Consider the following 111907-nt stretch of genomic DNA (forward strand, 5'->3'; position numbering starts at 1 on the left):
CGGGCCACCACCCGGATGCTTGATCCAGGCCACCCAACGAACTCCACGCGAGCCGGCGGGCTTCGGCATCGAAGTCCGGTTCCGCGGGGTGACCCGCGGGGCCAGGAGGCACGCTGCCTCCGCGCCTGACGGCGCTTCACCCCTCGCGCTTCCTCTCGGGGAGGGCGGGGACCGACGGAGAAAAACCCGGCCGGTGAGGCGCGGGCCCGAAACGCCATGTCCGGAGGAGCCCATGACCCCCGACGAGCAGCGCGCCATCCGCCGCCATCTCCACAGCGCCGAGGGCGCGCATCTCCTCTGCCGCCGCAAGGCCTGCCGCCGCGCCCGCGCCTGCCGGCTCGGCGACAGCTGCGCCAGCCGCCTCTATGCCAACGGCCTCTTCCCCGACAATCAGGAGCTCATGGCCCTGCACTTTGCCTATCTGCTGGAGCTCGCGGGCCATTGGAAGACGCTGCCGCGCCCCCCAAACGCAAAACGGGGCCCGAAGGCCCCGTGACAGCACGTCCTGCGCTTCGCCCCTACTGGACCCGCGTCCGGCGCGTCACCGCGAAGTCGAGATTGCTCAGCGACAGCTGCATGGCCTCGCCGGCCGCATTGGTGGTGCGGCAGGTCCAGCGGCCATCGGCGAGCGACAGCGCCGAGCAGGGCGCGAAGCCCTCCGCCTTCAGCACCAGGGCGATCATCCGCACCTCCTCGGAGGTGGCGGCGCGGGCCGGCAGCTCGTCGGCCAGCGCCGGGGCGGCGAGGGCGGCGAGCAGGGCGAGAGAGGCGAGGGGCGCGCGCATGGCTCAGGCTCCGCGGCCGGGGACGGGTTCCAGCTCGCTCTCGCCGGCAATGCGCTCGAAGCTCTCGTCGGGGCTGCGGATGCGATATTGCATCCCGCCGTTCTCTGAGGGGCGCAGCGCCACCACCACGAAGGGGGCGGCCGGCGGCCGGCGCGAGCCATAGGGGATGAGCAGCTTCACCCGCGACCCCACGGGGTAGCGCGGGCCGCCGACGACGCTCACCGCGTCGGTGGTGGTCCAGTGGTGGTCGCAGGCGGCGCAGTGCCAGTCGTGCTCGATGGCGCGGGCGGTGCGGTGGCGCGAGCGCACCGGGGCGATGGGCAGCGGGCTGCCGCAGGCCGGGCAGCCGCCGGTGCGGTCGCCGGCACCGGTCGGGACGACGCGCACCTTGCCGGCCACGGGGGCCTGGGCAACGGGGTGGAACAGCGCCTCGGCGGCGCGCCATTGCTGGCGCTGGACGGCGGCGGGGCGGCGGTGGGTGGTGATGGCCATGACAAACCTTTCGCGCCGGGGCGCGGGACGAGGGCGCTCCGCACCGGGGGATCCGGCGGCGGGCGGGGAGGCGAGGCGGGCTGTCGGGCGTCGGGCCAGGCGCGGATGGCGCTGGGCGTCGGGCGGCGAGAAACCGGTCGGGCGGTCCTGCGGTCCGCGAAAGACGCGGCAAGGGGGCGGCAGGGGGACGGCGGGCGGAGGCCGAGGCTGGCCCGCGCGTCGAAGGCGGCATCATGCGCCCTCGCGCCGCTTTCTCCTAGCGATTGTTTCCAGGCGGCCTGTGGCGGGGCGCCGCGCCCCCGACGCAAAACGGGGCCCGAAGGCCCCGTTCCGTCATGCTGGCAATGGCGAAAAGGCTCAGGCCTTCTCGGAGCGGTCCTGGCGCTCGGCGATGCGGGCCGACTTGCCGCGGCGATCGCGCAGGTAATAGAGCTTCGCGCGACGGACCTTGCCGCGGCGCACCAGCTTGATGGAGTCGATCGACGGGGAGTGCACCGGGAAGACGCGCTCGACGCCCTCGCCATAGGAGATCTTGCGGACGGTGAAGCTCTCCATCAGGCCGCCGCCGGAGCGGGCGATGCAGACGCCCTCATAGGCCTGGACGCGGGTGCGGTCGCCTTCGCGGACCTTCACATTGACGATGACGGTGTCGCCGGGGGCGAATTCCGGGATCTGCTTGTCGCCGAGGACGCGGGCGGCCTCTTCGGCCTCGATGGTCTGGATGAGGTTCATCGGTTCAATCCTTGTGGCCGGGCTTGGCCGGCATCTTGTTGGTCTTGGTTCCGAGGATGGGCCTTCAAAAGGCAGGCCCGCCGGAAGGCGGCTCGATAGTCGAAAAGGGAGGGATTGTCACGCGGATTCTGCCGCGGGGGAGGCAAAGGGATGGTTTGGCGTCGGAGATGCGTTGCACGGCCCAACTGCGTCCTTCGAGGCTCGCTGCGCTCGCACCTCAGGATGAGGGAGGTGGTGGGTTGCAGGTGCGTCTGCAGCCAGACCCGTTTAATGCCAGGAACCCACATTCCTCATCCTGAGGTGCGAGCTCCGGAGGAGCGAGCCTCGAAGGACGCGCTTGGGTTCTGCCATCCGCTATTGGCCGCGCTTTGCCCAGAGGTCCGGCCGCCGCTCCCGCGTGATCCGCTCGGCCTCGGCGCGCCGCCACCTGGCGACCTTCGCATGGTCGCCGGAGACCAGCACCTCGGGGATCGGCCGGCCCTCGAAGACCTGCGGGCGGGTGTAGTGCGGATATTCGAGCAGGCCGGTCTCGAAGCTCTCCTCCGAGCCGCTCTCGGCATGGCCCATGACGCCGGGGAGGAGCCGCACGACGGCGTCGAGCAGCACCAGCGCGCCGAGCTCGCCGCCGGAGAGCACATAGTCGCCGATGGAGACCTCGGTGAGCCCGCGGGCCTCGATGACGCGCTCGTCGACGCCCTCGAACCTTCCGCAGAGGATCACCGCGCCGGGGCCGGCGGCGAGGGTGCGGACATAGTCCTGGGTGAGGGGCCGGCCACGCGGCGACATGAAGAGCCGGGGGCGCGGGTCACCCTCGGGAGAGGCATGGTCGATGGCGCGGGCCACCACATCGGCCTTCATCACCATGCCGGGGCCGCCGCCCGCCGGCGTGTCGTCCACGGTGCGGTGCTTTCCGCTCGCGAAGTCGCGGAGGAGGTGGGTCTCGAGGGCCCAGGCCTCGCCCAGCGCCCGTCCGGCCAGCGACAGGCCGAGGGGGCCGGGGAACATCTCGGGGAAGAGGGTGATGACCGAGGCGCGGAACATGGCCCGCCCTCAGTCGCGGTCTTCAGGGTCGCGCGGCGTGTCCTCGAGCAGGCCCGGCGGCGGGTCGATGACGAGCTTGCCCGCCGCGATGTCCACCACGGGCACCACGGCCTTGGTGAAGGGGATCATCACCGCCTTCTGGCCCTTGCGGGCGACATCGATGACGTCCCCCGCGCCGAAGTCGAAGATCGCCGTCACCGTGCCGACGGCCTCGCCGGTGACGGTCTCGACCTTCAGGCCGATGAGGTCGGCATGGAGGAACTCGTCCTCACCGTCGGCGGGGGGAATGCGGTCGCGCGGCACGAAGAGCTGGAGGTTGGTCACCGCCTCGGCCGCGTCGCGATCCTTCAGTTCGGCGACGCGGGCGATCAACACCTCGCCGGCGGGCCGCAGCGACTGGACGGTGAAGAGCCGCCCGTCGCGGGATTGGAGGGGCGAGTAGTCGCCGATGGCGGCGGGGTCCTGGGTGTAGGACTTGACGCGCACCTCACCGCGCACCCCGTGCGGGGCGCCGAACTTGGCGACGAGGACGAGGTCGGTGGACATGGGGCCTCGATACGGCGGGATGCGTCCTTCGGCGCCCGTCGCATACGGCGGGCCTCGAAGGACGCGGGCGGCCTCCGCATCAGGCGAAGGGCGGGAGCCGGCGGAGGCGAACCCCCGCCGGCGGGATCATCAGGCCTCGGCGGACTCGCCGGCCTTCTGGGCCTTCGCGGCGGCACGCTCCTCGGCGCGCTTGCCGGGCTTGGCCTTCTCCGGGTTGTTGCGCGGGGCGCGCTTCAGCAGGCCCTCGGCGTCGAAGAAGCGGGCGACGCGGTCGGTCGCCTGGGCGCCCTTGGCGAGCCAGGCCTTGGCGGCCTCGACGTCGAGCTCGTAGCGCTTCTGGTCCTTGCCGAGCATCGGGTTGTAGGTGCCGATCTTCTCGATGAAGCGGCCGTCGCGCGGGGCGCGGGCGTCGGCAACGACGATCTGGTAGAACGGGCGCTTCTTGGTGCCGCGGCGGGCGAGGCGGATCTTGAGCGACATGGGATACTCCGGTGGGTCGTTCGTGATGGAAGGGTGAGGGGCCGGCTATTTCTTCTTGCCGAAGGGGAAGCCGGGAAGGCCGGGAAGCTTGGGGCCGCCGCCGAGGCCGGGGAAACCCTGGGGCAGGCCGCCCGGCATTCCGGGCGGCAGCGACGGCATCTTGTCGGGCAGCCCGCCGGGCATCTTCTTTTGAAGCTCGGCGAGCATTTCCGGCGTCGGCTGCGGCATGCCGCCGCCGAGCCCGAACATGTTGGCGAGGCCCGCCATGGGGCCGCGCTTTCCCTGGGCGCCGCCCATGGCCTTCATCATGTCGGCCATGCCACGGTGCATCTTCAGGAGCTTGTTGACGTCTTCCGGCTGGGTGCCGGAGCCGCGGGCGATGCGGCGGCGACGCTTGCCGTCGATCTCCTTGGGGTTGCGGCGTTCCCATGGGGTCATGGCGTGGATGATGGCGCGCTGGCGCTTGATCACCTTGTCGTCCATGGCGCCGGAGATCTGCTTCTGCATGTTCTTGACGCCGGGCAGCATGCCCATCAGGCCCTGCATGCCGCCAATCTTCAGCATCTGGTCGAGCTGGTCGCCGAGGTCGTCCAGGTTGAACTGGCCCGACTGCATGCGCTTGGCGATCGCCATGCCCTTTTCGGCATCGATCGATTCCGCGGCCTTCTCGACGAGCGAGACGATGTCGCCCATGCCGAGGATGCGGCCGGCGATGCGCTGGGGATGGAAGTCCTCCAGGCCGTCCATCTTTTCCGACGTGCCTAGCAGCTTGATCGGCTTGCCGGTGACGGCGCGCATGGAGAGCGCCGCGCCGCCGCGGCCGTCGCCATCGACGCGGGTGAGCACCACGCCCGTGACATTGACGCGGCCGGTGAAGGAGCGGGCGACGTTGACGGCGTCCTGGCCGGTGAGGCTGTCGACGACCAGCAGCGTCTCGTGCGGGCGGGCGACCTTCTCGACCTCGGCCACCTCGATCATGAGGGCCTCGTCGACATGGGTGCGGCCGGCCGTGTCGAGCATGACGACGTCGTAGCCGCCGAGCCGGCCCGCCTCGATGGCGCGGCGCGCGATCTGCACCGGCGTCTGGCCGGCGACGATGGGCAGCGTGTCGACGCCGATCTGCTGGCCGAGGACGGCGAGCTGTTCCATCGCCGCGGGGCGACGGGTGTCCAGCGAAGCCATCAGCACCTTCTTCTTCTGGCGGTCGAAGAGGCGCTTTGCGATCTTGGCGGTGGTGGTGGTCTTGCCCGAGCCCTGAAGGCCGACCATCAGGATCGGCACCGGCGGCACGGCCTGGAGGTCGATGGCGACGCCCTCGGAGCCGAGCGTATCGACGAGCGTGTCGTGGACGATCTTCACGACCATCTGGCCGGGGGTCACCGACTTGATGACCTCGGCGCCGATGGCGCGGTCACGCACCTTGTCGGTGAAGGAGCGCACGACCTCGAGCGCGACATCCGCCTCAAGCAGGGCGCGGCGCACCTCGCGCATCGCCTCCTGGACATCGGCTTCGCTCAGCGCGCCGCGGCCCTTGAGGCGGTCGAGGATGCCGGACAGTCGTGTCGACAGGCCTTCGAACATGATCGCTCCAACCAGCATTTCCGGGGGACCCCGAAAATGGTCCCGGGCACCGCGGACCGCAACGCAATTCGCGCCCGAGGGCGCATCCTGCGCTGTCGGGCGGGAGCCTCCGGGGTCTGGCCCCGGTCGGCGGGTTGGGTCTCGGATGAACGAGAGTGCGGTGGCGATAGAGCGGGAGGCGCGGAAAGTCAAGGAATTGCGGGCCGCTGCACGGCATGCCCGTGGCAGAATGAGCCACGAATCTGCTCTACCCCAAAAGGCGTCGCACGGATCCGCCCCTTGGAAACCTCACTTTACCTCCCCGTCAAAACCTATCTCGAAGGCCTCGGCTTCACCGTGAAGGGCGAGGTGATGGGCTGCGACCTCGTCGCCCTGTCCGAGGGCGAGCCGGTCGCCGTGGTCATCGGCGAGCTCAAGCAGAGCTTCACCCTCGATCTCGTGCTGCAGGCGGTGGACCGCGCCAGCGCGGCGGATGAGGTCTGGCTCGCGGTGAAGGCTTCGACCCGCGGCAAGGGACGCGAGCGCGACCGGCGGGTGCTGAAGCTGTGCCGGCTCTGCGGCTTCGGACTTCTGACCGTTCTGCCCATGGGCGGCGTCGAGGTGCTGGTGGAGCCCGTGCCCTGGACGCCGCGGCGTGACGCCAAGCGCCGCTCCCGCCTCGTCGCCGAGCATCGTCGCCGCCGTGGCGATCCGGCGACCGGCGGCTCAACCCGCAAGCCCATCATGACCGCCTATCGCCAGCGGACGCTGGCCATGGCGCAGGCGCTGTCCGGCGGGCCGCAGCGGCCGCGCGACCTCAAGACCCTCGCGCCCGACGCTCCGGCCATCCTCGCCCGCAACGTCTATGGCTGGTTCGAGCGGGTTGACCGCGGTCTCTACGGCCTGTCGGCTGCCGGCCACGCGGCGCTCGCCACCTGGCGCGCCCATCCCTCCGCCGCGGGCCTTTTCGAGGCGGCGCCAGCGGGCTGACAGGCCTCAGCCGCGCCGGCACACCTGGGAGAGGTCGGCGAAGCTCCTGGCGATGGCCTCCTCGGAGCGGGCGATCATCCGCCGACCGCCGGCACTGTGGCAGTCCCAGCGGAAGCCGGCGCGCCGGGCGAGTGAGCGGCGGAACTCGGCCGCGAGGATGCTCATGCTCTGCGGCGTGACGCAGCCTGCCGCCGTCCGCCGGAACCGCGCCTCGAGGCGCGGCGGCCGCCCGCAGGCCTTCAGGAAGGTCTCCAGCAGCGCATAGGAATCGACGCGCCGCATCACCTCGCCGCGCTGATGGTCGGTCAGCATGTCGAAGCTATATCCGGACGACTGGGCCGCGGCGGGCTTCGTCGTGACGAGCGCGAGCGCAATAAGGCCGGCGAGAGAGGCGATGGGGAGGAGGGAGAATCGGCGCATGACGGGGGACGTGTGAAGCGGCGGTACTCTAGCGCCGTCGTGTCCCTCGGCAAGCTGCCGACTTGACGCGAGGCCGCCCCTCCGCCACGGCTCGGCGGGTCAGCATCAATCCCCGGCCCGCCCATGTCCTCATCCCTCCTCGACCAGCGCCTCGCCGCCGCCGCGCGCCTCGTCGAGGCCGAGCTCGAACGCTTGCTGGCCGACTCCGTCCTGCCAGGCGAGTTCGACCGGCCGCAGCGGTTGCTCGCGGCCATGCGCCACGCGGTGCTCGCCGGCGGCAAGCGGCTGCGGCCTTTCCTCGTCATCGAGAGCGCCGCGCTATTCGGCATCGCGCCGGAGCGGGCCGTGGCCGCCGCAGCCGCGCTGGAGCTCGTCCACTGCTATTCGCTCGTCCATGACGACCTGCCGGCCATGGACGACGACGATCTGCGCCGCGGTCGTCCGACCGTCCACCGTGCCTATGACGAGGCCACAGCCATCCTCGTCGGCGATGCGCTGCAGACGCTGGCCTTCGAGGTCATGGGCGGGGCGTCCCATGCCGACCCGGCGGTGCGGGCCGAACTCACCGTGCTGCTCGCCCGCGCCTCGGGGCTCGGCGGCATGGCCGGCGGCCAGATGCTCGACCTCGCGGCGGAAGGCCGCTTCGATGGCGGCACGCCGCTCGCCCTCGCCGAGGCCGAGATCCGCCGCCTTCAGGCGATGAAGACCGGCGCGCTGATCCGCTTCGCCTGCCTCGCGGGTGCCGTGCTCGGCCGGGCCGATGCGGCAAGGCGCGAGGCCCTCGTCGCCTATGGCGAGACCATCGGCCTCGCCTTCCAGATCGCCGACGATCTCATCGACCTGGAGGGCGACGCGGCCCTCGCTGGCAAGGCTACCGGCAAGGACGCGGCGCGGGGCAAGGGCACCCTCGTCTCGCTGCGCGGCGCCGACTGGGCCCGCGACGAACTGACGCGCCTCGTGGCCGCCGCCGCGGCCCATCTTGAGCCCTTCGGCGCCGCCGCCGCAGCGCTCGACGCCACCGCCCGCTTCATCGCCGAGCGCGAGGTCTGAGGCGGGCGGCAGCCTCCCGCTCCCTCGCCTTGACTCGCTCGCGGCCCGCCACCAGCATCCCGGCTTCGTTTTACGGGGTAGGGGTTTGGCGATGACGTTTTTCTCCACGCGATGGCTTTTTGCAGCCGTCCTCGGTCTGGCCATGGCGGCAGGTCTCGCCGCCCCCGCCGAGGCGCAGAAGCGGCAGAACACCATCCGCTTCGCCTATGATCAGGTGCCGGAGAACGTCGACCCCTTTTTCAACAATGTCCGCATCGGCGTCATCATCGCCCATCAGGTCTGGGACACGCTGATCTATCGCGACCCCAAGACCAACGAATACAGGGGCCAGCTCGCCACCGCCTGGCGCTGGATCGACGAGAAGACGCTCGAGCTGGACCTGCGCCGCGGCGTGAAGTTCCATAACGGTGCCGAGTTTACCGCCGACGACGTGGTCTTCACGTTGAATTTCGTCGCGAACCCCGCCAACCGCTCCACCACCCAGTCCAACGTCAACTGGATCGACCGCGCCGAGAAGATCGATGCCCACAAGGTCCGCATCATCACCAAGCGGCCCTTCCCGGCGGCGATCGAATATCTCGCCGGTCCCATCGTCATCCACCCGGCGGCCTACTACCAGCAGGTCGGGCCGAAGGGCATGAACGAGAAGCCGGTCGGCTCCGGGCCGTATCGCGTCGTCGACCACCAGATCGGCCGCTCCATCACCCTGCAGCGCAATCCCGACTATTTCCGCGACGGGCCGAAGCCGCAGCCGCAGATCGAGCGCATCGTCATCCGCTTCATCCCCGATCGTCAGACCCAGGTCGCCGAGATGCTGTCGGGCGGCCTCGACTTCATCATGAACATTGCGCCCGATCAGGCGCAGCAGATGCGGGCCGTGCCAACGTTGCAGATCGTCTCCGGCGGCACGATGCGCATCGTCTTCCTCAACTTCGCGACCACCGAGAATTCGCCCGCCCCGCAATTGCGTGACGTCCGTGTACGCCGGGCCATCGCCCATGCCATCGACCGCCAGACCATGGCGCGTCAGCTGGTCGGCGAGGGCTCGCAGGTGATCAACGCCATCTGCTTCCCCTCGCAATTCGGCTGCGATGCCTCGCAGGCACCTGTCTACGACTTCGATCTGGGCAAGGCCCGCGCACTGATGGCGGAGGCGGGCTTCCCCAACGGCTTCGACATCGAACTGCACGCCTACCGCGAGCGCAACCAGTCCGAGGCGATGATCAACTACCTGCGCGCCATCGGCATCCGCGCGACGCTGCGCTTCGGCCAATATGCTGCGATGCGCGACCAGGTGCGCGCCAACCGTGCCGCCATGGCGCACCAGACCTGGGGCTCGTTCTCGATCAACGACACCTCGGCCTCGACACCGGTCTATTACAAGGGCCTCGACGACGACATCTCGCGCGATCCGAAGGTCATCGAGCTCCTCGAGCGCGGCGACACCGTCACCGATCCGCAGCAGCGCATCGCCGCCTATCGCGAGGCCCACAGGATCATCGGCGAGCAGGTCTATTCGGTGCCGCTCTACAACCTCGTGACCTTCTATGCGGCGTCGCGCGACCTCGAATTCGCCGCCTATCCGGACGAGCTGCCGCGCTTCTGGGAGATGCGCTGGAAGTGAGGCCTTGATCCGGCCGTGGCGGCATCGCCCCGGCCGGATCGGCAATCCCGGGGCCCGCTTCCATGTTCTCCTATACGCTCAAGCGCCTCGCCCTCGCCGCCCTCGTGGCGCTGGCGGTCTCGGCGCTCGCCTTCGTGCTCCTGCGCCTGTCCGGCGACGTCGCCATCGCCATTGCCGGCGAGGGCGCGCGGGCCGAGGACATCGCCGCCGTGCGCCAGCAATACGGCCTCGATCGGCCGCTCGTCGTTCAGTATTTCGACTGGCTCGGCCGCACTCTCACCGGCGATTTCGGCCAGTCGCTCTATTTCCGTACGCCGGTCTTCGGGCTCATCGCCGACAAGATCCAGACGACGCTGATCCTGGCCCTCGCCGCCATCCTCTTCGCCCTCGCACTGTCCATCCCGCTCGGGGTCATGGCTGCGGTCTGGCAGAATTCCTGGATCGACCGGCTCTGCCTGTGGATCGCGGTGGCCGGCCAGGCGCTGCCCAACTTCTTCTTCGCGCTCTGCCTCATCATGGTCTTCTCCATCGGCCTCGGCTGGCTGCCGGTGTCGGGCACCGATGGCTGGGAGAATTTCATCATGCCGACGGTGGCGCTCGGCTACTATGTCACCCCGCCCTTCATGCGCCTCGTCCGTGCCGGCATGGTCGAGGTGCTGAATGCCGACTACATCCGCACGGCCCGCGCCAAGGGGCTGCCCTCCTCCACCGTCATCATCCGGCATGGCCTCCGCAACGCGCTGGTGCCGGTGGTGGCCCTGACTGCGGTGCAGCTCGGCTTCCTGCTCGGCGGCTCCATTGTCATCGAGACGGTCTTCGCCCTCGACGGCCTCGGTTACCTCGCCTACCAGGCCATCGCCCAAAAGGACTTCCCTGTGATCCAGGCGGTGCTGATGCTGCTGTCGATCGGCTATGTTCTGCTGACCCTGGCCGCTGATCTCGTCAATGCCTGGATCGATCCCAGGATCCGGGTGGGCTGACATGAGCGACATCGTCCAGGTCCCGCCCGTCGTCGCTGCCGTCGCCCCGTCGCGCTTCCGTCGGCGCGTGCTGAAGCACAAGGGCCTGCTGATCGGCTCGGCCATCTTCGCCGCCATCGTGCTCATGGCCCTGCTGGCGCCCTTCGTGTCGCCGCACGACCCCTATGCCCAGGACCTCACCAACCGCCTCGTGCCGCCGGTCTGGTACGAGCGCGGCAGCTGGCTCCATCCGCTCGGCACCGACAATCTCGGCCGCGACTATCTCTCGCGCACGCTCTATGGCGCGCAGATATCGCTGCTCATCGGCCTGTCGGTGATGCTGATATCGGGTTTCATCGGCACCGGCCTCGGCCTCGCGGCCGGCTATTTCGGCGGCCGCGTCGACCTCGTCGTCACCTTCATCATAACCACCCGCCTCGCGCTGCCCGTGGTGCTGGTGGCGCTTGCCGTGGTGGCCATGGTCGGCGGCACGCTCGGCATCGTCATTGCCGTGCTGGGACTGCTCAAATGGGATCGCTTCGCCGTCGTCATGCGCTCGGCGACGCAGCAGGTGCGCTCGCTCGACTATGTCGAGGCGGCCCGTGCGGCGGGGGCGAGCCAGCTGCGCATCATCCTGCGTGAGGTCCTGCCCAACGTGATGCCGCACCTCATCGTCGTCGGCACGGTGGAGGCCGCGAGCGCCATCCTGCTGGAGGCGGCGCTGTCCTTCCTCGGCCTCGGCGTCCAGCCGCCGCTGCCCTCCTGGGGCCTGATGATCTCGGAGGCGAAGAACTTCATGTTCTTCTCCTTCTGGCTCATTGCCATCCCCGGCTCGGCCCTGGCCCTCCTCGTCCTCGCCATCAACATGATCGGTGACGGCCTACGCGATGTGACGGCTCCCGACAGCCGGTCGTGAGCGCGACCGGCCTGCGCATGACACACATACCGCGCCGCCGTGGCGAAACCTCGCCGCGGCGGTAATCTGCCGCTGCCATTCCCTGCGAAGAGCCTTGCCATGACCCGCGCTGCCGCCATTGCCGCCGCCCATCAGATGTTCGACGACGGCAGTCTCAAGGCCATCTTCGCCCGCCGCATCGCCATCCCCACCGAAAGCCAGAACCCGGCCCGCGCGCCGGACCTTGCCCGCTACCTCACCGCGGAAATGCAGCCCTCCCTGGAAGCCATGGGCTTCTCCTGCCGCATCCTCACCCATCCGCGCGCCAAGGGACCCTTCCTCCTCGCCGAGCGCATCGAGGACCCGGCCCTCGTCACCGTTCTGGGCTATGGCCACGGCGACGTCATTGCCGGCCTCGAGGGCCAGTGGAAGGACGGTCGCGACCCCTGGACGCTCGATGACACCGGCGAGCGCTGGTACGGCCGCGGCGTCGTCGACAACAAGGGCCAGCACGCCATCAATATCGAGGCGCTGCGCTGTGTCCTGAATACCCGCGGCAAGCTCGGCTTCAATGTCCGCTACCTCATCGAGATGGGCGAGGAGGTCGGCTCCGCCGGCCTGCATGACCTTGCCCGCGACAACCGCGAACTCTTCCTTGCCGACCTGCTGATTGGCTCCGACGGCCCGCGCATGACGGCGGAGCGCCCGACGCTCTGCCTCGGCTCGCGCGGCGGTTACCGCATCGACCTCGAGATCAAGGCCCGCGAGGGCGGCCACCATTCCGGCAACTGGGGCGGCCTCCTGTCCAATCCCGGCGTGCGTCTTGCCCACGCCATCTCGACCATCATCGGACCGACCGGCCAGGTCCGCGTCCATGAACTCCTGCCGAAGGACATGCCGGACTCGGTCAAGCGTGCGCTCGCCGATATCGAGCCGGCCAGCATTCCCGGCGGTCCGCAGATCGAGCCCTGGTGGGGCGAGCCGGGCTTCACCCCGGCCGAGAAGGTCTATGGCTGGAACACCTTCGAGGTGCTGGCCTTCGGCTGCGGCGACATCGGCAATCCCCAGAACGCCGTGCCGCCCTCGGCCAAGGCGGTCTGCCAGATCCGCACCGTGGTCGGGTCCGAGCCCGAGGGCTTCATCCCCGCCATCCAGCGCCACCTCATCCGCCACGGCTTCCCCGATGTCGAGGTCTCCTCCGGCCGAGACGCCGCCTTCAAGGCGACGCGCACCGACCCCGATCATCCCTGGGTGCGCTGGGCGGCAGCCTCCATCGCCGAGACGACGGGCAAGAAGCCTGCGGTCATCCCCAATGCCGGTGGCTCGCTGCCGAACGACGTTTTCGCAGAGATCATCGGCATGCCGACCATCTGGGTGCCGCATTCCTATCCCGGCTGCTCGCAGCACGCCCCGAACGAGCACGTGCCGTCGGCGCTGGTGCGCGAGGCCATCGGCCTCATGGCCGGGCTCTACTGGGACCTCGGAGAGGGCAAGCACCCGCCGCTGGCGCGCTGAGGGGAGGCGAGGACGATGACGCAGGAGCGGGTCGACGTCGCCATCGTCGGCGGTGGCATGGTTGGCATGGCGACCGCGCTCGCCTGCCGCGAGCGCGGCCTGTCGGTGACCGTTGTCGATCCTGGCGGCATCCGCGATGCGGCGAGCTATGGCAATGCCGGCGTCATCTCGCGCGGCTCGATCATCCCGGTCGCAGGTCCCGGTATCCTCAAGAAGCTGCCGCGCTATGCGCTGAACCGCGAGGTCGCCATGCGGGTCGACTACGGCTCGCTGCAGGTCGTCGCGCCCTGGCTGATCGCCTTCCTGCGTCGCTGCAACGAGGCCTCCCTGCGCGAGGCCGCTGCCGCCCTCGATCCGCTCTGCGCGGCCGCCTATGACGAGCACTGGCGCATCGCCGGCGAGATCGGCGCCCGCGACCTCATCCAGCGTCGCGGCTGGGTGAAGCTCTATCGCAGCGAGGCGGCGTTCGAAGGCTCGGCGCTGGAGCGCGAGCTCCTCGCGCACCACAAGATCGGCTTCGAGGTGATTGACGGCGCCGAACTGCCGCAGTTCGAGCCGGCGCTGAAACGGCGCTACGCGAAGGCCGTCTGGCACACCGAGACCGGGTCGGTGCGCGACCCAGGCGCTCTCGTCCAGGCCTATGAGGCCGCCGCCCGCCACCGCGGTGTGACGGTCGTCGCCGGCCGCGCCCGCACCGTCGTCGACGAGGCGGATGGCGCCCGCATCGATCTCGAAGGCGGCGCGTCGATCTTGGCCGCGACCGTCGTGATCGCCGCGGGGGCCGCCGCCCATGACCTCACCCGCACCATGGGCTATCGCCTGCCGCTTGCCGCCGAGCGCGGCTATCACCGCCATTTCGTCGATGCCGGCGAGCACAAGCTCTCCCGGCCGATCAACGATACCGGCGGCGCCTATGTCGTATCGCCCATGAATGCCGGCCTCAGGCTTCTCTCGGGCGTCGAACTCGCCCGCCGCGACGCCCCGCCGAACCTCACCCAGATCACCGCCGTCGAGGCCGACGCGCGGCAGACCCTCGCCATCGGCGAGACGGTCGAGGACACCGCCTGGCATGGCGCCCGTCCCTCGACCCCGGATGGCCTGCCGGTCATTGGCCGCGCCCCGCGGCACCGCAATGTCGTCTTCGCCTTCGGCCATGGCCATATCGGCCTGTCCACCGGGCCGATCACCGGCCGCCTTGTCGCCGAGATCGTCACCGGCGTGCCGGCGAGCCTGCCCATCGCCCCCTTCTCGCCGGGTCGTTTCTGAGACCTCCGCGCGCTGCCGCCCTGTTGCCCGCCAATCGACCGTTGCCAGCGTCCGGCAGCTGGATACAGTTGGGATACAGGCGGGCGAGACGACCCGTGGACCAGAGGTGTGAGACCATGTTCAAGCGAATGATCGCGGCGGCCGGCATGGCCGCGGCCTTGGTGGCGGGTGCCATGGCACCGGCAACGGCGCAGACGGTCGAATGGCGCGGCGGTTCCATCGGCGGCGGCTGGTACACGATCGTGTCCGGCGCGGCGAAGTTGCTGGAGGAGAAGGTCCCCGGTCTGACGATCAAGGCCGTGCCCGGCGGCGGCGCCGCCAATCCGGTGGCCGTGCAGCAGGGCCAGGCCCAGCTCGCCATGTCCATCGACATCTTCGCGTCGATGGCGGCGACCGGCACCGGCACCTACCAGGGCCGTCCGGCTGCCGACAAGCTGCGGATGATCGGCCAGTCCTTCGGCGACACGCCCTATCACTTCATCCGCGCGCCGGGCCAGACCATGGACATCCCGACGCTGTTCCGCGAGGGGCGCAACATCCGCTTCGGCGGCGCCAATAACGGCGCGACCGACGAGATCGCCCTGCGTTGGCTCCTTGCCGTCTATGGCCAGACCTATGACAGCCTGCGCGCCCGCGGCTGGCGCTTCCAGCTTGCCGCCTATGGCGACCTCGCCAGCGCCTATCGCGACGGCCAGCTCGACTATGCCTTCTTCGCCCTCGGCCTTCCGGGGTCGGCGGTCGTCGACATGGCCACCGGCCGTGATGGCGAAATTCTCGACATTCCCCAGGACGTCATGGACGCCTTCAAGCAGCGCCACGGCATGGGCTCCGGCGTCATTCCGGGGGGAACCTATCCGCGCTTCCATGGCAACCGCGAGGTCAAGACGCTGGTCATGGCGACGACGCTCGTCACCTCCTCCGATGTCTCCGAGGACATCGTCTACAAGATCACCAAGGCGATCTGCGAGAACATACCCGAACTGCCGCGCATCCACGGCTCGCTGAAGGATTATCGCTGCGAGACGGCCATCGCCAACCGCCCCGTTCCGGTTCATCCCGGTGCGCTGCGCTACTACCGCGAACGCGGCTGGGTGCAGGGCTGACGCGACGACCTGACGAGGCCCGGGCTTAACCGCCCGGGCCTTCTGCCTTTCCGGGCCTTCGCCAGCCCCATCGGATATTCCGCCATGCGTGAACTCAAAGGGCCGGTCTTCTGGCTCACCGCGGCCGTCGCCGTCTTCGCCTCGCTGTTCCACCTCTGGACCGGCGGCTTCGGCTTCCTGGAGCCGCGTGAGCAGCGCTCCGTGCATCTTCTGATCCTGCTGCCGCTGGCGTTCATTCTCTATCCCGCGACGGAGCACTCGCCGAAGGACCGGCCGAGCCTGGTGGACTGGCTCCTGTCAGCCCTCGCCATCCTGCCGAGCCTCTATTCCTTCTCCTGCGCCAATGGCGGGCCCTACTGCTCCTCGGTCATCAATCTGCGCTTCGAGACGGTCGATCCGGTGTCCACCGTCGAACTCGTCTTCGGGATCATCGCCATCGTTCTCGTCGTCGAGGCGCTGCGCCGGGCGGTGACGCCGGTGCTCGCGGGTCTCGTCTCCGTCGGCCTGCTCTATCTCTTCGTCACCGAATACATGCCGGGCATCCTGCATTTCCGCGACATCCCCGCGGTGCAGATCGTCGAGACCATGTACCTGTTCAATTCGAACGGCATTTACGGCTCGATCACCGGCATCTCCGCCACGATGGTGGCCATGTTCATCATCTTCGGCGCCTTCATCGAGGGCTCGGGCGTCGGCATGCTGTTCCACAATCTCGGCATGAAGGTCGCGGGCCGGCAGGCCGGTGGGCCCGCCAAGGTGGAGGTCGTCTCCTCCGCCATGTTCGGCACGATCTCGGGATCGTCGGTGGCCAATGTCTTCGCCACCGGGTCCTTCACCATCCCCGCCATGATCAAGCTCGGCTATCGCCGCCAGTTCGCGGCGGGCGTCGAGGCGGCCTCGTCGGTCGGCGGCCAGATCATGCCGCCGGTCATGGGCGCGGGCGCCTTCATCATGGCCGAGATCACCAACATCCCCTACCAGACCATCGCGCTGGCGGCGATCGCGGGCTCGCTGCTCTACTTCTTCATGATCCTGGTCAGCGTTCATTTCGAAGCAAAGCGCCTGCGCCTCACCGGCTGCGATCCCTCCGAAATCCCGGACTGGAGTGTCGTGGTGCGTGACCTGCACCTGTTGGTGCCGGTCTTCGTCATGGTGGGCGCCATGGCGCTCGGCTACTCACCCTCCTTCGCCGCCTTCTGGGGCATCATGGCGGTCTGGCCGGCCTCCTGGCTGCGGGCCCATACACGCCTCTATCCGGCGGATGTCCTGCGCATGCTGGCGGTCGGTGGCCGCAACATGGTGGTCGTGGCGCTCGCCTGCGCCGGTGCCGGCATCTTCGTCGCCTGCCTCACCGTCACCGGCATGGTGATCTCCTTCTCCACCATCGTGACGGGCCTTGCCGGCAACAACCTCTACATCGCCGGCATTCTCATCGCGATCACCGTGCTGATCCTCGGCATGGGTGTGCCAACCACCGCCGCCTACATCATCGGCGCGGCGATCGGCGCCCCCATCCTCCAGCAGTTCGGCGTGCCCGTGCTCGCCGCCCACATGTTCGTCTTCTACTTCTCCATCCTCGCGGATGCGACGCCGCCGGTCTCGGTCGCCTCCTATGCGGCTGCCTCCATCGCCCGCTGCAGCCCCATGGCGGCTGGTGTCGTCGCCTTCCGTCTCGCCATTGCCGGCTTCGTCGTCGGCTTCTCCTACCTGCACTCCAGTGCCCTGCTGCTGCAGGACAGCTGGCCGGAGATCATTGGTGAGTTCCTGGCCAATGCCATCGGCCTGACGCTGCTGGCTGCCGGCTTCTTCGGCTTCTTCCGCGCGCCTTTGCCGATGCTGGTCCGCGTTCCGCTCATCCCGCTGGGGATCATGGCGACGCTCTTCGATCCCATACCCGTCTGGTGGCGCGTCGCCATCGTGCTCGCCGTCTGCGTTGCTCTCTACCTCGCTCAGAAGGGCGCGGCGGACCGTGAGGACGGCGTCCTCGCGGATGAGGCCGCCGCGAGGACGGAAGCAAGGCTCGCCCGGGAAACAGCAGCGCCATGATCATCGATCGCATGCAGGTGCGGCTGACGCGCTGGCCGCTGAAGATGACCCGCAAGCATGGTGTCGGCGACGTTGCCGACACGCTGCCCGGCGTCGTCCTGTCGCTCCATACGCGCGACGGCCGTGTTGGCTGGGGCGAGGCGGCGCCCTGGTCGGTCTTTTCCGGGACCGCCGAGGCGGCGGTCGCCGCGCTCGACGTCTATCTCCGCCCTCTCGTCCTCGGCCGCACGGCAGCCGAGCGGCAGCGGATCATGGCCGAGGCCGACCGCGCCCTCGTCGGCCACCCGGAAGCCAAGATGGCGCTGGACATCGCGCTGCACGACCTCGCCGGCCAGGTGGCGGGCGTGAGCGTCGCCGACCTGCTCGGCGGCGTCGTCCGCGACAGCATCCAGCTCTCCGTCTCCATCGCCAATCCCGACTTCGATGCCGACCTCGACTTCGCCCGGGCACGCCTTGCCGAGGGCGTGAGGCTCTTCAAGGTGAAGACCGGCTTCTCGACCCATGCCGAGGATATGGCGCGGCTGGAGCGGCTCGCCGCCATCCTCCCCGCCGATGCCTCACTGCGCATCGACTACAACCAGGGCCTGGCCGCCGTCGACGCCATCCGCACCCTGCGCGACGTCGAGGCCTTCCGCCCCGCTTTCATCGAGCAGCCCGTCGCCCGCGACCGCCGCGACGCCATGGCCGAGATCACAAGGGCCCTCGACACGCCGATCCTCGCCGATGAGAGCGTCTTCTCACCAGAAGAGGCGGTGGACTGCGCCCGCGCCCGCTATGCCGACGCCATCTCGATCAAGCTGATGAAGGCCGGCTCCTTCGCCAAGGGGAAGGCCATCGCCGCCATCGCGAGTGCTGCCGGCATGCCCTGCTACGGTGGCACCATGTACGAGGCCGGCATCGCGCTCACCGCCGGCATCCACTTCGCCGCCTCGACGCCGGCCATGACGCTCGGTGCTGAGTACTACACCTCTGCCTTCGTGCTGGGGACGGAGATTCTGGAGGAGCCCGTCAGGCTTGAGGCCGGCGCCTCCTGGCTGCCGACCGGGCCCGGCCTCGGCATTCGGGTGGATGAGGCGGCGCTCAAGGGCGCGACCGTGGAAGCGAGGGGGTAGGCCCGTCTCGCGCCTGACACGCCATCCGGAAGCCCCAGAACGACCATGCCCGGCACAGGGCCGGGCATGGGGAACCATCAGACTGGCTTTCGCAGCCCTCACGCCACCGCGGATTTCTCGGCGCGCTTGCGGTCGTTCGGGTCGAGATGGACCTTGCGGACGCGGATGGACTTCGGCGTCACCTCGACCAGCTCGTCGTCCTGGATCCAGGCCAGGGCCTTCTCCAGCGTCATGCGGATCGGCGGGGTGAGGCGCACCGCCTCGTCCTTCGACGTCGTACGGATATTGGTGAGCTTCTTGCCCTTCAGAACGTTCACTTCGAGGTCGTTGTCGCGGTTGTGGATGCCGATGATCATGCCGCGATAGACCTTCACGCCGGGGTCGATGATCATCGGCCCACGGTCCTCGAGGTTCCACATCGCATAGGCCACGGCTTCGCCGATGTCGTTGGAGATGAGCACGCCGTTCACACGGCCGGCGATCTCGCCCTTGTAGGGCTCATAGGCCTTGAACAGGCGGTTCATGATGGCCGTGCCGCGGGTGTCGGTGAGCAGCTCCGACTGGTAGCCGATGAGGCCGCGGGTCGGGGCGTGGAAGACGAGGCGCAGGCGATTGCCACCGGAGGGCCGCATCTCCACCATCTCGGCGCGGCGCTCGCTCATCTTCTGCACGACGACGCCGGAATGCTCCTCGTCCACGTCGATGAGAACCTCCTCGATGGGCTCCAGCGTCTCGCCGCTCTCGCTCTTCTGGAAGACGACGCGCGGGCGCGACACGGCGAGCTCGAAGCCCTCGCGGCGCATGGTCTCGATCAGGATGGCGAGCTGCAATTCACCGCGGCCCGAGACGAAGAACGAGTCCTTGTCGGCGCTCTCCTCGATGCGCAGCGTGACGTTGCCCTCGGCCTCCTTGAACAGGCGGTCGCGGATCATGCGGCTCGTCACCTTGTCGCCCTCGGTGCCGGCGAGCGGACTATCGTTGACGATGAAGCTCATCGTCACCGTAGGCGGATCGATCGGCTGGGCCTGGATCGCCTCGTCAACGCTGAGGTCGCAGAACGTGTCCGCGACAGAGCCCTTGGACAGGCCAGCGATGGCGACGATGTCCCCGGGAATGCCCTCCTCGATCGGCTGGCGCTCGATGCCGCGGAAGGCGAGGATCTTGGAGACGCGGCCGGTCTCGACCACCGTGCCATCGCGCGACAGCACCTTGATGGACTGGTTCGGCTTCACCGTGCCGGAGGAAATGCGGCCGGTGATCATGCGGCCGAGGAATGGATTGGCCTCGAGCAGGGTGCCGAGCATGCGGAACGGGCCATCGCCGACATTCGGCTCCGGCACGTGGCGCAGCACGAGGTCGAAAAGCGGGGCGAGGCCCTGGTCGATCGGGCCCTCCGGCTTCTCGGCCATCCAGCCCTCGCGGCCGGACCCGTAGAGGATCGGGAAATCGAGCTGCTCGTCGGTGGCGTCGAGGGCGGCGAAGAGATCGAAGACCTCGTTGATGACCTCGACGTGGCGGGCATCGGGCCGGTCGATCTTGTTGATCGCGACGATGGGCCTCAGGCCGATCTTCAGCGCCTTGCCGACCACGAACTTGGTCTGCGGCATCGGGCCCTCGGCGGCGTCGACCAGCACGATGGCGCCGTCCACCATGGAGAGGATGCGCTCCACCTCGCCGCCGAAATCGGCGTGGCCCGGCGTATCGACGATGTTGATCCGCGTGTCCTTCCAGACGACCGAGGTCGCCTTGGCGAGGATGGTGATGCCCCGCTCCTTCTCGAGATCGTTGGAGTCCATGACGCGCTCGGCGACGCGCTGGTTCTCGCGGAACGAGCCGGACTGCTGGAGGAGCTTGTCGACGAGCGTGGTCTTGCCGTGGTCGACGTGGGCGATGATCGCGATATTGCGCATGGTCATGGGAGCGGGCGTCCAGTCGGCCAATACAAAAAGGCGGGCAGCATATGTCTGGCGGCCCGCGTGAACTCTGTTGCAGTGCATCTATAGGAGGCGGCCCGTCGGCGCAACGGCGACGGCAGGCACGGTCGGGCGTCGCCGCCGCCCGTCGCAAATTGCAAGACCTGTTGCGGAATGCGAGGCCCAAACGGCGAGAGCATATGGAGGGGCACAGGTTTCGCCCACCACATCTGGAGATCTGGGGTCATTCGCTCCCACATGTTGTGGCGCCCGTCCCTGGCATCACCCGTGCAGGACAGACAACGGTCCGGCATCAGGTTACGCGTCGCCGGGCCAATGGCTCGGACGGGAGGGGGCAGCGATCTGCGACCCCTTGAGAGCGGCCTCCTCCCCTCCACGCGCCTGCCGCGTACCGCGCGGACTATCCGTGAAAACCCCCATGTCGCTGCGGCAGATTAACGCTACGGTCCGTCACGACCGTGCACCGGCTGAGGGGAGCCGCTTTCCAGCCATGACCGACGAGATCAACCAGACCAAAGACAAGCCCGCCGAGGGCTCCGCCGAGACCGGCGGGCTCCTCGACCGCCGCCTGTTCTTCTTCAAGACGCTGGCCGGAGCCGCCACCGTCGTGGTTCCCGCAGCGGTCGCAACCTCCCAGCCGGCCGAGGCGCAGCGCTTGCGTGTCACCGACAGCGACACCAATGACCGCCAGGGACGCGGCCGTGGCCGTTTCGTCCGCCGCCGCGGCACCGACAACGACCCCTTCGATGATCCGGGCCGCGGCCGGGTGCGCACCTTTCGGCGCAATGTCCGCGTCACCGACAACGATCCGCGTGACCGGCGTGGCCGCGGACGCGGCTGGTAAGCCCGCCGGATCGATCCTGGCATGACCCTCGCACGCGATGCCTTTGGCCTCGCCTTCGGTGCCTTGTCGGTTCCGGAGGTCCTGGCGCTGCGCGAGGACAGTCGCGCCCGCCACCTTAAGGGCGGTGATGCCAGCCGCTTCGGCGCGCTGGTGGGGATCGACGATCTCGATGCCTTCCTGCGCACCGACGCGGCCCAGACGCCCCGCGTCACCATGGCCGACTCCTCGCGCAATGGCAGTGCCGCCGTTCCCGACGACCTCTTCACCGACGAGGACGGCCGCATCGATCCGGTCGAGCTGTTTCGCCTGTTCGATGCCGGCGCGACGCTGGTCGTCTCGCAGTTCCACGAGATGCACCCGCCGCTCGCCCGCTTCTGCCGCGGCCTCGAGAAGGTCTTCCTCCATGCGGTGCAGGCCAACATCTACCTGACCCCGCCCGGCGCCCAGGGCTTTCGCACCCATTACGACACCCACGACGTGCTGGTCCTGCAGGTCTCCGGCCGCAAGGCCTGGCGCGTCTAGGACGCCATGCTCATGCCCCATGCGACGCGCAACACGCCCTGGGACGGCACGCTCCACCGGGCCGATCCGGCCGGGGCGAAGGACGTCCTGCTCGAGGCTGGCGACGTGCTCTACGTGCCGCGCGGCGTTGCCCACGACGCCTCGGTCCAGGAGGGCGGCGAGCCGTCGCTGCATGTGACCGTGGGTCTGCTCGACCCAAGCTGGGCCGACGCGCTCAAGGCCGCCATCGATCAGATGGAGCAGACGCAGCCGGCTCTGCGCCAGTCCTTCCGCACCTGGCGCATCGGCGATCCCGCGGTGCGTGCCGGCCTCGTCGAGGCGGCGCGGGAGCGGTTCGCGGCTGTGGCCAATGAAGCTGCGATGGACCTCGTCGCCATGAGCTTCCTCCAGCGACTTGGCACCGACCGCATGGTCATGCCCGGGCGAAGCCTCCGCACGCCCAAGCCGGGTCCCGACGACCGGCTGATCCTCGCCGATGCCGTCCACCATGTGATCGTCCCGGTGGGCGAGGGGGCCGAACTGCGCTGGGCGGGGCCGACCCTGCCCCTCACCATGGCCGAACTCGGCTGGATCGAGCAGCTCTCGGCCGGCGCCACGCCGAGTGCCCTCGGCGTCGAACAGGCGCTTGCCTTCTGCACCCGCCTCGTGGCGCTGGGGCTTCTGGAGCGCGCCTGACACCAGGGCCTTGCAATCAGCGGGTGCGCGTCAACGCCTCCTTAACGACGTCCATGGCATCAAGGCCTTCGGCATGACGTTGGGTCAGGTTCTGTGTCGAAACGTCCATCCGTCAATTTGCACCGTCCGAACAGCACGACGATCCTCGTTGCTAACGAACAATCCTTTTCCCGGCGCATCATCCGCTCGGTGGTGACGGGGCTTGGCCGGGTCGCCGAATGCCGCACCGGCTTCGAGGTGATCGAACAGGCCGAGCAGCTCCGGCCGAACCTGATCATCCTCGGCTACAATCTCGCTGGTCTCGATGGGCTGGAGGTTACCCAGCTCCTGCGCCGGGCCCAGGGCGGCCTGCAATACACGCCCATCATCATGATCTCGGGCTTGCCCACCCGCACCGCCGTCCTCGGCGCGGTGACCGCCGGGGTCCACGAATATGTCGCCCGTCCGTTCAGCATGAAGACGCTGCGCGCCAGGGCCGAGGCCGTCCTCGCCATGCCACGGCCCTTCCTGCGCACCCGCGTCTATTTTGGCCCCATCCCCCGCGCCAAGATGGTGCGCTCGGAGGTTCTCGGCCGCGTCGGCGAATCCGCCATGGCCAGCATGATCTGCGGTGTCCATCACGGCCGTGCCGACGAACGCCAATGTCCGCTCGGCCTCAATTGCCTGTGCAAGGACTATGTCCGTCCGACCCAGCAGGCCGAGATTGTCGGACTCTGAGCCTCAGGCGACCGCCTCGAAACCCTCGACCCGTGCGCGCTCGGCGATCCACGCCTCCAGTGTGGCAGGCGGCAGGGCCGGGGCGAAAAGATAGCCCTGTATCACGTGGCAGCGCAGGCCCTGCAGGAACCGCCGCTGCGGTTCGGTCTCCACGCCCTCCGCCACGACGGTGAGCCCGAGGCTCTGGCCGATGCGGATGACGGCGGAGGCCACGGCGCGGGCGTTCTTGTCGCTCTCCAGGCCATGGATGAAGCTCTGGTCGAGCTTGATCTCCTCGATCGGCAGCGTCGAAAGGGACGAGAGGCTGGAATAGCCCGTGCCGAAATCGTCGAGCGACAGTCGAACGCCGAGCCGCGCCACGGCCTCGACGGTCGCCCGCGTGGCCTCGCAATCGTCCATCATGATCCCCTCGGTGATCTCGATGGTCAGCACGTCGGGTTCCAGGCCCGCCGCCTCCAGCGCTGCGGTGACGATGAGCGGCAGGCGGCGGTTGCGGAAGTTCATCGGCGAGAGGTTCACCGAGACGGAGGGAATGGTGAGCCCGCTGGCGCGCCAGGCGGCGACCTGCCGGCAGGCCTCGACGAGAGCCCATTCGCCGATGGCCTCGATCAACCCATATTCCTCGGCGAGGCCGATGAAGCGCGACGGTGGCACCTGGCCGAAGACAGGGTGATGCCAGCGGGCGAGCGCTTCGAGCCCGTGCAACGTGCCGTCCTCGCCGCTCAGCTGCGGCTGGTAGTGCAGCTGCAGGTGGCCGAGGGCGAGCGATTCCTTCAGCGCCTCGCCCATCCTCAGCCGCTCCTCCACCTCGCGGTTCATCGCGGGATCATAGAAGCGGTAGGCGCCACGGCCGGCGTTCTTCGCCGCATACATGGCGGTGTCGGCGTGTTTCAGCAGTTCCTCGCGATCGGCGCTGTCGCCGGGATAGAGGCTGATGCCGATGCTGGCGGTGGTCGACAGCATCATCGAATCGATGGCCAGGGGCTGCGACAGCGCCTTGACGATGCGCTCGGCGACCATCGAGGCATGGGTACTCTCGCAACTGCCGAGGATGACGACGAACTCGTCGCCGCCGAGGCGGCTCACCATGTCGGTCGGGCGGACCTGCTCTCTGAGGCGGCGGCCGATTTCCACCAGCAGCGCATCGCCGGCCGAATGGCCGAGCGTATCATTGACGTCCTTGAACCCATCGAGGTCGAGGTAGAGCAGCGCCATGCCGGCAAGGCCACCCTCATCGATCCTTGCGATGCGTTGATCGATCTCATCGGCCAGCTTCGAGCGGTTCGGCAGGCCGGTCAGTGTGTCGTAATAGGCGAGCTGGGCGATATGGGCCTTGGCCTCATGCCGCTCGATGGCGAGGGCCGCGAGGTGAAGGCACGCCTCCACCAGGCGCTCGTGCCAGGCGCTCGGACCGCGTTTCTCGCGGTAGTAGAAGGCGAAGGTGCCCGCGACACGGCCGTCCTTCAGCTTGATCGGGCTCGACCAGCAGGCCTTGAGGCCAAGCGGCAGGGGCAGCGACTTGTAGGGCGCCCAGAGCGGATCGGTCTCGATATCCTCGACGAGCACCGGCTCGCCCCGGAAGGCGGCCGTGCCACAGGAGCCGACGCCCGGCCCGATCGCTAGTCCGTCGATGGCGGCGGAGTAATGGTCTGGCAGGCTGGGGCCGGCGATGGGACGAAGGGTCTTCTCTTCGTCCACGCGAATCATCGAGCACACGACGCCCGGGGCGATGGCCTCCACCTCGCGGCAGATGAGGGTCGCTACCGCCTCGAGTTCGTCGTCGCGGGCGACCGCCTCCAGCACACGCTGCTGGAGCACCTGCGACTGGCGCGTCTCGGTAATGTTGGAGATGACACAGACAGCGTTGCGCAACTTGCCGGCGTCATCGAAGACCGGGTTTACCGTCGCCGCGATCCAGAGCTCCCGGCCGGCCTTGTCATAGCCGATGAGTTCGATGGTGACGCTCTTCTCGCCATGCGACAGACCCGCGAGCCCACGCAGGATCGAGGAGTCGGTGTGCTGGCCGGCGAGCAAGGTGGAGGGGACCTGCCCGATCAACTCCTCGCGCGAATAGCCGAACATGTCGATGAACGACCGGTTGGCATAGACGATCCGCTGATGCCGGTCGGTGATGATGACCGCACGGTCCGTTTCGTTGGCGACCAGCGACAGGAGATAGAGCTCCTCGCGGCGCCGCACCTCCTCGGTGACGTCCTTCACGAAGGAGGCATAGTAGATGCAGCCGTCGATGGTGGTGCGGGAGAGCGAGAGCGAGCCGAAGACGGTCGAGCCGTCGGGCCTGACGATCGGGACCTCCACGGTGGTGCCGACGAAGCGATTCTTCGCGCCATGGCGGTTGCGGTCGATCCCGGCATCGTGGTTCTGGCGATGCTCCTCTGGCACCAGGAGGGAGACGTTGCGGCCTAGGACCTCCTCGCGCTTGAGGCCCCACATGCGTTCCGCCGCTGCATTGAACAGGACGACGCAATTGGCGTGATCGATGACGACGACGCCGTCGATGGCCTGTTCCAGGATGGGGCCGAACAGACCCATGTCCTTGATGGAGACCTGTTGCATGGTCATGCCGGTCGTTCCGTTGCCCCGCCCTCGTCTGGGGGCGTTCATGGCACCGGCGAATTGTGCGGTCAGGACGTGGGGAATTCGTAAACGCAGAAACGGCTTGCGGAACTAAAAGCCGCTCCGGCGCTTGATCGCGTCGTTTGGTAAACCGGTTGCTGAAAAGGTCATTGCGCCAAAAGATTGCCGTAACGTCGCGGCCACGCCTCAGCCCAGGAAGGCCTTGTAGGCGGGGTTGTCGGTCTCCTCCCAATAGGGATAGCCGAGCGCATCGAGCCGCTTCTTGAGCTGGGCATGATCCCCCGCCGGCACCTGGATGCCGGCGAGAACGCGGCCATAGTCGGCGCCGTGATTGCGGTAGTGGAACAACGAGATGTTCCACCCTTCGGACAGCGAGGTGAGGAACTTCAGCAAGGCGCCGGGCCGCTCCGGGAACTGGAAGCGGAAGATGCGCTCGCCGGCGACGCCGTGGGTCTTGCCGCCGACCATGTAGCGCACGTGCAGCTTGGCGAGTTCGTTGTCGCTCATGTCGAGCACGGGATAGCCGTGTTCGGCGAGCAGGGCGAGGATGGCGCGCTTCTCCTCGCCGCCGGCATCGAGCTGCACGCCGACGAAAATCTCCGCCTTCTGCGGGTCGGCATAGCGGTAGTTGAACTCGGTGATGGCGCGCTTGCCGAGAAGCTGGATGAAGCGGCGATAGCTGCCCGGCTTCTCCGGTATGGTCACCGACAGCAGGGCTTCGCGCTGCTCGCCGATCTCGGCCCGTTCGGCGATGTGGCGCAGGCGGTCGAAGTTCATGTTGGCGCCGGAATTGATCGCCACCAAGGCGCCGGTGCCGCGATGGCTGGCCGCATAGGTCTTCAGTCCCGCGAGGCTGACCGCGCCCGAGGGCTCGGCGATGGCGCGGGTGTCCTCGAAAATGTCCTTCACCGCGGCGCAGATTTCGTCGGTGCTGACCGTGATGACGCCGTCAAGCAAGTCGCGACACAGGCGGAACGTTTCCTCGCCAGCCTGCCGCACGGCGACGCCGTCGGCGAAGAGCCCGACCTGGTTGAGGATCACCCCTGAGCCGGCGGCGATGGCGTCCCGCATGGAGGCCGCATCGTCCGGCTCGACGCCGAAGACCTTGATCTCCGGCCTGAGGAACTTGACGAAGACGGCAAGGCCGGCCGCCAGCCCGCCGCCGCCGATGGGCACGAAGATCGCGTCGATGGCGTCGGGGTGCTGGCGCAGGATCTCCATGCCCACAGTGCCTTGGCCGGCGATGATGTCGGGATCGTCGTAGGGGTGGATGAAGGTCTGCCCCTTCTCCGCCTCGATCTGGCGGGCATGGGCATAGGCCTCGTCGAAGTTCTCGCCATGGAGGACGACGCGCCCGCCCCGGCTCCGCACTGCCTGGACCTTGATGTCCGGGGTGGTCTTCGGCATCACGATCGTGGCGCGCACGCCGAGCTTCTGCGCTGCCAGCGCGACGCCCTGCGCGTGATTGCCGGCCGAGGCGCAGATGACGCCGCGATCGAGCGCCTCGCGCGGCAGGCCGGCCATCTTGTTGTAGGCGCCGCGCAGCTTGAACGAGAAGACCGGCTGCAGGTCCTCGCGCTTCAGCCGCACCGCCGTGCCGAGGCGCTGCGCCAGGCGCGGCATCGGGTCGAGCGGGCTCTCGATGGCCACGTCGTAGACTCGGGCCGAGAGGATGGCGCGGATGTAATCCTGCATGACGGCGGGTCCTTCCGCCGCTGCTCCTAGCGCGCCGGAGCGGCGGAGGGAACCGCGTCGGCGGCGCGGCGCCTCAGCGCTGGGGCACCGTCGCGGGTGCCGGGGCTTCCGGCGACGGCTGCGACTGGGCGTCGGCCCGCGGCGCCTCGCCGGCCGGGACGGGGGCGGTGGCGATGGCGGGCGGCGCCTCCTGGCGCGGCAGTTCGGCGGTCAGCGCGCTCACCGGATCGGTCACGCCAGCGCCGAGGCGCGGGTCGGGGATCGCGCCCTGCCTGGCGGTCGCCTGCAGCAGGCGCCGCAGCATCGCCGGATCGGCGTCGGGATGGCGCTCGAGGATCAGCGCCGCAACGCCGCTGACATGGGCTGCCGCGACCGACGTGCCGGAGGAGATCTGGTAGCCGCCGCGCGGCGCCGGGAGGATGATCTCAACGCCCGGGGCTGCGAGAGCCACGTGCTCGCCCTGGGTCGCTGCATCGAAGAGCCGGCCGTCGCGGTCCGTCGCCGTGACCGCGATGACATTGGGATCGGCGGCCGGATAGGCAATGGGCGCGTTCGGCCCGCCATTGCCCATGGCCGCGATCATGGCGATGCGCCGGTCGGCAGCGACCTGGATGGCACGGGCGATCATCGGGTCGCGCGGTCCGGCGAAGCTCATGTTGATGACCTTGGCGCCGTTGCGGATGGCCCAGTCCATCGCCTTGACGATGTGGAAGCTGGTGCCGGTCGAGCCCTGGGTCTGGCCGGGCGCGAAGGCGCGGACGGCGTAGATGTCGGCCCCTGGCGAGACGCCGACCAGCTGGCGCTGCGCCACGATGGCGCCGACCATGCCGGTGCCGTGCTCATGCGCGCGGAACTGGCCGCCCACCGCATCAAAGCTCTGGACGACGCGGCCCTCAAGCTCGGGATGGCTGGCATCGACGCCGGAATCGATGACGGCGATCGCCACACGCTGGCCGCGGGCGAGCTGGTGCGCCTCCTGCAGCCGGAGCGCGCCGATGACATATTGCAGGCGCTCGTCGCCCCGCGCCCGCATGGCGTTGGCCGATTGCAGCTTCACGCGGAATTCCGGCCTCTCGAACACGTAGTTGGGCTGGATATAGGCAAAGCCCACGGCTTGCTGCATGGCGCGAATGGCGGCCGGCACGGTCTGGCGGTTCGGCACGCGGTAGCGGTGCATTACCGCACCGACCGTTTCCGCCGTCTCGCGCTGCAACAGGCGCAGACCGAAGCGCCGCTCCACCTGGCGGATCGCCTCGGGCGGCGCGTCCGGCGACATGATGAAGAGAACTTCGCCCGCGACGAAGCGCCGTTCGTTGGCAGGCGGCAGGCCCGGCGGCTCGCTAGCCGGCGACCGCGCATCGGTGTTGGCGCGCGCCTGTTCGATGATCGAGAGAATGGCCGGCACGGCGATGGCCGCCGCCGCGGCGCCGATGATCGCGTTGCGTCCGCCGCCGCCGCCGCCGAAGCCGCCACCGCCGGGCAGGCCGGGGGGCAGGATGCCGCCGGGACCACCGGGAATGCCGCCTCCTCCAACCGCCGCGCCGAGCACGGGGGCGATGACACCGAGCGCTGCCGCGGCGCCTGCGGCATTGCCAGCTTCAGGCTGCGCCTGGGGCGCGCGGGCGGGGCCGCGCCGCGCACCGCGGACGGCAGGCTGCTGCGGTCGGGCCTGGGCGGGCGCAGGCAGGCCCAGGACGGGTGCGAGGGCACCGAGCCCGCCGGGAAGGCCTTGCGGGGCTGCCTGCTGCGGCTCGGCGCCCCGGCGAACGGCGCGCGGGGCGGTGGAGGTCGGCTGGCCGCGGCGTGGGACTGCTGCACCGGGACGGCGCACGTCATTGGCGCGGCCCGCACCCTGGGCGCCGCCGAGAGACCGCAAGCCTGCCCCGAGGTCGAACTGGGCGGCGGCCGGACGGAGTTCAAGCCCCGGCAGGCCGCCGAGGCCCATCAGGACGGCGAGCGTTCCGGCAAGCGCGATGCGGGAGCGGCGTGACGGCAGGGACATGCGGACCTCGTCGGCGTTCGGGCAGCCTGCCCTAGGGCGGCCCTGTTTCCAACCTGCGGCGTCACCGGCATGGTTCGGTTTCGCGCGCCCCCTGCCGCAGCAGCATCAGTGTCATCCGTTGCAATGCCCCGATACTCGCCAGTTGACGCGGTTCATCGCGCACTTCAACCGCCGGGTTAACGCAATGTTCGGCGAATCGCGCTACCACCGCTGTCTTGAGCCAGGGAGCGGGGATTGGCTTTGACGCGGATGGGAGCGGCTGGCCGAGTCGAACGGGATCGACGCTCTGCCGATCCCGCCGCGCTCGATTACCGTGACATCGCCCTCGACTCCGTCGCCCACGGCTTCTGCGTCTTCGCCCCCGATCTGACCATTCGCCTCGCCAACGCCAGGATGCGAGAGATCTTCGGCATGTCCGAGGATGTCATCCGTGTCGGCGCGCCGATGCGTGGCCTGCTCGTCTATAGCGCGAGCCGTGGTCGTCTCGGCAACAAGACCATCGAGGAGGCCTGGGCCGAACGGCTCGCCCTCCTGGCCAAGGGTGAACCCTTCTCTCGGATCGAGGAATTCGCCGACGGGCGGGTGGTCTCCATCCGCTACCAGCCCGCCGCCCATGGCTGCTGGGTCGGCATCCACCACGACATCACCGCCCAGCACCGCCTCGAGCAGGAGTTACGTGCCCAGGCTTCGATCTTCGAGGAGGCGCTGGAGAACATGTCCCACGCCCTGGCGGTGTTCGACGTCGACCAGCGGCTCGTCATCTTCAACAGCCGCTACATCACCATGTACGGCTACGATCCGGCCATCGTGCGTCGCGGCGCCCACCTCCGCCAGGTCCAGGCTCACGGCATCGAGCGCGGAATCTATGCCGGCATGACGCTGGAGCAGTTGCAGGAAGACTCGCGCCGCGTCATCGCGTCCGGTTCGGAGGTCAGCAAGCGCCGGCAACTGCTCGACGGGCGATGGATCGAGACCCGGTCACGGCCCATGCCCGGTGGCGGCTGGGTGTTCACTGCCGAGGACGTGACGGAACGCGAAACCTTCATCCAGGAGCTGAACGAGCAGCACCAGCGCTTCGACGCGGCGCTTAATGCCATGTCCCAGGCGTTGTGCATGTTCGACGCGGACCAGCGCCTGATCGTCTGCAACGAGAACTACGTCACCCTCTTCGGCGCCGATCCCGCCGTGGTGAAGCCGGGCATTACCCTGCGGGATATCTTCGCGCATGGCGTTCAGCTCGGCAGCTATCCCGGGATGAGCGCCGACGAGCTCGTTGCCCGGCGTCTCGAAGCGATCGCCCGCAGCGACGGGAGAAGCTACGACCAGGAGATGACCGACGGTCGCATCATCGCCGTCTCCATCGAGACCATGGCGAATGGCGGCTGGCTCGGCATGTTCGAGGACGTCACCGAGATCCGCCGCGCCGAGGTGGAGCGCGCGCGGGCGCTGGCCGAGGTGCAGCAGCAGAACCTGCTCCTCGACGCCACGCTCGAGAGCATGGCACAGGGCCTCTGCGTCTATGACCGCCACATGCGCGTCGTGGTCCGCAACCGGCGCTACCTCGACATCTACAGGCTGGAGGAAGACGATGTCCGGCCGGGCATGACCATGGTCGAGGTGATCGAGCGCAGCGTCGCCCGCGGCGTCCATACGAACGGGCGAACGGCGCAGGACATCGCCGACGAATTCATGAGCATGGTGGAGGCGCACAGGGGCTATGCCCTCACCCGGCATCTCGCTGACGGCCGCATCCTGAACATCCGCGTCCAGCCCATGACCGATGGCGGCTGGCTCGCCACCTTCGAGGACGTCACGGCCCGCGAGCGCGCAACGCTGGAGCTCAGCGAGCAGCACCGCCGCTTCAACGTGGCGCTGAACAACATGGCCCATGGCCTCGCCATGCTCGATGAAAATCTCAACCTCATCGTCTGCAACCGGCGCTACCTCGACATGTACGGCATGTCCGCCGATGTCGTGCGTCCCAGAATCGCCATGCTGGACATCGTCCGCCACAGCATTGCCCAGGGCAACTACGCCAAGGCAGGCCCCGAGGAACTGGTCGCCGACTATTTGGACAGCCTGCGCCGCGGCGAATATCTCTCCCACCGCCACTTGTCCGGCGACCGCATCTACAAGGTCCTCTATCAGCCCATGCCCCATGGCGGCTGGGTGGCAGTCCACGAGGACGTGACCGAGCGCCACAAGGTCGAGCAGCACATCGTCCATCTGGCTCACCACGACGCGCTCACCGGCCTGCCGAACCGGACTCTCTTCCGCGAACGCCTGGCTGAAGGGCTGGCTGCTCTCTCGACCTCGGATGGTTCGCTCGCCCTGCTCTGCCTCGACCTCGACCATTTCAAGTCGGTCAACGACACGCTCGGCCACCCCGTCGGCGACGAGATGCTGTCGGTGGTCGCCCGCCGCCTCGAACAGGCGGTCGGCGATGCCGGTACGATCGCCCGTCTCGGCGGCGACGAATTCGCCATCCTGCTGAGCGGGCGCGACGGGACGCCCGGCGGCGCCGAATGCATGGCGCGCCGCCTCGGCCAGACTCTCAGCGAGCCGCTCGTTATCGAAGGGCACGTCATCAACACCAGCATGAGCATGGGCATCGCCATCGCGCTGCGCGACGCCGGGTCGGGCGACCAGTTGATGAAATGCGCCGATCTCGCGCTCTACCGCGCCAAGGCCGAGGGCCGTTCAACCTACCGCTTCTACGAGGCGGACATGAGCCGCAGCATGGAGGCGCGCCGCGAACTGGAGCTCGACCTGCGCGAGGCGCTCGCGGCGCAGGAATTTCACCTCGTCTTCCAGCCGCAGGTCGACAGCACCGGCCTCAAGCTTGCCGGCTTCGAGGCGCTGGTCCGCTGGACCCATGCTTTGCGCGGCCCGGTGCCTCCGAACGACTTCATCCCGATCGCCGAGGAGACCGGCCTCATCGTGCCGCTTGGCCGCTGGGTGCTTGAGGCCGCTTGCCGCCAGGCCGTCACCTGGCCCACCTCCGTGCCGGTCGCGATCAACCTCTCGCCGGTTCAGTTCAAGGACCGTCAGCTCGTCGACATGGTGAGACGGGTCCTCGCCGAGACGGGCCTTGCTCCCGGCCGGCTGGAGCTGGAGATCACCGAGGCGGTGCTGCTGCAGAACGACGACGTCACCATGGCCATGCTGCACGACCTTCGGGCGCTCGGCGTGCGCATCGCCATGGACGATTTCGGCGTCGGCTACTCCTCGCTGAGCTACCTGCGCCGCTTCCGCTTCGACAAGATCAAGATCGACCGGTCCTTCATCGCCGATCTCGACCGCGGCGCGGACAATGCGGCGATCGTCCGCGCCATGGCACAGCTCGGCCGCAGTCTCGGCATCGACACCACCGCCGAAGGGGTCGAGAGCGAGGAGCAGCTCGCCATCGTGCGCGCCTGTGGCTGCAGCCACGTCCAGGGCTATCTCGTCAGCCCGCCGCGCGGCACAATGGATGTCTCGGGGCTGATCGATCGGTTCCAGGGTTAGAGGCTTGCTCAGGTTCCGTATTCACCGCAACTGACAGCCTGAAGGCGCTTGCTACGATACCAAAAGCCACCGGCTGGGTGACTCGGATGGTACCTCCCATATCCCCGAAGCTGTTCTCAGGCGTGCGATGGACCCCCACTGTTTCAGTCGGCTTGCTACTAGCCGATACGTGCCGAACCCGCCATTTACGCGCCCAAAAGGAAAGGAGGTCGCCCCAGGATCATATGATCGTAAGCTAAATCTGAGTCGGCCGTTCTGGCGCGGCCCAGAGGGGATTTAGCGCTTCCCAAGCAACTCTTTGCACCTTCACGGGGTGAATCTGCGACAATGCAGCCCACAGGATCTGACATTCGGGCTGTTTCAGGCGCCAGCACGCCTCATACACGGCGTCGGAGAGAGGTCGTGCGTTGGTCGGATTTATGTAATGAATAAGTCCAGTATTCATGATTCTAATGTTCTCCGAAATGAGGCCATTTGAAATTAGCGCATAAAGATACGCTCGCGTTTCCTGCATGTGGCGTTCGTATCTCTCTTGGCCACGCGCAGCGTCAATTTCTGCAGAAAGTGTTTCTTTTTGCAGGGGGGTTTCGCGTATGAGAACATCCTTCGCCTCATCACGATTGTTCAAAATCCAATTGATGTGCTCATGAGTTATTGAAAATTTGTGATCAACATATGTAATTGATTGAAAGCAAGAAAAATTATCAAATGAGTCCAAGAATTTCAGAAACTTCACCCATTTGGATTGCAGTGAAGAGCATAGTATATCCTTGGAGATTTCGTCAGGCTTCCACAGAACACACTCCCATCCCATTGCTCGTATGTGAGTCTGAAGCGCCGGCTTGTCCGTAAAGAATACACATCGTTGTCCAGGAATTGCAGGGTAAACGGCGTCAAAATCTGTCCCGAATAGGCAGCTAACGATTAAGTGCGCTCGTTCGGTCCTCGGTGGCATGTGTTTTCCCATGGCTCCTAGATATCGGAAAATTCGAAAAACGGGATCGACTTGTCGCCAGTTGCGTACCGAACGTCCATATCCGAAGGTATGGACGTTCGATGTCAACATAGATCACAACCAACGGCGGCAAACTGACCAATGGCACGGAACCCGCCCGAAGAGCGGGGCTGTCGTGTGCAGTACCCTTATTTGATCGGCACACCACGAAATTCTTGCTGTTGCGAGATCATGGCCAAAATAGCCTTCGCCGCGAGAAGGTGATCAGAATACTATGTAGGTTTGGCCGACTACCCTTCTTTTGCCGGTTTGCGAGCAAGCCAGGTCGCGTGGTCGACGCGATCGAGGCCGAAGACCTCGTCCTGGCGGGAATAGAGATTGCCGAAGAGCCGGCCGACCGGGCGATAGGCCGCCATGTCGACGTTGAACTTCTCGTCCATCACGTCCTCGCGGACATGCACATGCAGCACTCGCCCGACCAGCAGTTCGCGCTGCGGTCCGAAGGCGAGTGACACCTCGCGGACGCATTCGAGCGCGGCCGGCGCCTCGGCGATCCGCGGTGCAGGGATGGTCACCGAGGCAGCTGTGGTGAGGCCGGCAGCCTCGACCTCCGAGACATCGGGCGGGAAGTCGATGGCGCAGGTGTTCATGGCCTCGGCCAGCGCCTCGTCGACCATATTGACCACGAAGGACCCGGCCGCGGCGATGTGCCGGGTCGTGTCCTTCGGGGAATGGTCGGGCTTGTGCTGCAGGCCGAGGACGACGAGGGGCGGCGCTTCCGAGAACACGTTGAAGAACGAGAAGGGGGCGGCGTTCACCACCCCGCCCGGGCCGAGCGTCGAGACCAGCGCGATGGGACGCGGCACGACGAGCGAGCAGAGGATCTTGTAGATCCGGTCCCCCGGCAGGGTGTCGAGCGGGATGGAGCGCATTGCGGCCTCAGCGGTCAGGAGGAATAGGGTGCACGCTCCACCCAGATCTCGACCTCCTTGGCGCCGTTGCGCTCGAAGACGAGGGTCAGGGGGAAGCGGTCACGAACCTTCAGCGGGCGCTTCAGGCCGGTGAGCAGAAGATGCGGCCCGTCCGCTCGCATGCCGATCGGCCGGCGGGGGACGATGTCCCAGCGCGGGGCGGCGGGCCCGCCGGCCACCGGGCGGAACTCCACGGCCTCAGCCACGTCCGTCCGCGCGGACAGGAGCGCGTCGGGCTGGTTCTGGACGACCGCCAGCGGCATGAAGGCGCGCGTCGTCGCCCCCTCCGACGGCAGGCACCAGGCATGGCCGATCATCAGGTCGCCGTGGCGATAGGAATGCGCGAAGGCCGGCACTGCCGCGAGAAGCGCGGGGGCAGCGAGAAGACTGCGGCGATCGATCATGTCAGTGCCTCGCCGCGCCGTGGCCGGCAGGGCCCGGTGCGCCGACCGGCGCCACGTCATAGGCGATCTCGATCGTGCCGGCCTTCTCGAAGACCAGCGTGCCCCGCAGCGGCGCGCCGGCCCGGACCGGCTCGCCCAGCTCCATGAACATCATGTGGTAGCCGCCCGGGCGCAGTTGAACCGAACCCCCCGCGGGGATCTCCAGACCGCTGCGCAGCTCGCGCATCCGCATCATGCCGTCGGCCATGGCCATTTCGTGGACCTCGACCCGCGGCGCGCCCGGAAAGGTGCCGCCGACGAGACGGTCCGGCGAGGTGCCGGTATTGCGAATGGTCATGAAGCCGCCGGCGACCCGGGCGCCGCCCGGCGTCGCGCGGGTCCATGGCGCTTCGATCACCAGCGCGCCGAGGCGGAAGATGGCGGGGTTTGCGGCAGCATTGCCGGTGTGGCCATGGCCCTGGGCCACGGCAATGCTGGGAACGATGGCGGCGGCGGCCGCGAGAAACAGGCGTCGGTTCATGGATATCTCTCGATCAGGGACAGGGGAGGCGGCGGTCATCAGGCGATGACCGGCGGCGCCCTGGCGGCCTGGTCGAGAGTGGGGCGAGGTCGGAAGGCCTCCGCCGGCGCCCCCATGGAGCGAGCCATGGGAGCGAAGACGACAGGTGTTGCGGGCTCGCGGACCGGGATCGCTGCGCCATCGCCGCCGCCGGCGAGAAGGCAGTGCACTGTGCAGTTCCGGTCGGGCGGGTGGCTGTTGCCCTTCTCGTCGGACAGGCAGAAGCCCGTCAGGTCCGGCATGGCGGCAACCTGCGCCGCCCGCGCCGTCTGCACGAGCAGTCCCTGCGCGGCGAGCGCAAAGGCAAGAAGGAGGATGGCAACAAGGCGCATCGGGCGCATGCGGCCTATCTAGGCCCCTGTGATGCCCGCGGCAATCACAGGGCGCGCGGGTCAGCGCCGCTGCGGTGCATTGGCCGCCGGCGCCTGCGGCTGGGCCGCCTGGGGCTGGCCCTGGACCGCCGGGGCGCTCTGCTTGCAGTCGGTGAGCCAGACATCATAGACGGCGTGCTCGACGCCGGAGAGGCCGGGGCTCGCCGCGAACATCCAGCCAGAATAGATGCGCCGGACCTCTCCCGAGAGCGTCACCTCGTCGACCTCGACGAAAGAGGTCGTCTGCGGCGTTTCCGTGGAAGGGCGCGTGTAGCAGACGCGCGGCGTCACCTGCAGCGCGCCGAACTGCACCGTCTCGTCGATCGCGACGTCGAAGGAGATGATGCGGCCGGTGATCTTGTCGAGGCCGGAGAAGACGGCGGTGGGATTGTTGATCTTCTGCCGGGGCGGCGCGATCACCGTTTCGTCGGGAGCCGGCGCCACCGTCTCGCCGGGAAGGGCGCGGCGGCGGTCGCGCGGCGCATCATCGGCGGAGGGCGGCGGCGGGTCGGTGGGGACCGCAGGACGGGCGGGGCGGGCCTGCGGCGGCCGCGGAGCCGGCGGCAATTGTCCTGCCGGCGGCGGGGCGCTCGGACGCGGCTGCGAGGTGGGCGGAGGCCCCAGCTGCAACTGCGCCAGGACCGGGCCGGAGGCGGGTGCGAGCGCGGCGAGCGCGAGCGCACCGAGGCCGGTCAGCGCAAGAAGGATCCGGGGAGAAGGGGCCAAGCTGTGCTCTCTCGTCCGTGGTCGTGGCACCGGCGGCCGGTGCGCGGCGGAAGCAGGCGAACAGGGCCTGCTGCCGGTCATGTGACGCGGGAAAGTGGCGGAACCATGCCGATGCGGCGGTTCCGCGCCTCGATCACTGACCAGGCGTCCAGGCCTGGTAGTCGCCGGTGGCGCGGGGACGCTTGCCGGCGGCGAGCGTCGACCCCGGCGGGCGATAGGCCTCCGCCGTGCCCGTGCCATTGGGCTTGTGCGGCTTTTGCCAGGCGCGCGGCTGATAGGAAGCGGAGGTCGGCGGCTCGGTGGTGCGATGATGCATCCAGCCGTACCAGCCCGGCGGGATGGCGGAGGCGTCGGCATAGCCGTTGTAGATGACCCAGCGACGCTCGTGGCCAAGCGCTGGGTCCTTGGCAAAGCGCGAGCGGTAGTAGCGGTTGCCGAACTCGTCCTCGCCGACGAAGACGCCGTCGCGCCAGATGGTGAACTGCGTGCCGAAGGTCTGGCTGTTCCACCAGGTGAAGAACTTGAGGAAGAAGGCCTTCATGGACCGCCCGCGCGCGATTTCCGGATAGTCCGGTTCATGCCACCCGCGCCGGCCATTGTCCAGCCGCACCCCGCTCATGGCAGCGGCCGCCCCCGGGGGAGCGGCCGCGCAGAATAAGCGTTCAGAGGCGATCAGACGTCGTCGCCGCCGAAATCGTCGTAGCCACCGCCGTTGTCGTAGCCGGCCTCGTGGTAGCTGTCATTGCCATAGCCCTGATCGTAGCCGCCCTTCTCCGCGCTCTGGTCACCGGCACCGCCAGTGTAGCTGTCCTGCGGAGCGCTCTTCTCGGCCGACTGGGTGGCGCCGGCATCGGTTGCCGGAGACGCCGAAGCGGTGCGGGTGCCGCCGCCCATCATCGAGGAGATGGCATTTGCGGCGAGCATGCCGCCGGCAACGCCCACCGCGGCCGTCGCGGCCGTGGCGAGGAAGCCGCCACCGCGGCTCTGCTGCTGCGGAGCGGCCTGCTGGCCCCAAGGACCGCCCATCGGGCCACCCTGCGGACCACCCTGGGGCTGACCCCAGGGACCACCCTGCGGACCACCCATCGGACCACCCTGCGGCTGGCCCCAGGGGCCGGGCTGGGGCGGAGCGCCATAGCCGGGCTGCGGCGGACCGCCATAGGCAGGCGCGGCGGGCTGCTGGCCGAAACCGGGGGGCGGCGGAGCCATGCCCATGCCGAGCGGACGCGGCGGGGCCGGCGGTGCAGCGGCGGGCTTCGAGCCGAAGATCGAGGACAGGAAGCCGCCCTGCTGGGGCTCCGGCTGGCGCTGGAGCTGCTGCTGGAGCTGGTCGATCTGGCCCTGCATGCCGCGCAGCTGGCCCTGCATCGCCTCGTTCTGGCGCGACAGGTCGTTCAGCGCCTGGTCGGAGACATACATGGACTGCAGCAGCGCATAGACGGCGCCGGGCTGCTGGGTGAGGCGCTCCTTGATGAAGGCGTCGACCGCGGGGTCGCGCTGCTGGCTTTCGGCCGATTTGAGGCGGTCGAACAGGCCGGCGATGATGTCGCGTTCCTGTTGGTTCATGGGGAAGGATCCTCCGGAAGACGGGTCGAGGCGGGTCGCCCCCGCATGCTGCCTGTCTGGCACCGCTGCATGGCGATCTCATGTCGCTTCGGCAGACGATTCACTGGGCGGAGGAAACATGGGACCGCGACTGCCACAACGCCAGAGCCCATCGGCGTGGCGGCGCGTCGCAGCCCCCATAACGACAAAGGCCGGGGCAAGCCCCGGCCTCCGGCTATCCCGTTGAAGGGATCAGATCACTTATAGGGCAGCTTCGACCACTGCAGGTCGACCGAGAGGGTCGCCACCACGCTGTGGCCGCACCAGTTGGACCGGCCCGAGCCGGTGAACACGCCGCGATAGTCGCCGGTCGTCGCGAAGCACTGCTGCGAGGTCAGGTTGGTGCCATGGTAGCGCAGGTCGAGGGTGACGGCGTCCTTGTAGGTCCAGGACACACCGGCATTCCAGTACAGGTAATCCTGGATGTTGAAGTTGCCGGCTCCGAAGACGGTCGTGTTGCCCAGCCAGTAGTGACCGACGGCGCCCGAGATGGCGAAATCATTCGGCAGCTTGTACTTGGCGTTGACCTCGGCATAGAGGCCATAGGCGCCGGTGCCGAGCCAGTTGGCCGAGTAGTAGACCGCGCCGCCCAGGTTGAACTGGGGGGTGATGTCGTAGCCGGCCTTGCCGTAGAACTCGAGGAAGTCGGTGTTGCGCGGCGTCCAGGTGCCGGCGAGCGCCACCGGGGTTTCGGCGCCGGTGGTGATGAACTGGCGCTCCGGCGTGTAGAGGTAGAACATGGCGCCGAAATCGAGCGTCAGGTCGCCGATGACCGGGCGGATACCGGCGTAGATATCGATCTCGCCGACGGGGCGGGTCGGCAGCTTGGTGGTCCAGAAGGCCGCGCCGCCGTAGAGCCAGCCATAGCGCAGCTCGCCGTAGATGTTGATCGCGGGGCCGCGCGCCGATTGCGAGATACCGCGGAAGTTATAATCCGACATCAACTTGCCGCCGAAGGCGAAGTCGAAGGCCCACGGCGCCGGAGCGGCAATCGCCGGCGGAGCGGCCACATCGGCGGCCTGTGCGCCCGAACCGAGCGCGGCAGCCAGAAGGCCGGTGAGAACGACTTTTCGGAACATCTGCGTCTCCTGCCTGCGGGGCCGTTGCTCCGGCCCAAATCACCTTCAGTACGTCACGATCACGTCACAACCCGACGTGGCAGGGAAGGAAAAAAACGAGGCAAAAGACTGTGTTTCGCCCAAATAATCGGCATCCACGAAGGAAGAAAAGGCTCTGTTGCGCCGCGGCAACAGAGCCTTTGTTAACCATTTTGGTCCTTACGGCGATTCGTCAGGTCAGCATCCGGTAAGCCGGAAGCGTGAGGAACTCTTCGAAGTCCGGTGCCAGCGACAACGTGCGGAACAGACCGATCGCCTCCTTGAACCGGCCCTTGTCAAATGCCTCGGCGCCAACCTCGTTCCGGACGACCTCCATCTCCTCCTTCAGCGCCCGGTCGAAGAAGTCCGGGGTGCAGGCGATGCCGCCCTCCAGCGCCACGCCATAGGTGGTCCACTGCCAGATCTGCGCGCGGGAGATCTCGGCGGTCGCGGCATCCTCCATGAGGTTGTAGATCGGCACGGCGCCGCGGCCGCGCAGCCAGGCCTCGATGTACTGGACACCGACGCGGATGTTCTCGCGGTAGCCGGCCTCGGACTTCGAGCCCTCGTGGATCTGAAGCAGATCCTTCTGGCCGACGCTGACGTCGTCACGCTGGCGCGACACCTGATTTGGCGTCGGCATGAGGCGATCGAAGGCCTCCATCGCCACAGGCACGAGGTCGGGATGGGCGACCCAGGTGCCGTCGTGGCCGATGGTGGCCTCGCGCTCCTTGTCCGCCTTCACCTTGGCGAAGGCGGCGGCATTGGCCTCGGGGTTGTTCTTGATCGGGATCTGCGCCGCCATGCCACCCATCGCGAAGGCGCCGCGCTTGTGGCAGGTCTTCACCAGAAGCTCGGCATAGGCCTTCAGGAAGGCCTTGCTCATCACCACCTGGCTGCGGTCCGGCAGCACATAGGCCTGGTTGCGGGCAAGCTTCTTGATGAAGGAGAAAATATAGTCCCAGCGGCCCGCATTGAGGCCCGCCATGTGGTCCTTCAGCTCGAACAGGATCTCGTCCATCTCGAAGGCCGCCGGCAGTGTCTCGATCAGGACGGTCGCCTTGATCGTGCCCTTGGGGATGCCGAGCTTGTCCTGGGCATAGACGAAGACGTCGTTCCACAGCCGCGCCTCGAGATGGCTCTCCATCTTCGGCAGGTAGAAATAGGGGCCCGAGCCCTTGGCGATCGACGCCTTGGCGTTGTGGAAGACGTAGAGGCCGAAGTCGAACAGCGAGCCCGACATATCCTCGCCGTCGACCTGCACATGGACCTCGGGCAGGTGCCAGCCGCGCGGGCGCGGGATGATGACCGCGACCTTGTCCTTCATCGCATAGGACTTGCCGGAATTGGGATCGGTGAAGGCGAGGGTGCCGGCCCAGCGATCCCTGAGGTTGATCTGGCCCTCGATCTGGTTCGACCAGGTCGGCGAGTTGGCGTCCTCGAAATCGGCCATGAAGCACTTGGCGCCGCAGTTCAGCGCGTTGATGACCATCTTGCGGTCCACGGGGCCGGTGATCTCGACGCGGCGGTCCTGTAGGTCGGCCGGGATCGGCGCGACGGTCCAGGCGGCGTCACGGATGTGCTTGGTCTCGGCCAGGAAGTCGGGCAGGGCGCCGGCGTCGAACTGCTTCTGCCGCTCGACGCGCAGCTTCAGCAGCCGCTTGCGGGTCTCGTTGAAGGTGCGCTGCAGGTCCACCACGAAGGCGATGGCCTCGGGGGTCAGGATCTCGTCGTAGCGGGGGCCCATCGCGCCTGTGATGGTGACGCCGGTCATCGCGGTCATGCTCATCTCCTCCTCTTGCCGCGGTCGGAACACGCGGCGCATGACAGAGATATAGAGCGCGGCGGCCTATGCCGAAACGAGCGAAGGTGCTCAGCACTTTATCCGTGAGGGAAATAATCTAGCGGATCGCCTCGCGGGCCGCGGCCAGCCAGCGGGCTTCGACGCGCCCCTCGCCACTGGCGAGGAGCGCCCGTTCCAGATGCCGATCCGCGTCGGTCATCACGCCATCCGTCAGATGGATGGCGCCGCCGAACACCCGCCAGGTTCCGGCAGGCAAGCCGGCACAGTCCGTGCTGACCACGAGGCCGCGATAACCGAGGCCGGGTGGAGAGGGGGCCGCACCGGTCGCCGGGACGAGGTCGCGCACGAGCCCGGACAGGACCGCGGCCTCCTCGCAGGAGAGTGTCCATGCGGGATTCGGCATGCCCGAGAGCAGGTCGATCATCACCGCCAGCACGGTGATCGCCCCATGCCGGTCACCGGTCCGAAGCTCAGTTGATCCGGACCCAGGAGCCGGTCGCCATGTAGCCGCAGAACTGGGTGTAGGGCCCGCGATCGCATGTTTTCGGATCCTGGATCGTCTTGCCGGCATTGTCGGTGTTGCGGGCGGCGGTCTGGCCGGGCTTGTGGCTCCAGCAGCCCACATTGTCCTGCCGGTACCAGTGGTAGTCGGTGTTCGGCCAGATCACCAGTGCCACGTACCAGCCCTGGCCGGCGGTGCGGGTGGCGGAGAAATCGGGCACCGGCTGCAGGCCGTCCGCTTGAGCGGCGGCCGAGACCGGCGCGCATTGCAGGTTGCTGAGCGTGATGCCATGCGCCCTGCCGGGCTGGGCGAAGGTGTTCGTCGCCTGGTTGTTCGCATAGTTGTAGCAGTTGTTGTAGGGCTGGATGGCCGGCGTGTTCCAGAAGGCTGGATTGTAGGCCGGCGCATCGGCCGCCTTGCAGATCGGGCAGGCCAGCGGCTTGAGGATCTTGGAGAGGTCGATCAGCTTGGTCCAGTTCACGAACTGGCTGCGCACATGCTTGCGGATGGCGTCCTCAATGGATTGCGCCGGAGCGGTGGCCAGCAGGAATTCCTCTACCTCCGGTCCGGCGATGTGGCCGCCAAGCAGCGCCCGGCCGCGGCTCGCGATTGTCGGCTTGCCGGTGTCGCCGCCGATCTCGCGGATGGTGAAGCCGCGATAGCCAAGCGCTGCGGGAGCGGCGGCCCGGCGAAAGGCCTTGGGCTGCGTCTCCCGGAAGCGCGTCAGGTCCTTGACCTGAGAGTCGCTGAGGATCCAACTGGGATTGGGCCGGCCGGAAAAGATCTCGAGTGTGACATGCACGGCCATGAGGTGTTCCTCCCTGGTGTCGAGTGCATGACGAACTTAATACAACTAAAAAGAGAATATGAGTCGCGATGTTTCCGGATGCGGGAAGGAGATCGCGCGTCGCATCGGCCGGCGTGCTGGATTTTGGCCGGCGCCCCGTCTATGGCGGGGCTCCCTGTTTCACCGATCCGCCATGGCCGTCATCACTCCCGTCGATACCTATTCCTTCAGCCCGGGCGACCTCGCCATCGCCGAGCGGCGGCCCGGTATCTCGGCCTTCGTGCGCACGCGCAACGGAGCGGATTTCCTGCGCCCGACCATTCTCAGCCACGCCCCCTTCGTTGACGAGATCGTCGCCGTCTACAACCAGTGCACCGACGGAACCGAGGCTGTCCTCGCCGCGCTGCAGGACGAGCTCGGATCCGACAAGCTGAAGCTGTTCCACTACCTGCCGCGGGTTCATCCGCCGGGTTCCACGGCCCATGCCGCCGAGCCCGCGGCCTCGCCGCATAGCGTCGTCAATTACTCGAACTTCGCCCTGACGCGCACGACGCGGCAGGTCGTCGTGAAGCTCGACGACGACCACATCGCCTTCGAGCGGGGCCTCGTCCCCATGGTCGAGCGGCTGCGGCGCGACGGCCTCGCGCCCGGACGGATGCTATGCTTCTCAGGCCTCAATCTGGTGCGGGACGAGGCGGGCAGGGTCGGCATCCATGCCGATACGCCCTTTTCCGGCAATGGCGACATCGGCTTCTTCGCCATGACGCCGGACGCCTACTTCGTCCACGACCGCCGTTTCGAGGATTTCCGGAAATATCATTTCCGCCGGGTCTTCACCGGCTTCGCCTATTGGCACATGAAATATCTGAAGACCGGTCTCGGCTTCGCCAATTACGAGATCGGCAGCGGCGACAATCGTCGGTTCGCCCGCAAGGAGGAGGCCTTCCGCCGCCGCTGCGAGGTCCTCACCATCGCCGAAGTGGCCGCCGCCATGCCGCGTCTCAGGTCGCAGGTCATGCGGCGCGTTCCCATCGACAAATGGGCGCTGATCGGTAACCGCGCTCTCGCGATGGCTGGCGGTGCGGTCACGCAGGCCGACCTCGACGCCTTCCTCGCAACCTATGGCCTGGGGTCGGCTCTGGCGGAGGCCGTGGCCTGACGCAAAAAGGCGCCCGCGGCGAGCCGCGGACGCCCTTGGCCGGGGCCGGCCAGATCAGGCGACGGCGAGGCGCACGTCGAGGTTCTTGCGGGTGGCCTCGGAATAGGGGCAGACGATGTGGGCCTGGGCAACGAGGTCCTCGAGCACGGCCTTGTCGATGCCAGGGGCGCTGATGGTCAGCCCGACATCGATGCCGAAGCCGGTGCCATCGTCACGCGGGCCGATGCCGACCGCCGCGCTCACCTTCGTCTCGGCAGGCAGCGCGACCTTGGCCTTGCCGGCGACGAACTTCAGCGCACCGAGGAAGCAGGCGGAATAGCCAGCCGCGAAAAGCTGCTCGGGATTGGTGCCCTGGCCACCGCCGCCGCCGAGCTCCTTCGGCGTGTCGAGCGTGACGGACAGGCGCCCGTCGTCCGACGCGGCGGTGCCGGTGCGGCCACCGGTGGCGGAACCGTGGGCGGTGTAGAGGATCTTCATGGGGGTCTCCCTGGGGCGGTGTTGAAACCGGCGCTGCGTCAGCGTCATGAATTACGTTGCACGCAATCTAATTGTTTGCAATAGGTCATGTGACGCGGGATGCAGGCCTTGCGCCGCGGCGGCGGCTGCGGTCTCTGGGGCAGCGGAGGCGAGGATGGCGGACGATCATGACGTTCAGAAGCTGGGCGACCAGCTGTGCTTCGCGGTCTATTCCGCGGCCCATGCCTTTACCCGGGTCTACAAGCCGCTGCTGGCGCCGCTGGGGCTCACCTATCCGCAGTACCTGACCATGCTCGTCCTCTGGGAGCGGGACGACCTCTCGGTGAAGGCGATCGGCGAGAGGCTGGGCCTCGATTCGGGCACGCTGACCCCGCTCCTCAAGCGCCTCGAAAAGCTCGGCCTCGTCGCGCGCCGTCGTGATCCCCAGGACGAGCGTTCGGTGCTGATCGGCCTCACCGCGGAAGGGCTGGCGCTGAAGGCGAAGGCGAAGGACATTCCGCTCGCCCTCGGCTGCGCCATTGGCCGCCCCTGGCCCGATGTCATCCGGCTGCGCCAGGACATCGCGGTGCTGCGCGATGCGCTCAACGCCACGGCCGAGGCGGCCGGTCCCACCTGAGGGTCTATTCGGCCGCGGCGAGCCCGGCCGGCCGCGCCGACAGCAGCGTGTCGGCGAGCGCTTCCGGCACCGTCCCGCCATGCGCCCAGTCGAGGAGCTCGACCGTGTGGACGATCGGCACGGGGCGCGCATGGTCCTCGTACCCCTTCGCGATCTGGGTGATGCAGCCGATATTGCCGGCGGCGATCACATCGGGGCGGGTCTTGTCGAGGTTCGCCACCTTCCGGTCGCGTAGTCGCTCGGCGATCTCCGGCTGCATGATGTTGTAGACACCGGCCGACCCGCAGCACAGGTGACCCTCCGGCGGCTCCTTCACGGTGAAGCCCGCGGCCTTGAGGAGGTTCTTCGGCGTGTCCTTGATCTGCTGGCCGTGCTGCATCGAGCAGGCCGAGTGATAGGTCGCGACGATGCCATTGCCAGGAAGGGCGGGCAGGTCGAGCGTCGCCAGATACTCCGTGACGTCCTTGGCGATGGCCGAGACCCGCGCCGCCTTGTCGGCATAGGCCGGGTCGTTGCGGAACATGAAGCCGTAATCCTTGATCGTCGTGCCGCAGCCAGACGCCGTGATGACGATGGCGTCGAGCCCCGCCCCGTCCATCTCGGCGATCCAGGCGTCGATGGTGCGCTTGGCCTGGGCGTGGCTCTGCTCCTCGCGGCCCATATGGTGGACGAGCGCGCCGCAGCAGCCCTCGCCCTTGGCGAAGACCACCTCGATACCGATGCGTGTCAGGAGGCGCACCGCCGCCTCGTTGATGCCGGGCTGCAGCACCGGCTGGGCGCAGCCCTGCAGCAGCGCGACGCGGCCGCGCCGGACGCCTTCGGCCGGATGCACGCCGCCGCGGTCGAGATGTGAGCGCGAGGGCAGCCGGTCCGGCGCAAGTTCGATCATGGCGCGGGTGCGTTTCAGGATCCCGGCCCGCTCAGCGATCGGGCCGATGGTCTTGCGCGACACGGCGACCGCCGCGCGGCCCTTCCAGCGCAGCACCGAGACCATGGACAGCGCCTTCTTGGCAAGGAAGCCGCCGGCGAGCGCCAGCCGGAAGCGGTTGGGATAGGGCAGGATGGTGGCGAGCACGCCCCGCATCAGCCGGTCGGTCCAGGGCCGCTCGTAGGTCGCCTCGATATGGGCGCGGGCATGGTCGACCAGGTGCATGTAATGCACGCCCGAGGGGCAGGTGGTCATGCAGGAGAGGCAGGAGAGGCAGCGGTCGACATGCTTGACCACCTCGGCCGTCGCCGGACGGCCGGTCTCGAACATCTCCTTCATCAGGTAGATGCGGCCGCGCGGCGAATCGAGCTCGTCGCCGAGCAGCTGGTAGGTCGGGCAGGTCGCGGTGCAGAAGCCGCAATGGACGCAGGTGCGGAGGATCTTCTCCGACGTGGCGATGGCGGGATCGGCGAGCTGTTCGGGCGTGAAGTTGGTCTGCATGGCCTCACATCCCCCGATACATGCGACCGGGATTGAGGATCCCATCCGGGTCGAAACTCGCCTTGATGCGCTTCTGCAGCGCCATGGCCGGCGTCGCGAGCGGCGCGAAGACGTCCACCGATCCTCGCACCACCTCCGGTGCCCGAATGAGCGTCGCATGGCCGCCGGCAGCCTTGGCCGCGGCGTGGACGGCCTTTGCGCCGGCATCGCTGCCGATGGCAATGCCGGCCCAGACGAGGCCACCGCCCCAATCCAGCATCAGGCGCGGAGCCAGCGGTGCGAGCCGCTCCGCCAGCGCCGGTGCGGCGCTCGGCGGCACCGAGATGCGCCAGACCGCCTCCTCCGTATCGCTGAAGATCGCGGCGTCACGGATATCGGCCCAGAGTGTCAGGCCCGCCTCGCCGTCGATCACGGATACGGCGCCGTAGGGCGCGAGCAGCTTGGACAGCGCATCGGTGCGATAGGCGAGCGAGGCGGCAAAGCCCTCGATGCGGATGAGCGTGCGGGCGGCATCGGCCCCCTTGGCCGGCACATGCGCCGCCCCGGTCGGCTCGAACGGCGAGCCCAGCGCTGCCGAGAGCGCCGCCACCGCCTTCGCGACGTCGAGGCCTTCGATCACCAAAGTCCGCTCTGCTTCGGCGACGGGCAGGACCTTGAAACAGACCTCGTGGAAGACCGCGAGCGTGCCATGCGATCCCGCCAGCGCCTTCACCAGGTCGAGGCCGGTGACGTTCTTCATGACGCGGCCGCCGGATTTCACGTCCTCGCCGAGGCCGTTGACGAATTTGAGCCCGATCATCGAGTCGCGCGCCGCGCCGAGATTGATCCGCGCGGGTCCCGAGACATTGGCCGCGGCAACGCCGCCGACGGTCGGCTCGCCGACGCTGCCCAGCAGGCGGCGATGATCCATCGGCTCGAAGGGCAGGCGCTGGCCGCGTGCCGCGAGCGTCTCGGTAACCTCGCGCAGCGGCGTGCCGGCCTTGGCGGCGATGACGAGTTCGGCGGGCTCGTAGAGCGTGATGCCCGAGAGCTTTGCGGTCGAGACTGTCGCGGCAGCCTGGACCGGGCGGCCGAGACCGGCGCGCGTGCTGCCACCGGCGACGGCGAGCGGCGTGCGGGCACGCCGAGCCTCGGTCACGATGGCGGCAAGTTCGGCCGCGGTGGAGGGCGTGTGGAGGGTCATGGATGCCTCAAGCCGCCGCGCGCGGCGTCTCGTCCCGCGGCGCGTCCAGCGGGAAGACCTTGGCGGGGTTGAGGATCCATTTCGGGTCGAGCGCCGTCTTGATCCGCGTCTGCTGCAACAGGTCCACTTCGGTGAACTGCTCGCGCATCAGGTCGCGCTTCTCGATGCCGACGCCGTGCTCGCCGGTGAGGCAGCCGCCGACCGCCACGCACAGACGCAGGATGTCCTCGCCGGCATGTTCGGCCTTCACCTGCTCGGCGGGGTCGTTGACGTTGAACATCACCAGCGGGTGGAGATTGCCGTCGCCGGCATGGAAGACATTGGCGACGCGCAGGCCGTAGCCCTTCACGATCCGGTCGATGCCCTCCAGCACCTCCGGCAGGCGGCCAGTCGGGATCGTGCCGTCCATACAGATATAGTCGGCGACGCGGCCGGTGGCGCCGAAGGCGGACTTGCGGCCCTTCCAGATGGCGGCGGTCTCCATGGCCGACTTCGATTCCTTCACCACCGCCACGTCATGGCGCCGGGCGATCTCGACGATGCGGGCGAGCATCGCGTCCATTTCGGCATCCGAGCCCTCGACCTCGATGATGAGCATAGCCTCGACATCCAGCGGATAGCCGGCCTTGGCGAAGGCCTCGCAGATATGGATGGCCTCGCGGTCCATATATTCGATGGCGACCGGAATGATGCCCGCGCCGATGATGTCGGCGACCGTCTTGCCCGCCGCGGCGATCTCCCGGAAGCCGAACAGCACCGGCCGCGCCCCCTCAGCCTGGCGCAGGATGCGCACCGTCACCTCGGTGACGACGCCGAGCTGGCCCTCGGAGCCGACGAGCAGGCCGATGAGGTCGTAGCCCGGCGCATCAAGCGCGCCACCGCCGATCTCGACGATCTCACCCTCCACCGTCACCAGCTTGAGGCCGAGGATATTGTTGGCCGTGACGCCGTACTTAAGGCAATGCGCGCCCCCCGAATTCATCGCCACATTGCCGGCGATGGTGCAGGCGAGCTGGCTCGACGGATCGGGCGCATAGAAGAAGCCGGCATGGGCGACTTCGCCGGAAATGGCGAGATTGGTGATGCCCGCCTGCACCCGCATGGTGCGGTCGGAAAAGTTCACGTCGAGCACCCGGTTCATCTTGGCGACGCCGAGGACGACCGCGTCCTCCTGGGGGATCGAGCCGCCGCAGAGCGAGGTGCCGGCGCCGCGCGCCACCACGGGCACACCCTCGGCGTGGCACAGCGCCAGGATCGCCGCCACCTGCTCGGTGGCCTCGGGCAGGACAACGACCATGGGGATGCGGCGGTAGGAGGTCAGCGCATCGGTTTCGAAGGCGCGGCGCTCGTTCTCCTCGGTGATGACGCCCTCGCCCGGCACGATGGCCTTCAGCGCGGCAATCACCCGGTCGCGTTTCGCCAGCACGTCGGCACGCGGGGCAGGAAAGGCGATGGCCATGGCGGTCTCCCCTTGTTCTCGTCCGGAGGCTGGTGCGCAGCGCTCCGTCTGGAATTGTTTCAAACGACTATACGACGGATTACCAATGGCGGAACGGCACCGCTGAGGTGAAGATTATTTCCCTGGTGGAAACAATGGAGCGCGGTTCGTGACGCCTCTCGCCGATCTGGAGATCTTCGCGCGGGTCGTCACCGCCGGCGGCATGTCGGCGGCGGGGCGCGAGATGGGCCTGTCGCCGGCCGTCATCTCCAAGCGCATCAAGCGGCTGGAGGAGCGGCTCGGCACGCGGCTCCTGCAACGCACGACCCGGCAGCTGTCCCTCACCGAGGCGGGGCAGGGCTATTACGAGCGCGTGGTCGCCATCCTCGCCTCCATCGACGAGGCGGAGACCTTCGTCACCCGCCGCTCGAACCTCGCCCGCGGCACCCTGCGCGTCTCGGCGCCGACCTCCTTCGGCCGCCTCCACATCGCCCCGCACCTGCGGCCCTTCCTCGCCGCCAATCCGGACCTCGTGGTCCATCTTGAGCTCTCCGACAGTTTCGTCGACATCGTCGGCGAGGGCTATGACGTCGCCATCCGCATCGGTGAGCTCGATGATTCCTCCTTCGTCGCCCGCCGCCTCGCCCCCAACCACCGCCTTCTTGTCGCGACCCCCGGCTATCTCGACGCCAGCGGCCGGCCGAAGAGCCTGTCGGACCTCGCGGGCCATTCGCTCCTCTCGCACAACACCGACACATGGCGGCTCGAGGGCCCCGATGGCTTGCAGCTCGTGCGCCTGCGCGGGCCCTTGCGCACCAATTCCTCGGAGGTCGTGCGCGAGGCTGTCCTCGCCGGCATCGGCATCGCCTTGCGCTCCACTTGGGACGTCGGGCCGGAGCTGAAGGACGGCCGGCTGGAGGTCGTGCTGCCGCAATGGCGGGCGACCCGGCGCGTCGCCGTCCATGCCGTCTATCCGACCCGTCGCTTCCTGCCGCAGAAGGTCCGCGTCTTCGTCGACTGGCTCGCCGGGCTCTACGGGCCGGTCCCCTACTGGGACCAGGGGCTCGACCTGACGGCGCGGGACGGCTAGAGGCTTGCCGTCCGCCATTCCGGAACACCGCATGACGCGCGCCCTGTCCGATCTTGACCTCCGCCTCGCCGCCCTTCTGGGCGAGGCTGGTTTCACGCGCGCCGAGCCGCCGCTGCTCATCGCTGCCGATCTGGTGCGCGATCTCGTCGGCGAGGCCATGGCCCGCCGCCTCTTCCTCACCACCGATGCCGAGGGTCGCGAGCTGTGCCTCAGGCCCGACTACACGATCCCCGTGGTGCAGGCCCATCTGGAAGGCCCTCGCGCCGCCGAGGCCGCGGCCTATGCCTATCTCGGCCCGGTGTTCCGCCATCGCCCCGGCATGGACGGGCAGTTCAACCAGGCCGGCATCGAGCTGCTCGGCCGCACCGATCGCGAGGCGGCGGAGGCCGAAGTCGTGGCGCTCGGCCTGAAGGGCGCCCGCCTCTACACGGACGGGCCGCTGAGGCTCGCGCTCGGCGATGTCGGGATCTTCATGGCGCTCGTCGGGGCCCTTGGCCTGCCGCCTGCCTGGCGCCGACGCCTCGCCAAGGACTTCCGTCGCTCCGGCATGCTGGCGGGCGACCTCAAGCGTCTCGCAGAGCCGGCCCGCGGCGCGCCGACCCATGCCGGCCTCCTCGCCGCGCTGGAGGGCTCTGACCCGAAGGCCGCGCGCGCCCTCGTCACCGACCTCCTGTCCATCGCCGGCATCACCACGGTCGGCGGCCGCTCCGCCGCCGATGTGGCGGAGCGCTTCCTTGAACAGGCGGCGCTCGGCGCCGGTGGCCTGAGCACGGAGCAAGTGGGCGTGGTCGAAAAGCTCCTCGCCATCGACACGACTGCAGCCTCCGCAGAGCAGCAGATCCGCGCGCTGGCGAAAGGCGCCGGTCTTGCCATGGACGAGGCGATCGACCGGCTCGCCCGCCGCCATGACCTGCTGGCGAGCGCCGGCATCGACCTCGGCGCCGCCCGCTTCTCCACCCGCTTCGGCCGCGACGTCGATTACTACACCGGCCTCGTCTTCGAGATCCACGATGGCGCCGGCGCCGAGGCTCGCCCTCTGGTCGGCGGCGGACGCTATGACCGCCTGACCGACATGATGGCGGCCAAGCTCGGCCTCGCCACGAAGGTGCCGGCCGTCGGCTGCGCCTTCTGGGTCGAACGCCTCGCGGCGGTGGGAGGCCGCGCATGACCGATACGCTCGTCTTTGCCATCCCCTCCAAGGGCCGCATCCTCGAATCCGCCCAGGACTTCCTCGACCGCGCTGGTCTGAAGCCTGTGCAGGGCCGCGGCGCCCGCGACTATCGTGGCACCATCCCCGGCCTCGACAATGTTGAGGTCGCTTTTCTCTCCGCCTCCGACATTGCGCGCGAACTCGTCGCCGGCACGGTCCATCTCGGCCTCACGGGCCTCGACCTGATGCACGAGGCGACGCCGGAGCCAGAGGACCGTCTCGTGTCGCTGACCGCCCTCGGCTTCTCCCGCGCGGATGTGGTGGTGGCCGTGCCGCAGGCCTGGATCGACGTCTCGACCATGGCCGATCTCGACGATGTCGCGAGCCAGTACCGCGCCCGCCATCGCACGCGCATGCGTGTCGCCACCAAATACCTGAACCTCACCCGCGCCTTCTTCGATCGGCACGGCATTGCCGATTACCGCATCGTCGAATCCGCCGGGGCCACCGAGGGCGCGCCCGCCGCAGGCGCGGCTGAGCTCATCGTCGACATCACCACCACGGGCGCGACGCTCGCCGCCAATGCGCTGAAAGTGCTCGACGACGGGGTGATCCTGAAATCGGAGGCGCATCTCGTCGCCTCACGCACGGCGGTCTGGGGCGCGGGCGCACTCGCCTCGGCCCGCGACATGCTCGACCGCATCCATGCCCAGGCGCGCGCAAGACAGCTGCGCGAGGTCCGCACCCGCTTTTCCGGCGCGGACGCGGCGCTGCTCGCTGAGGCGCGTGAGCGTTTTGGCGTCGAGGCGCCCTTCGGCGGCCCGACCTCATCGGGAATGCTGACGCTGCACTGCCCGCCAAAGGCAGTCTTCGCCCTCGGCCGCTTCCTGCGCGACCGCGGCGCCGAGACCGTGTCGGTCGCCGAGCTCGACTACGTCTTCTCGCGCGACAACCCGCTCTACGACCGGCTCACGGCCGCGCTCGCCCGCTGACGCGACGCTTCAGACCGCGTCGGTCGAGGTGACGATGAAGGTCAGCAGCGCGCCATCCTCGTCGCGGATCGAGACATATTCGCCGATCTGGAAGAGGTGGTCGCCAAAGCGGTAGCCGGCCTCGTCGTCGTCGCTTCCGGCCGGGTCGTAGTCGAAGGTCCAGGTCGCACCCTTCGCACCGCCGGCCTTGTGGACGAGCAGCCCATGCTGGTCCTCCTCGCCCGCCCAGAAGCGATGAACCTTGCAGAGATCGCGATGCTCTTTCCAGGCGGCAAGATCGATCCGGCCTTCCGCGTCGAGCGGCGCGACGAACTCGTAGCCGTGCAGTTTCGAGCCCTCGGGAAAACCTGGCGAGCGGGCCATGTTGAGGCGGATCCGGTGAAAGCCGCGGGGGAGGGTGGTCATGGCGGGTCCTCTTCGCTGAAACGTCGCGATACGCATGCGCCGTTGGGCCACCGGCCGCCTTGATCGGGGTCAACAGGCTCAGCCGAACCCGACGCTCCTCACCGCGATCACCGCGGCCATGCCGGCCGCGAGCGCCGCGATATCCTTGCGGACCAGCACCATGACCGCCGCTGCGACAGCGACGCCGATCCAGGCGGCGAGCCCGCCGCGCATGGCCAGCGGCACCACGGTGGAGACGATGATGGCGCCGGGCAGCGCCTCCAGCGCGGCGCGCACGAAGGGCGTCGGCGGCACACGGCTCATGATCCAGTAGCCGGCGAAGCGGACGAGGAAGGTCGCCGCCGCCATGCCCGTGATGGCGATATAGGGCCAGGCCTCCTCAGGCACGCTCACGCAGCACTCCCGCGGCGAGCGAGCCGGCGAGGGCCCCCGTGACGATGAACCAGTAGCCCTCGGCGAGCTGCGCGGTGACCACCGCGACGCCCGCGGCCACCGGCCAGGCGAGGCGGTCGCGACGGAGCCGGAACAGGCCGACCGACATGGCGGTGAAGGTCAGCGGCATCACCATGTCGATGGCGAAGCGCTTGGGGTCGGTGAGGAGATGGCCCAGCGCATGGCCGGGAATGGTGGCGAGCGTCCAGATCACCCACATGAACAGGCCCGCGCCAATGAAGACGCCGGTGTCCTGCCCGCCTTGGGCGTGATACCGCGAAGCGACGACGAAATTGGCGTCCGTCAGTGCCGCAAGGCCCACATGAACCGGACCGGCCGGCCCGCGTGACAGCCAGGGCTGCAGCGAGGCGCCCATCAGCAGGAAGCGCAGGTTCACCGCCATGGTCACCACGACGATGGCGGCGACCGCCGCGAGGCTGAAGCTCTGTGTCCAGAGCTGGAGGCCGAGGAGCTGCGAGGCCCCCGCATAGACCGACAGGCTCATGAACACCGCCTGTCCGAGGGTCAGGCCCTTCTCGGCGGAGGTTGCACCGACCGCGGCAGCAAAGACGAGCGTGCCCGGCAGCAACGGCAGGCTGAGCCGTGCGCCCTCGACCATGCCGGCGAAGGTGCAGGGAGCGCGGGGAGGGGAGAGGCGCGAGGCATCCATGGCAGGTCCGTGGTGATGTCCTCTTGTCCCGTCCGCGAACGCTTCGGTCCAGCCCTGCGCGATGCAGGGCGGAACCCCGCCTGCCGCAGGGGTAAGGTGGCTTCAGCCGGCGATCGGCTTGCGGAAGAAGAACTCCCAGCTCGCGCTGGCATCGGCGAGATAGCGCTCCACCGGTTCGCGGACAAAGCCGAGCTTCTCGTAGAAGCGATGGCCCCGGGCAAAGCGCGTGTCGCTCCAAAGAACGATCTCCCGCGCACCGCGCGCCTTCAGGTAGGCCTCGCCCTCCGCATAGAGCCGCTGGGCGAGCCCAGAGCCGCGATGGCCGGCGCTCGCATAGACCTTGAAGAGTTCTCCGGTTCCGCCGACCGGCGTCATCACCGCCGCCAGCGAACCGATCACCTCGCCCCCCGCCTCGGCGACGAAGAGCTGTCCGCCCAGCCGCTGATAATGGCTGGCCGGCGCTTTCAACTCGGGGAATTCCTCGTCGAGGAACAGGCAGCCCGGATACTCGGCAAAGGTCGTGGCGATCAGCGCGGCGAGGGCGGCGCCGTCGCTGTCGCGGGCAGGGCGGATGTTCATGCGTCGTGGGATCCGAACAGCGTGGCGCGGGCGAGCGCCTCAGGCGGCGGGAGCGGCTCTGGCGTGAAGCGCGCAGCGACGGGCAGCGCCGCCGCGAGCATGCGCTGGTAGCGGGCGCGGGGCACCTCGATGGCGCCGAGCGAGGCGAGATGTGGCGTCACGAATTGCGTGTCGAGCAGCACGAAGCCGTCGGTCCTGAGCCGCGCCACCAGATGGACCAGCGCCACCTTGGAGGCGTCGGTCTCGCGGTGGAACATGCTCTCGCCGAAGAAGGCGCCGCCGAGGCTGACCCCGTAGAGACCGCCCACAAGGCGCCCGTCACTCCAGGCCTCCACCGTGTGGCAATGGCCGCGGCGGAAGAGTGCGCCATAGAGGGCGCGGATGCGGGCATTGATCCAGGTGTCCTTACGCCCGTCCGCGGGCTCGGCGCAGCCGTCGATGACCGCGTCGAAATCGCTGTCCATGCGGATCTCGAAGCGACCCGCCTTCACCGTCCGCGCGAGGCGCTTCGACACCAGCAGCCCTTCCAGCGGGAAGATGCCGCGGCGCTCCGGTTCCACCCAATAGAGACCCGGATCGTCGGCGCTTTCCGCCATCGGGAAAATGCCGCAGGCATAGGCCTTCAGCAGCACATCCGGCGTGATGGTCTGGTCGAGATCGTCGCCGTGGCGCGTCATGGGGTCAGTCTAGCCGCTCCGCGGGGGCCGGGCCAAGGACCCGATGGCTGCTGCCGTTCAGCGCAGCGCCTTCTCGAACCGGACCTCGCCCTCCGGCGTGCGGCCGGTCTCCGTCCAGCCCTGGCGGCGATAGAAGCGGTCGGCGCGGGTGCCGGGGTCGGTCGTCAGCCAGGCGCGGCCATGGCCCGCCGCTGCGAGGTGCACGCAAGCGGCGGCGAGCAGGTCGCGCGCCATGCCGCGCCCCTCGCTCGCCCGGTCCATGAAAAGGGCGAAGATCGAGCCGTCGCGCGGGTCGGCGGAGGAGAAGCCGTGGATATGGCCGTCCGTCTCGAAGACCCAGAACCCGTCACGGTCGATGAGAAAGGCGACGGTGTCGGTGATCTTCGCCGGGTTCGACAGCATGTTCTCCCTGACGGCCCCGCGGATCTCCGAGATCCGCGGCAGGTCGGCGCGGGTGGCGATGCGGATCACTGCTTCTCGATGCCCGCGACGCGCGCCGCCTCGGCCCACTTGGCGGCTTCCGCGACCACGCGGGCGGCGAGCTCATCGGGCGAGGAGGGCGCGATGACCATGCCGAGATTGTCGCCGAGTGCAGTACGCACCTCTGGCGCGGCGGCCGCCGCCCGCACGGCGGCATTCAGCTTGGTGACGACCTCGGCCGGCACGCCGGCGGGCGCGAACAGGGCGAACCAGGCGATGAGCTCGTAGCCCTTCGTGCCCGCCGCCTCGTCGACCGTCGGCAGGTCCGGCACCTGCGCGCTGCGCTGCTGCGAGGTGACGGCCAGCGGGCGCACCGTATTGCCGCGCACCTGCGGCAGCATGACGCCGAGATCGGCGGTGAAGAGGGTGACGCGGCCGGCGATGAGGTCCTGCATGGCATTGGGGCCGCTGCGGTAGAAGACGTGGGTCATCTTCATGCCGGTCATGGCCATCAGCATCTCCGTGGAGACGCGCTGGGAGGCCGAGGCCGAGGCGAAGGTCAGGTCGGTGCGGCCCTTGGCGTAGTCGATGAGCTCGCGGAGCGTCCGCACAGGCACCGAGTTCGGCACGGCGACGATGAGCGGCACCGACGACAGGAAGGACACCGGCTGGAAGTCCTTGTTCATGTCGAAGGGCACGTTGTTGAACAGCGCCGGGGCTGCCGCATTGGTCGAGTTGGTGCCGATCAGGATCGTGTAGCCATCCGGCGTTGCCTTGGCGACGGCGTCGGCGCCGATCAGGCCATTGGCGCCCGGACGGTTCTCGATGACGATGGACTGGCCCAGCGTCTTGGTCATCTGGTCGGCGAAGGTGCGGGCGACGATGTCCGTCGCGCTGCCGGCGGCGAAGGGCACGATCGCCCGGATCGGCCGGTTCGGATAGGACTGCGCCAGGGCGGCGCTGGCGCTGGCGAGAAGGCCGCAGGCAATCGTGGCAGCGAGCAGGGTGCGGCGGCGGACGGTCTCGGACATGGTCATCTCCCCGGTGGCTCGGACGTCGCGCGCGTCCGTTGCATGACATCCTCTCTAGCCGCTCGCCGGGATAAGGCAAGCCGGCCGCAATGTCGCGCAGCCTCCTCAAGACGCGGCGAGCGCGCTATGTCCATGGCCATGACCGCCCGACGCCCGCCCCGCCGCACCTTGCTCGCTCTTCTCCTGCTGCTCTCGGCTCAGCTCCCGTCACCTGCCGTGGCGACCGAACGGGTGCCCCTCGCTGCCACCGCGCCGCAGGCGGCGCCGCTGGTCGAGCGGCTCAGGACCGGTGGCCTCGTTCTCTATTTCCGTCATGCCGACACGGCCGGGATGCCTTGCGACAGCTCCTTCCGGATTGGCGACCGCGCCGGCCAGCGCAACATCTCGCCCCGTGGGCGGGAGCAGTCCCGCCGCATCGGCGACGCCATGGCGGCGCTGCGCATTCCCGTTGCGAAGCCCGTACTGGCCGGCCCGGTCTATCGGGCCCGCGACACGGCCGAGGAGGCATTTGGCGTGTCCGAGGTCCAGGTCACGGATAGCCTTACCGCCGATGACTACGCCGGGCCTCGCCTCGACTGGGTGCTGGCCGAGCATCGCCGGCTGATGGCCGAGCCGCCGCCCGCCGGCCTGAACCGCGTCCTGGTCGGCCACCGGACCCCTGCCATCATGCTGTTTGGGCAGGAGGTCGCCGGCCGCGCTTTCCCGGAAGGCGCCGCCATCGTCATGGAGCCGGCTTCGCCGCCGCGGATCCTCGGCATCGTCATGTTCGCGCCTATTTCCGGAGCCGGCTTCCACGGCTGCTGACCGGGCGGCGCAGGGCGCCTGCCCGTCTTCATGGATTGACCCGGCGTCACGCTGCGGCCAACCTCCGGCCGCCCATGCTGACCTCCTTCCCCTTCATCGTCTCCGCCCTCGGCATCACCCAGATCATCTCCTGGGGGACCATCTTCTATGGCATCTCGGTGCTGGCGAAGCCGATGATGGCCGAACTGGGCTGGAGCGCGACCTTCGTCTTTGCGGGGTTCTCGCTCTCGTTGCTGGTCGGCGGCATCGTGTCGAAGCCCGTGGCGCGCTTCATCGAGCGGCGCGGCGGACGCCTCACCCTGACCATGGGATCGCTGGTCGGTGCCTTCGGTCTCGCCATGCTGTCGCAGGTGAATGATCCAATCGTCTATATCGCTGCATGGATCGTGCTGGGCCTCGCCTCGCGGCTGACCCTCTATGACGCCGCCTTCGCCACGCTGGTGGAGATCTATGGCATGCGGGCGCGCCGGCCGATCTCGGTGCTCACCCTCTTCGGCGGCCTGGCCTCCAGCATCTTCTGGCCGATCACCCACTATCTCAACGAGGCCATCGGCTGGCGCGGCGCCTGGCTCGTCTGCGCCCTGGCCGTCCTCGTGCTCTGCACGCCGCTGCACCTGCTGCTGCCGCGGCTCGGCACGCCGATCGGTGGGTCGGAGGGCGAGGCGGCCCAGCCCGATCCCGAGCCGCTGGTGCCCGCGGAACAGAAGGCTTTCGCCGTCCTGATGCTGACCATCGCCATGGCCGGCAATTCCTTCATCACCACAGCCCTGTCTGTCCATCTTATCCCCGCCGTCGTCTCCATGGGCATGGCGGCGGCGGTGGCGGTGTGGATCTCCTCGCTGCGCGGCGTGTTCCAGACGCTTGGCCGCCTTGCCGAGATTATCTGGGGCAAGAACCTCGACCCCTTCCTCTTCGCCAACATCTCCACCGGCATGATGGTGCTGGCCTTCATCCCGCTGGCGCTTGGCGGGGTCTCGGTCCCCTTCTTCTTCGCCTTCAACATCCTCTTCGGCATCTCGGTGGGCCTTGCCACCATCGTGAAGGGCGCGGTGCCGCTCGTGCTGTTCGGCCGCCACGGCTATGCCAGCGTGCTCGCCTCCATCGCCACCCCCGGGCTGATCGTCACTGCCATGGCGCCGACGGCCTATGCCGCCGTGCTCGATGCCTCGGGGCCGGTCGCCGGCTTCTGGGTGATGTTCGTGGTATCTTTGTCCTCATTCGCGGCCACGGCGGCCCTTGCCTGGAGGTTCCGCCGCGTATCAGGCTGACGCGGGGAAGGCGCCATGATTCTCGAATTCTGGCAGGGAGGGGGCGATCCGCTGCGGGGGCTCGCCGTCGTGGTCCGCGCGGCCGCGATCATCGCGGCGCTGGCAGCGGCGGGTGCGGCGCTGTTCCTTGTCTTTGTCAGCGAGCGCCTCACCCGCGAGGAGGCGCGCTCCGCACGCGGCTGGCTTTCTTTCTTCGCCGTGCTCGCGCTGCTGTGCCTCGCGCTGCTCTGGCCCTTCCGTGCCGCCGAACTCTCCGGCATCCGCGATGGCATGGTGCGCTGGCCCCTCTATCCCGAGATTGCCCGCTCCGCCTTCGGTGATGCCGCCTTCCTGACCGGCGCCGGCCTCGTTCTGCTCCTCTTCGCGCGTGTCCGCACCGCCTGGGGTGCGGGCCTTGCCACCGCCGGCGCCCTGCTCGTTGCCCTTGGCCTCACCATCGGGGGCCATGCGGCCGGCCATGCGCGCCGGCAGGAACTGGTGGCCCTCGGCACCCTTCACGTCTTCGCTGCTGCCTTCTGGTTCGGCAGCCTCCTGCCGCTGCGCGCTGTCGCCCTGCGACGCGATCCCGCCTCTGCGGCCGAAGACATCCTCGACTGGTCGCGGCAGGCGATGGCCTTCGCGGTGCTTGCCGTGGTGACCGGCGCCGCCATGGCCCTGATGCTGGCCGGGCCGCCGACGGCCCTCGTCCGCGGCGGTTATGGCCTCGCCACCCTCGCCAAGACCGCGCTCGTCGTCGCCATGGTCCTTGGCGCGCTCGCCTGCCGCTTCCGCCATGCCCGGCTGATGGAGCGCGGCGACGTGCTGGCAGGCGATACCTTTCGCCGCTCCTGCACGCGCCAGTTCCTCTTCGGGCTCGCGGTCCTCTACCTCACCGCCGAGCTCGCCTCGGCCGATCTGGCGCGCTGACCCGTGACCGCTGCCGATCCCTACCGCCCCAATGTCGGCATCGCCCTCTTCGACCGCCGGGGCCGCGTCTTCATCGCCCGCCGCATGGGCGATGATGGACCGGAAATCATCTTTCCGGGTCATGAATGGCAGATGCCGCAGGGCGGGGTGGAGCCTGGCGAGGACCTCGAGCCTGCCGCGCGCCGCGAACTCGCCGAGGAGACCGGCATCCGCTCCGTCGCCCTGCTCGGCCGCATGGCGGAGGCCGTCACCTATGACTGGCCGCCCTGTCACGGTCCGCCTCATCGCCTTGCGCGCTGGCGCGGCCAGCGGCAGGTCTGGTTCGCCTATCGTTTCACCGGCAGCGAGGCCGAGATCGATCTCGCCGCTTCGGCCGGAACCGAGCCGATCGAATTCGACGCCTGGCGCTGGGAGGCGCTCGCTTCGCTTCCCGATCTCGTCGTGCCCTACAAGCGCCCGCTCTATGCGGCTGTCGTCGAGGCCTTCGCGGCCTTCGCCATGCCTGCCGAGTGACGGGCTGGAACCCGGGTCGATGCGGCGCAATGATCATCATCTGGTCACGATGGCCGACGAAGGTCCGCCCTCCCCGATGCCCGCGCTTCCGGAATGCCTGACGACATGACCGCCGCCCCCGAGACCGACGCCGTCACCCGCGCCTTCGAAGCGCTCGAGGCCAACCGGCGCGCCCTGATGGTCATGTCGCTCGCCGAGCTCTTTGAGGAAGACCCCAGGCGCTTCCAGAAGTTCTCGCTGAAGCTTGGGCCCCTGCTGATGGACTGGTCGAAGACGCGGGTGACCGCCACGACCATGCGCCTGCTCGTCGATCTCGCCCGCGCGGCGCGGCTGGAAGAGAAGCGCGAGGCGATGTTCGCAGGCCAGCGCATCAACGCGACCGAGGATCGCGCCGTCCTGCATGTGGCGCTGCGCAACCTCTCGGGGACGCCCATCCTCACCGATGGCCGCGATGTCATGCCGGAAGTGGCGGCCGAGCGCGAGCGCTGCTTCGCCTTCGCCGAGGCGGTGCGCTCCGGCGCGCTGCGCGGGGCGACGGGCAAGCGGTTCAACACGATCGTCAATATCGGCATCGGCGGCTCCGATCTCGGTCCCGCCATGGCCGCCGAGGCGCTGAGGCCCTATGGCAAGCGCGGCCTCGCCGTGCGCTTCGTCTCCAATGTCGACGGCGCCCATATTGCCGACACGCTGAAGGGCCTCGATCCCGCCCGCACCCTCTTTGTCGTGGTGTCCAAGACCTTCACCACGGTCGAGACCATGACCAATGCCCAGACGGCGCGGAACTGGATCGCTCAAGGCTTGGGCGAGGAGGCGGTCGGCCGCCACTTCGCCGCCGTCTCGACCAATCTCGCTGCGGTCAACGCCTTCGGCATCGCCGAGGCCAGCATGTTTCGCTTCTGGGACTGGGTCGGCGGCCGCTACTCCGTCTGGTCGGCGGTGGGCCTGTCGCTGATGATCGCGGTTGGGCCCCGCCATTTCACGGCGTTCCTCGCCGGTGCCGAGCGGGTCGACCAGCATTTCCGCACCGCCCCGCTGAAGCGCAACATGCCGGTCATCATGGGCCTCCTCGGCCTGTGGCACCGCAACGTCTGGTCTTATGCCAGCCATGCCGTGCTGCCCTATGACCAGCGCCTCTCGCGGCTGCCCGCCCACCTCCAGCAGCTCGACATGGAAAGCCTCGGCAAGGGCGTGACGCTGGAGGGCAAGGCGGTGACCCGCCCGACCGGGCCGATCATCTGGGGCGAGCCGGGCACCAATGGCCAGCACGCCTTCTTCCAGCTGCTGCATCAGGGCACGGAGGTCGTGCCCTGCGACTTCCTCGTCGCCGCCTCGCCGCATGAGCGCGGGCGCAAGCATCATGACCTGCTGGTGGCCAACTGCCTGGCCCAGAGTCAGGCGCTGATGAAGGGTCGCTCCTTCGAGGAAGCGCGCGACCAGCTCATCGCCAAGGGGATGTCGAAGGCGGAGGCAGAGACGCTCGCCCCGCACCGGGTCTTCACCGGTAACCGGCCCTCGACGACCTTCCTCTATCGCAAGCTCGATCCGGCGACGCTCGGCATGATCGTGGCGCTCTACGAGCACAAGGTCTTCGTCATGGCCGCGGTCCTCGGCATCAATGCCTTCGACCAGTGGGGCGTTGAGCTCGGCAAGGAACTGGCGACGCGGCTTGAGCCGCTGGTGGCCGGAAAGACGATGGAGCTCGCCGGGCTCGATGGCTCGACGGCGGGTCTACTCGAGCACCTGAGGCGGATCAGGGTGTGAGGGGCGGACCGGCGTTATCGCATCCGCGCTTGCGGCCCGCCTGACCCTCACGAAGCCGGGCCGACCGTCACAGGCGTGTAGTCCTGGAACCAGTTGCGCACCTGGGTGAAGCCCCTCACCCGCGGCGACAGCCCGCGCGGATTGAGGTCATGCACCACGAAGAGCGCCGCCGCGTCGTCCACCAGCAGCGTGTGCAGCTGGCCCATGGCCGCGTTCTGGGCGGCGGGGTCGAAGGCCTCGCGCATCACCTTGATCTGCGCGTCCACGGCCGGGTTGTTGTACCAGCCCCAGTTGACGCCGCGGGGCGCGGTCAGCGTCGAATCGTAGATCACCCAGCCTGTCGTCGGATCGATGGAGGGGATGGCGATGTTGAGGGCGTGGAAGCCGCGCTGCTGCTCGGAACGGGTTCCGCCGCGCAGCATGTTGATGATGGTGGTGAAGTCGACCACCTCGAACTTCACGTCGATCCAGATCTCCTTGAGGTTCTCCTGCATCATCTCGTTCATCGGCAGCGGCACCATCTGCCCGCCGCCGCCAGACGCGATCACCGCCACCACCTCCAGCCGCTTTGTCGGTCCATAGCCGGCTTCCTGCATGAGCTTCTTCGCCGCGGCGACATCGTAGCGGATGTCGAAGCTCGGCTTGCCGAACCAGGGATCGGCGGGAAGCACCTTGCCCTTGGCCGGCAGCGCCGTGCCGGACAGGAGCTGCACCATGGCGTCGCGGTCGATGGCGAGATTGGCGGCGCGGCGCACGCGGACGTCGCCGAAGGGCGTGCCCGGATTGACGTTAAGCCGCCAGGCCCAGATATGCGGATAGGAGTTCTGCACCACCTGGAAGCCCGCGCCCTTCAGCGAGGGAATGGCATCCGGCGGCAGGGTCTCGGCGATGTCGATCGTGCCGGCGCGCAGTGCCGCAATACGGGCATTGCCGTCGGGGATAGGCAGCAGCACGGTGCGCATCGTCTTCGGCACGCGGGCCTTGTCCCAATAGGCCGTGTTGGCCTCGAGCTCGACGCGCTCGCGCGGCGTCACCGACACGACCTTGTAGGGGCCGGTGCCGGCCGGACGCTGGGTGAAGCGCTGCCAGTCGCCGCCGAGCTCAGCATGGCGGGCGGGGCTGACGAACCACAGGAAGGAGAGCTGGTAGGGCAGCATGCCGTCGACCACGTTGGTGGCAATGGCGATGGTCCTGGCGTCGATCTTCTCGTAGCTGGCGACCGAGGAGAGGCGGGAGCGCACGAGGCCGACGCGCGGCTGGTGGAACTGCGGCGCGTCGGACTTGAAGATGGAATCGAAGTTCCAGATGGCCGCGTCGGCATTGAAGGGCGTGCCGTCGTGGAAGGTCACGCCCTCGCGCAGCGTGATGATCCAGCGCTGCTTGTTGGCGGGGTCCACCTCCCACTTGGTGGCGAGGCCGGGCGTCAGGCCGGAGGGCTGGTCGGCCTTGGAGAGGTCCCAGTTCACCAGCGCGTCGAAGACCATGTAGCCGCCGAAGCGGATGCCCTCGAAGCCGCCCTCCGGACCGCCCCACATGCGCGGCACGTCGGAGAGCGAGATGCCGATCCGGAGCGGCGCTGCGGCCTGGGCGAAGGCGCCTGAGGGGAGTGCGAGGGCGCCGGCGGTCGCGGCTGCGCCCTTCAGCACGGTGCGGCGGGAGAAGGCACTGCGGGACGGGTTGCGCGCCATGACGGCCTCCGGACGTTGTCTGGAGGCATTGCATACAAGTCACGTGCCAGCCGCACGATGAAGCGAAGTAGCTGATTCAAATCATGATATTGAAAGGTCTAGCCAACGCGTGAGCGGCGCGAAATCCATCGCGCCGCCTGTCAATCAGGCAGGGATCGGTTCTGCCCGTCCGCTCATCAGCGGCCCAGCGGCTCGCCCACGCCGACGCGCTCGGTGATGAGCTTGTAATGCTCGATGCGGCGGTGGCGCTTGAAGTCGAAGATCGTCTCCTTGCCGAAGACGGTCTCGTCGAGGTCGCAGGGGTGGACCAGCACGCCATCATCCTCATGCGGCAGTTCGCCGACGATCTTGCCGTTGGGATCGACGATCAGCGTGCCGCCCATGAGGTGGTTGCCGTCTTCCGAGCCCGCCTTCGCCACCGCCACGACCCAGGTGGCGTTCTGGTAGGCGCCGGCCTGGCAGGAGAGGCGATGGTGGAACAGCCGGTCCTCGATACCCTCGGCGCCGCGCTGCGAATTGACCGACGGCGTGTTGAAGCCGAGCACAACTATCTCGACGCCCTGCAGGCCCATGACGCGGTAGGTCTCCGGCCAGCGGCGGTCGTTGCAGATCGCCATGCCGACGAGGCCGTCCAGGAAGCGCCAGACCGGGAAGCCGGTATCGCCCGGCTCGAAATAGCGCTTCTCCAGATGCTGATGCGTGCGCTCGGGGTCGAACTCCACATGGCCCGGCAGGTGGGTCTTGCGGTACTTGCCGACGATGGTGCCGGCCTTGTCGACGAGGATCGAGGTGTTGAAATGGTGGCCGTCGGGGGTGAGCTCGGCATAGCCGAAGCTCATCGCCATCCCCAGCGCCTTGGCCTTGTCGAAGAGGGCCTGCGTGTCCGGGCCCGGCATCGAAGCCTCGAACCAGTGGTCCATCTTCGCCCGGTCTTCTTCATAGAAGCGCGGGAAGAAGGTGGTCAGCGCCATCTCCGGATAAACGATGAAATTGGCGCCCTTCGTCTTGGCCTCTTCCATCAGCTTGATCATGCGCGCGATGACGCTGGCGCGGTTCTCCGCCTTCTGGATGGGGCCGAGCTGGGCGGCGGCGACGGTGACGATGCGGGCCATGGCGATGCTCCTGGGGCGAAGGCCTCAATGTCCCAGCCGGTGCTCGAGCCGGCTGACGAGCCGGACTACGGGCCAGAGGACGATGAGGTAGAGGACAGCGGCGAGGACGATGGGCGAGGTGTTGTAGGTGACGCTGCGCGCCATGTCGGCGGCGTAGAGAAGCTCGGTGAAGGAGACCACCGAGGCGATGGAGGTCAGCTTGATGACCTCGACCGTGTTGGAGACGAGGTCGGGCAGCACGTTGCGGCTCGCCTGCGGCAGGACCACGAAGCGGTAGGTCTGCAACCAGGTGAGTCCGGTGGACCGCGCCGCCTCCCATTGCCCGCGGCCGACGGATTCGACGCCGGCGCGGAAGATCTCGCCATAGAAGGACGAGGCGTTGAGGAAGAAGGCGATGCACACCGCCATGAACGGCGACATGCGGATGCCGGCAAAGGGCAGGCCCGAATAGATGACGATGAGCAGCACCAGCGGCGGCACGGCCCGGAAGAAATCGACATAGGCCTTGGTGGCCCAGCGCAGCGCCCGCCACTGGGAGATCGACCCCGTCGCGACGAGAAGCCCGCCGAAAAGGCCGAGCGGGATCACCGCCAGGCACAGCAGCACCGTCATCTGCGCGCCGCTCAGAATCAGCGGCCAGGCCTGCCGCATGATGTCTAAGTTGAGGAACTGGAAGAGGAAGATCTCCATCACGCCCTCTTCCAGGCGAAGCGCCGCTCGATCCACGAGCCGAGGGCGACCACCGGCACGAAGATGACGACATAGGCGACGGCGGCCATCATCAGCGGCGTGGCATTGCCCGACAGCGACATGGCGGAGGTGCCCTGGTTCATGATCTCGCCGACGCCGATCACCGTGCCGAGCGCGGTGTTCTTGGTCACCGCGATGGTGCGGTTGGTCAGCGGCGGCACGCAGATGCGGATGGCCTGCGGCAGGATCACCGAGGTCAGCGTCTGCCAGTGGTCGAGACCGGTCGAGCGGGCCGCGTCCCACTGGCCCTTGCGCACCGAGACGATGCCGGACCAGAAGATCTCCTCGGCGAAGGCCGCGAGGACGAGGGACAGGACCAGCCAGAGCACGGCGAAGCCGGGAATGTTGATGCCGAGATTGGGCAGGCCGAAATAGACGATGAGGATCACGACGAGGGGCGGCAGCGCCCGGAAGATGTCGACGAAGACGATGATCGGCAGGTTCAGGAGGCGGATGCGATAGCTGCGGATCACCGCCAGAAACAGTCCGAGCGCCAGGCCCGTGACGACGACGGCCACGGCGATCTGCAGCGTCACTGCGATGCCCGAGACGATGTCCGGCCAGTAGCGCTCGATCAGCTCCGGCTTCAGGAAGGCGTCCTGGAAGCGCTCGAGGCCGGTCACCGCGACAACTCCCCGACGAAGTCGCGGGTGCGCGGATTCTGCGGATTGCCGAAGATCTCCGCCGGAGAGCCCTGTTCGAGGATCTGCCCGTCCGCCATGAAGACGATCCGGTCGGCGGCGTCGCGGGCGAAGCGCATCTCGTGGCTGACGACCACCATGGTCATGCCGGCCTCTTTTAGGTCGCGCATGACGCCGAGCACCGCGCCGACGAGTTCCGGGTCGAGCGCCGAGGTCGGCTCGTCGAAGAGCATGATCTTCGGCTCCAGCGACAGGGCGCGCGCGATGGCGACGCGCTGCTGCTGGCCGCCGGAAAGTTCGGAGGGGTAATTGCCGGCCTTCTCCTTCAGCCCCACCCGGTCGAGGGCGGCGATGCCGATGGCCTCGGCCTCCTCGCGGCCCTTGCCGAGCACCTTGCGCAGCGCCAGCGTGACGTTCCCCAGCGCCGTCATGTGCGGGTAGAGATTGAAGGCCTGGAACACCATGCCGATGCGCCGCCGCATGGCGTTGATGTCGGTGCCCTTGGCCATCAGGTCGACGCCGTCGACGAAGACGTGCCCCGCCGTCGGTTCCTCCAGACGGTTGCAGCAGCGCAGCATGGTGGACTTGCCCGAGCCCGAGGGCCCGATGACGAAGACGAGCTCCTGCGCAGCGACGGAGAAGTCGATGCCGCGCAGGATTTCGGTGGTCCCAAAGCTCTTCCTCAGGCCCCGGACGTCAAGCAAGGCAGACATCAGCAGCGCGGCTCGCGCGGCGTCGCGTCATAGCCCCCCATGCCGGGCACGCCCGAACCCGGGAAGATGGTCACGGCGGCGGAATCCGGCCGCGGCGCGATGCCGAACCACTTCTCGTAGATCTTCGCCATGGTGCCGTCCTTCTTGATGCACTCGATGGCGTTCTCCAGCAGACCGCGCATGGCGGTATCGCCGTTGCGCGCCGGCGTCGCCCAGACGAGGCCGGTCTTGTGGAGGTAGTCCAGCTTGATCTGCGGGTTGTTGCGCACGGCGAAGGCGGCGACCGTCTCGGCGGTGATGTTGGCCACCGCGCGACCGGCGATGACGGCCTGCACGGCGTCCGTCTGGGTGCCGAAGGCCTCGACCTTCCAGCCGACCTGCGCCTCCATCGACTTCGCCCAGCTCTCATAGGCCGAGCCGCGGTTCACCGAGACGACCTTGTCGCGCAGGCTGGCGAGGTCGGTGATGGCTGCGTCGCCGCGGCGGGTCACGAGGCGAAAGTCGGTGTCGAGATAGCCCTCGGCGAAGAGCAGGCTCTCGGAGCGCTCGCGCGTCACCGTCACCGGCGCCATGATGAAATCGTAGGTCCCGGCATTCAGCGCCGGGATGATGCCGGAGAACTGCGTCGAGGTGATCTCGATGGGACGGCCAAGGCGCTTGGCGATTTCCTGGGCGAGATCGATGTTGAAGCCCTGAACGCCGCCCCCCTGGAGGTTCGGGAAGGCGTGGGGGGCGAAGGTGCCGTCGACCGCGGTCTTGAGCGGCGCCTGGGCCATGGCGGGCGCGGCGAGCATGGCCGCGAGGCCGGCTGCGGCGATGATGGTGCGGAACATGGTGGGACCCCTCTGTTGGGATGCCCGCTCTTGCGGCGGGAGAGGGTCATGCAATCACGGGTGGCCGGCCCTCTCAATATCAGCGTCGATCAATAATGGCGGCGGGCATATAATCAGCAATTATACATGCCACGCCATTGGGCAGCCAGGAGCGGAACAGACCATGCTGAACCTCCGCCAGCTCGAAATTTTCCGCGAGGTCATCCGCTGCCAGACGACAGTGGGTGCCGCGGAAGCCCTCGCCATCTCGCAGCCGGCGGTGTCCAACGCCATCCGTCAGATCGAGAGCCAGCTCGGCATCCCGCTCTTCGATCGTGTCGGCAACCGCCTCGTCCCGACCGACGAGGCGCGCGAGGTGATGCGCGGCTCCGAGCCCATTTTCTCGCTCTATCGCGCCTTCTCGGAGAAGCTGAAGGACCTGCGCGACACCAAGACCGGCAGCCTGCGCGTCCTCTCCACACCGGCGCTCGCCAATGCGCTTGTGCCGCGGGCGCTGAAATCCTTTCTCGCGGCCCGGCCGGACATGCGGGTGTTCTTCGACGTCAGGCGTACGCCCGGCGTGGTGGAGGGCGTCGAGTCAGGCTTCGTCGACCTCGGCTTCTCGCTCTCGCCGCAGCCCCGCGCCGGCATCGAGGCGACACCCATCTGCACCGGCCAGATGGTCTGCGTCTGTCCGCCGGATCACCCCCTCGCCAGCCGCTCCGAGATTTCCGCGGCCGACCTTGCCGCCCATCCGCTCGTCGGCTTCGAACCGGGCACGCCGCTCGGCGTCGCGCTCTCGCGCGGATTCTGGACGCAGGCGCTGCAGGAGCGCGTCATGGTCGAGACCCGCTACAGCGGCACGGCCTGCCTCCTCGCCGAGAGCGGCGTCGGCGTTGCCGTGGTCGACAGCTTTGCCGTGGTCGGCGGCCGCTACGACCTCGTTTTCCGCCCGCTCACCCCGCGTGTGCCGATCGAGGCCTTTGCGCTCACCGCCCGCGGCCGCCCGCAGAAGCGGCTCGTGCGCGCCTTCCTCGATGAGCTGCGTCGAAGCGCCGTGCGTTTCGCCGACCCCTTCCGCGACCCGGAGTGACGGGCATGGCATGGCCGACGGCATGGAAGCTCTGCGGCGCCCGCCTTTGACCGGCGCTGGCCTTTCGTGTCATCGCCTCTGACCGAAACGCCCTTCTCGAAGAGGACCAACGGCCATGAAGGCGAACGGCACCGATCTCACCACCGCCAGCGGCGTCTACGTGATCGCGGCGACGCCCTTCCACGACGACGGCCGCATCGACGAGACATCGACGGATTCGATGGTCGATTTCTACCGCGCCTGCGGCTGCGATGGCATGACCATCCTCGGCGTCATGGGCGAGGCGCCGAAGCTCGCCGCCGAGGAGTCGGTGGCGATCTCCAAGCAGATCATCAAGCGCGCCGGCCCCTCGATGCCGGTCATCGTCGGCGTCTCGGCCCCCGGTTTTGCCGCCATGCGCTCGCTCGCCCGCACGGTGATGGACGCGGGCGCCGCCGGCGTCATGATCGCCCCGCCCAACACCCTGCGCACCGACGACCAGATCGTCACCTATTACAAGCAGGCTGTGGACGCGATCGGCGACGACATCCCCTTCTGCATCCAGGACTTCCCGCTGACCTTCTCGGTGGTGATGAGCCCCAGGGTCATCCGCTCCATCATCCAGGAGCTGCCCTCCTGCGTGATGCTGAAGCACGAGGACTGGCCGGGCCTTGAGAAGATCTCGACCCTGCGCGGCTTCGAGGCCGATGGCTCGATGCGCCATGTCTCGATCCTCTGCGGCAATGGCGGCCTCTTCCTCGATTTCGAGTGCGAGCGCGGCGCCGACGGCGCCATGACCGGCTATGCTTTCCCCGACATGCTGGTGGACGTCGTCCGCCTGCAGAAGGCCGGCAAGCGCGACGCCGCCCATGACCTCTTCGACGCCCACCTGCCGATGATCCGCTACGAGCAGCAGCCGGGCGCCGGCCTCGCCGTGCGCAAGTATCTGCTGAAGAAGCGCGGCGTCATCGCCTCCGAGGCGCAGCGCAAGCCGGGCGCGCCGCTCTCGGCCAAGGCCCGCGCCGAGGTGGACTACCTGTTCGACCGCCTCGCCAAGCTCGACTCCCGCGCCAAGGCGGCGTGAGCCTGCGGGCTAACTGAACTTTTCTATCGAAGGGCCGCCGGGACACCGGCGGCCTTTTGCTTTGAGCCAATGCTGCACGGGGGACGTGCGTCCTTCGAGGCTCGCTTCGCTCGCACCTCAGGATGAGGTGGGTTGAGACGTGCATGGAGGGCATTCACCGGTCGCTGACGCGCTACTTTGGCTGACCTCTGGATTGCCAGACACCACCTCCCTCATCCTGAGGTGCGAGCACTCGGCGATGCGCAGCATCGTCCGAAAGCGAGCCTCGAAGGACGCACTTCGGTCCTGCAGCGCGCCTCGTCTTGCCGATGTCGCCCCGCGGCTGCGACAATGCCGGCATCATGGCCGATCCGATCCCCGTCACGCCCTTCCTCGACCTCAACCCGGATGACGTGAGCTACAGCTTCGTCCGCGCTTCCGGCCCCGGTGGCCAGAACGTCAACAAGGTCTCGACCGCCTGCGAGCTGCGCTTCAACCTCGCCGGCTCAGGTCTGCCGCCCGACATCAAGGCGCGGCTCGTACCGCTGGCCGGGTCGAAACTCACCAAGGATGGTGTCATCGTCATCCAGGCTGACCGCTTCCGCTCGCAGGACATGAACCGCGAGGATGCCCTGGCTCGCCTCGTCGAGATGGTGGCCAAGGCGGCGGTGAGGCCGAAGCGCCGGATCGCCACGAAGCCGACGCGGGCCTCGAAGGAGCGGCGGCTGGAGGGCAAGCAGAAGCGCTCGGGCGTGAAGAAGATGCGGCAGGGCAAGCCGGGGATGGACTGAGCCCGAGGGCCGGCCCGGCAAGCCATCGGGCGCAGACCTCTCACACCAGTCCCGCGGCCCTCGCGATCCGCACCTGCCCCGCGAAGGCCGCATCGGCCGGCGCCGTCTCATGGGCGATCCCCAGCGCTGCCAGCGCTGCCGCATAGCGGGCCGCCAGAGCTTCGCCGCCGACGATCACCACCGGCCCGTCCACATCCGGCGCGAAATGGCGGGCCTCGGTGATCTCGGTGCCGATGAGCAGGCCCGACAGCCGCTCGGCCGTCTCGTTCGCCGGAAAATCGCCGAGCAGGCTCCCCGCCCGCTGGCGGAACAGCTTGCCGAGGAGGCCTGCGCCCCCCTCCGCCGCTCCGAGGATCACGCCGGCGCGAAAAGCATCCGGCGCCTCGGCGCGATCCGTCGTGGTGAGCTTCAGGACCGTGTGGTCGCGCAGCGCCGCGAAGGCGTCCCCGGTCATGGCCGTGCGGAAGCCGGTGATGCGGCCCGCTTCCACCTGCACCCATTTCGAATGGGTGCCCGGCATCACGGCGAGCCGGGTGCCCGAAAGGGCGAGCCCGGCGATCTGCGTCTCTTCGCCACGCATCACATCGGGCGCGCCATCGGCATGGCGGAACGACAGACCGGTGACCAGCGCGATCCGCCGCCCGCCGTCGGTCGTGAAGCGCCGCAGCGCACCGGCGAGTTCGGCGGCCCCGGCCGGGCAGGGCAGGTAGGCCGTCTCCACCCAGCCGCTGCGGCTCGTCACCATGCCCGAGGCGATGACGGGCAGGGCGCGGGCCGTGTCCCAACCGCCGATGGCGCGCTCCAGCACGGCCTCGAAGCCACCATCGGTGACCGACAGCAGCCCGTCGCTGCTCGCCGTCCGGTCGAGGATCGCGCCCTCGCCGTCCATCAGCACGGCGCGAAAGGAGGTCGTGCCCCAATCGACGCCGATCAGCCGCGGTTCCACCATGTCATGCCTCCGGAAAACGCCCGTCCTGCGATACGGCAACCGCTCACAAGACCTGTCCCCTTGCCAGCGCGCCCGCGCTCGCTTTAATCGCGCCCCGCACGATCACCAAGTCACCCGTCCTCCAGCGCGGATCATCGCTCATGTCCCATGACCTCGCCGTTGCCCGCGCCGCGACCCTCCGCCCCATCGCCGAGGTCGCCGCGACGGCGGGAATCCCGGCTGATGCGCTGGAGCCCTATGGCAAGCATATCGCCAAGCTCGATGCCGGCTACCTCGCCGGGCTGAAGGGCCGCCCGGACGGCAAGCTCGTCCTCGTCACCGCCATCAACCCGACGCCGGCCGGCGAGGGCAAGACCACCACCACGATCGGCCTCGGCGACGGCCTCAACCGCATTGGCAAACGGGCGGTCATTGCCCTGCGCGAGCCCTCGCTCGGCCCGGTCTTCGGCACCAAGGGTGGCGCCACCGGTGGCGGCAAGGCGCAGGTCCTGCCGATGGAGGCGATCAACCTCCACTTCACCGGCGATTTCCACGCCATCACCTCGGCGCACAACCTGCTCGCCGCCCTGGTCGACAACCACGTCTATTGGGGCAATGCGCTGGGCATCGACACCCGCCGTATCGTCTGGCGCCGCGTGCTCGACATGAACGACCGGGCGCTGCGGGCCATCGTCAACGGCCTCGGCGGCGCCGGCAATGGCTATTCCCGCGAGGACGGCTTCGACATCACCGTCGCTTCCGAGGTCATGGCTTGTTTCTGCCTCGCCGATGACCTCGCCGACCTCGAGGCGCGGCTCTCGCGCGTCGTCGTCGCCTATACCCGCGAGAAGAAGCCGGTCACCGCCGGCCAGCTCAACGCCGCCGGCGCCATGACGGCGCTGCTCAAGGACGCCATCAAGCCGAACCTCGTCCAGACCATCGAGGGCTCGCCCGCCCTCATCCATGGCGGCCCCTTCGCCAATATCGCCCATGGCTGCAACTCGGTCATTGCCACGCGCACCGCGCTGAAGCTCGGCGACTATGTGGTCACCGAGGCTGGCTTCGGCGCCGATCTCGGCGCCGAGACGTTCTTCGACATCAAGTGCCGCAAGGCTGGCCTGAAGCCTGACGCGGCGGTGGTCGTCGCAACCGTCCGCGCCCTCAAGATGAACGGCGGGGTGGCCAAGGCCGACCTGTCACGCGAGAACCTCGCAGCGCTCCGCGCCGGCATCGTCAATCTCGGCCGCCATGTCGAGAATGTCCGCGCCTTCGGCGTGCCGGTGGTCGTCGCCATCAACCACTTCACCACCGACACCGCGGCCGAGCACCAGCTCATCGCCGACATCTGCCGCGACGAGTTCGGCGTCGAGGCGGTGCAGTGCCGCCATTGGGCGGACGGCGCAGCGGGGGCCGAGGAACTGGCGCAGAAGGTGGTTGCGCTCTGCGAGGCTGGCACGGCGCATTTCCAGCCGCTCTATCCGGACAATCTCTCGCTGGAGGGCAAGATCCTTTCGGTCGCGACCCGCATCTACCGCGCCGACGACATCGCCGTCGCGCCGAAGGCCGCCGCCGACCTCAAGGCCTTTGAGGCGGCGGGCTACGGCCACCTGCCGGTCTGCATGGCCAAGACGCAGGTATCGTTCTCCGCCGATCCGAGCCTCCTTGGCGCGCCGACCGGCCATACCGTGCCGGTGCGCGAGGTCAGGCTCTCCGCCGGCGCCGGCTTCGTGGTGGCGATCTGCGGAGACATCATGACCATGCCGGGCCTGCCCAAGCTGCCGGCGGCCGAGGCGATCCATGTCAGCGGGGAAGGGCTGATCGAGGGGCTGTTCTGAGGGGCGTCGACCTGGGCCGGGTGGCCTGCACGACCCAAGTGCGTCCTTCGAGGCTCGCCGCAGCATCGAAGGACGCACTTGAGATCTGCTGTGCCTTCTTCAGTCAGCTGTCGGATGCCAGACCGGCGCGAAGCCCTCGGATAGCACGGCGACGATACTCGGCGGCGTGAGGACATCGATCGGTCCCGAAGGCAGGGGGCTCACTGGCCCATAACCACCGAACGACCAGAACAAAGCCCTGCCGCCCCTCACCGCGAAACCCTGACCCCGGACCGCAACCATCGTCCCATCAGGCAACGCCGCCGCCTCGGCGCGCCACGTCCGCTTCGTCCGCCCGTCCAGCCGCTCCTGATGCAGCACCACATCCATCTCCGGTGCCTTCGGCGGCACGCACAGCCCCTTTGCCCGCGCCCAGGCGGCGGCGAAGCGCGTGGCATCGGCCCGCCGACACTCGAAGCACGGCCGGTGCCCGGCGGCGAGCGCCGTCACCTCGTCGAGGAAGAAGAGTTCGGTGTAGCCGCGCCCCATCAGCGGCGTGCGGCGGCGACCCTTGAAGGCCAGCACGCAGCAGATCCACTGCCGCGATGCCCAAGGACGCGGCCCGATGGTGCGATCGTCACGGTGGAAGCGGCCGCCGCGATTGCCGAGGAAGAGCCCGCGTTCAGGCACCGCCGCGATCGCTCCGAAAGGATCGACGCGGTTCGGCAGCGGCATGGGCTCAGTAGCGCGCGTCGGCCGACGGCCCGCGCTGCGCGCCGAAAAGGCTCTCGAAGAAGTTCGGCGGCGGGGGCGGGGCCTGCTGCACCTGCGGCGCGACCTCCACCGGCGGCGGCGCCTGCCGCTGCACCGGCCGGACGATGGCCTGCGGCGGCGCGCCGGGCGCGTCCCAGCCATAGATGTCGTCGCGGAACTGCACGGTGCCGTCCGGCGCCGACCAGCCGGTGAGATAGACACAGGCGACGGGCACGGCCTGCGTCAGCCTGACGTCGCGCCGCTGCGTCTGCGTCATCCCCTCGACCACCTGCTCCTTGGTGAAGCCTTGGGGGCCCAGCAGCCAGGTGACGAAATCCGACACGTCCGCGACGCGCACGCAGCCCGACGAAAGCGTCCGGCTGTCGGACTGGAACAGCCCGCGCGACGGCGTGTCATGCATGAACACGGCCTCCGTGTTCGGCATGTCGATGCGCACGCGTCCCAGCGAATTGCCGGGGCCGGCATCCTGCCGCAGCGTGTAGTTCACCGCGCGCTCGGTCGACCAGTCGATGGCCGCCGGGTTCACCTCGTTGCCCGAGCGGTCAAGGATGCGCACCCGCATGCTGGCGAGCGTCGCCGGGTTCCGGCGCATGCGCGGGATGATGTCGCGCTTGATGATCGAGGTCGGGATCGTCCAGGTCGGGTTGAAGTTCACCACCGTGAGCCGCGTCTCGACCATGGGCGAGGCATGGGCCTGCTTGCCGACGATGACCACGTGGCGGCGCTTGACCACGTCGCCCTCGATGGCCTCCGCCGCGGCAGCGGGGATATTGACGATGACGTAGCGCGGGCCAAAGGCGAAACGGCTTTCGCCGAGCCGCTCAAGCGACTTCTCCAGCGAGCGGATGCGCGCCTCGACGGGGATGTTGAGCTGGCGGATGGTCGCCGCTGCCACAATGCCCGACGGCAGGAGTCCGACGCGGCGCTGGAAGCGCTGCACGGCGGCGAAGGTGGTGTCGTCGAAGAGATCGCCGCTGGCGAACTGGGCCGGAAGGTCCCCCTCGGCGGCGAGGCGCTGCTTCAGCCGCAGGACCTCTGCGCCGCGCTGGCCCTTGGTGAGACGCGCGGTCGGGGGCAGGGTGCCCCAGCCGCCGCGGCGGGCGATCTGCTGGTACTGGGCGAGCGCCGAACGGGTGACGGCGACGGTCTGCGGCCCGTAGGTCGGCTGCGGATCGGTCGAGAGGGCGGTGACGCGCGGCGGCGGTGGGGGCCGCGGCGGGCGCGGCCGCGCGGGAGGCGCCGCGGTCGCCGGCTGCGTGCCATCGGCAGGCGCCTGCGCTGTCGGGGCGGCCGGAGGCGGTGCGGCGGGAGCAGCAGCCGGAACCGCGGGCGCTTCAGTGGCCGCCGGAGGCGTCTGCGCCTCGGCCAGCGACGGCGCGAACGCCGTCATGGCACTGAAGAGCGCGGCGCGGGCCAGCCGGAGGGCGTTCAGGTGAATCATGCAATCGGTTCGTCAAGGCAGTGGATAAGCGCCGTCCATAGCCGAATTGTGGCGCCCTGTCCCATAATCTGACCGAAGGGCACCCCGTCTCAGCGCGCCCGGGCAATGGCCGCCTTGAGGCTCTCGGGAAGCGGGATCGGCCGGCGGCTCGCCGCATCCACATAGACATGGACGAAGTGGCCGTGGGCGAGCGTGGTGTCACCGCCTTGTCTGAAGATCCCGATCTCGTAGCGCTGGCTCGACGAACCGCTCTCGGCAAAGGCGATGCCGGCCTCCAGCGGCTCAGGGTAGCTCGCCGGCGCGAAGAACGAGCAGCGGGTATCGACAACGAGCCCCATCCACGCACCCGTGACCGGCACCAGGCCCGCCTCGCCGATCAGGAAGGCGTTCACCACCGTGTCGAAATAGGCGTAGTAGACGACGTTGTTGACGTGGCCGTACTGGTCGTTGTCCGACCATCGGGTCTGGATGTCTGAGAACCAGGTGAAATCGCTGCGCGGGAGGGGCGTCGGGCGGGTGCTCATCACAGGGGGCTCCGTCAGCGGAGGGCGTCGGCGTCGAGGGGGCGGATGTCCGGGGCGAGCCATGCGAGCCGCGCCTCGGGCGTCAGCAGGCGCTCCTTCGTCCAGAAGGTGAAGATGCCATCCTTGGCGCCGAAGGGTCCCTCGACATAGGCATTGGCCCGCGCCGCGAGCCCGGTGCCGGAGAAGCGCGCGAGGAAGCGCGCCGCCGACCAGACGAAATACATCGTCACCGTCTCGTGGTAGCCGCGCATCTCGTCGTTCACCCGGCCGACCGCTTCGTTGTAGGCGCGGATGCCATCGCGCAGCAGGTCCTTCGCTGCCTCTTCGCCATGGGTCGCGACATGCCACAGGCCGGTGGCGAGATGCGCCTGATGCGACCAGGCGGCGAAGGGCAGGGTGCGGGCGCGGAAGGCCTCGACGATGGCGATCACGGCGGCGTCGTCCGCCAGCGGCGCGAAGTGTTTCGGCGGCGTGTCCATGGCCATGGGCAGGGCCCCTTCGCGGCTCAGCGGCCGCCGGAAAAGACGAAGATCCGTGCCATCGCGAAATTGGCGACGAAGGCGAGACCGATGGGTACGATAGCCGCGAGCGACAGGGGGAGGTAGCGCACGGCGAAGAGGAAGCTCAGCACTTCGATGGTGAGCCCCACCGTGCCCGAGGCGACGAAGCGCCCGTAGGTCGGCCAGCTCAGACGGCGGCCGCTCTCGGCGGCGAAGGTGAAGAGCGTGTTGAAGAGGTAGGAGTTCGACACGGCCACCATCCAGCCCAGCGCCTTGGCGGCGCCGAGCGCGACGTCGTTGGTCGAAAGCGCCAGCGGAGCCAGCGCCAGCAGCGTCACACCGACGGTGATCGCATAGTTGACGACGCCATTGACCGCGCCGATGAGCCCGAAGGACAGCATCTTGCGGCCTTCGCTGGCCAGCCGGGCTGCCAGGGGCGGGGGAATCTGTTGTCCGTCATTCATCTCAGCGCCGTCGTCTACACGCTTTTGGGTCATCAAACAGCCGGTGCCGGTTGACCATGATGGCGACTGAGACTTCACGGGGCCGTGAACTGCGGTATCATGGGCCTCTTATCCAGGAGCGGCTCTCCGCCGTCGACCTTCATGAACAGTGACCGGCGCGTCATCGCCTTCCCCGGTAGCGAGCCCCCGCCCTTTGGCCTGACCATCGTCGTGCCGGCCTATAATGAGGCGGAGGCCCTGCCGCATACCCATGCCAAGCTCTGCGCTTTCGGCCGCAAGCTGAAGGAGGAACGCGGCCTCGCGGTCGAGATCCTCTATGTCGATGACGGTTCGCGCGACGGCACGCTGGCGGTGGCCCGCAGCCTCAAGGCCGAGGGCGTCGACGTTCAGGTTGTCGGCTTCTCCCGCAATTTCGGCAAGGAGGCGGCCCTTCTCGCCGGCCTCGACAATGCCCGCTATGGCGCCGTCATCTTCATGGATGCCGATGGCCAGCATCCGACCTCCGTCGCCGAGACCCTGGTCTCCCGCTGGCTCGACGACGGCTACGACGTCATCTTCACCTACAAGGCCCATCGTCGCGATGAGCCGCGGCTGCGGACCCTCTTCGTCAACGCCTTCTATTCCCTGGTGAATGCCGGCGTGCGCCACAAGATCCCGGCTGATGCCGGTGATTTCCGCCTGCTCTCGCCCCGCGCCGCGGCGGCGCTGCGCCGCCTGCCCGAGCGCGGCCGCTTCTTCAAGGGCCTGTCGAGCTGGGTCGGCTTCCGCCAGATCGGCATTCCCTACGAGCCGGACCCGCGCGAGCAGGGCGAGGCCAAATGGAGCTTCTGGGGTCTCATGGCCTTCTCTATCGAGGGCCTGACCTCCTTCTCGATCGTTCCGCTGCGCCTCGCCAGCCTTCTCGGTGCAGGCCTCGCCGCCTGCGCCTTCCTCTATGGCCTCTACATCGTGGCGGAGACCGTGTTCCTCGGCCGCGCCGTTCCGGGCTACCCTTCCGTCTTCGTGGCGGTGACCTTCATCGGTGGCGTCCAGCTTCTGATGATCGGCGTCCTCGGTGAGTACATCGGCAAGATCCTCTCCGAGCTGAAGGGACGGCCGGTCTATCTCGTCGCCGAGCAGAGCCTCATCCGTGCGGCCGAGCAGTCCGCTGGCCAGGCGGATGCCGGCGCGCCGCTGGCACCCGGCGAATGACGCGCCTTCTCGCGGCATGAAGCGCCTGATCCTCTGCGCCGACGATTACGCGCTGGCGCCGGGCGTCTCTCGCGCCATCCGCGACCTCGCCGCTGCGGGCCGGCTCAACGCCACCTCGGTGATGACGCCGGGTCCGGACCTGTCCGAGGAGGCCGCCCGTCTGCTCGCCGTCGCCCCGCCGGGCTTCCAGATCGGCCTGCATGTGACGCTCACCGGCGGGCTGACGCCTCTCACCGCGCCGTCGATCGCCTTCGCCGAGGGCATCGGCTCGCTGCTGGTGCGGTCCCATCTTCGCCGGCTGGACCGGCCGGCCATCGCCGTCGAGATCGCGGCGCAGATGGCGGCGTTCCTCGCCGCCTTCGGCCGGCCCCCCGATTTCGTCGATGGGCACCAGCACGCCCATCTCCTGCCGGGCATCCGTGACCTCGTCGTCTCGGCCGTCGAGCGCCACGCGCCGTCCGCATGGATCCGCCAATGCTCCGGGCCGCGTGGGGCCGGCGAGGGGATCAAGGGCCGCATCATTGCCGGCCTGTCGCGGGGGCTGAAGCGGCTCGCCGCGCGCCACGGCATCCCGACCAACCCCGCCTTTTCTGGCGCCTACGATTTTGCCAGCGGCGATTTCGCCGCGATCTTCCCGCGCTTCCTCACGGGCTTGCCGGACGGCGCCGTCGTCATGGTCCATCCCGGCGTGGTCGACGCGGCGTTGAAACAGGTCGATCCGGTCCACGCCCCCCGCGAACGCGAGCGGGACTATCTCGCCGGCGATGATTTCCCGCAGGCGCTTGCCGCCGCCGGCTTCCATCTCGCCTGAGCCTCCGCACAGTCCCGTGAGGCCCTGCCGGGGTGCTTTCGCCTTCGCCACGGATCGGCCATAACTCCTGCCGACAAGGCGGACCATGGCACGCTTCTTCTTCAATCGCAGGGGACAGGACCCGGAGACCGCGGACGTTTCGCGCCGTCTCACCGCGCTTGTCCGCGAGGTCTTGCAACTCGGCGAGGACGATGGCGTCACGGTGAGCGAGATCGCCTGCTCCCATCCCGAATGCGGTGATGCCGAAACCGTCGTGCTGATCATGCGGCTCGGCCGCAAGACCGAGGCGGTGAAGGTCCTCAAGGCCATGCGGCTCGTCACCGAGGACGATCTGCGCCGGGCGCTCGCCGATGCGCCGTCGGACATTCTCTCGTGACATGACCGCGGCCGTGACCGTTCGCTCCCGTTCCTCCCTTTCCGGTGCGCCCGCACCCGTCTGACACCACCTCCGGGGTTCCCTCATGCTTCCCATCGCCCTCGCAGCAGGTCTCGCCGGCGTCGCGACCGTCGGCGCCAGGCTCGCCGGCCTGATCGACCTGCCGGTCTATGTCTTCGCCCTGACGCTTGCCGCGGCGGTCGTCGCCTTCCTGGCGCGCGGGACCAGCACGCTCATCCGCGCCATCATCGGCTTCCTCGTCGTCTGGCACCTCACCGCCCTTGGCATCCTGCTGCTCAACGAGGCGGGCCGCATTCCCGAGGCGCTCGGCCCCTACCTGCCGACGCGCGCCAGCATCCTGCTCTCGGTGATCTTCGGCATCGCCGTCTATGCGCTCAGTTTCGTCGGCACGATCCAGCAGATCACCCGCCTCGCCGACCCCTTCTTCGAGGCCCGCGACATTGGCGAGGTGAGGCTGCCCTTCGGCCTCTCGTTCCGCTTGCAGGAGCGTTTCATCGCCCACGGCCTGCTCTACATTCTCCTGGTGATCAACATCGCCCAGGTGCTGGCGACCGTCCTGCTCAACCAGTGGAACAACCGCTTCTACACGGCGCTGCAGCAGCGGGCCGAGGCGACCTTCTGGATCGAGCTCCAGTATTTCACCATCGTCGCCTTCCTGTGGGTGATCCTCGCCGTCTACGAGCTCTATCTCACCCAGTTCACCCAGATGCGCTGGCGCACCTGGATGACCAACCGCATGACCGGCCACTGGCTCGACCGCGGTGGCCATTACCGGATGCGCCTCACCGGCTCGCAGGCCGACAACCCCGACCAGCGCATCGCCGAGGACATCCGCCTGTTCACCGAGAACACGCTGGGCCTGATGATCCGCTTCTTCTCGGCGATCCTGTCGCTCTATGCCTTCGTGCTGATCCTCTGGGGCCTGTCGGCGAGCTTCAAGTACAACGTGCTCGGCATCGACCTGGAATCGATCCCCGGCTACCTCGTCTATGCGGCGCTCTTCGTCGCCATCTTCGGCACGGTCTGTGCCCATTTCATCGGACGCAAGCTGATCGGGATCAACTTCCTGCGTCAGCGCTATGAGGCCGATTTCCGCTACAGCCTGGTGCGGGTTCGTGAGAACGACGAGCAGATCGCCCTGCTCAAGGGCGAGCCGGCGGAGGCGCAAGGCCTCAACCGCCGCTTCGCCAATGTGGTCGCCAACTGGTTCGACTATATGAAGTACACCAAGCGGCTCACCTGGTTCACGAGCTTCGTCAACCAGGCCTCGATCATCTTCCCCTTCGTGCTGCTGGCGCCCGCCTATTTCTCCGGCGCCGTCCAGCTTGGCTCACTGACCCAGACGGCCGGCGCCTTCGGGCGGGTGGAATCGGCCCTGTTGATCTTCACCAACCTCTACGCCTCGCTCGCCGACTACAAATCGGTGATCGACCGCCTCACCGGCTTCGTTCGCTCGGCCGATACGGCCCGCGAGACGCCGCCGGCCGCCATCGCCGGGGCGAAGGATGGCGAGGCCCTGCGGCTGTCGAACCTCACCGTCACCCTTCCCGACGGCAAGGCGCTGGTCTCAGCCCCCGACATCACGGTCGGCCCCGGCGAGCGCGTGCTCGTCACCGGCCCGTCCGGTTCGGGCAAGTCCACTCTGTTCCGCGCCATTGCCGGCATCTGGCCGCACGGCTCGGGTGCGGTCAGCGGCCCGGCCGGCGCCGATATCATGCTGCTGCCTCAGCGGCCCTATTTCCCCGTCGCGACGCTGCGTGACGCGGTGACCTACCCGGCCGAGCGCGGCGCCTATTCGGATGCCGAGATCGTCGCGGCGCTCGAGGCCATGAACCTGCCCGGCCTCGTCTCCCGTCTCGACGAGGAGGCCGCCTGGCACCAGATCCTCTCCGGCGGCGAGCAGCAGCGCCTGGCGCTGGCCCGCGCCCTCCTGTGCAAGCCCGACTGGCTCTTCCTCGACGAGGCGACGGCGGCTATCGACGAGGTCGGCGAGGCGGCGCTCTACAAGGCCATCGTCGAGGCCTTGCCGAAGGCGACCATCGTCTCCATCGGCCATCGCTCGACGCTGGTGAACTTCCATGACCGCCGCGTCCATCTCACCAAGGACGATAACGGCCTGCACGTTGCCGCCGACGCGCCGCTCATGCCGCTGGCGAAGGCCTGACGCGATACAGGCATCCGGTCCGATTTTTGGACCGGATCGCTTGCGGGATTGTGCTAGCATCGGGCCATGGCGATGCATGGTCAGTTCTGCGCGGTGGCGCGAGCCCAGGATCTCCTTGGCGGACGATGGTCTCTTCTCGTCGTCCGCGAGCTGCTGTGCGGCGCGCGCCGGTTCAACGACATCCGGCGCGGAATTCCCCGTATATCCCGCACCATGCTGTCGGAACGCCTACAGACCCTGGCGGCCGAGGGCGTCGTGCATCGCAGCGAAGGACCTCATGGCCCCGAATATGATCTCACGGAAGCCGGGCGCGAGCTGAACGAGGTGGTGAAGGCCCTGGGTGTCTGGGGCCAGAGGTGGCTGCCACGCCATGCCGATCGCGAGGAGATCGACCTCGACCCGCTGCTCCTCGACATGCAGCGCCGGGCTCGCCCCGACAGGCTGCCCGCCCAGCCCTTCGTCATCCGCTTCGACCTCAAGCATTGCCCAGTGCGCTTCCTGCTCCTGAAAGACAGTGACATTGCTCTCTGCGCGCACAATCCCGGCTTCCCGGAGCCTCTTTGCCTCGGCGGGCCGGTTTCGGCCCTTGCCGGCTGGTGGCGCGGCGACAGCACTTTCGCCGAGGCGCGGCGCCGCGGGCTTACTCTCACCGGGACAAAGACGCTCGTCGTGGATTTTCCCACGTGGTTCGAGCGCTATCTCTTCGCCGACGTGGCCGCGGCCACGTCCTGACTGGGTCCGGATTTCGGACCGGACGCGACGGACCGGGCGAGGCATCAAACGGCGACACTCTCACCAGTCGAACCCGTCGCCATGTCCAGCACAACGCTTCTGGCCGTCCCGGCCTTGGCCTTCGTCACCTCCATCAGCCCTGGCCCGAGCAACGTCATGCTGCTCGCCTCGGGTGTGAACTTCGGCTTCAGGCGCACGATTCCGCAGATCCTCGGCATCACAATCGGCTTCAGCACGCTGCTGGTCGCGGCGGGGCTGGGGCTTGGAGCCGTACTTCGAGCGGTTCCGCCACTGGAACTCGCCCTGAAAGTCGTAGGTGGCGCCTACCTGCTCTATCTCGCGTGGCGGATCGCCTCGGCCCGGTCCATGGGGCCGGAGGCTGCCGGTGGTACCCGGCCGCTGACCTTCCTCGAATCGGCGGCCTTCCAGTGGATCAATCCGAAGGCCTGGGTTGTCGCCCTGACCGTCATGGCGGTGCATGCCGACCCGGTCGCGCCCATGGCATCGGCTATGCTCGTGGCCGCCGTTTTCGCTCTCGTGAACCTGCCGTCGATCTCCGTCTGGGCAGCCTTCGGAACCGCAATGCGCGGCTTCCTTGCCGATCCGGCGCGTCTTAAATGGTTCAATATCGGGATGGGACTTCTGCTGGCAGCGTCGCTCTGGCCGATGCTGCGGACCTAGATCCAATCCGCCGTTAAAAGGCCGGCGCGAAGCTCACCGTGCCGCGGACGCCGGAGAAGGTCATGCCGCCCCGGCCGTTTGGCCGCCAGCGGTTGGCGCCCTGGATCGCCCAGAAGATGGCGCGCTCCTGCCGGTCCACCTCGCCGCCGCAGCGCCGCTCGACGAAGTTCAGCGGTCCGAAGCGGATGTCGCTCGGTCCGGTGCGGCGGTAGTCGGCATTGACCGGGTTGCAGCCGCCGAAACCGGCCATGCGGAAACCCGGCGTGAAGGTGAAGGCGGGGCGGTCGGTGGCGACCGGACGGCGGCCGTTGACGGACGTCACCGCAAGACGGACCCCGGCCGGGAAGCTGTTGTAGAGCAGGATATCGGCCCGCGAGAGACGCTGCGGACGCGGCTCCTCACGGCGGCGCTGGGCTTCGGCGGAACTGGTCGCGACGAGGAGGGCTGCGACAGCCAGCGCGGCGGTATGGGAGGCGAGGGCGCGGATCATGCCCCGGGTTTAGGGCAGGAACGCCAGCCGCTTCAACCCTTCACACGCCTCAGCCCGTGGCGGCGAGCCCCTCGCGCGCCCAGGCCTCGCGCTTGCGATAGATAGTGGAGGGGCTGATCTCCAGGGCCGCGGCGGCGCGGGACAGGTTGCCGTCGAAGGCGGCGAGCGCATCCTCGATGATCCGCTTCTCCTGGACCCAGAAGGGCTCGATCTGGGTCGGTGCCAGGAGGGTCTGCGCGGGAGCGACCACGGCCGGCGCGGCTGCGACCGGCTGCGAGCCATGCGCGAGCGCCAGCGGCAGCATCGCCGCGGTCACGCGATCGCCGTCATGCATCACCACCAGGCGGCGAATGACGTTCTGCAGCTGACGGACATTGCCCGGCCAGGCGAAGCCGGAGACGATGGCCAGCGCCGCCATGTCGAAGCCGCGGAAATGCCGGCCCTCCTCCGCGGAGAAACGGGCCAGGAAGGCCTCGGCCAGGGCGACGACGTCGTCGCCGCGCTTGCGCAGCGGCGGCAGGTGCAGCGGCAGCACGCAGAGCCGGTAATAGAGATCCTCGCGGAAGCGCCCGGCGGTGACATCGGCCAGCGGATCGCGGTTGGTGGCGCAGACGAAGCGGACATCGACCTTGCGGAGCTTCGTGTCGCCGACGCGGCGGACCTCGCCGGTCTGGATGAAGCGCAGCAGCTTGGTCTGCAGCGCGAGGTCCATCTCGCAGATCTCGTCGAGGAAGAGCGTGCCGCCATCGGCGAGTTCGGCGGCGCCCGGCCGGTCCTCGGTGGCGCCGGTGAAGGCGCCCTTCACATGGCCGAAGATCTCGCTCTCCATGAGATCCTTGGGGATCGCGCCGCAATTGATGGCGACGAAACGGTCGCGCAGTCGTCCCGAGCGGCCGTGGATCGCCTGCGCCGTGACCTCCTTGCCAGTGCCGCTCTCGCCGGTGACGAAGACCGGCGCCTTCGAGGGGGCGACGCGGCGGATATGCTCATAGAGCTCGCGCATGGCGGGCGAAGAGCCGATGAAACCTTCAAAATCAGCGAGGCTGCCGGCCTCTCGCGCCACCGGCTTCACGGCCGGCCGCTCGTCGGCCATCAGCCGCTCTGCGCGCCGCACCCATTCGGCCGGGGACAGCGGCACGGCGGCGACGTCGCTGGCGCCTGCCCGCATCGTGTTGACGGCGAGGCCGAGCGACAGGCGGGCGCTGGTGGCGAGGATCGGGCCCTCGTAGCCGGTGAAGCGGATGAGATCGATCGCCTCCTCCGGTGTGCCGCCGGCGCCGTCGAGGCCGAGGACGAGGAGGTCGGGGTCGCGATGGTCGAGGGCGGCGAGGCCCTCGTCGAGGCTCGCTGCCTCGTCACAGGCCGCAATCGTCGCGAGCGCCTTGCAGGCGGTGCGACGGGCGGCAGGTTCCGACTCGATCACGAGAACGCGACGCGGAGGCGCGGGCTCTTCTGGGCCCTCGAAAGGCATCATGGCCGGGCGACCCCTCACACGGACCGGTATGGAGACCCCACTGTGGGCGATCAGGGTAAACGCCGGGTTTCAACTCCCTTGCCGGAACCTTTCATCGCGTCCCGAAACGGAACGGGCCCGCGCATGGCGGGCCCGTGAAAAAGCGATGACACCAAGGGTCAGAGCCGGCCGCCCTCGCCGCCACGGCCTTCGCCGCGACCACCATGGCCACCGTGGCCGCCCCAGCCGCCACCCATTCCACCGCTCATGCCCATGCCCGGGCCCCAGCCCATCCGGCCGCCGCGTTCCATGACGCGTTCGACCCGTCGCTTCTGGGCCTCGTCGAGAGAGGCGTAGAGCGGGCCCGCCGCATCGGCGAGCTTGCGCATGGTGGCAGCGTTGGCCGCCATGCGGTCGGCGGCGGTGCGCAGGCGCTGCACCGGGTCCGGGCGCGCCGCGTCGCGGTTCTCCCGCATCTCCCGCCAGCGCTGCATGCGCTCGGTCATCCGGGCATCGCGCTGGCCGGCCGCCTCGCGCAGCGCGGTTTCAAGGGCGGGCCAATGCCGTTCCTGCTCGGGGGTGAGGCGCAGCATGGCCTTGAGCCCGGCGATCCGCGCGTCGGTCATGGCGGCGCGGTCCTCGGGGTTCATCATGCGACGCCAGCCGGGGCCGCGCGGGCCATCGGCGCCGGGGCCGGCAGCGTCAGGGCCGGGGGGGCCACCCGGCCCCCGCGGACCGGGAGCGGGCTGGGCAAGGGCGGCGGCGGCGAGCGCCATACTGGCGACAACGCCCGCGGCGATGATCCTGGTCTTCATGGTGAAGTCTCCTCGTGGGTCGGCCCCCCGATCCGTTGAGGAGAATCTAGGAGCGCGCGCCCCGCGCCCCTAGTTAAACTTCGTTCATGTGGGTTCGGAGCCCAGTGCCTTGCCGAACTGGGCGAACAATGTCTCCAGCTGGGCGAGCTGCTGGTCCTGCACCTCGCGTCCCGCCTCGAACATCCGCCCCATCGTCGCGGTCCAGGTGTCGGCGGCCTGCTGGCCGAGACTGCGCGGGCCGGCGGCCTCGCCGCTGGTGGGTGGCGGCGGCGCCATCGCGGCGGCGAGCAGCGGATTGGCGGCCTGCATCTGGCGGCCGAGCTCCATCATCTGCTCAAGCCCGGGAATCGGCGGCATGGCGCCGGCGGTCTTGCCCGCCTGCGGGAAGAAGTTGCCGAACATGCCCATCATGCCGCCGACCGGATCGGCGGCGGCCGTCGCTTGCGGCGGCATCATCTTCGCCACCATGGTGGTGATCATCTCGCCGAGCGGGTTCTGCCCACTCATGGCGCCCTTCATCAGCCCGCCCATCAGCATCGAGGCCATGACCGGCATGACCTGCTTCATGGCCTCCTGCTGCAAGCCGGTGGCGAGCGCCGTCTGCTGGGCAATCGCCTGGGAGAGCTCGGGGCCGAAGATGCGGCCGAGCGCCTGCTGGCCCGCCGTCATCATGGTCTGGCCCGCGGCCATGGGCTGCTCGAACATCTGCGCGTAATTGGTGCCGCCGGCGAAGAGACCGAAGAGCTGCGCCATGTCCATGGGAGACTGGGTGGCACGGTTAAGGCCGAGGGAGAAGGCCGGCAGCAGGGCGTCCATCGCCGCCTTCATTTGCTGGGCGCCCATGCCGAACTGGGCCGCCATCTGGTCGAAGCCCTGCTGCTTCTGCGCCTGGGCGAGGATCTCGGCGAGGTTGAACATGGTCGTGGCGCTCCCCTGACGCGGCGATTCCCGCCTGCCGGACATCTAACCACGCCCTCCCGGCCCCGTCACGGGCCGGCGGTCGCGCCCTTTCCGGAGGTGAAGGGCGATTGCGCGGCCGGCGGTGGTGCCGGCTGCGGGGGTTCGGCGGGGGGACGTTCCGCCATCCGGTCGATGACGCGGAAGCAGATCGCCATGGAGAGGATGCCGAAAAGGATGCCGCCCGCCGCCTGGCCGGCGATGATGCCCTCCGCGCCGTGCTGGGGACCTGCGATCCAGGCCCCCGCCATGGCGAAGGGCACGGTGCCGACCGTCGCCCGTGCCCAGTTGAGGGCGGTGGAATAGGTGGGGAAGCCGAGATTGTTGAAGGCGGCGTTGCCGACGAAGACCGCGCCGTTGAAGGCCCAGGCGAGCGAGGCATAGACGCAGAAGAAGGCGATGACCGCCGCCGCCGCGCCGCTGGCGTCGAAGAGGCGCACGACCTGGTCGGAGAGCAGGAGCAGGATCAGCCAGACGGCGATGCCGTAGCAGCTCATGAAGACGAGGCTGTCGACCAGAACCTGGCGCACCCGGTCGTAGCGGCGGGCGCCGACATTCTGGCCCATGATCGGCCCGACCGAGCCCGACAACGCGAAGAAGGCGCCGAAGGCCACCGGCACGAGCCGTCCGAGCACCGCCCAGCCGGCGACCGCCCCGTCGCCATAGCGGGCGATCATGGCGGTGACGATGCCGTTGCCGACGGGGGTGGCGACATTGGTGAGCACCGCCGGCACGGCGATGGCCGCGAGCGGCCGGACATCGTCGATGATGGACTTGATGTGCGGCTTCGCGGTGAGCTGGTGCACGACCGTCACCCCACGCCAGCCGACGATGGCCATGGCGATGCGGGAGATGATCGAGGCGATCGCCGCGCCGTCGACCCCCAGGCCGAGGACGAAGATGAACAGCGGGTCCAGCCCGGCGGTGACAAGGCCGCCCACCAGCGTCACCCACATGGCGCGCCGCGCGTCGCCGACCGCGCGCAGGATGCCTGAATACATCATGCCGAGTCCGAGGAAGACGGTGGCGGGCACGACCATCCAGAGGAAGCGGTCGGCGATGGCGTGGGTGCGGCCGCTGGCGCCGAGCGCTGAGAGGATCTGGCCGGAGACCGGCAGCATCGCCGCCGACAGCACGATCATCACCAGCGCCATCAGCACCAGGCTCGAGGTGGCGAGCCGCCGCGCCTTGTGCCGGTCGCCGGCCCCCAATGCGCGGGAGACGAGGGCCGTCCCGGCGATGGAGAAGCCGATGCCGAAGGAGGTGAGGAAGAACAGCACGGTGCCGGCATAGCCGATGGCCGCCGCCAGCTCCTGTTCGCCGAGCTGGGCGATGTAGAAGAGGTTGAGCAGGTCGACGACGAAAATTGCCATGAGGCCGACCGATCCGGTCAGCGTCATGACGATGACGTGGCGCATCGTCGAGCCCTGCGTGAAGGCTCCGGGCACCCGCGCGGGGGGTGCGGCACTCATCCCGAGAACCGCGTCTCGTCGCTGAGCACGTCCTCGGCCTCGGGGTTGAGGGGCTTGGCCCGACGCTTGGGCTCGGTCAGCGGCACGGGCGTCGGCTTCTGCTGGTGCATGAGGTGGACGCCAGCGAGGATGCCTTCGTGCATCTGGAGTTCCAGTCGCGCTGCGTCGCGCTTGCGCAGGTCGGCGGCGATCTCGCTGGCCGCATCGGGGTCGACGCCAAGGCTCGCCAGCGCCTCCTGGCCGAAGACGAGGGCACTTTCGAAGACCTCCCGCATCTCGTAATCGACGCCCTCGTTGCGCAGGTGGATTGTGTGGCCGCGGTCGAAGGAGCGCACGAAGAGCTTGGCGAGCGGGAATTCGGCTTTGACCAACTCAACGATCTTGTCGGCGGCCTCACGCTTGTCGACGCAGACACAGATGAGGCGCGCCTTGTCGGCGCCGGCCGCGTGGAGAACGTCGAGCCGCGTGCCGTCGCCATAATAGATGCGGAAGCCGAAATTGCCGGCCGCCTGGATCATCTCGACATCGTTGTCGATGATCGACACCTCCGCCTTCTCGGCCAGCAGGCATTGCGAGACCACCTGTCCGAACCGGCCGAAGCCGATCATCAGGACCTCGCCGGTGAGCCCGTCCGCAACCTCGACGCCGTCGAGCGAGGGGCTCTCGTCCTTCGGCATGAGATATTTCAGCCCCATCAGCGCCAGCGGGGTCAGCACCATGGAGATGATCACGATGGCGGTCAGGGTCGCATTGGCGCGCCCGTCGATCAGGCCGGCGCTGGTCGCTGCGGCATAGAGCACGAAGGCGAATTCGCCGCCCTGCGCCATCATCACCGTCCGCTCGACGGCTTCCGCATGGTTCGAGCGGGTGAGCCGGGCGACCGCATAGATGCCGATGGCCTTGGCGACCATGTAGGCGGCGACATAGGTCACGACGAGCCGCCATTCAGCCGCCACCACCGACAGGTCGAGCGACATGCCGACCGCCATGAAGAAGAGCCCGAGCAGGATGCCGCGGAAGGGTTCGACATCCGCCTCCAGCTGGTGGCGGAACGTCGATTCCGACAGAAGCACGCCCGCGAGGAAGGCGCCGAGCGCCATGGACAGGCCGCCCGACTGCAGCGCCAGAGCCGATCCGAGCACCACCAGCAGGGCGGCTGCGGTCATCACCTCGCGCGCGCCTTGAGCGGCCAGGAAGCGGAACAGCGGGTTGAGCAGATAGCGCCCGGCGACGATCAGCGCCGCGATGGAGCCCATGCCGATGGCGACAGCCGTCAGCCGCGAGGCGAGGTTGCCGTCCGCAACGCCCGTCACCGCCGGTGCGAGAAAGGCGACGAGCGCCAGCAGCGGCACGATGGCGAGATCTTCGAGCAGCAGGATGGAGACCATCTTCTGCCCCGGCGGCGTGTTGATCTCGCCGCGCTCCTCCAGCGTCTGCATGACGATGGCGGTGGAGGTGAGGACGAAGCCAGCACCGGCGACGAAGGAAACGGCCGGCGGAAAGCCGCCCGCCATGCCGACCAGCGTCAGCAGGCCGGCGCAGACCCCGACCTGCAGGAGGCCGAGCCCGAAGATCTGCTTCCTGAGGCTCCACAGCCGCGCAGGCCGCATCTCCAGTCCGACGATGAACAGGAACATGACGACGCCGAGTTCGGCGATGTGCAGGATCGCTGCCGGGTCAGAGATGAGCCGCAGGCCGAAGGGGCCGATGACGAGGCCCGCGGCGAGATAGCCGAGGATCGAGCCGAGTCGCGCCTTGCGGAAGAGCGGCACCGCCACCACCGCCGCAGCCAGCAGCGTGACCGCGGGGACGACGAAGGCGGCGGGGGAATGGGCGTCGGCCATCGTGAGCGGACCTGCGTCGGTGAGCGGCGTTTTAGCAGCTTAAGGCGGTGGGGAGCAGAATGCCTACCCCAAACGGGCTCAGCCAGTGCCGCCGACGGTGATCCGTTCCATCTTCAGCGTCGGTTGGCCGACGCCGACCGGTACCCACTGCCCCGCCTTGCCGCAGGTGCCGATGCCGGTGTCGAGGCTCATGTCGTTGCCGACCATGGTGACGCGCTTCATGTCGGCGGGGCCGGAACCGATGAGCATGGCGCCCTTCACCGGCGCGCCGACCTTGCCGTTCTCGATGCGGTAGGCCTCGGTGCACTCGAAGACATATTTGCCGGACGTGATGTCGACCTGGCCGCCGCCGAAACTGACGGCGTAGAGGCCGTTCTTCACGCTGGCGATGATCTCCTCGCGGGTATGGCTCCCCGACAGCATATAGGTGTTGGTCATGCGCGGCATGGGCGCATGGGCGTAGCTCTCGCGCCGTCCGTTGCCGGTGGCCGCGACCCCCATGAGCCGGGCGTTCTGCCGGTCCTGCATGTAGCCGACGAGGCGGCCGTTCTCGATGAGCACGGTACGGTGCGAGGCCGTGCCCTCGTCGTCGATGGAAATGGAGCCGCGGCGGTCGGCGATGGTGCCGTCATCGACGACGGTGACGCCGGGGGCGGCCACCATCTCGCCCATCAGGCCGGCGAAGGCCGACTGGCCCTTGCGGTTGAAGTCGCCTTCCAGGCCGTGGCCCACGGCCTCGTGCAGCATGACGCCCGGCCAGCCTGGCCCGAGAACCACATCCATCTCGCCGGCGGGGGAGGGGATGCTCTCCAGATTGACGAGCGCCTGGCGCAGCGCCTCGTCGACCGCATGCTGCCAGCGTCCCTCGGTGATGAACTCGGCATAGCCGGCGCGCCCGCCAAAGCCGTGGCTGCCCACCTCCTGCCGGTCGCCGGAGCCGGCGACGATGGACACGTTGAGGCGGACCAGCGGACGGATGTCGCGGAAGAGCTCGCCGTCGGGCCGGATGATCTCGACCACCTGCCAGGACGCGGCAAGCGACGCCGTCACCTGCCGCACCTTCGGATCCTTCGCCCGCGCATAGGCGTCGATGGTCTCCAGCAGCTTCACCTTCTCGCCGAAGGCCGGGGCGGACAGCGGGTTGTCGTCGGCATAGAGCCGCACATTCGAGCGGGCGGGCCCCGCAGCGAGCGTCCCGGAATAGCCGCCTGCGACCGCCCGTACCGTTTCCGCGGCGCGCTTCAGCGCGGCTTCCGAGACGTCGGAGGAATGGGCATAGCCCACCGCCTCGCCCTTGACCGAGCGCAGGCCGAAGCCCTGGGCGTTGTCGGTGCCGGCCTGCTTCAGCCGGCCATTGTCGAAGAGCAGCGATTCGGACTGGCGATATTCGAGGAAGAGCTCGCCGTCATCGGCGCCGGTGAGCGCATCGGCCAGCACGGTGCGGGCGATGGCGGGATCGAGCCCGGCGCGGGCAAGGAGGGACTGGTCGGCCATGACGGCTCCGTCGCGGGAGGAACGGGGTTCTGACCGGCTATCTAATGCGAAGGCGGCCCGGGCGCGAGGGGCAGCCCGTCAGGGCAATGCGTCAAAGCCCGGCTTGAAGCCGTTGAGCGACACCGGCACGCCGATTCCCTCTTCCGGCGTCTGGAAGATGATGAAAGTGGCGGTCTGGCCGGTGGAGAGCTGGTTGAGCAGGTTGTCGTCCATCACGACCTCGGCGACGCAGCCCGAGGGCAGGCAGCGCACGAAGCCCGCACGGCCGATATCGGCCGTATCGATCTTGAGGCCGAGGCCGGAGGGCAGCAGCACGCCGAGCGGGGCCAGAACGCGCAGGAGCCGCGCCTTGCCGTCGGCGGTCTTCAGGGCAATCACCGTGAGCGCGACATTCGGCCGGTCCTCGGCGGCGACGTTCTGGACCAGCGCACACTGATCCGAGCGGGAGCCGGGCGGCGTGTCGCAGCGCACCTGCCAGTCGCCATGGGTCGCCCGGACGGCGCCCTGCGCAGCTGCGGGCGCTGAGCCGGCAAGGCCAGCGCACAGCGCCAGGGCCGCGATCCCTCCGGCGAGGGTTGCGCGGTCGAGCGTCCTGCGGGCGATCTGGAACGGCGACATCGGCATCGTCCTTTGTTGCGGAACTTTCGATCGGAGCCTCAGGCGGCTCCCGGGCGTCACCCTTGCACCCCTGCGGACGCGGGAACGCCCTGCGACGGCACGCGAATCGCCCGGACCGCCAAGCGTCGGAACGGACAGCGCGAGGGACCATTCCAAGATCATGGTGTCAAGATTATGCAGCAAATCGCCGAAAGACGGTTGCGTCCAGGTACCGCCGCGCCAGTCGCTGGCGGGGTTTTCGCCCGCGGCTACGGGTTCGGCCTTATGCCGCGGCGGAAGGCCCCAGCCTCTCGTTCGAAAGGCTCTAAAGGGCGCATTGCGAGCATGGCGTTTTTGTGTTTCAAGGGGGCGCACCCCCCGGCCCCTCCCGTTTGGATGAGGCTCTGATCGGAGAGACGTCTCGGATCGTATCGAGGGGAGCCGAAGCCCGGGCGTGCGGTCCTCCGACCCGCCTGGACTGCGACCGGCAGGATCGGGACCGAATGCGACGATTTTCGGTCCATGGATATGGAGCGAAGGACCATGGGTTTGGCGATGCGGAACAGCGCGTCGACGGGTCGGGGCGGCAACGTCTCGCTCGGGATGCGCATGTCGGGCGCCGCGGCGCTCGCGGCCGTTTTGGTGGCGATGCCGGGCGCTGTCCAAGCGCAACAAGGCATGGGCCAACCTGCGCCGGGCGCCCTCGGGTTCCAGGAATCCGCCTCGCCGATCATGGACTTCATCCACTGGTTCCATAACGGCTTCCTGCTGCCGATCATCACCGTGATCTGCATCTTCGTGGCCGGCCTCTTGGGCTACTGCATCTATCGCTTCTCCGAGAAGCGGAACCCCGTCCCCTCGAAGACCACGCACCATGTCGGTCTCGAAGTGGCCTGGACGGTCATCCCGGTCCTCATCCTGATCGTCATCGCGATCCCCTCCTTCCGCCTGCTCTACCAGCAGCAGGTGATCCCGCGCGCCGACATGACCATCAAGGCGACCGGCTCGAGCTGGCGCTGGACCTACGACTATCCGGACCACGGCAATTTCAGCTTCGTGTCGAACATGCAGACGGATGACGAGCGCCGTCAGCGCATCCAGGCTGGAGCGCCGGCGCGCGATGTTCCGCGCCTCCTCGCCGTCGACAACGAGGTCGTCGTTCCCGTGAACAAGACCGTCCGCGTGCAGGTCACCTCCTCCGACGTGATGCACGCCTTCGCGGTGCCCGGCTTCGGCATCAAGGTGGACGCCGTTCCCGGCCGCCTCAACGAGACCTGGTTCCGCGCCACCCGCGAGGGCATCTTCTACGGCCAGTGCTCCGAGCTCTGCGGCAAGGACCACGCCTTCATGCCGATCGCGGTGCGCGTCGTCTCCGAACAGGCCTTCGCCGCCTGGGTCGAGGACGCCAAGAAGAAGTTCGCCGATACCGGCCGGTCGACCACCGTCGCCGCCAACGAGATCGCCACGGCGCGCTGACGCGCCGGCACCCCGTCGAACCTGTTCAGGATCGTAATCACCATGGCAAACGCTCACGCGACCGCCGCCGACCACCACGACGACCACGGCATTCCCACCGGTTGGAAGCGATACGTCTATTCGACCAACCATAAGGACATCGGCACGATGTACCTGATCTTCGCGATCATCGCGGGGCTCATCGGGTTCGCGCTGTCCATCGGCATCCGTCTGGAGCTGATGGAGCCGGGGATGCAGATCTTCTCCAATGCCCACACTTTCAACGTCTTCACCACCGGCCACGGCCTGATCATGATCTTCTTCATGGTCATGCCCGCCCTCATCGGCGGCTTCGCCAACTGGTTCGTGCCGATCATGATCGGCGCGCCGGACATGGCCTTCCCGCGGATGAACAACATCTCGTTCTGGCTGCTGCCCCCGGCCTTCGCCCTGCTGCTGATCTCCCTCTTCGTCGAGGGGCCGACCGGGTTCAACGGCTTCGGCGGCGGCTGGACGGCCTATCCGCCGCTCTCTTCGAAGATGGGCCATCCGGGCCCGGCCATGGACTTCGCGATCCTGTCGCTCCACATCGCTGGCGCCTCGTCCATCCTCGGCGCCATCAACTTCATCACCACCATCTTCAACATGCGCGCCCCGGGCATGACGCTGCACAAGATGCCGCTCTTCGCCTGGTCGGTGCTGGTCACGGCCTTCCTGCTGCTGCTGTCGCTGCCGGTTCTCGCCGGCGCCATCACCATGCTGCTGACCGACCGCAACTTCGGCACGACCTTCTTCGATCCGGCCGGCGGTGGTGACCCGATCCTCTACCAGCACCTCTTCTGGTTCTTCGGCCATCCGGAAGTGTACATCCTGATCCTGCCCGCCTTCGGCATCGTCAGCCACATCGTCGCGACCTTCTCGAAGAAGCCCGTCTTCGGCTATCTCGGCATGGCCTATGCCATGGTCGCGATCGGCGTCGTCGGCTTCATCGTCTGGGCCCACCACATGTACACGGCGGGCCTGTCGGTCACGACCCAGGCCTATTTCGTCGCCGCCACCATGGTCATCGCGGTGCCCACCGGCGTGAAGATCTTCTCCTGGATCGCCACGATGTGGGGCGGCTCCATCCGCATGGCGACGCCCATGCTCTGGGCCGTCGGCTTCATCTTCCTGTTCACCGTCGGTGGCGTCACCGGCGTCGTCCTCGCCAATGCCGGCGTCGACCGCGCCCTGCACGACACCTACTACGTGGTCGCGCACTTCCACTACGTTCTGTCGCTTGGCGCCGTGTTCGCCATCTTCGCCGGCTGGTACTACTGGTTCCCGAAGATGTTCGGCTACATGTACTCCGAGTTCATCGGCAAGCTGCACTTCTGGGTCACCTTCATCGGCGTGAACCTGATCTTCTTCCCGCAGCACTTCCTCGGCCTGCAGGGCATGCCCCGCCGCTACGCCGACTATCCCGACGCCTTCGCCTTGTGGAACTACGTCTCGTCGGTCGGCTCCTACATTGCCGCCGTCGGCGTGGTGATCTTCCTCGTCGGCGTGGTGCACGCCTTCGTCCGCAAGCAGAAGGTGGGCGAGAACCCCTGGGGCGAGGGTGCGACGACGCTGGAGTGGACGCTGTCCTCACCGCCGCCGTTCCACCAGTTCGAAGAGCTGCCGCGGATCCGCTGATCGGACCCCGCGAACCGAGGCCCGGAGCCACCGCCCCGGGCCTCGTCACCGACCAGGGGAGCCGCTATCCCGCGGCTTCCGCCCCTTCCTGACCCCGAGCCCGCCTTGTCCCTCGTCGACGACAGCACCGCAGCGAACCGCGCCGCCCTGGTCAGCCAGGCCGGGCCGCAGGATTTCATCGCGCTCCTGAAGCCGCGGGTGATGTCGCTGGTGGTCTTCACCGCCTTGACCGGCCTCGTGATCGCGCCGGGCGGCCTGCATCCGGTTCTCGCTGCCGTCAGCCTGCTCTGCATCGCCGTCGGCGCCGGCGCCTCGGGCGCCCTCAACATGTGGTACGACGCCGACGTCGACGCGCTGATGTCGCGCACCGCGACCCGTCCGATCCCCTCCGGCCGCGTCGCGCCGGCCGAGGCCCTCGGCTTCGGCCTCGTCCTCTCCGTCCTGTCCGTGTTGATGCTCGGCCTTGCCGCCAACTGGCTGGCGGCCTTCCTCCTCGGCTTCACCATCTTCTTCTATGCCGTCGTCTACACGATGTGGCTGAAGCGCTGGACGCCGCAGAACATCGTCATCGGCGGTGCTGCTGGTGCCTTCCCGCCGATGATCGGCTGGGCCGCGGTGACCGGCTCGGTGTCGCTCGAGTCGATCATCCTGTTCCTCATCATCTTCATCTGGACGCCGCCCCATTTCTGGGCGCTCGCGCTGCTGAAGTCCGAGGATTATGCCCGTGCCGGCATTCCGATGATGCCGGTCGCCTACGGCGAGGCCGAAACGCGCAAGCAGATCCTGCTCTACAGCATCGTGCTGGCGCCGGTTGGCGTCGCGCCCTCCCTTCTCGGCTTTGCCGGACTGACCTACGGCCTCGTCGCCGCTGCCGGTGGCCTCGGCATGATCTGGTGCGCCATCGGGATCATGCGCCACCGCGAGGGTGGGGCGGCCCGCAAGGCCTCCGGCCGCATGTTCGGCTTCTCGATCCTCTATCTCTTCGGCCTCTTCGCGGTGCTCCTTGTGGAGCATCTCGTCCTGGCCCGGTTCTGGTGAGGGCGCCATGAGCGAACCGTCCACCACCCAGCCGACCTCCGCACCCGGCATCATCCTCACCCCCGAGGAGAAGCGCCGCCAGCGGCAGCGCAATATCGCCATCGCCTTCGGCCTCGGGGCGCTCTGTGTCCTTTTCTGGGTGGTCACCCTGGTCAAGGGTTCGGCCATCCTGCAGCGTCCGATGTGAGGCCGGCATGAGCGTCACGACAACCACGCCCCGGAACTGGAAGCGCGACGTCAAGGTGGCGCTGTCCGCCTTCGCCTTCGGCGCCACGATGTTCGGCGCGGCTTATGCCGCGGTGCCTCTCTACGACCTGTTCTGCCGCGTCACCGGTTTCGGCGGCACGACCATGCGCGCCGAGCGCCCCGCCGACCGCGTGATCGACCATCCGATCGATGTCCGCTTCGATTCGAACATCGGCGCCGGCCTTCCCTGGCGCTTCCAGGTGGACACCGCTCGCCAGAGCATCAAGGCCGGCGAGACCCACACGATGACCTATACGGTCACCAACCGGTCGAACGAGGCGGTGACGGGCATGGCGACCTACAACGTCGCGCCCAACGAGACCGGTCGCTACTTCAACAAGCTGCAATGCTTCTGCTTCACCGAGCAGACCCTCGCCCCCGGCGAGACGCGCGAGTTCACGGTGGTGTATTTCGTTGATCCGGCCATCGCCGACGATCCGAACGCCAACACCGCGAACACCATCACGCTGAGCTACACCTTCTACCGCCAGGCCCAGCCGAAGCCGGTCGCCCAGACGACCAGCCCGGCCACGACCCAGCGGACAAACTGACCAATCGCCGCGGCGCCTGGCGTCGCGGAGAGGAGACGGAGACTTCCATGGCCGAGGCCCACGCCAAGCATCACGACTACCACCTGGTGCCACTCAGCCCCTGGCCCTTCCTGGGCTCGATGTCGGCCTTCGTCATGGCGGTCGGCGCCGTGATGTGGATGAAGCACATGCCGGTCGCCGGCCTGCAGCTCGGCTGGGTGGTGTTCTTCGCCGGCCTGATCGGCGTGCTCTACACCATGTTCGGCTGGTGGTCGGATGTGATCCGCGAGGGTCAGGAGGGTCACCACACCCGCGTCGTGTCCCTGCACCTGCGCTACGGCATGATCATGTTCATCGCCTCCGAGGTGATGTTCTTTGTCGCCTGGTTCTGGGCCTATTTCGACGCCGCCTTCTTCCCCGGTGAGGCGATCCAGTACCAGCGCACCGAGCTGACCGGCGGTCACTGGCCGCCGAAGGGCATCGAGACTTTCAACCCGTTGCAGCTCCCGCTGCTCGGCACCCTCGTCCTGCTGCTCTCGGGCACCACGGTCACCGCCGCCCACCATTACATCGTCACCGGTGAGCGCGAGCAGGCCAAGATGTACCTGTGGTTCACGGTCATCCTCGGCGCCCTCTTCACCTGCCTCCAGGTCTATGAGTACAGCCACGCTCATTTCGCCTTCTCGGGCAACATCTACGGCGCCACCTTCTTCATGGCGACCGGCTTCCACGGTTTCCACGTCGTGGTCGGCACCATCTTCCTGTTGGTCTGCGTGATGCGCCTCTACAAGGAGACGCACCTGACCGCCGAGAAGCATTTCGGCTTCGAGGCGGCGGCCTGGTACTGGCACTTCGTCGACGTGGTCTGGCTGTTCCTTTTCGCCGCCATCTATGTCTGGGGCCACGACTGGTCGGGCCGCGCGCTCGCCGGTGCCGTCGGCCACTGACGCCGCATCACCTGAGATCGATGAGGGCGGCCGCGGGCCGCCCTTTTCGTTTGGCAGTCGGCTCACGGCCTTGTCATATGGCCGGCGCTGGCTTCCGTGCCTTGATGGCCAGCCGACCCGCAGCGAGGACCGCCGATGGAGCTGACGCGCCGCATGTTCACCCTGGGTCTCACCGCGCTCGCAGCGCCCGCCGTCCTGCCGTCGGCCGCCTTCGCGCGTATCCCGGTCGAACGCGCCTATCGTCATGTCCTCGCCAACGGCATGGAGGCGATCGCGATTCCCGATCACCGCGTGCCGGTGGTCACCCACATGCTCTGGTACAAGGTCGGATCGGCGGACGAGGAGAAGGGCAAGTCCGGCCTCGCCCATTTCCTCGAGCACCTGATGTTCAAGGGCACGCACAGGAACCCCGCTCCAGTCTTCTCCCGCGCCGTGACGGCGGCGGGCGGCCAGGAGAACGCCTTCACCTCCTATGATTATACCGGCTATTTCCAGCGCATCGTCGCCGACCAGCTCCCCGCCATGATGGGTTTCGAGGCCGATCGCATGAGCGGCCTCGTCCTGACCGATGCCGTCGTCCTGCCTGAGCGCGACGTGGTGCTGGAGGAGCGCCGCCAGCGTATCGACAACGATCCCGGTGCGCGCCTCGGCGAGCGCATGCAGGCCCGCCTTTGGGGAGAGGACCACCCCTACGGCATCCCGATCATCGGCTTCGAGTCAGAGATCCGGAAGCTGAACCTCGACGACGCCATGACCTTCTACCGGCGCCATTACGCACCGAACAACGCCATCCTCGTCATCGCCGGCGACGTGACGCCGGAGACCGTCTTCCGCCTCGCCGAGGAGACCTACGGCAAGGCCGACGCCAACCCCGCCATCCGGTCGCGCAGCCGCCCGCCGGCTGCCGCACGTGAGGCCCGCGAGACGGTGCGCCTGGCCGATCCGCGGGTGCGCCAGCCGAGCCTCAGCCTCAGCCAGGTCGTGCCATCCTACATGACGGCCAAGCCCGGCGAGGCCGAGGCCTTCGAACTCCTGTCGCAAGTGGTCGGCGCCTCGCCCAACGGGCGGCTCTACAAGACCCTCGTCAGCGACCGCGGCCTCGCGGTGAGCGCCGGCTGCTGGTACGCCGGCACCGCACTCGGCGATGGCCGTTTCGGCATCCATGCCTCGCCGCGTCCCGGCGTCGCGCTCGATGCGCTGGAGACCGGCCTGCTCGAGGTCGCCGCCCGCATCGCGGCCGAGGGAGTCACTGACGAGGAGCTGGAGCGCGCCCGCACCCGGATCATCGCCGATACCATCTATTCCCAGGACAGCCAGGCCTCGATGGCGCGCATGTATGGCGCGGCCCTGTCGTGCGGTGGCACCCTCGCTGACCTCCAGCAATGGGTCGAGCGGGTGCGTGCTGTCGATCGCCGGCAGGTCAACGATCTCGCGCCGCGCGCCTTCGATTTCAGCCGCGCCGTGAGCGGCGAACTCATCCGGGCGGAGCGCAGCTGATGCGGCCCGCCCTCGCCTGGCTCGCTGCCGGAACCCTTGCCATGCTTGCCTCGCTCTCGCCGACCCCGCCCGCCCAGGCCCAGCCCCAGGGGGGCAGGGACCAGGGGAGCCGCGTCCAGCGTGTCACCTCGCCCGGCGGCATCGAGGCGTGGCTCGTCCGGCAGACGCATCTTCCGGTCCTCGCCCTGTCCTTCGCCATGAAGGGCGGCACGGCCCAGGACCCGCAGGGCCGCGCGGGCACGGCCAACATGGTCGCCGCCATGATGGACGAGGGCGCCGGCGATCTCGATGCCGAGACCTTCAGCGCCCGCCTTCAGGACCGGGCCATCGAGATCAGCTTCGCCGCGAGCCGCGACACCTTCTCCGGCTCGATGCGCACCCTCACCGACAACCGTGCCGAGGCCGCAGCGCTCCTGCGGATGGCGCTCACCGTCCCGCGTTTCGACGCCGCCCCGCTGGAGCGCATCCGTCAGGCCGTACTCGCCTCCATCCGCCGCGGCTCGACCACGCCCGGCACGATCGCCAGCGACCTGTTCTGGTCGACGGCCTTTCCCGGCCATCCCTATGGCCGCCGGTCCGCCGGAACCGTGGACAGCGTCGAGGCCATCACCGTCGAGGACCTGCGCGACCTCCACGGCCGGGTGCTGGCCCGCGAGCATCTGAAGGTCGCGGTGGTCGGCGATATCACGACGGAAGAGCTCGGACCTCTGCTCGACGAGATCTTCGGCGCGCTGCCCGCCAAGGCGCGGCTGACGGCCGTGCCCTCCGTCGCCATGGCCGGCCTCGGCGAGCGCCGCGTCGTGCCCCTCGACGTGCCGCAGGCGACCATCTCCTTCGGCTTGCCCGGTGTCACCCGCGAGGACCCGGATTTCATCACCGCCTTCGTGCTCAATCATATCCTCGGCGGTGGCGGCTTCTCCTCGCGGCTCTACCAGGAGGTCCGCGAGAAGCGGGGCCTCGCCTATTCCGTCTCCTCCGGCATCGCCGCCCTGGACGCGGCCGGCATGGTCACCGGCGGCACCTCGACGCGCAACGACCGCGCCGCCGAGAGCCTCGCCGTTATCACCGCCGAGCTGAAGCGCATGGGCGCCGAGGGGCCCACGGCGATCGAGCTCGAACAGGCCAAGCGCTATCTCATCGGCTCCTGGGCCCTGCGCTTCGAGACCTCCATCCAGATCGCCTCGAACCTCATCCGGATCCAGCTCGACGGGCTCGGCATCGACTATCTCGATCAGCGCAACGCCCTCATCGAGGCGGTGAGCCTCGACGACGTGAAGCGGGTGGCGAAGCGCCTCTTCGCCGACCCGCGGATGCTGGTCGTGGTGGTGGGCAAGCCCGAGGGCATGTGAGGCCCCGTCAGCCCTCACGGGCGCTGCCCAAGGATCATCCTGACGAGGCCAGCCGTCCAGCGACCGCGGCCCCAGCAGGGCAGGCCACGACGATTCAGCGCTTCCGCGACTGCGTCATGGCTCAGCCCTGACCGCATCATGCCGGTGACGAGCGGATGGATCGCATCCACATAGGCCTCGAAGATCGCGGCCGTTTCCGCCCTCCGGTGTTTGGCCGTCTGGTGCTTGGCGGTCCGGCAGGCCGCGGAAGGGCTCGCGGCGCGGGACTGGGCGCGAGCCTCCCGTTCAGTCACCGGCCGCCGCGGTCGCGCCAGGACGGGCAGGCCGCGGTGTCGCTGAGGCAGACCATGTTCTCCGTCCCGCCCTCGCTCATGGCGAAGCGGACGGCATCGCGGCGCTGCGTGAAGAGGCCTTCCGCAAGGCCGTGCGTTTCCCGCGCGATCCACAACCCGTCCTCCGATGGGCAGACGATGAAGATCTTGGCGCCGGGGCTTTGGCGATGGGGCATGGCGGTCACCCCTGCCAGGTCAGGGTGACGCGTGCCGCGACGACCCCGATGACGAGGAGCGCGAGGCCGATGGCGACCAGGAGGCTGTGGCCGACCTCACGCCAGAGGCCGGGTGACGCCGGCTGGTTACGGGTGCGGATGACGGGCCTCATGGCCCTCAGAACGATGCGGTGACGTGCGATGGGGATCATGGCGGTGCCCTCCTCAGGGACCGCCGTGACCATCGCCGCGCCAGGCGCCAAGGCGCCATATCGATGGGGCCGGCAAGCGCAAAGGCTGCGTAAAGTCAGCGCCCCTTGAGACGCTGCCGCGCGAAGACGACGAAGACGCCGACGAGCGTCAGGGCGAGGCCGTACCAGGTGACGGCATATTCGAGATGGCGGTTCGTAAAGCTCAGCCGCGTCTCGCCGCCGACCGGCCAGCCGCCCGCCACCGCTGTCGCGTCGGCGTCCACGGAGAAGGGCGCTGTCGTGGTTGCGGCCAGCCCCTGCGTCCGCGCGATCACCGCGAGGTCGCGGGTGTAGAAGATGCGCCGCACCGTGTCGTCCACCGCCGCGAAGGCGCTGCGCGCCTCGGGGAAGCGAACCAGCCCGGTAATGGTCACATCCCCCGCGGCAAGCCCCTCCCTGCGGGATGCGGGATCACGGCGCTCGGTCGGCACGAAGCCGCGATTGACGATGACGCTGGACCCGTCGGCGAGGACCAGCGGCGTGAGCACGAAATAGCCCTGGCCGGTTGGGCGGTTCCGGTCGGCCTGGCGGCTGTCGCCGGCCACGTGGAAGAGATAGGCCTCGGCCTCGTGGCGAAAGCGGCCCGACACCGTGACGCGCCGATATTCGTCGCGCTCGGCGCTCATCGTCGCCCAGGCCTCGCGGCCCGGCACCAGCACGGGCGCGGCGCGGCTGCGCTCCTCCACCTGCGCGATAAGGCTGGTCTTCCAGGCAAGGCGCGTGAGCTGCCAGGTGCCGAGTGTCACCAGGATCGCGAGGGTCACGAGGGCAACCACCCCCGGCACCACCAGGCTTTTCAGCCGCTCGGCGCGCGGACGGTCGGGAGCGGACATGTCGGATACGGTCATTCCGGTCAGATAGGGTCAGGCATCCCCGCTGTCGAGCCGGCCTTCTCGCGCATTGTTGCGATACTGGAGCGCGATCATCAGTCCCTTCATCGGCCGCAGCAGCCCAAGGCAGACGATCAGCACCATCGGCCCGAAGATCAGCGCATGGACCCAGAAGGGCGGCGTGTACTTCACCTCCACCACCAGGGCTGCGCCGCAAATCAGAAATCCGGCGAGGAGGATGACGAAGACGGCCGGCCCGTCGCCGGATTCGGCGAAGGCGAAGTCGAGGCCGCAGGCGCTGCATCTGGGCTTCACCGACAGGAAACCGTCGAACAGATGGCCCTCGCCGCAGCGCGGGCAGCGCCCTTTCAGCCCGGTCGAGACAGGCGACTGGTCCTGGTAATAGGTCATGGGCGGCCTCCTGAAAGCCTTCTAGACCCCCGCGCGGCACAAACCAATTTGTAACCCTGCGGATGATCGGAGCCGATCCGCGGCAATATCGCCGGATTTTCACGGTCACCCAGACGCGGCGTTAACCGCTTCTTCAAGGCTCAACGGCATTTTCGTACCGAACGCCGCCTAGCGTGCGGTTCAACGTAACTTTCCCAGCGGTGCGCTGAAGCAGCGCCGGCGTTTGGAGCAGTGTGATGGCTGTTGACCTCTCGATGCCGATCCTCGTGGTCGATGATTACAACACGATGATCCGCATCATCCGTAACCTCCTGAAGCAGCTCGGCTTCGATGACATCGACGACGCGTCCGACGGCTCGGCCGCGCTCGCCAAGATGAAGGAGAAGAAGTACGGCCTCGTGATCTCCGACTGGAACATGGAGCCGATGACCGGCTACGAGCTCCTGAAGGAGGTTCGCGCCGACGGTTCCCTGTCCCGCACGCCCTTCATCATGGTCACCGCCGAGTCGAAGACGGAGAACGTCATCGCGGCGAAGAAGGCCGGCGTGAACAACTACATCGTGAAGCCTTTCAACGCCCAGACGCTGAAGGCCAAGATCGACGCGGTCTTCGCCGACTGAGAACGGCCCATTGGCGGTCAACGCCCCGTCGACTGCCCCTGAGGGCAGTCGGCACCCCGCCGGCGTGATGCCGCACCAAGCCGCTCACCGCGAGGATCAGGCGACCATGAAGAAAGTCTCCACCGACCACCTCGATCGCATCGTCCAGTTCATCCGGACGAAGGGCAACGGTGACGTGTCGCTTGGCGACGTGGTCGCTCTGGCCGAGGTCACCGTCGAGTCGCTGTCGAGCTTCTTCCGCTCCATCGACATGTCGGTCTACCGCGAGCTTTCCGACATCGCCTCCTTCATCACCAACATGAAGGTTGAGGTCGGCCGACTGCAGCCCAATGACCTCAAGCACAGTCGCATCCCGGCCGCCGGCATGGAGCTCGACGCTATCGTCAAGGCGACCGAGAAGGCCACCGACACGATCATGGGCGCCGCCGAGGAACTCATGGCGGCCGATGCCTCCGACCCCGTCGCCTACAAGGCCATGGTGGACGAGCGCATGATGCTCATCTTCGAGGCCTGTTCCTTCCAGGACATCACCGGCCAGCGCGTCGCCAAGGTCATCGATACGCTCAAGCATATCGAGATGCGCGTTACCCGCTTCGCCGATGCGATCAACGCCGCCGATGCCGACGGCTACCTCTCCGAGGACGAGCGTCGCCGCGAGGAGCGCAAGATCAAGAACATCCTGCACGGGCCCCAGCTCGACGGCGAGGGTGTGGATCAGAACGACGTCGACGCCCTGTTCGCCAAGCCCGAAAAGAAGGGCAAGGACGCCGCCACCGCGAAGTGACGGCCCGCCCGGCGGATGGCGCCGGGCTCTGTCTCACCAGACCAGCTTGCGCATCACGTGCCGCGGATGCTGGCTGGTCTCGCCGATGAGCGCCGCGAGGCCATCGCGCTTCAGGCCCTCGGGCCCCAGCAGCACCTCCGCGTGGATGCCCTCCGCCAGGAACAGGCAGTCGTAGCCCATGCGCACGGCACCGGCGACGTCGGTCCGCATGGCATCGCCGATGCACAGCACCCGCGAGGGATCGGGGCGCGTGCCGAGGATGCGCTCCGCATAGTCCCAGCAGGCCTCGTAGGCCGGCTCGTAGGGCTTGCCGGCATAGAGAACCTCGCCGCCGATGGACTGGTAGCGATCGCCGATGGCGCCGGCGCAGAAAATGAGGTCGTGGCCGACCTCCACCACCTTGTCGGGATTGCCGCACAGGAAGAACAGGTCGCGCGCCTTCATGCGCTCCAGCCGCTCCTGGTAGTCGTCCGGCGTCTCGGTGCGATCATCGACGAGGCCGGTGCAGACCACATAGGCCGCCTCCTCGATGGGGACGAGGCGCGTGTCGATGTCCTCGAACACGACGAGGTCGCGCTGTGGGCCGACATGGTGCACGGGCTCGCCCGGGCGCGTGCGCATGTAGGTGCGCGACACGTCCCCGGACGTGACGATGGCGTCATAGGCCGCCCGCGGTACGCCGAGCCGGTCGAGCTGGCCGACCACCACCGGCGCCTGTCGCGGGGCGTTGGTGATGAGGATCACCGGCACGCCCCGCTGGCGGATGCGCACCAGCGCGTCGCAGGCCCCGGGATGGGCGCGCATGCCGTTATGCAGCACTCCCCAGACATCGGAGAAGACGAGGTCATAGTCCCCGGCAATGGCGGAGAGCCCGTCGATGACCGGTGGCAGGGCGGAGGGAGCGAGCGCGTTCATGCCCGCCGGTTAAGGGCCGGGGCCCGGCGGGTCAAGCGCCGGGCCAGCAAGGCTCAAGCCGGAGGGGTCGCCGTCAGGAAGGGCAGGAGCGCCGCAAGGCAGCCGGCCGGGTTCTCCTCGGGCACGAAATGGCCGCTATCCACCGCCTCGCCGGTGGCCTTCGGCGCGAAAAGGCGCCAGGCATCCAGCGGACTGGACCCGGCCGAGGGGATGCCGGCATCGCCCCAGACCACATGGACGGGCGCGCCGATCGTGCGCCCCGCCGCCTTGTCCGCCTCGTCGGCGGCAAGATCGACGGTGGCGCCGGCGCGATAGTCCTCGCAGCAGGCATGGATGCGCGAGGGGTCGTTGAAGAAGTCGCGATAGTGCTGCAGCGCGCGGTTGTCATAGGCCTCGAGCGTGCCGCTCTTGGTCCAGAGCGACAGCTTTGCCTCGAGATAGGCGGTGGGGTTGCGGCCGATCTCCGCCTCCGGCACCCCCTCGGGGCCGGAGAGAAAGATCCAGTGCTCGGTCTTCGGCGACGGTGCGACGCGAATGCGCTCCCACATGACGATGGTCGGCACGATGTCGATGAGCGCGAGGCGCTCCAGTCGTCCCGGATGGTCGAGCGCCATGCGATAGGTGACACGCGCGCCGCGGTCGTGGCCACAGGCCATGAACCGAACATGGCCGAGCCGCTCCATCACCTCGATCAGCGCTTTCGCCATGTCGCGCTTGGCATAGGGAAAGTGCTGACGGTCGCCGCGGGGCGCGGCCGACCAGCCATAGCCCGGCAGGTCCGGCAGAACGAGGGTGAAGCGCTTCGCCAGCTCCGGGGCGATCTTGTGCCACTCGACATGGGTCTGCGGGAAGCCATGGACCAGGAGCAGCGGCGGGCCGGAGCCGCCCGATCGCGCGAAGATCTGCCCGGCCGAGGTGTCGAGCCAGTGGGATTCGAAACCGGGGAACAGGTCGTGGGTCGCCATCAGGGCCTCCTGCAGGTCATGCCGAGCATAACGCCGCAGGTGGTCGTTGGGTGTCAGCAGTTCGGCGGAGGCCTCAGGCCCCGGCCTTCTCCCGCGCCACAGCCTGCCAGCCGATGTCGCGGCGGCAGAAGCCGCCCGGCCAGTCGATGAGGTCGACGGCCTGGTAGGCCTTCTCCTGCGCCTCGGTCACCGTGGCGCCGGTGGCCGTCACCGCCAGGACCCGGCCGCCATTGGCGACCAGGGCACCGTCCTTCGCCGTCGTGCCGGCATGGAAGACCTCGACGCCCGCAAGCTCGCGCGCCCGCTCGATGCCGCGGATGACGCTGCCCTTCTCCGGCGTGCCCGGATAGCCCTTGGCCGCCATCACCACGGTGAGCGCGACATCGTCGTACCAGCGCACGCTCATGGTCTTCAGCTGGCCGTCCGCTGCCGCCAGCAGCAGCGTCAGCAGGTCGTCCTTCAGCCGCATCATCAGCACCTGGCATTCCGGGTCGCCGAAGCGGCAATTGTATTCGATGAGCTTCGGCCCCTCGGCGGTGATCATCAGGCCGGCGAAGAGTACGCCCGTGAACGGATGGCCCTTGGCCTTCATCGCCGCGAGGGTCGGGCGGATGATCTCGGCCATGGTGCGCTCGACCATGGCGGGCGTCATGACCGGGGCCGGCGAATAGGCGCCCATGCCGCCGGTGTTCGGGCCGGTATCGCCGTCGCCGACGCGCTTGTGGTCCTGGGCGGTGGCGAGGGCGAGGGCATTGTCGCCGTCGCAGAGGGCGAAGAACGAGGCCTCCTCGCCAGTCATGAACTCCTCGATGACGACGGAGGCGCCGGCGGCGCCCATGCCGCCCTCGAACATCATGTCGACGGCGGCCAGCGCCTCGTCCAGCGTCATGGCGACCACGACGCCCTTGCCGGCGGCGAGGCCGTCGGCCTTGACGACGATCGGCGCGCCCATGCGGCGGACATAGTCCTTGGCCGGTTCGGCGGCGATGAAGCGCTCATAGGCCGCGGTGGGGATCGAGAATGCCCGGCAGAGGTCCTTGGTGAAGCCCTTGGAGCCCTCGAGCTGGGCAGCCGCCTGCGACGGCCCGAAGACCTTGATGCCCGCGGCGGTCAGGTCATCGGCAAGGCCCGCCACCAGCGGCGCCTCCGGGCCGACCACGACGAAGGTGATGGCATGGCTGCGGCAATAGGCGATGACGGCGGCATGGTCGGCGACGTCGATCGCCGCGAGGGTCGCGACCTCGGCAATGCCGGGATTGCCGGGAGCGCAATGCAGCGTGGTGAGCAGCGGGCTCGCGGAGAGGGCCCAGGCGAGGGCATGTTCGCGGCCGCCGCCGCCGATCAGAAGCACGTTCATCGCTGTCTCCCCCGGGCTCGCGCGCGCACCGGCCACGGCCGATCGCCCCTTCAACCCGCGTCCCGCAGCGTCTAGACAAGAGCGCCCCGTCCGGCAACGGATTCGCTTCGCATGGCCGATATCGTCCCGTCCAACACGCCCGAGATCTCCGTCTCGGACCTCTCCGCCGCCATCAAGCGGACGGTGGAGGACGCCTTCGGCTATGTGCGCCTGCGCGGCGAGGTCTCCGGCTTCAAGGGCCCCAGCGGCTCCGGCCATGTCTATTTCCGCCTCAAGGACGAGGGCGCCACCATCGAGGCGGTGATCTGGAAGGGCGTCTATGGCCGCCTCAAGGTGAAGCCCCAGGAGGGCCTGGAGGTCATCGCCACCGGCCGCGTCACCACCTTCCCCGGCTCGTCCAAGTACCAGGTCGTCATCGAGAGCCTGGAGCCGGCCGGCGTCGGCGCGCTCATGGCCCTTCTGGAGGAGCGCCGCCGCAAGCTCACCGCCGAGGGCCTGTTCGATCCGGCCCGCAAGCGCCCCTTGCCCTTCCTGCCGACGGTGATCGGCGTCGTCACCTCGCCCACCGGCGCGGTCATCCGCGACATCCTGCACCGCCTGGAGGACCGCTTCCCCCGCACCGTTCTGGTCTGGCCGGTGCGCGTCCAGGGCGAGGGCAGCGCGGCGGAAGTCGCCGCCGCCATCCGCGGCTTCAACGCCATAGGCCCAGACGACGACCTGCCGCGGCCCGATGTCATCATCGTCGCGCGTGGCGGCGGTTCGCTTGAGGACCTCTGGGGCTTCAACGAGGAGATCGTCGTCCGCGCCGCCTTCGAGAGCGCGATTCCCTTGATCTCGGCGGTCGGCCACGAGACCGACACGACCCTCATCGACTTTGCCGCCGACCGTCGCGCGCCGACCCCCACCGCCGCCGCCGAAATGGCGGTGCCGGTGCGCGCCGACCTCGTCGCTGAGACGCAGGGCCTTGGCCGCCGCCTCGGCCTTGCCGTGGCGCGCGGCATGGAGGGCCGGCGGACCGAACTGCGCGCCGCCGCGCGCGCCCTTCCCGACGCGGAGCGGTTGCTGGAAACCGCCCGCCAGCGGCTCGATGCGGCCGGCGAGCGCCTGCCCAATGCGCTCGCCGCCAATGCCGGCGCCCACCGGGCGCGGCTGCTGCGGGCCGCGGGGCGCCTCGCGCCGGGCGTCCTGCGACTGAGGATCGACCGCTCCCGCGACCGTATCGAAGCGCTGTCCGGTCGCGCCGCTACGGCCCTGACGCGCGGCACCGAAACCCGTCGACTGGGTTTCAGCACGCTCGCCGAGCGCCTGAAGCGCTCCCTCGGCGTCTATGCCCGCAGCCAGACCGACCGCATCGGCCGGGCCGGCGAGCGGCTGGCGGCGATCGAGGCGCGGTCGACGCGCGCGATGGACCTCGTGCTGCGCCGCTGCCGCGATCGGCTCGACGCCGCATCGAAGCTTCTCACGGCGCTGTCCTACCAGGGTGTGCTCGCCCGCGGTTTCGCGCTGGTGCGGGATGCGGAGGGCCGCCCGCTGCGCTCCGCCGCCGCGATCGGTCCCGGCAGGGCGCTGGCCATTGAATTTGCCGACGGTCGGATTGCCGCCACCGCCGAGGGCGAGGCGCCGCCCGCCTCGCCGAAGCCTGCTCCCCGCCCGGCCGAGCCGAAGCCGCGGAAGGCGGGGGAGGGCAAGACCGAAGGCCAGGGGACCCTGTTCTAGCGCCCGTCAGCGGGCCGGCGCCGCCTCGCGCAACCGTACCGCCGTCTCCGCAAGCCGTCCGAGAGCCTCCGGCTGAACGGTGCTGCCCATATGGTCGGTCCCCGGCAGCACCGTGACCTCGATCGCCGGGTTCGCCGCCTTGACCGCCGCCGAATAGGCGCTGGCCAGAAACATCTCGTCCTCCGCGCCGATGAGCACGGCCGCGGGCCGCCGGATCTGGCCCAGCGCGGCGCGCCAGTCACGGGGCAGGCTCATATTGGCGAGCAGCCGGTGCGAATAGATCCGCGCCCGCTTGCCCCGCGCATCGTCCGGCACGGCATAGGCGACGGCGGCGAGGCCGTCGAAGGCCGAAATGCCCATGCTGTTGAGGACGCTCAGGGCGATGATGCGCGGCACGGCGGCATCAGCCCAGCCGCCGGAGCCGGGGCGGCTGACAGTCGGATCGACAGACAGGAAGGGCGATGTTGCGAGATAGGCGTGGAAGCGCTCGCCGATGGGACCTGCGCCGATGCGCAGGGCGAAGGCCCCGCCGAGGGAATGGCCGACGAGCATCCTTTTCTCCTTCGGATGCCGCTCTTCGATGATCTTGAGCAGGTCGGCCATGTCGTCTTCCAGCTGGCCGCGATAGCCGATGTCGCCGAGCGGACCGCTCTCGCCATGGCCGCGCAGATCGAGCGAATAGATCGTGAAACCCTGCCCGTTCAGGCTGCGCGCCACCCCGTCCATGCTGGCCGAAAATCCCGTCGAGCCGTGAACGAGAACCGCAACGCCCGCACCTGAGGCGCCCGGATAGAAGCGATAGGCGAGCGCCTGCCCGTCCCGCGCCGTGAAGGTCTGTTCGCGGGGCAAGCCCTGAATCCAGCCGCCGATCGTCCGCCCGGCGGCTTCCATCGCCGGCATGGCGGGCGGTGGCTTGGGGCGCGACAGGGCGAGCATGGCGCCGAAACCGGCGATGGGGAGCACGAGAGTGGCGAGAAGGGCGATACGGAGAATGCGCATGACCGGGTCCTGAAGCAGTGACGCCGATTGCCTAGCCACAGGCCGGGCCCTAGTCTGCGGCCTCTTCGCGAACGGCACGAATTCTTCGCCAATGACCGACCATTCTGACATGCCGAGCCTCGGCGAGCCCGGCGAAGCGCGTCTCGGTCTGGCGCTGACATTGCTGGGCTTCGGTGCCTTGCTCGGTGTTCTCGGCCCCTTCGGCTCCTATCTCGGCATCAGCCTACCGGTGCGCGTGCTGCACTACACCGCCAACATGGCCGTGATCAGCGCCATGGCGGTGGCGGCGAACGCCCTGGCGGCCCGGTACCTCTATCGTGGCCCGGTGCCGCTCTGGGGTTCACTGGTGATTGCGCTCGTCATCGCGCCACCGGGCGCGCTGGTGGTGATGGCGCATCTCCGATTCTTCGCGCCGCAGGTCCTGCCTTACGTCACCTTCGTCGAACTGTGCTTTCAGACGGCGCTGATCAACGTGCTGGTCAGCCTTGTCGTGCGGGCCGTCCGCGCGCTGGTGCGCGCGCGCCATGTGGCCCAGCCGCAGACGACCGCCCCGGTCCCTGTAATTGCTGAGGATCGGCGATCCGACGACATCCTTCGCGAGAAGCTGCCGATGCCCTTGCGCCGCGCGCCGATCCTCGCCCTGTCGGCGGAGGACCACTATCTGCGCGTCCACACCGACCGCGGGCAGGCGCTGATCCTGATGAGCCTGTCGCAGGCGATCGACGCGCTCGGCGAGGAGGCCGGCCTCAGGATCCACCGCTCGCACTGGGTGGCTCGCAATGCGGTGATCGACAGCGCCCGCAAGGATGGCGGTCTCGCGGTGACCCTCGCCAATGGCCTCACCCTGCCGGCGAGCCGGAGCGGCAGGCGTCTCCTGGAAGACGCCCGCCTGGTCTGACCGTCACTGCAGGGTCTGCTGGGCGATCCAGGTCTTTACCGAGCGCAGCGCGTCGTGCGGCGTCTCGGCAAGGCCGAGCGCGGATTTCCACACGGTGAGCTGGCCATCGGCGCTGGTGCCGCGCAGGCAGATGTCGAGGCAGCGGCCGAGGTCGTCCTGACAGTCGAGCGCCTCGGCATCCTCCTCCAGCATCATCACCGTCTCGCGCACGAGGTCGGCAATGGACACCGTGGTGCGCCGTGCCTCGTCGACGAAGGAGCCGTGGATGCCATAGCGCTGCGCCCGCCACTTGTTCTCCTGCGCCACCGCCCGCGACAGCGGCGACAGGTCGGCGCGGAACTCCGGATGGCGGATGAGGTAACGCACCATGGAGCGGTAGAGCGCCGCGATGGCGAGGCTGTCGTCGAGATGGGTGCAGGAATCCGGCGCCCGCAGCTCCAGCGTCGGGAAGCGCCGCGAGGGACGCACCGCCCACCAGACATAGCTGGAATCCTCGATGACCCGGGCCTCCACCAGCAGCGAGACATAGTCGTCATACTCAGCCTGGGTCTTGAACATCTCCGGCAGGCCGGTGCGCGGCAGCTCGTCATAGGCGGCGAGCCGGTAGCCCATGAGGCCGGTTGCGCGCGACTGCCAGAAGGGCGAGGAGGTCGAGAGCGCGATGATCAGCGGGATGGTCGGCATGAGCCGGCCCATCACGTCGATGCGGCGCGACAGGTCGTCGAACTCGGCATGAACGTGCAGGCCGCAGACGATGTTGCGCTGGCCGAGCATCTGCAGGTCATGCATGACGCTGTCATAGCGCGGCGCGTCGCTCGCCCGCTGCGTCGCCCACAAGGCGGTCGGATGCGTACCCGAG

109 protein-coding genes and 1 pseudogene (1 of these 110 cut by a window edge) are annotated in these 111907 nt (G+C 68.5%); 47 read left to right on the plus strand and 63 right to left on the minus strand.

What is annotated here, in order from left to right; genetic code table 11:
• Positions 1-232 precede the first annotated feature (232 nt).
• Positions 233-496, plus strand: a complete 264-nt coding sequence (locus O9344_RS00005; protein ID WP_298471235.1) for a hypothetical protein — start codon at positions 233-235, stop codon at positions 494-496.
• A 22-nt stretch (positions 497-518) separates the two neighbouring features.
• Here the strand turns inward: O9344_RS00005 and O9344_RS00010 are convergent, their stop codons facing one another.
• The 7 genes from O9344_RS00010 to ffh form a co-directional block, all read right to left on the minus strand.
• Positions 519-785 carry a hypothetical protein gene (locus tag O9344_RS00010; protein ID WP_298471237.1) on the minus strand — a complete coding sequence of 89 codons (267 nt, stop codon included), beginning with the start codon at positions 783-785 and terminating at the stop codon, positions 519-521.
• A gap of 3 nt (positions 786-788) precedes the next feature.
• Positions 789-1277, minus strand: a complete 489-nt coding sequence (locus O9344_RS00015; protein WP_298471239.1) for a hypothetical protein — start codon at positions 1275-1277, stop codon at positions 789-791.
• Positions 1278-1634: 357 nt separating this feature from the next.
• Positions 1635-2009 carry a 50S ribosomal protein L19 gene (gene rplS, locus O9344_RS00020; RefSeq protein ID WP_298471242.1) on the minus strand — a complete coding sequence of 125 codons (375 nt, stop codon included), beginning with the start codon at positions 2007-2009 and terminating at the stop codon, positions 1635-1637.
• 354 nt (positions 2010-2363) lie between these two features.
• Positions 2364-3050, minus strand: coding sequence for a tRNA (guanosine(37)-N1)-methyltransferase TrmD (trmD, locus tag O9344_RS00025; protein ID WP_298471245.1), 687 nt, complete (start codon positions 3048-3050; stop codon positions 2364-2366).
• Positions 3051-3059: 9 nt separating this feature from the next.
• On the minus strand, positions 3060-3596 hold the full coding sequence (gene rimM, locus O9344_RS00030) for a ribosome maturation factor RimM (protein ID WP_298471248.1): 537 nt from the start codon (positions 3594-3596) through the stop codon (positions 3060-3062).
• A gap of 129 nt (positions 3597-3725) precedes the next feature.
• A complete protein-coding gene (gene rpsP, locus O9344_RS00035) occupies positions 3726-4076 on the minus strand; it encodes a 30S ribosomal protein S16 (protein ID WP_298471250.1) in 351 nt (116 codons plus the stop codon).
• Between the two features lie 45 nt (positions 4077-4121).
• Positions 4122-5657, minus strand: coding sequence for a signal recognition particle protein (ffh, locus tag O9344_RS00040; protein ID WP_298471256.1), 1536 nt, complete (start codon positions 5655-5657; stop codon positions 4122-4124).
• A gap of 279 nt (positions 5658-5936) precedes the next feature.
• On the opposite strand from ffh, the gene O9344_RS00045 reads away from it, so the two are divergent.
• Positions 5937-6626 carry a DUF2161 family putative PD-(D/E)XK-type phosphodiesterase gene (locus O9344_RS00045; protein WP_298471258.1) on the plus strand — a complete coding sequence of 230 codons (690 nt, stop codon included), beginning with the start codon at positions 5937-5939 and terminating at the stop codon, positions 6624-6626.
• Positions 6627-6632: 6 nt separating this feature from the next.
• Here the strand turns inward: O9344_RS00045 and O9344_RS00050 are convergent, their stop codons facing one another.
• Entirely contained in the window at positions 6633-7046 is a 414-nt protein-coding gene (locus O9344_RS00050) for a hypothetical protein (protein WP_298471260.1), read from the minus strand.
• Positions 7047-7169: 123 nt separating this feature from the next.
• On the opposite strand from O9344_RS00050, the gene O9344_RS00055 reads away from it, so the two are divergent.
• The 9 genes from O9344_RS00055 to O9344_RS00095 all read left to right on the plus strand — a co-directional run bounded on the left by O9344_RS00055 (position 7170) and on the right by O9344_RS00095 (position 18616).
• Entirely contained in the window at positions 7170-8096 is a 927-nt protein-coding gene (locus O9344_RS00055; protein ID WP_298471263.1) for a polyprenyl synthetase family protein, read from the plus strand.
• 91 nt (positions 8097-8187) lie between these two features.
• Positions 8188-9720 (plus strand): ABC transporter substrate-binding protein, encoded by a 1533-nt coding sequence (locus O9344_RS00060; protein WP_298471266.1) that lies wholly within the window; start codon positions 8188-8190, stop codon positions 9718-9720.
• Between the two features lie 62 nt (positions 9721-9782).
• Positions 9783-10700, plus strand: a complete 918-nt coding sequence (locus O9344_RS00065; protein ID WP_298471269.1) for an ABC transporter permease — start codon at positions 9783-9785, stop codon at positions 10698-10700.
• A 1-nt stretch (position 10701) separates the two neighbouring features.
• Positions 10702-11595 carry an ABC transporter permease gene (locus O9344_RS00070; RefSeq protein WP_298471272.1) on the plus strand — a complete coding sequence of 298 codons (894 nt, stop codon included), beginning with the start codon at positions 10702-10704 and terminating at the stop codon, positions 11593-11595.
• Positions 11596-11694: 99 nt separating this feature from the next.
• Positions 11695-13089: a M20 family metallopeptidase gene (locus O9344_RS00075; protein WP_298471275.1), complete on the plus strand. Its 1395-nt coding sequence runs from the start codon at positions 11695-11697 to the stop codon at positions 13087-13089.
• A gap of 15 nt (positions 13090-13104) precedes the next feature.
• Entirely contained in the window at positions 13105-14355 is a 1251-nt protein-coding gene (locus O9344_RS00080) for an FAD-binding oxidoreductase (protein WP_298471278.1), read from the plus strand.
• Positions 14356-14471: 116 nt separating this feature from the next.
• The gene (locus O9344_RS00085) at positions 14472-15458 is read left to right on the plus strand and encodes a TAXI family TRAP transporter solute-binding subunit (protein ID WP_298471281.1); all 987 of its coding nucleotides are present in this window, start codon (positions 14472-14474) and stop codon (positions 15456-15458) included.
• Positions 15459-15542: 84 nt separating this feature from the next.
• A complete protein-coding gene (locus O9344_RS00090) occupies positions 15543-17504 on the plus strand; it encodes a TRAP transporter permease (protein ID WP_298471284.1) in 1962 nt (653 codons plus the stop codon).
• Positions 17501-18616, plus strand: a complete 1116-nt coding sequence (locus O9344_RS00095) for an enolase C-terminal domain-like protein (RefSeq protein ID WP_298471287.1) — start codon at positions 17501-17503, stop codon at positions 18614-18616. The genes O9344_RS00090 and O9344_RS00095 overlap by 4 nt, the downstream gene beginning before the upstream one ends.
• A gap of 98 nt (positions 18617-18714) precedes the next feature.
• Here O9344_RS00095 and typA read toward each other — a convergent pair whose 3' ends face one another.
• A complete protein-coding gene (gene typA, locus O9344_RS00100; protein WP_298471290.1) occupies positions 18715-20532 on the minus strand; it encodes a translational GTPase TypA in 1818 nt (605 codons plus the stop codon).
• A 508-nt stretch (positions 20533-21040) separates the two neighbouring features.
• Between typA and O9344_RS00105 the strand changes: the two genes are divergently transcribed.
• From O9344_RS00105 to O9344_RS00115, 3 genes and pseudogenes are all read left to right on the plus strand, one after another.
• Positions 21041-21394, plus strand: coding sequence for a hypothetical protein (locus O9344_RS00105; protein ID WP_298471293.1), 354 nt, complete (start codon positions 21041-21043; stop codon positions 21392-21394).
• Positions 21395-21607: 213 nt separating this feature from the next.
• Positions 21608-22591 (plus strand): annotated as a pseudogene (locus O9344_RS00110) (cupin domain-containing protein).
• Positions 22592-22708: 117 nt separating this feature from the next.
• Positions 22709-23308: a response regulator gene (locus tag O9344_RS00115; protein WP_298471296.1), complete on the plus strand. Its 600-nt coding sequence runs from the start codon at positions 22709-22711 to the stop codon at positions 23306-23308.
• 3 nt (positions 23309-23311) lie between these two features.
• Here O9344_RS00115 and O9344_RS00120 read toward each other — a convergent pair whose 3' ends face one another.
• The 3 genes from O9344_RS00120 to O9344_RS00130 form a co-directional block, all read right to left on the minus strand.
• A complete protein-coding gene (locus O9344_RS00120) occupies positions 23312-25891 on the minus strand; it encodes an EAL domain-containing protein (protein ID WP_298471299.1) in 2580 nt (859 codons plus the stop codon).
• Between the two features lie 201 nt (positions 25892-26092).
• Entirely contained in the window at positions 26093-27601 is a 1509-nt protein-coding gene (gene ilvA / locus O9344_RS00125; RefSeq protein WP_298471303.1) for a threonine ammonia-lyase, biosynthetic, read from the minus strand.
• 73 nt (positions 27602-27674) lie between these two features.
• Complete coding sequence (locus O9344_RS00130; RefSeq protein ID WP_298471305.1) at positions 27675-29603, minus strand: S8 family serine peptidase; 1929 nt, start codon at positions 29601-29603, stop codon at positions 27675-27677.
• Positions 29604-29837: 234 nt separating this feature from the next.
• On the opposite strand from O9344_RS00130, the gene O9344_RS00135 reads away from it, so the two are divergent.
• On the plus strand, positions 29838-33110 hold the full coding sequence (locus O9344_RS00135) for a PAS-domain containing protein (RefSeq protein WP_298471307.1): 3273 nt from the start codon (positions 29838-29840) through the stop codon (positions 33108-33110).
• A gap of 1245 nt (positions 33111-34355) precedes the next feature.
• Here the strand turns inward: O9344_RS00135 and O9344_RS00140 are convergent.
• The 11 genes from O9344_RS00140 to O9344_RS00190 all read right to left on the minus strand — a co-directional run bounded on the left by O9344_RS00140 (position 34356) and on the right by O9344_RS00190 (position 42912).
• Positions 34356-34997 carry a flavin reductase family protein gene (locus tag O9344_RS00140; protein ID WP_298471310.1) on the minus strand — a complete coding sequence of 214 codons (642 nt, stop codon included), beginning with the start codon at positions 34995-34997 and terminating at the stop codon, positions 34356-34358.
• A gap of 14 nt (positions 34998-35011) precedes the next feature.
• Positions 35012-35440 (minus strand): copper chaperone PCu(A)C, encoded by a 429-nt coding sequence (locus O9344_RS00145; protein WP_298471312.1) that lies wholly within the window; start codon positions 35438-35440, stop codon positions 35012-35014.
• A 1-nt stretch (position 35441) separates the two neighbouring features.
• The gene (locus tag O9344_RS00150; protein ID WP_298471315.1) at positions 35442-35960 is read right to left on the minus strand and encodes a copper chaperone PCu(A)C; all 519 of its coding nucleotides are present in this window, start codon (positions 35958-35960) and stop codon (positions 35442-35444) included.
• A gap of 38 nt (positions 35961-35998) precedes the next feature.
• Entirely contained in the window at positions 35999-36340 is a 342-nt protein-coding gene (locus tag O9344_RS00155) for a hypothetical protein (protein WP_298471318.1), read from the minus strand.
• Positions 36341-36391: 51 nt separating this feature from the next.
• On the minus strand, positions 36392-37096 hold the full coding sequence (locus O9344_RS00160) for a DUF2155 domain-containing protein (RefSeq protein ID WP_298471320.1): 705 nt from the start codon (positions 37094-37096) through the stop codon (positions 36392-36394).
• Positions 37097-37229: 133 nt separating this feature from the next.
• Positions 37230-37637: an NADH:ubiquinone oxidoreductase subunit NDUFA12 gene (locus tag O9344_RS00165; protein WP_298471322.1), complete on the minus strand. Its 408-nt coding sequence runs from the start codon at positions 37635-37637 to the stop codon at positions 37230-37232.
• 131 nt (positions 37638-37768) lie between these two features.
• Positions 37769-38662: a DUF2076 family protein gene (locus tag O9344_RS00170; RefSeq protein WP_298471325.1), complete on the minus strand. Its 894-nt coding sequence runs from the start codon at positions 38660-38662 to the stop codon at positions 37769-37771.
• A 236-nt stretch (positions 38663-38898) separates the two neighbouring features.
• Positions 38899-39780, minus strand: coding sequence for a TorF family putative porin (locus O9344_RS00175; protein WP_298471328.1), 882 nt, complete (start codon positions 39778-39780; stop codon positions 38899-38901).
• Between the two features lie 211 nt (positions 39781-39991).
• Positions 39992-41581 carry a malate synthase A gene (gene aceB, locus O9344_RS00180; RefSeq protein ID WP_298471330.1) on the minus strand — a complete coding sequence of 530 codons (1590 nt, stop codon included), beginning with the start codon at positions 41579-41581 and terminating at the stop codon, positions 39992-39994.
• A gap of 118 nt (positions 41582-41699) precedes the next feature.
• The gene (locus O9344_RS00185; protein WP_298471332.1) at positions 41700-42026 is read right to left on the minus strand and encodes a hypothetical protein; all 327 of its coding nucleotides are present in this window, start codon (positions 42024-42026) and stop codon (positions 41700-41702) included.
• A 46-nt stretch (positions 42027-42072) separates the two neighbouring features.
• Positions 42073-42912 (minus strand): hypothetical protein, encoded by an 840-nt coding sequence (locus O9344_RS00190; RefSeq protein WP_298471335.1) that lies wholly within the window; start codon positions 42910-42912, stop codon positions 42073-42075.
• A gap of 172 nt (positions 42913-43084) precedes the next feature.
• On the opposite strand from O9344_RS00190, the gene O9344_RS00195 reads away from it, so the two are divergent.
• Complete coding sequence (locus tag O9344_RS00195) at positions 43085-44050, plus strand: hypothetical protein (RefSeq protein ID WP_298471338.1); 966 nt, start codon at positions 43085-43087, stop codon at positions 44048-44050.
• 54 nt (positions 44051-44104) lie between these two features.
• Here the strand turns inward: O9344_RS00195 and O9344_RS00200 are convergent, their stop codons facing one another.
• Positions 44105-44527 carry an organic hydroperoxide resistance protein gene (locus O9344_RS00200; protein ID WP_298471341.1) on the minus strand — a complete coding sequence of 141 codons (423 nt, stop codon included), beginning with the start codon at positions 44525-44527 and terminating at the stop codon, positions 44105-44107.
• 154 nt (positions 44528-44681) lie between these two features.
• Between O9344_RS00200 and O9344_RS00205 the strand changes: the two genes are divergently transcribed.
• Positions 44682-45143: a MarR family transcriptional regulator gene (locus tag O9344_RS00205; protein WP_298471344.1), complete on the plus strand. Its 462-nt coding sequence runs from the start codon at positions 44682-44684 to the stop codon at positions 45141-45143.
• 4 nt (positions 45144-45147) lie between these two features.
• On the opposite strand, the gene O9344_RS00210 is transcribed toward O9344_RS00205, so the two are convergent.
• The 3 genes from O9344_RS00210 to O9344_RS00220 are packed head-to-tail and all read right to left on the minus strand — an operon-like array spanning position 45148 to position 49214.
• Positions 45148-46572: a heterodisulfide reductase-related iron-sulfur binding cluster gene (locus O9344_RS00210; protein WP_298471347.1), complete on the minus strand. Its 1425-nt coding sequence runs from the start codon at positions 46570-46572 to the stop codon at positions 45148-45150.
• A gap of 4 nt (positions 46573-46576) precedes the next feature.
• Positions 46577-47755, minus strand: a complete 1179-nt coding sequence (locus O9344_RS00215) for an FAD-binding protein (protein WP_298471349.1) — start codon at positions 47753-47755, stop codon at positions 46577-46579.
• A gap of 7 nt (positions 47756-47762) precedes the next feature.
• Positions 47763-49214, minus strand: coding sequence for an FAD-linked oxidase C-terminal domain-containing protein (locus tag O9344_RS00220; protein ID WP_298471351.1), 1452 nt, complete (start codon positions 49212-49214; stop codon positions 47763-47765).
• A 148-nt stretch (positions 49215-49362) separates the two neighbouring features.
• Between O9344_RS00220 and O9344_RS00225 the strand changes: the two genes are divergently transcribed.
• Genes O9344_RS00225 through hisG form a run of 3 tightly spaced genes read left to right on the plus strand, consistent with a single transcriptional unit; the run spans position 49363 to position 52425 of the window.
• The gene (locus O9344_RS00225) at positions 49363-50283 is read left to right on the plus strand and encodes a LysR family transcriptional regulator (RefSeq protein ID WP_298471354.1); all 921 of its coding nucleotides are present in this window, start codon (positions 49363-49365) and stop codon (positions 50281-50283) included.
• 31 nt (positions 50284-50314) lie between these two features.
• Positions 50315-51451: an ATP phosphoribosyltransferase regulatory subunit gene (locus O9344_RS00230; RefSeq protein WP_298471357.1), complete on the plus strand. Its 1137-nt coding sequence runs from the start codon at positions 50315-50317 to the stop codon at positions 51449-51451.
• Positions 51448-52425, plus strand: a complete 978-nt coding sequence (gene hisG, locus O9344_RS00235) for an ATP phosphoribosyltransferase (protein ID WP_298471359.1) — start codon at positions 51448-51450, stop codon at positions 52423-52425. Before O9344_RS00230 ends, hisG begins: the two co-directional genes overlap by 4 nt.
• A gap of 9 nt (positions 52426-52434) precedes the next feature.
• Here hisG and O9344_RS00240 read toward each other — a convergent pair whose 3' ends face one another.
• The 7 genes from O9344_RS00240 to O9344_RS00270 all read right to left on the minus strand — a co-directional run bounded on the left by O9344_RS00240 (position 52435) and on the right by O9344_RS00270 (position 56639).
• The gene (locus tag O9344_RS00240) at positions 52435-52830 is read right to left on the minus strand and encodes a hypothetical protein (RefSeq protein ID WP_298471361.1); all 396 of its coding nucleotides are present in this window, start codon (positions 52828-52830) and stop codon (positions 52435-52437) included.
• A 78-nt stretch (positions 52831-52908) separates the two neighbouring features.
• Positions 52909-53223: an AzlD domain-containing protein gene (locus tag O9344_RS00245; RefSeq protein WP_298471363.1), complete on the minus strand. Its 315-nt coding sequence runs from the start codon at positions 53221-53223 to the stop codon at positions 52909-52911.
• The gene (locus tag O9344_RS00250; RefSeq protein ID WP_298471365.1) at positions 53210-53932 is read right to left on the minus strand and encodes an AzlC family ABC transporter permease; all 723 of its coding nucleotides are present in this window, start codon (positions 53930-53932) and stop codon (positions 53210-53212) included. Before O9344_RS00250 ends, O9344_RS00245 begins: the two co-directional genes overlap by 14 nt.
• A gap of 102 nt (positions 53933-54034) precedes the next feature.
• Positions 54035-54511 (minus strand): GNAT family N-acetyltransferase, encoded by a 477-nt coding sequence (locus O9344_RS00255; RefSeq protein ID WP_298471367.1) that lies wholly within the window; start codon positions 54509-54511, stop codon positions 54035-54037.
• The gene (aat, locus tag O9344_RS00260) at positions 54508-55188 is read right to left on the minus strand and encodes a leucyl/phenylalanyl-tRNA--protein transferase (protein WP_298471370.1); all 681 of its coding nucleotides are present in this window, start codon (positions 55186-55188) and stop codon (positions 54508-54510) included. Before aat ends, O9344_RS00255 begins: the two co-directional genes overlap by 4 nt.
• A gap of 57 nt (positions 55189-55245) precedes the next feature.
• Positions 55246-55659, minus strand: coding sequence for a GNAT family N-acetyltransferase (locus tag O9344_RS00265; RefSeq protein ID WP_298471373.1), 414 nt, complete (start codon positions 55657-55659; stop codon positions 55246-55248).
• Complete coding sequence (locus O9344_RS00270; protein WP_298471376.1) at positions 55656-56639, minus strand: tripartite tricarboxylate transporter substrate-binding protein; 984 nt, start codon at positions 56637-56639, stop codon at positions 55656-55658. The genes O9344_RS00265 and O9344_RS00270 overlap by 4 nt, the downstream gene beginning before the upstream one ends.
• 138 nt (positions 56640-56777) lie before the next feature.
• Here O9344_RS00270 and O9344_RS00275 point away from each other — a divergent pair, with 138 nt between their 5' ends.
• From O9344_RS00275 to pgi, 5 genes are all read left to right on the plus strand, one after another.
• Positions 56778-57443, plus strand: coding sequence for a hypothetical protein (locus O9344_RS00275; protein WP_298471379.1), 666 nt, complete (start codon positions 56778-56780; stop codon positions 57441-57443).
• Positions 57444-57517: 74 nt separating this feature from the next.
• On the plus strand, positions 57518-58711 hold the full coding sequence (locus tag O9344_RS00280; RefSeq protein WP_298471384.1) for an MFS transporter: 1194 nt from the start codon (positions 57518-57520) through the stop codon (positions 58709-58711).
• Positions 58712-58726: 15 nt separating this feature from the next.
• Positions 58727-59617 (plus strand): CopD family protein, encoded by an 891-nt coding sequence (locus tag O9344_RS00285; protein WP_298471386.1) that lies wholly within the window; start codon positions 58727-58729, stop codon positions 59615-59617.
• Positions 59618-59620: 3 nt separating this feature from the next.
• A complete protein-coding gene (locus O9344_RS00290) occupies positions 59621-60130 on the plus strand; it encodes an RNA pyrophosphohydrolase (RefSeq protein WP_298471389.1) in 510 nt (169 codons plus the stop codon).
• A gap of 105 nt (positions 60131-60235) precedes the next feature.
• Positions 60236-61891, plus strand: a complete 1656-nt coding sequence (pgi, locus tag O9344_RS00295) for a glucose-6-phosphate isomerase (RefSeq protein ID WP_298471391.1) — start codon at positions 60236-60238, stop codon at positions 61889-61891.
• A 47-nt stretch (positions 61892-61938) separates the two neighbouring features.
• Here pgi and O9344_RS00300 read toward each other — a convergent pair whose 3' ends face one another.
• The 6 genes from O9344_RS00300 to O9344_RS00325 form a co-directional block, all read right to left on the minus strand.
• Positions 61939-63579, minus strand: coding sequence for an ABC transporter substrate-binding protein (locus O9344_RS00300; protein WP_298471393.1), 1641 nt, complete (start codon positions 63577-63579; stop codon positions 61939-61941).
• Positions 63580-63755: 176 nt separating this feature from the next.
• Positions 63756-64691, minus strand: coding sequence for an N-carbamoyl-D-amino-acid hydrolase (locus O9344_RS00305; RefSeq protein WP_298471396.1), 936 nt, complete (start codon positions 64689-64691; stop codon positions 63756-63758).
• Positions 64692-64715: 24 nt separating this feature from the next.
• The gene (locus O9344_RS00310) at positions 64716-65381 is read right to left on the minus strand and encodes an amino acid ABC transporter permease (protein ID WP_298471399.1); all 666 of its coding nucleotides are present in this window, start codon (positions 65379-65381) and stop codon (positions 64716-64718) included.
• Positions 65381-66064, minus strand: a complete 684-nt coding sequence (locus O9344_RS00315; RefSeq protein WP_298471401.1) for an amino acid ABC transporter permease — start codon at positions 66062-66064, stop codon at positions 65381-65383. The genes O9344_RS00310 and O9344_RS00315 overlap by 1 nt, the downstream gene beginning before the upstream one ends.
• Positions 66061-66795: an amino acid ABC transporter ATP-binding protein gene (locus O9344_RS00320; RefSeq protein WP_298471403.1), complete on the minus strand. Its 735-nt coding sequence runs from the start codon at positions 66793-66795 to the stop codon at positions 66061-66063. Before O9344_RS00320 ends, O9344_RS00315 begins: the two co-directional genes overlap by 4 nt.
• A complete protein-coding gene (locus tag O9344_RS00325; protein ID WP_298471406.1) occupies positions 66795-67628 on the minus strand; it encodes a transporter substrate-binding domain-containing protein in 834 nt (277 codons plus the stop codon). The genes O9344_RS00320 and O9344_RS00325 overlap by 1 nt, the downstream gene beginning before the upstream one ends.
• Before the next feature lie 163 nt (positions 67629-67791).
• Here O9344_RS00325 and O9344_RS00330 point away from each other — a divergent pair, with 163 nt between their 5' ends.
• The 3 genes from O9344_RS00330 to arfB all read left to right on the plus strand — a co-directional run bounded on the left by O9344_RS00330 (position 67792) and on the right by arfB (position 70533).
• Complete coding sequence (locus O9344_RS00330) at positions 67792-68700, plus strand: LysR family transcriptional regulator (RefSeq protein ID WP_298471409.1); 909 nt, start codon at positions 67792-67794, stop codon at positions 68698-68700.
• Positions 68701-68815: 115 nt separating this feature from the next.
• Positions 68816-69763 (plus strand): dihydrodipicolinate synthase family protein, encoded by a 948-nt coding sequence (locus O9344_RS00335; protein WP_298471412.1) that lies wholly within the window; start codon positions 68816-68818, stop codon positions 69761-69763.
• A 308-nt stretch (positions 69764-70071) separates the two neighbouring features.
• Positions 70072-70533, plus strand: coding sequence for an alternative ribosome rescue aminoacyl-tRNA hydrolase ArfB (arfB, locus tag O9344_RS00340; RefSeq protein WP_298471653.1), 462 nt, complete (start codon positions 70072-70074; stop codon positions 70531-70533).
• A 40-nt stretch (positions 70534-70573) separates the two neighbouring features.
• Here arfB and O9344_RS00345 read toward each other — a convergent pair whose 3' ends face one another.
• Positions 70574-71482, minus strand: a complete 909-nt coding sequence (locus O9344_RS00345; protein ID WP_298471415.1) for a 2-dehydro-3-deoxygalactonokinase — start codon at positions 71480-71482, stop codon at positions 70574-70576.
• A gap of 140 nt (positions 71483-71622) precedes the next feature.
• On the opposite strand from O9344_RS00345, the gene O9344_RS00350 reads away from it, so the two are divergent.
• A complete protein-coding gene (locus tag O9344_RS00350; RefSeq protein WP_298471417.1) occupies positions 71623-73296 on the plus strand; it encodes a formate--tetrahydrofolate ligase in 1674 nt (557 codons plus the stop codon).
• A gap of 99 nt (positions 73297-73395) precedes the next feature.
• Here O9344_RS00350 and O9344_RS00355 read toward each other — a convergent pair whose 3' ends face one another.
• From O9344_RS00355 to O9344_RS00375, 5 genes are all read right to left on the minus strand, one after another.
• Entirely contained in the window at positions 73396-74010 is a 615-nt protein-coding gene (locus O9344_RS00355; RefSeq protein ID WP_298471419.1) for a hypothetical protein, read from the minus strand.
• A 4-nt stretch (positions 74011-74014) separates the two neighbouring features.
• On the minus strand, positions 74015-75490 hold the full coding sequence (locus tag O9344_RS00360) for a L,D-transpeptidase family protein (RefSeq protein ID WP_298471421.1): 1476 nt from the start codon (positions 75488-75490) through the stop codon (positions 74015-74017).
• Positions 75491-75579: 89 nt separating this feature from the next.
• Positions 75580-76014 carry a thioesterase family protein gene (locus O9344_RS00365; RefSeq protein WP_298471423.1) on the minus strand — a complete coding sequence of 145 codons (435 nt, stop codon included), beginning with the start codon at positions 76012-76014 and terminating at the stop codon, positions 75580-75582.
• A gap of 14 nt (positions 76015-76028) precedes the next feature.
• A complete protein-coding gene (locus tag O9344_RS00370) occupies positions 76029-76499 on the minus strand; it encodes a hypothetical protein (RefSeq protein ID WP_298471425.1) in 471 nt (156 codons plus the stop codon).
• A 20-nt stretch (positions 76500-76519) separates the two neighbouring features.
• A complete protein-coding gene (locus tag O9344_RS00375) occupies positions 76520-76978 on the minus strand; it encodes a GtrA family protein (RefSeq protein WP_298471427.1) in 459 nt (152 codons plus the stop codon).
• Between the two features lie 141 nt (positions 76979-77119).
• Here O9344_RS00375 and O9344_RS00380 point away from each other — a divergent pair, with 141 nt between their 5' ends.
• The 6 genes from O9344_RS00380 to O9344_RS00405 all read left to right on the plus strand — a co-directional run bounded on the left by O9344_RS00380 (position 77120) and on the right by O9344_RS00405 (position 82954).
• Positions 77120-78169 (plus strand): glycosyltransferase family 2 protein, encoded by a 1050-nt coding sequence (locus O9344_RS00380; protein WP_298471429.1) that lies wholly within the window; start codon positions 77120-77122, stop codon positions 78167-78169.
• 16 nt (positions 78170-78185) lie between these two features.
• Positions 78186-78980: a ChbG/HpnK family deacetylase gene (locus O9344_RS00385; protein ID WP_298471431.1), complete on the plus strand. Its 795-nt coding sequence runs from the start codon at positions 78186-78188 to the stop codon at positions 78978-78980.
• Between the two features lie 85 nt (positions 78981-79065).
• Positions 79066-79356, plus strand: a complete 291-nt coding sequence (locus O9344_RS00390) for a hypothetical protein (protein ID WP_298471434.1) — start codon at positions 79066-79068, stop codon at positions 79354-79356.
• Positions 79357-79441: 85 nt separating this feature from the next.
• Positions 79442-81541: an ABC transporter ATP-binding protein/permease gene (locus tag O9344_RS00395; RefSeq protein WP_298471437.1), complete on the plus strand. Its 2100-nt coding sequence runs from the start codon at positions 79442-79444 to the stop codon at positions 81539-81541.
• Between the two features lie 66 nt (positions 81542-81607).
• Complete coding sequence (locus tag O9344_RS00400; protein WP_298471440.1) at positions 81608-82273, plus strand: helix-turn-helix domain-containing protein; 666 nt, start codon at positions 81608-81610, stop codon at positions 82271-82273.
• Positions 82274-82354: 81 nt separating this feature from the next.
• On the plus strand, positions 82355-82954 hold the full coding sequence (locus tag O9344_RS00405; RefSeq protein WP_298471443.1) for a LysE family translocator: 600 nt from the start codon (positions 82355-82357) through the stop codon (positions 82952-82954).
• A gap of 13 nt (positions 82955-82967) precedes the next feature.
• Here the strand turns inward: O9344_RS00405 and O9344_RS00410 are convergent, their stop codons facing one another.
• The 8 genes from O9344_RS00410 to O9344_RS00445 all read right to left on the minus strand — a co-directional run bounded on the left by O9344_RS00410 (position 82968) and on the right by O9344_RS00445 (position 92097).
• Positions 82968-83444 carry an META domain-containing protein gene (locus O9344_RS00410; protein ID WP_298471446.1) on the minus strand — a complete coding sequence of 159 codons (477 nt, stop codon included), beginning with the start codon at positions 83442-83444 and terminating at the stop codon, positions 82968-82970.
• A gap of 49 nt (positions 83445-83493) precedes the next feature.
• The gene (locus O9344_RS00415) at positions 83494-84867 is read right to left on the minus strand and encodes a sigma-54 dependent transcriptional regulator (RefSeq protein ID WP_298471449.1); all 1374 of its coding nucleotides are present in this window, start codon (positions 84865-84867) and stop codon (positions 83494-83496) included.
• A 209-nt stretch (positions 84868-85076) separates the two neighbouring features.
• On the minus strand, positions 85077-85712 hold the full coding sequence (locus tag O9344_RS00420; protein WP_298471451.1) for a Spy/CpxP family protein refolding chaperone: 636 nt from the start codon (positions 85710-85712) through the stop codon (positions 85077-85079).
• A gap of 84 nt (positions 85713-85796) precedes the next feature.
• Positions 85797-86630, minus strand: a complete 834-nt coding sequence (locus tag O9344_RS00425; protein WP_298471454.1) for a DUF937 domain-containing protein — start codon at positions 86628-86630, stop codon at positions 85797-85799.
• Positions 86631-86698: 68 nt separating this feature from the next.
• Positions 86699-88141: an MATE family efflux transporter gene (locus tag O9344_RS00430; RefSeq protein WP_298471457.1), complete on the minus strand. Its 1443-nt coding sequence runs from the start codon at positions 88139-88141 to the stop codon at positions 86699-86701.
• Entirely contained in the window at positions 88138-89985 is a 1848-nt protein-coding gene (locus tag O9344_RS00435; protein WP_298471459.1) for a monovalent cation:proton antiporter-2 (CPA2) family protein, read from the minus strand. The genes O9344_RS00430 and O9344_RS00435 overlap by 4 nt, the downstream gene beginning before the upstream one ends.
• 78 nt (positions 89986-90063) lie before the next feature.
• On the minus strand, positions 90064-91479 hold the full coding sequence (gene tldD, locus O9344_RS00440; RefSeq protein WP_298471462.1) for a metalloprotease TldD: 1416 nt from the start codon (positions 91477-91479) through the stop codon (positions 90064-90066).
• Positions 91480-91557: 78 nt separating this feature from the next.
• Entirely contained in the window at positions 91558-92097 is a 540-nt protein-coding gene (locus O9344_RS00445; RefSeq protein ID WP_298471464.1) for an invasion associated locus B family protein, read from the minus strand.
• Positions 92098-92754: 657 nt separating this feature from the next.
• Here O9344_RS00445 and coxB point away from each other — a divergent pair.
• The 8 genes from coxB to O9344_RS00485 all read left to right on the plus strand — a co-directional run bounded on the left by coxB (position 92755) and on the right by O9344_RS00485 (position 100815).
• Complete coding sequence (gene coxB, locus O9344_RS00450) at positions 92755-93552, plus strand: cytochrome c oxidase subunit II (protein WP_363321894.1); 798 nt, start codon at positions 92755-92757, stop codon at positions 93550-93552.
• 42 nt (positions 93553-93594) lie between these two features.
• Positions 93595-95208 carry a cytochrome c oxidase subunit I gene (ctaD, locus tag O9344_RS00455; RefSeq protein ID WP_298471466.1) on the plus strand — a complete coding sequence of 538 codons (1614 nt, stop codon included), beginning with the start codon at positions 93595-93597 and terminating at the stop codon, positions 95206-95208.
• Positions 95209-95313: 105 nt separating this feature from the next.
• The gene (locus O9344_RS00460) at positions 95314-96246 is read left to right on the plus strand and encodes a heme o synthase (RefSeq protein ID WP_298471468.1); all 933 of its coding nucleotides are present in this window, start codon (positions 95314-95316) and stop codon (positions 96244-96246) included.
• Positions 96247-96253: 7 nt separating this feature from the next.
• Positions 96254-96433 (plus strand): CoxF protein, encoded by a 180-nt coding sequence (locus O9344_RS00465; RefSeq protein WP_298471471.1) that lies wholly within the window; start codon positions 96254-96256, stop codon positions 96431-96433.
• 7 nt (positions 96434-96440) lie between these two features.
• A complete protein-coding gene (locus O9344_RS00470) occupies positions 96441-97043 on the plus strand; it encodes a cytochrome c oxidase assembly protein (protein WP_298471475.1) in 603 nt (200 codons plus the stop codon).
• Positions 97044-97090: 47 nt separating this feature from the next.
• Positions 97091-97969, plus strand: coding sequence for a cytochrome c oxidase subunit 3 (locus tag O9344_RS00475; protein ID WP_298471478.1), 879 nt, complete (start codon positions 97091-97093; stop codon positions 97967-97969).
• Between the two features lie 135 nt (positions 97970-98104).
• The gene (locus tag O9344_RS00480; protein WP_298471481.1) at positions 98105-99466 is read left to right on the plus strand and encodes a pitrilysin family protein; all 1362 of its coding nucleotides are present in this window, start codon (positions 98105-98107) and stop codon (positions 99464-99466) included.
• A complete protein-coding gene (locus tag O9344_RS00485) occupies positions 99466-100815 on the plus strand; it encodes a pitrilysin family protein (RefSeq protein WP_298471484.1) in 1350 nt (449 codons plus the stop codon). The genes O9344_RS00480 and O9344_RS00485 overlap by 1 nt, the downstream gene beginning before the upstream one ends.
• Positions 100816-101104: 289 nt before the next feature.
• Here O9344_RS00485 and O9344_RS00490 read toward each other — a convergent pair whose 3' ends face one another.
• From O9344_RS00490 to O9344_RS00505, 4 genes are all read right to left on the minus strand, one after another.
• Entirely contained in the window at positions 101105-101323 is a 219-nt protein-coding gene (locus tag O9344_RS00490) for a hypothetical protein (protein ID WP_298471486.1), read from the minus strand.
• Positions 101324-101328: 5 nt separating this feature from the next.
• On the minus strand, positions 101329-101514 hold the full coding sequence (locus O9344_RS00495; RefSeq protein WP_298471491.1) for a hypothetical protein: 186 nt from the start codon (positions 101512-101514) through the stop codon (positions 101329-101331).
• Positions 101515-101609: 95 nt separating this feature from the next.
• A complete protein-coding gene (locus tag O9344_RS00500) occupies positions 101610-102386 on the minus strand; it encodes an SURF1 family protein (RefSeq protein ID WP_298471494.1) in 777 nt (258 codons plus the stop codon).
• 30 nt (positions 102387-102416) lie between these two features.
• Positions 102417-102794, minus strand: coding sequence for a DUF983 domain-containing protein (locus O9344_RS00505; protein WP_298471497.1), 378 nt, complete (start codon positions 102792-102794; stop codon positions 102417-102419).
• Positions 102795-103030: 236 nt separating this feature from the next.
• Here O9344_RS00505 and O9344_RS00510 point away from each other — a divergent pair, with 236 nt between their 5' ends.
• On the plus strand, positions 103031-103414 hold the full coding sequence (locus O9344_RS00510; protein ID WP_273512497.1) for a response regulator: 384 nt from the start codon (positions 103031-103033) through the stop codon (positions 103412-103414).
• A 106-nt stretch (positions 103415-103520) separates the two neighbouring features.
• Complete coding sequence (locus O9344_RS00515; RefSeq protein WP_298471503.1) at positions 103521-104198, plus strand: protein phosphatase CheZ; 678 nt, start codon at positions 103521-103523, stop codon at positions 104196-104198.
• A gap of 33 nt (positions 104199-104231) precedes the next feature.
• On the opposite strand, the gene O9344_RS00520 is transcribed toward O9344_RS00515, so the two are convergent.
• The 3 genes from O9344_RS00520 to purD form a co-directional block, all read right to left on the minus strand.
• Entirely contained in the window at positions 104232-105113 is an 882-nt protein-coding gene (locus tag O9344_RS00520; RefSeq protein ID WP_298471506.1) for a TIGR01459 family HAD-type hydrolase, read from the minus strand.
• A gap of 53 nt (positions 105114-105166) precedes the next feature.
• Positions 105167-106078 carry an alpha/beta hydrolase gene (locus O9344_RS00525; protein ID WP_298471509.1) on the minus strand — a complete coding sequence of 304 codons (912 nt, stop codon included), beginning with the start codon at positions 106076-106078 and terminating at the stop codon, positions 105167-105169.
• A gap of 73 nt (positions 106079-106151) precedes the next feature.
• Positions 106152-107435 (minus strand): phosphoribosylamine--glycine ligase, encoded by a 1284-nt coding sequence (gene purD, locus O9344_RS00530; protein ID WP_298471512.1) that lies wholly within the window; start codon positions 107433-107435, stop codon positions 106152-106154.
• 111 nt (positions 107436-107546) lie between these two features.
• On the opposite strand from purD, the gene xseA reads away from it, so the two are divergent.
• Entirely contained in the window at positions 107547-109151 is a 1605-nt protein-coding gene (xseA, locus tag O9344_RS00535; RefSeq protein ID WP_298471515.1) for an exodeoxyribonuclease VII large subunit, read from the plus strand.
• Positions 109152-109157: 6 nt separating this feature from the next.
• Here the strand turns inward: xseA and O9344_RS00540 are convergent, their stop codons facing one another.
• A complete protein-coding gene (locus tag O9344_RS00540; RefSeq protein ID WP_298471517.1) occupies positions 109158-110150 on the minus strand; it encodes an alpha/beta hydrolase in 993 nt (330 codons plus the stop codon).
• Positions 110151-110241: 91 nt separating this feature from the next.
• Here O9344_RS00540 and O9344_RS00545 point away from each other — a divergent pair, with 91 nt between their 5' ends.
• Positions 110242-111048, plus strand: a complete 807-nt coding sequence (locus O9344_RS00545; RefSeq protein ID WP_298471519.1) for a LytTR family DNA-binding domain-containing protein — start codon at positions 110242-110244, stop codon at positions 111046-111048.
• Positions 111049-111051: 3 nt separating this feature from the next.
• On the opposite strand, the gene O9344_RS00550 is transcribed toward O9344_RS00545, so the two are convergent.
• Positions 111052-111907: the 3' portion of a carboxylate-amine ligase gene (locus tag O9344_RS00550; RefSeq protein ID WP_298471521.1), read on the minus strand. 266 nt of this gene lie beyond the right edge of the window; 856 of the gene's 1122 nt are visible here — the last part of the coding sequence; its start codon lies off the right edge, out of view; its stop codon occupies positions 111052-111054.

It is taken from the genome of Phreatobacter sp., assembly GCF_027532945.1.
GTDB lineage: Bacteria > Pseudomonadota > Alphaproteobacteria > Rhizobiales > Phreatobacteraceae > Phreatobacter.

Bases quoted from the DNA above. Each gene is read 5' to 3' on its own strand.
- O9344_RS00270 (WP_298471376.1), bottom strand. From the start codon at position 56,639: ATGTCCGAGACCGTCCGCCGCCGCACCCTGCTCGCTGCCACGATTGCC.
- O9344_RS00395 (WP_298471437.1), top strand. From the start codon at position 79,442: ATGCTTCCCATCGCCCTCGCAGCAGGTCTCGCCGGCGTCGCGACCGTC.
- O9344_RS00515 (WP_298471503.1), top strand. From the start codon at position 103,521: ATGAAGAAAGTCTCCACCGACCACCTCGATCGCATCGTCCAGTTCATC.
- O9344_RS00130 (WP_298471305.1), bottom strand. From the start codon at position 29,603: ATGTCCCTGCCGTCACGCCGCTCCCGCATCGCGCTTGCCGGAACGCTC.
- O9344_RS00170 (WP_298471325.1), bottom strand. From the start codon at position 38,662: ATGAACCAACAGGAACGCGACATCATCGCCGGCCTGTTCGACCGCCTC.
- tldD (WP_298471462.1), bottom strand. From the start codon at position 91,479: ATGGCCGACCAGTCCCTCCTTGCCCGCGCCGGGCTCGATCCCGCCATC.
- O9344_RS00405 (WP_298471443.1), top strand. From the start codon at position 82,355: ATGTCCAGCACAACGCTTCTGGCCGTCCCGGCCTTGGCCTTCGTCACC.
- purD (WP_298471512.1), bottom strand. From the start codon at position 107,435: ATGAACGTGCTTCTGATCGGCGGCGGCGGCCGCGAACATGCCCTCGCC.
- O9344_RS00015 (WP_298471239.1), bottom strand. From the start codon at position 1,277: ATGGCCATCACCACCCACCGCCGCCCCGCCGCCGTCCAGCGCCAGCAA.
- aceB (WP_298471330.1), bottom strand. From the start codon at position 41,581: ATGACCGCGATGACCGGCGTCACCATCACAGGCGCGATGGGCCCCCGC.
- pgi (WP_298471391.1), top strand. From the start codon at position 60,236: ATGACCGCCGCCCCCGAGACCGACGCCGTCACCCGCGCCTTCGAAGCG.
- O9344_RS00150 (WP_298471315.1), bottom strand. From the start codon at position 35,960: ATGAACCGACGCCTGTTTCTCGCGGCCGCCGCCGCCATCGTTCCCAGC.
- O9344_RS00540 (WP_298471517.1), bottom strand. From the start codon at position 110,150: ATGCGCATTCTCCGTATCGCCCTTCTCGCCACTCTCGTGCTCCCCATC.
- O9344_RS00230 (WP_298471357.1), top strand. From the start codon at position 50,315: ATGACGCGCGCCCTGTCCGATCTTGACCTCCGCCTCGCCGCCCTTCTG.
- O9344_RS00145 (WP_298471312.1), bottom strand. From the start codon at position 35,440: ATGATCGATCGCCGCAGTCTTCTCGCTGCCCCCGCGCTTCTCGCGGCA.
- O9344_RS00095 (WP_298471287.1), top strand. From the start codon at position 17,501: ATGATCATCGATCGCATGCAGGTGCGGCTGACGCGCTGGCCGCTGAAG.
- O9344_RS00210 (WP_298471347.1), bottom strand. From the start codon at position 46,572: ATGCAGACCAACTTCACGCCCGAACAGCTCGCCGATCCCGCCATCGCC.
- O9344_RS00325 (WP_298471406.1), bottom strand. From the start codon at position 67,628: ATGTTCCGCACCATCATCGCCGCAGCCGGCCTCGCGGCCATGCTCGCC.
- arfB (WP_298471653.1), top strand. From the start codon at position 70,072: ATGTCGCCCCGCGGCTGCGACAATGCCGGCATCATGGCCGATCCGATC.
- O9344_RS00075 (WP_298471275.1), top strand. From the start codon at position 11,695: ATGACCCGCGCTGCCGCCATTGCCGCCGCCCATCAGATGTTCGACGAC.
- O9344_RS00400 (WP_298471440.1), top strand. From the start codon at position 81,608: ATGGCGATGCATGGTCAGTTCTGCGCGGTGGCGCGAGCCCAGGATCTC.
- O9344_RS00445 (WP_298471464.1), bottom strand. From the start codon at position 92,097: ATGTCGCCGTTCCAGATCGCCCGCAGGACGCTCGACCGCGCAACCCTC.
- O9344_RS00300 (WP_298471393.1), bottom strand. From the start codon at position 63,579: ATGGCGCGCAACCCGTCCCGCAGTGCCTTCTCCCGCCGCACCGTGCTG.
- O9344_RS00350 (WP_298471417.1), top strand. From the start codon at position 71,623: ATGTCCCATGACCTCGCCGTTGCCCGCGCCGCGACCCTCCGCCCCATC.
- O9344_RS00525 (WP_298471509.1), bottom strand. From the start codon at position 106,078: ATGGCGACCCACGACCTGTTCCCCGGTTTCGAATCCCACTGGCTCGAC.
- O9344_RS00345 (WP_298471415.1), bottom strand. From the start codon at position 71,482: ATGGTGGAACCGCGGCTGATCGGCGTCGATTGGGGCACGACCTCCTTT.
- O9344_RS00410 (WP_298471446.1), bottom strand. From the start codon at position 83,444: ATGATCCGCGCCCTCGCCTCCCATACCGCCGCGCTGGCTGTCGCAGCC.
- O9344_RS00505 (WP_298471497.1), bottom strand. From the start codon at position 102,794: ATGACCTATTACCAGGACCAGTCGCCTGTCTCGACCGGGCTGAAAGGG.
- O9344_RS00205 (WP_298471344.1), top strand. From the start codon at position 44,682: ATGGCGGACGATCATGACGTTCAGAAGCTGGGCGACCAGCTGTGCTTC.
- rimM (WP_298471248.1), bottom strand. From the start codon at position 3,596: ATGTCCACCGACCTCGTCCTCGTCGCCAAGTTCGGCGCCCCGCACGGG.
- O9344_RS00520 (WP_298471506.1), bottom strand. From the start codon at position 105,113: ATGAACGCGCTCGCTCCCTCCGCCCTGCCACCGGTCATCGACGGGCTC.
- ilvA (WP_298471303.1), bottom strand. From the start codon at position 27,601: ATGCAGGATTACATCCGCGCCATCCTCTCGGCCCGAGTCTACGACGTG.
- O9344_RS00190 (WP_298471335.1), bottom strand. From the start codon at position 42,912: ATGGCCGTGCATGTCACACTCGAGATCTTTTCCGGCCGGCCCAATCCC.
- O9344_RS00220 (WP_298471351.1), bottom strand. From the start codon at position 49,214: ATGGCCATCGCCTTTCCTGCCCCGCGTGCCGACGTGCTGGCGAAACGC.
- O9344_RS00055 (WP_298471263.1), top strand. From the start codon at position 7,170: ATGTCCTCATCCCTCCTCGACCAGCGCCTCGCCGCCGCCGCGCGCCTC.
- O9344_RS00490 (WP_298471486.1), bottom strand. From the start codon at position 101,323: ATGCCCCATCGCCAAAGCCCCGGCGCCAAGATCTTCATCGTCTGCCCA.
- O9344_RS00175 (WP_298471328.1), bottom strand. From the start codon at position 39,780: ATGTTCCGAAAAGTCGTTCTCACCGGCCTTCTGGCTGCCGCGCTCGGT.
- O9344_RS00085 (WP_298471281.1), top strand. From the start codon at position 14,472: ATGTTCAAGCGAATGATCGCGGCGGCCGGCATGGCCGCGGCCTTGGTG.
- O9344_RS00335 (WP_298471412.1), top strand. From the start codon at position 68,816: ATGAAGGCGAACGGCACCGATCTCACCACCGCCAGCGGCGTCTACGTG.
- O9344_RS00185 (WP_298471332.1), bottom strand. From the start codon at position 42,026: ATGATCGACCTGCTCTCGGGCATGCCGAATCCCGCATGGACACTCTCC.
- O9344_RS00425 (WP_298471454.1), bottom strand. From the start codon at position 86,630: ATGTTCAACCTCGCCGAGATCCTCGCCCAGGCGCAGAAGCAGCAGGGC.
- O9344_RS00080 (WP_298471278.1), top strand. From the start codon at position 13,105: ATGACGCAGGAGCGGGTCGACGTCGCCATCGTCGGCGGTGGCATGGTT.
- O9344_RS00310 (WP_298471399.1), bottom strand. From the start codon at position 65,381: ATGGAGATCTTCCTCTTCCAGTTCCTCAACTTAGACATCATGCGGCAG.
- O9344_RS00200 (WP_298471341.1), bottom strand. From the start codon at position 44,527: ATGAAGATCCTCTACACCGCCCACGGTTCCGCCACCGGTGGCCGCACC.
- hisG (WP_298471359.1), top strand. From the start codon at position 51,448: ATGACCGATACGCTCGTCTTTGCCATCCCCTCCAAGGGCCGCATCCTC.
- O9344_RS00370 (WP_298471425.1), bottom strand. From the start codon at position 76,499: ATGGCCATGGACACGCCGCCGAAACACTTCGCGCCGCTGGCGGACGAC.
- O9344_RS00215 (WP_298471349.1), bottom strand. From the start codon at position 47,755: ATGACCCTCCACACGCCCTCCACCGCGGCCGAACTTGCCGCCATCGTG.
- O9344_RS00465 (WP_298471471.1), top strand. From the start codon at position 96,254: ATGAGCGAACCGTCCACCACCCAGCCGACCTCCGCACCCGGCATCATC.
- O9344_RS00485 (WP_298471484.1), top strand. From the start codon at position 99,466: ATGCGGCCCGCCCTCGCCTGGCTCGCTGCCGGAACCCTTGCCATGCTT.
- O9344_RS00285 (WP_298471386.1), top strand. From the start codon at position 58,727: ATGATTCTCGAATTCTGGCAGGGAGGGGGCGATCCGCTGCGGGGGCTC.
- O9344_RS00480 (WP_298471481.1), top strand. From the start codon at position 98,105: ATGGAGCTGACGCGCCGCATGTTCACCCTGGGTCTCACCGCGCTCGCA.
- O9344_RS00435 (WP_298471459.1), bottom strand. From the start codon at position 89,985: ATGGCCGACGCCCATTCCCCCGCCGCCTTCGTCGTCCCCGCGGTCACG.
- O9344_RS00330 (WP_298471409.1), top strand. From the start codon at position 67,792: ATGCTGAACCTCCGCCAGCTCGAAATTTTCCGCGAGGTCATCCGCTGC.
- O9344_RS00510 (WP_273512497.1), top strand. From the start codon at position 103,031: ATGGCTGTTGACCTCTCGATGCCGATCCTCGTGGTCGATGATTACAAC.
- O9344_RS00495 (WP_298471491.1), bottom strand. From the start codon at position 101,514: ATGATCCCCATCGCACGTCACCGCATCGTTCTGAGGGCCATGAGGCCC.
- O9344_RS00070 (WP_298471272.1), top strand. From the start codon at position 10,702: ATGAGCGACATCGTCCAGGTCCCGCCCGTCGTCGCTGCCGTCGCCCCG.
- O9344_RS00470 (WP_298471475.1), top strand. From the start codon at position 96,441: ATGAGCGTCACGACAACCACGCCCCGGAACTGGAAGCGCGACGTCAAG.
- O9344_RS00010 (WP_298471237.1), bottom strand. From the start codon at position 785: ATGCGCGCGCCCCTCGCCTCTCTCGCCCTGCTCGCCGCCCTCGCCGCC.
- O9344_RS00305 (WP_298471396.1), bottom strand. From the start codon at position 64,691: ATGGCCCGCATCGTCACCGTCGCCGCCGCCCAGCTCGGCCCCATCCAG.
- O9344_RS00365 (WP_298471423.1), bottom strand. From the start codon at position 76,014: ATGAGCACCCGCCCGACGCCCCTCCCGCGCAGCGATTTCACCTGGTTC.
- O9344_RS00005 (WP_298471235.1), top strand. From the start codon at position 233: ATGACCCCCGACGAGCAGCGCGCCATCCGCCGCCATCTCCACAGCGCC.
- O9344_RS00275 (WP_298471379.1), top strand. From the start codon at position 56,778: ATGACCGCCCGACGCCCGCCCCGCCGCACCTTGCTCGCTCTTCTCCTG.
- xseA (WP_298471515.1), top strand. From the start codon at position 107,547: ATGGCCGATATCGTCCCGTCCAACACGCCCGAGATCTCCGTCTCGGAC.
- O9344_RS00355 (WP_298471419.1), bottom strand. From the start codon at position 74,010: ATGCCGCTGCCGAACCGCGTCGATCCTTTCGGAGCGATCGCGGCGGTG.
- O9344_RS00385 (WP_298471431.1), top strand. From the start codon at position 78,186: ATGAAGCGCCTGATCCTCTGCGCCGACGATTACGCGCTGGCGCCGGGC.
- O9344_RS00380 (WP_298471429.1), top strand. From the start codon at position 77,120: ATGAACAGTGACCGGCGCGTCATCGCCTTCCCCGGTAGCGAGCCCCCG.
- O9344_RS00500 (WP_298471494.1), bottom strand. From the start codon at position 102,386: ATGTCCGCTCCCGACCGTCCGCGCGCCGAGCGGCTGAAAAGCCTGGTG.
- O9344_RS00140 (WP_298471310.1), bottom strand. From the start codon at position 34,997: ATGCGCTCCATCCCGCTCGACACCCTGCCGGGGGACCGGATCTACAAG.
- O9344_RS00420 (WP_298471451.1), bottom strand. From the start codon at position 85,712: ATGAAGACCAGGATCATCGCCGCGGGCGTTGTCGCCAGTATGGCGCTC.
- O9344_RS00430 (WP_298471457.1), bottom strand. From the start codon at position 88,141: ATGAGTGCCGCACCCCCCGCGCGGGTGCCCGGAGCCTTCACGCAGGGC.
- O9344_RS00320 (WP_298471403.1), bottom strand. From the start codon at position 66,795: ATGTCTGCCTTGCTTGACGTCCGGGGCCTGAGGAAGAGCTTTGGGACC.
- O9344_RS00240 (WP_298471361.1), bottom strand. From the start codon at position 52,830: ATGACCACCCTCCCCCGCGGCTTTCACCGGATCCGCCTCAACATGGCC.
- O9344_RS00060 (WP_298471266.1), top strand. From the start codon at position 8,188: ATGACGTTTTTCTCCACGCGATGGCTTTTTGCAGCCGTCCTCGGTCTG.
- ctaD (WP_298471466.1), top strand. From the start codon at position 93,595: ATGGCAAACGCTCACGCGACCGCCGCCGACCACCACGACGACCACGGC.
- aat (WP_298471370.1), bottom strand. From the start codon at position 55,188: ATGACGCGCCACGGCGACGATCTCGACCAGACCATCACGCCGGATGTG.
- O9344_RS00255 (WP_298471367.1), bottom strand. From the start codon at position 54,511: ATGAACATCCGCCCTGCCCGCGACAGCGACGGCGCCGCCCTCGCCGCG.
- O9344_RS00390 (WP_298471434.1), top strand. From the start codon at position 79,066: ATGGCACGCTTCTTCTTCAATCGCAGGGGACAGGACCCGGAGACCGCG.
- O9344_RS00050 (WP_298471260.1), bottom strand. From the start codon at position 7,046: ATGCGCCGATTCTCCCTCCTCCCCATCGCCTCTCTCGCCGGCCTTATT.
- O9344_RS00165 (WP_298471322.1), bottom strand. From the start codon at position 37,637: ATGAAGGCCTTCTTCCTCAAGTTCTTCACCTGGTGGAACAGCCAGACC.
- typA (WP_298471290.1), bottom strand. From the start codon at position 20,532: ATGACCATGCGCAATATCGCGATCATCGCCCACGTCGACCACGGCAAG.
- rpsP (WP_298471250.1), bottom strand. From the start codon at position 4,076: ATGTCGCTCAAGATCCGCCTCGCCCGCCGCGGCACCAAGAAGCGCCCG.
- O9344_RS00155 (WP_298471318.1), bottom strand. From the start codon at position 36,340: ATGCGCCCGATGCGCCTTGTTGCCATCCTCCTTCTTGCCTTTGCGCTC.
- rplS (WP_298471242.1), bottom strand. From the start codon at position 2,009: ATGAACCTCATCCAGACCATCGAGGCCGAAGAGGCCGCCCGCGTCCTC.
- O9344_RS00475 (WP_298471478.1), top strand. From the start codon at position 97,091: ATGGCCGAGGCCCACGCCAAGCATCACGACTACCACCTGGTGCCACTC.
- O9344_RS00105 (WP_298471293.1), top strand. From the start codon at position 21,041: ATGACCGACGAGATCAACCAGACCAAAGACAAGCCCGCCGAGGGCTCC.
- O9344_RS00065 (WP_298471269.1), top strand. From the start codon at position 9,783: ATGTTCTCCTATACGCTCAAGCGCCTCGCCCTCGCCGCCCTCGTGGCG.
- ffh (WP_298471256.1), bottom strand. From the start codon at position 5,657: ATGTTCGAAGGCCTGTCGACACGACTGTCCGGCATCCTCGACCGCCTC.
- O9344_RS00375 (WP_298471427.1), bottom strand. From the start codon at position 76,978: ATGAATGACGGACAACAGATTCCCCCGCCCCTGGCAGCCCGGCTGGCC.
- O9344_RS00195 (WP_298471338.1), top strand. From the start codon at position 43,085: ATGGCCGTCATCACTCCCGTCGATACCTATTCCTTCAGCCCGGGCGAC.
- coxB (WP_363321894.1), top strand. From the start codon at position 92,755: ATGGGCCAACCTGCGCCGGGCGCCCTCGGGTTCCAGGAATCCGCCTCG.
- O9344_RS00250 (WP_298471365.1), bottom strand. From the start codon at position 53,932: ATGGATGCCTCGCGCCTCTCCCCTCCCCGCGCTCCCTGCACCTTCGCC.
- O9344_RS00120 (WP_298471299.1), bottom strand. From the start codon at position 25,891: ATGACCATGCAACAGGTCTCCATCAAGGACATGGGTCTGTTCGGCCCC.
- O9344_RS00545 (WP_298471519.1), top strand. From the start codon at position 110,242: ATGACCGACCATTCTGACATGCCGAGCCTCGGCGAGCCCGGCGAAGCG.
- O9344_RS00280 (WP_298471384.1), top strand. From the start codon at position 57,518: ATGCTGACCTCCTTCCCCTTCATCGTCTCCGCCCTCGGCATCACCCAG.
- O9344_RS00360 (WP_298471421.1), bottom strand. From the start codon at position 75,490: ATGATTCACCTGAACGCCCTCCGGCTGGCCCGCGCCGCGCTCTTCAGT.
- O9344_RS00090 (WP_298471284.1), top strand. From the start codon at position 15,543: ATGCGTGAACTCAAAGGGCCGGTCTTCTGGCTCACCGCGGCCGTCGCC.
- trmD (WP_298471245.1), bottom strand. From the start codon at position 3,050: ATGTTCCGCGCCTCGGTCATCACCCTCTTCCCCGAGATGTTCCCCGGC.